Origin of the sequence: Shewanella sp. 10N.286.51.B8, assembly GCF_041469325.1 — a bacterium.
Classification (GTDB): Bacteria; Pseudomonadota; Gammaproteobacteria; order Enterobacterales; family Shewanellaceae; genus Shewanella.
The window spans coordinates 1-115,343 of the sequence record NZ_JBFRKG010000032.1 but is presented as its reverse complement, the minus strand read 5'-3'; the positions used below and the strand labels follow the sequence as shown (position 1 = coordinate 115,343).

Genomic DNA, 115,343 nt, shown 5'->3' with positions numbered 1-115,343 from the left:
TCGCCGATTTTACCCGTACGAGCAGTATCAACAATAACCTCAATGGCTTGGTCTAATTGCTCATCTTGAATAACAAGCTCGATTTTTACTTTCGGTAAAAAATCGACCATATACTCAGCACCACGATATAATTCAGTGTGACCTTTTTGACGCCCAAAGCCTTTCACTTCAGAAACCGTCATGCCTGTTATACCTATTTCAGCTAATGTTTCACGCACATCATCTAACTTAAAAGGTTTAATAACGGCTTCTACTTTTTTCATTTATCCACTCCATTCACAGGCAATATGGTATATAAGCTAATCTACGAGTTAATAGATTTTAAGCTATATCGTTAAAATACAATACTATTTATTATACTACGCTAAAGCGCTTTAAGTTTCTGTAGCTATTTTACGTTAATTTTAAAACGTGCTTTTCGTGCAATAAATCAATCCCTGTCTATACTCAATATGCGCTGCAGGATGCAGCACTTAATAAACAAGGATTGTTAGATATGAATATTCACTATTATCGTCGTGGCTTTAATTTAGTCGAGTTAATGACAACAGTAACCGTTGCCAGCATATTATTGGCCATTGGTGTACCCGCCTTAAACTCAGTTCAACTTCAAATTAGAGCTAAAAGTAATATCAGCACTATTCAACACTCACTTAAATTTGCTAGAAACATGGCCATTAACTACGGTGCAAGGGTAACTGTGTGCCCATTACTTGATGGAAAATGCCATAAAAACTGGCAGGATGGCTACGCCATCTTTGTTGATACAGGCAGCGTTAATCAATTTAACTCTGGTGACATTCTCTTAAAGCAGATTGGCGCTTTTCATCGCGAAGATATCATTCAATATAATCGTAACGGAGTACGTTTTTTGCCTGATGGTTTAGCTTCAGGTACTAATGGTACCCTAACTTATTGCCCCGAAGCTCACGATAACCCTTACTCTCAAGCAATCGTGATTAATCAAGCAGGTCGTGCCAGATATTCAACCAAGAAAAACATTCAGTGCTCAATTCTGTAGCACACTGAAAATGGGGGGTATCTAAGAAAATACCCTTTTAAAATCAAGCTTGATAAGTCTTTAATTACTGAAATTGACTAGATTATCACTTATACTAATTAAACATGTAACAAGGATTATAATCATGTTAAAAATTAGAAATGGTTTTACGCTTATCGAGCTAATGGTCACAGTAGCCGTCGCGGCAATACTATTAACGGTTGGTGTGCCTTCATTAATATCAGTTTATGAATCTGTCAGAGTAAACAATAATGTTGGCAAGATTCATAACATCGTTGCTTTTGCACGCAATCAAGCCGTTAGCTACGGTGCTACCGTGAACATATGTCCATTTGCTAGTGCAACCACTTGTGGTGCGACTACAGATTGGAGTAACGGCATTCGCGTTTATATCACCGATGGAAATAATGTTAATCATGAATTAAGAGCTATTGATGGTTTTAACAGTCAAGATATCGTAAAAGGCCCAGCATCCAGCCTTTCCTTTACCGCTGAAGGCATGGTTGATACAGGCAGTGGCAGTATTATCTATTGTCCTGGTGCTAAAGATGCTGATTCAAAGAGCGTAAATGTCAGTACTAGTGGCTTAATCTCTTATGGCGTTGATGCGCTATCATGTTCGTAAATTTAATACTTCTGTTACAGATATTTATAGACGCTTAAAAGAAAAAACCTAGAATTATTCTAGGTTTTTACGAATCTACCTTATCTTAATGTCTTTTTATCAACCCGTTGAGCTTTTTCGCTAGCAAAATCTTGCGCTAACGGTACACACTCTTCAACACCCTTAATAAAATACTTTTTCCCTTTATGATCTGCACGCTGTTTACCAATTAAAGCCCGTGCTTTTAGTTTTACATCTTTAGCATTCCAATGAAAAAACACCACTTCATCACCTTTAGTGGAGCTAGTAATAAAACATTTATAATCTTGCTTAGCTGCCTTTACAGGGCTTACTGCTAGCATAGATAACATACAGAAACTAATACTAATAAGCTTTATCATTTCCAACACTCCGATGACGGGCCTTTGACCCCTGCACTTGTTAAGGTAATCGTAGTACATGTCGAATCAAGGGTCGCTTGTCGACCTTTCGCAGTTGCTGTAATGGTAAAGCTATCGGTACCAGTAGAAGCAACACTATAGTAACCACTTTCAGTTATAAACGGGCTTGCATCTAAGCCTAGCTTGGACATATCTGTAGCATAAGCACGATTGTCAAAATAATACTGCTCTTGTAAATTCGCCACTCGCATGACGGCAGCAACCCCTTCAGAGCGGCCACTTTTGGTTATAAAGCTGGTATAAGATGGGTAAGCAATAGAGGCCAAAATACCAACGATAACGACTGTGATCATCACTTCTATTAAAGTGAAACCATTGTTACAAGATTTAATCATTTAGCTCTACTCTTCAATATGGTAATAAATTCGATTAGTATTTAAACTGCTTCCTAAAGGTGCCGTTCCTTTACATTCACCATTTACACATTCACCTTTACCTACACCGATAATATAAGCAATAGCCTCTTCCCCATCTTCAGGTTTGGGTATGATGATTTGAGGTGTATCGGGAACCCGCTCACCTACATCATAATAGAGTTCACTATAGGTTCGGGTTCCCTTTTGAAGGCCAAATACATATAGCCGTCCTTGACCACCAAATCCACAAACACCCAACTCAAAACTGATTTCTCCCTCTTGAGGCGGTATAAAAGAGGTAAAATATACATTCCCATCAAAAATCAAAGGAGAAGATAAACTTTTCTCACCTGTATTTGTGAAGTCATAATACCAGCCCCGCTTAGCTCCAAAAACCAACTGTTGTTCCTTAGTGTCTGGAGATGCGGAAGTTACATTATACAAATCAGTAACATTTAAAGGATCTGGGATATCAAGGCCACCTGTACCATACTGATTAGTCACAACATGTCTATCTTGCAGTACAAAGAACATATCATCAGTTACAGTGCCTAATGGATTAGTTCGATTTCCAGAACCAATGGCTACTGCATCATATGGAATAGTTTGATAACTTATCTCACCATTAGTACTATGAATATTATTAAATTGAGTCTGTGCAATAGTTGGTTCGGCAAAAAACATCAGATTATCTGGTGCAGAACCGCTGCTTAAGGCCGCGAATTTAAATATAGACCAAGTTGATTTATCAGCTGATGGCATGTCCATACGCCAAACATTTCCACTAATATCGGACGCGTAAATCCGATCTGTAACACCATCATTATTACTATCTAATATTGCAACTTTAGCTGCAATGCTACTCATATCGGTTGCTGTAAACGTTTTTATTAGTCCGTCAAGTGGCCCATTATCTGCATCAACGATATAAATAGCCTCACCTGTACCTGAGTCGGTAGCCATACCGCCGCCAAATATCAAAACCGGCTTATCTATTCCAGGAACAAAAGTAACGACAGGCTCAGACCATGTTTGGCCTAATTCTTCAAAACCTGACATACCAGACGTTAACTGCCACTTAAATGAAGGATTATCAGGGTTAGTCACATCTAAAGCATAATATGACGAACCACCACGGCGCATTCCAAAAAATGCCCAAGCTTTTGATAGTGCACCTGAAACATTCAGTTCGGTATAGGCAACTGGAGACAAATCCATTCCATAAACACTATGAACCCCTGTAGGATTGTTCTCCCTTAATACAGGCACGTTGCCCCATAACTCTTGAGGGATGAAAGCCCAAGACTCTGATACCTCTCCAACAGAGAAATCATCACTGCCGCTATCCGAGTCTTTAAACATATGCACTAACCCTTGGTTTGTCCCAACTAAGATGCGAACATCTAAATTGGAGTCACTACTACCATAATTTAATGCTAATGGTTTTGAATGTAATGGATCGCCCATGACATCAACACGGGCTTCAGTATCATTATCGTTATTGTTATCGTCATCAACATCGACCCCATATAACCAATCTAAATCAGATTGAGAGTAAGTCGATGCGAAACTTGATGCATCAATACTTGTCAGGCCACCACTATTAGTGAGTATTTTTCTGTTTTTGAGAGATGTCCTTAAAGCAGGTAATACGCCGCCAGCATTAACGTTGTTTCCATCTTTCAAGGCTTCCGAACACGTGTTCCAATAAGTGCAGGTATCATCTGCAATGTTACCGTCAGTATCGATCGCATTATTTGTGCCACCAGGTCCAACAATTTCACCGGCACTATTAACTTTTAATTTTTTAAGGTTACCTGTCCAGCGAGGCCCATCGCCAGGGTTAAACATTGCAAAATAAGCGGAATTATAGGTTTGGGTTTTATCAAAGTTGTTACTGGCAATGCTTGGGGAAGTGAACGAGGTATTAATTTCAAGAATATCCACTAATATGTCACTGATCGCAGCCTGAAGCGATAGGCCACTAGTTGCTCTAAAATAACCAGTTGAAACACCGTTTTCATCTCTTGGGCTTCCCGCTCTAAAAGCCGCTTCTTCAAGGAGAGCCGCAGCAGAGTCAGCACCTGCAGAAAAACCAATAGTATATAACTTTACCGTTTGTTTATGATCTATACCTTTGGCATCTAACACACCCGGGACTACATCATTATTGGCCATGTAAGCAGCTAGAGCAGGCAAGTAACTATCTTCATCATTACCATTACCATTTTTCGCATTAAATGCAGTGTAAACGGCGGCCGGTTCTAAATCTTTAGTAAGCGCTTTTACATAAGCATCTGCAGATCGGTCTTTAGAAGGAGCGCCATCGGTAATATAAATCACATAAGCTGTATCTGGACATGTCTTTAAAGGTGAAGTGTAATTACCTGCTGAAATTATGCTTGGTGGAGTGTTGGCTTCATAACCCTTCTTTTTATCATTCTTATCAGCACTATCCTTATTGCCAAAGGTTACAGGGCCACCACTAAAGTAGCGATAAGCCTCAAAAAGCGTTTCGCAAAGTGGCGTGTTGGTATAAGGAATTAAATTATTGACTGTGTTTATGAGGTTCTCTTGATTAGTAGAGGTCATTTCTTCAACTGCAGAAATTATTCTGCCACCATCTGCACCGCCTTCACCTGGATTTTTATTGAATATGGCTAAACCTGCATCAATAGGGATATTTAAATCCGTGAGTGCGGATTCAAACGCATCCTGAGCGACACTCATACGAGACCCCGTACCTCCACTATTTTGTCCTTCTGTAGTGGTAGTAACCCATTTATACCAAACTAGATAATGAGCTGTATACAAGGTAATGGGCTCAGCAGGAACCGCGGCCATTATCTGTTCACTGTTTTCTTGACTATCTGTATACATCTCGTTATGAATAGGGAATCCAGCATCATATGGAGTATATTTATTGCCTTGTTTTTCTTCCCCTGGATTTAAAGCATCTTTTTCTGTTATATCTTGAAGACAATCGACAATCTGACCTTGATTAAAGCCATTATTTTCGGCTAGTGAAACCCAACTTCCGGTATTACCTTTCGACTTGTATTCATACAAATAGCCGGTATAGCGCCCTCTTTCTTCTAAAATTGCAATAGAGCTATTACAGTTGTTGTTAGCTGCATAAAACCTACGTGCATCATTTGCGTCATCTGGTGTCGGTGCACTGGCATTATCAAGACCATTGGTGGTCCAATACAGGCCTTTGTCATTAATGTAACCAGAGTAACTATTTAAATAAGTCTCGAATCCATCAGCATAACTGCAATCTCCATTAGCTTTCTTTTCAGCGGAGCAATATGGAGATACCGTGTCTTGATCTTCAGTCCCCATACTGCCAGAATTATCAAAAATGAATAAAACCTGCGGACGCTTGCCGGATTTTACACTTGAATTAACCAGATACAGCTCAGTATCATCCGCAAAAGTAAATGCTGAAATAATGGTTGATGCGGTTAGTATAGCTATGACTATTTTATTAAACATAATATTAGTTTCCTGTAAGCTTATCCTGCTCATCACTGTTATAACTGAAGCTATTCATCTACGGCAGTACTTGCTGCTCTACACCTGATGCAACTGTCAGAGAGCCTAGACCACCTCGCCCATATGAAACTGTGCTGGTAATCTGTACTCTACGGCAACTAATTAAATTTGCCCCTGACGCTCTTGAAGTCCGTTGACAAGCAACATCCTTAACCGCTCCTTCAGGTAGCGGAGTAAGTTTCTGTGTAGCTTCAAATTCTGCTTCATCAGTTACGTCCAGTAAGTTGGCAAAAGGCGCACCAGAGTAATTATCAATCACTTGTGCCAAGCCCCCATCAGCAACAGCTTTAGCTTCGATTCTTTCAGCTCCGGCCCCTGCCATTCTTAATGACTGGGTTGAATTAACGGCCAGCGCGACCCCTATCACGGTCATAATAATTAATACTATGAGCGAGAAAAATAATACGATTCCTTGCTGTTTTTTCATCACAAGATTTCACCTAATTACGAATGAGTACTGGATTTTCCAATACCACAGTTGTTGACATAACTTTACGTCTAAAATTATCATTCGGAGCGGTTATCTCTTTATCGCCTAATTGATAAGTTGTTTCATTGGTATAACTTCTATCCGCCTGAATAGAGCGAACTAGAATAAAAATTTTCACTGCGACTAAACGCTGAAACGATTCGTTATCCCACATATTTGATAACACATCTGACTCCGCTAAGTAAGAATCAGGCGTACTATCGCCATCATCATCAAAGCCATATAAGAAACGGATATTTTCTATTCCTTCAACTAATTGCTCTTGGTTAGTCATGCCATTTTTAGTAAGTGTTACCCTTCGCAGTAACGGGATGCTGTCGGCATCATCAGCGATATAGTAAACATGGTGCTGATATTGCCACTCTCGGGCGTTAGTTAATGTTTTAGCAGGAGCAGCGCCTTTATAAAACACGGCTTCACTCGTATTAGCAGAAACATATATATCACCTTGATTAGCCGGTGCAGGTGGTATACTGGGGCCAACAAAACGCTTAATCTGAATAACATCGGTACCAATTTTCACATTGGCAGTGCCAAGGCAGGTTAATGTCTCTGTCGCACTTGATGTTTGTTCATAGCCCCATAAGCGTCTAAAGTGAGACGGTTGGCTGTTAGGTAATGTCGCGTTATTTAAACCAGCACCTTCACAATCAGTAATTGCAACTAAGCCTTCAATTGTAGTATTAATACCTAAAATAAAATCTGTGCCGGTTAAATCGCCCAAAAAGCCTAACTGGCTAATATCGCGCTCAAGAATAGCTAGTGCAATTCGGCCATTTTCTTGGAGCTGATTAAATTGACTGGTTATCGTTACATTGGAAGATGACATGCTAAACATGGTAAAAACACCCAAAGTTAAAAACAAGCTAATCACCATGGCAATCATGAGTTCAACTAAGGACATACCTTTTTGACTCAGGTTTAATATATTTTGTTGATTCATTTAGATAATCACTGTTTGTACAGAATAGAGACGACGTCTATCATTGGCTGTTCCGCAATCATCTGTATCACCTGCATCAGAGGTTTTACGGATCCCTTTCCATGACATGATCACATTGACCGTATTATTATTAACAATAACGCATGCTGTTGCTGTGTCTAAGCCACCCACATTTTGAGTGCCAATAACTTCATCTGCGCCAGTAAAAGATGATCGCCATTCATAGAGATCCCACGCAAGCATGTCAGCGGTGTCACAGGTCGCAGTAGTGCAATTGGGAGGGGTACCCGCCGGAGCACCACTATAAGTTCCGGCATAATTTGCCAGTTGGCTTGGATTTAATTTCATCCGATTGATTATATCGTTGGCATAATACGAAGCTTGGGTTTGCTGAAATGATTCAAAACTGCCTCGTTTAGAAACAATATGAAGATTAAAAATCCCAATTAACCCTACAGTCAGAATCACCAGAGAAACCATAACTTCTATTAAAGAAAATCCATTCCTTTTAACAGGCATGAGTGTCAAATCTCCATTATTTGCCAATACATTGACGAATGTTAAATCACTATCTTTTTATAAATCCATCACTTAGCGGTTAATAATATCTGTTTACCTACACTTGAGCAAGATGTAACCGAAAGGTGTCTAGTTGTTTGCCAAATATAAGTAAATCGTTAACTTAGACTGTTTCAAGAGTATAGTCTATTAGTTGCAGATATAAAAAAACCGTAAACCTTTACAGATTTACGGTTTTTTAGCTTTTAGTTAGTTTGCGTGTTTATTAAGTGCTAGCGCAATTCAGCGGGAACAGCGAAGACAGTATCTTCTTTACGACCTTCAACCTCAGTGATTACCGATGGCTCAAATTTAGCTATCGCGTCAACAACTTGTTGAACCAGCACTTCAGGCGCTGAAGCGCCAGCAGTCACTGCTACTTTTTTTACATCTTTAAACCAAGCTTCATCAACATCGGCAGCGGTATCAACTAAATAGGCTTCTGTACCAGTTTTCTCAGCGAGTTCACGCAGTCGATTGGAGTTAGAGCTATTTTTTGAGCCTACAACAATCATTAAGTCTGCATCTGATGACATATTGCGCACTGCATCTTGACGATTTTGAGTGGCATAACAAATATCATCTTTACGCGGCCCTTCAATGGAAGGAAAACGTTGTTGCAAGGCCGCAATAATATCTAGCGTGTCATCAACTGATAATGTGGTCTGCGTGACGAAACATAGGTTATCTGGGTTATTAACCTTTAAAGACGCTACATCTTCCGGGGATTCAATCAAATAAACCCCACCTTCAGTGTTATCGTATTGACCCATAGTGCCTTCAACCTCTGGATGGCCTTCATGGCCAATCAGAATACACTCCACGCCTTTACGGCTTGCACGAGTAACTTGAAGATGCACTTTAGTGACCAAAGGACACGTGGCATCAAATACTTTTAAACCACGCACTTTTGCTTCTTTGCGAACAGCCTGAGAAACACCATGAGCACTAAAAATCACAATACTGTTATCAGGCACTTGCTCTAACTCATCAACAAATATAGCGCCGCGGTCTTTTAGGTTTTGTACCACGTAACGGTTATGTACGACTTCATGGCGGACATAAATCGGTGGTTCAAATAACTCTAAAGCACGTTCGACAATGCTAATCGCCCGATCAACACCAGCACAAAAACCGCGCGGATTTGCCAGTAAGATGTTCAGTTCTGGCGATGTAGGATCAACTTTAAGCATTTTAAAGTACCTCTACCACTTCAAGTTCGAAAGTTAATTTCTGACCAGCTAGAGGATGATTCAAGTCTATAGTCACTGAATCACCAGCAACTTCACGAACCATACCTGGGATTTCACTGCCGCCTGGACCACCGAAACTAACAATGACACCAGGTTCTAATGCCATATCAGCAGGGAATTTACTTCTGTCCATATGATGCACAGCATCCGGATTAGACTCACCAAAAGTATCAATCGCATCTAAGGTAAAGCTGTGCTTATCACCTTTATTCAGGCTTGAAATTTCTGATTCAAATGCAGGGCTTAAGCTCTCATCACCAACATTAAAACGAGCTGGTTTTCCTGATGCTTTGGTGCTTTCTGCCGTTGAGCCATCTTCTAAAATGATATTCATATGACACACTATGGAACGTGCAAGTTGTTGCTCAGACAAAATAGACTCCCTAACTTTCTGCCGCTTGGGTTTCGGGTTTAAACGCTTCCCAAATAATCAATGCTGCACCGATAAAAATAGCTGAATCAGCAATATTAAATGCTGGATAGTGGCTGGTTTTCCAATAGAAATCGATAAAGTCCACTACGTAACCATGCATTAAACGATCAACTAAATTACCAATGGCGCCACCAATAATGAGCGTATACGCAAGGTTGGTGCGCCACAGCGACGCTGACTGTTTACGCAGCCATATCGTCAGCAGTGTGCTAAAACCAACGGCTATGATGGTAAAAAACCACCTCTGCCAGCCACCGGCTTCACTTAAAAAGCTAAACGCGGCGCCGTAATTACGCACATAGGTGAAATTAAAAATAGGTAACAGCTGTATTGATTCAGACAGCTCAAAATTGGCTAACACCCATTGCTTAGATAGCTGATCGGCAATAAATACCAATACAGCTACCCAATACCAACGAATGCCGCTTTCTTTCCATGTTAGTGGCATCAAGCAAGTCCTTTATGCAAAGTCGCGATGTTCGCCATCGCCTTCGATGTTAGTTACGCAGCGGCCACATAATGTCGCATGAGACTCGACAGTGCCAACATCTTCGCTGTAGTGCCAGCAACGCTCACACTTCTGGGCTTCACTTGCTGCAACAACAAGCTTTAATGCAGCAAGCTCTGTTTCAATTGCATCAGCTGGCGCATCACTTAATGGGGCAACAATCGCTTTAGATGTTAACAATACAAAACGTAGCTCATCATTCACTTGAGCCAGTTTTGCCGCTAACTCTTCATCAGCATATAAAGTCGCTTCAGCTTGCAGTGAGCCACCAATACGCTTATCACGACGGGCTTGCTCTAATACTTTATTGACTTCGTTACGAACAGCTAAAAGTTGCTGCCAGTATTCATCATTTAAATCGTCAGCTAAGGTCACTGACTCTAGGCCTTGGTACCATTCTTGAGTAAACACGTATTGCTCACGTTCACCAGGAAGTAGCTGCCAGATTTCATCAGCGGTAAAGCTTAAGATTGGTGCAATCCAACGTACCATTGCTTCAGCAATATGGTATAAAGCAGTTTGGCAACTACGACGAGCGTGACCATCTGATTTAGCAGTATACTGGCGATCTTTAATGATATCTAAGTAGAAGCTACCAAGCTCAACAGAACAGAACTGCATTAGTTTTTGGGTCACTAAGTGGAAATTATATTGCTCGTAAGCTTCAATGATTTCTTCTTGTAGTGCTGCAGCGCGGCGTACTGCCCAGCGATCCAGTGACACCATATCTTCAGTAGCAATCATATCCGTTTCTGGATTAAAGCCACTTAAGTTAGCAAGTAAAAAGCGCGCGGTGTTACGAATACGGCGATATGAATCAGCGCTGCGATTTAAGATTTCATCAGAAACCGTCATCTCACCACTGTAATCAGTTGCTGCAACCCATAAGCGTAAGATGTCAGCGCCAAGCTTATTAATAACTTGTAGCGGTGCAATCACGTTACCTACTGATTTAGACATCTTACGGCCTTTACCATCAACGGTGAAACCGTGTGTTAGTACTTGCTTGTAAGGTGCTTTACCATTCATTGCCGTTGAAATCATCAATGAAGACATGAACCAGCCGCGATGCTGATCGCTACCTTCAAGGTATAAGTCAATCTCGTGGCCTTGGAATTCAGGGCGTGATGCAACAACTGATGAGAAAGTAGAACCTGAGTCATACCAAACATCTAAAGTATCAGTCACTTTACGGTATTGATCGGCTTCATCGCCAATCAGTTCACTGATCTCAAGATCCCACCAAGCTTGAATACCTTGTTGCTCGATACGGTGCGCAACGCGCTCCATGATAGAAACGCTATCAGGGTGTAATTCTTCAGTTTCACGGTTAACTAATAACGTGATTGGTACGCCCCAGGTACGTTGGCGTGAAATACACCAGTCAGGACGGTTCTCAACCATTTTTTCAATACGGCTTTGGCCCCAGTCAGGGATCCACTGCGTTTGTTCAATTTCAGATAACGCCTGCTTACGCAAGCCATGGTTATCCATTGAGATAAACCATTGTGGCGTTGCACGGAAGATAATGGGCGTTTTGTGTCTCCAGCAATGTGGGTAGCTGTGACGATATGCCACATGACACAACAGCTGGCCTTTCTCTTCTAATAAATCAACAACACTCTTATTGGCTTTGAATACGTGTTGACCAGCAAAAAACTCAGTGTCAGCTTTATAGACACCATTGTCACCAACAGGGTTTGCGACTTCTAAGCCGTACTTTTGACCAACCACGAAATCGTCTTGACCATGACCTGGTGCAGTATGAACTACGCCAGTACCAGCTTCAGTTGTTACGTGGTCACCAAGAATGGCAGGCACATCAAATGCAGAAAGAGGATGCTTGAAACGCATTAGCTCAAGCTCAGCGCCTTTTGTAGTACCGATAACCTGATGTGACTCAGCTTCAAAGCGGGTTAAACAGCCTTCAACTAGCACTTCAGCTAAAATAACGGTTTTAGTTACGCCATCTTTAACGAGCTCAACTAGGCTGTAATCAAGCTCTGGGCTTAATGATAATGCACGGTTAGCAGGGATAGTCCAAGGCGTCGTGGTCCAAATAACCGCTGAAACCGTGTTTGTGTAACCTTCAACGCCAAATTTCGCTGCAACCGCTGCGCTATCAACGGCATTAAATGCCACATCAATAGCGGGTGAGGTTTTATCTTCGTATTCAACTTCTGCTTCTGCTAACGCTGAACCACAGTCAGTACACCAATGAACAGGTTTAACACCTTTGTGCAGGTGACCGCTTTCAATCACTTTAGATAAAGAACGTACGATGTTAGCTTCAGTGCTGTAATCCATGGTTAAGTAAGGATTATGCCAATCACCAAATACACCTAAACGAATAAAGTCTTCACGTTGACCGTCAACTTGCTTAGCGGCGTATTTACGGCATTCTTCGCGAAAATCAGCAGCTGAAATCTTTTGACCTGGTTTGCCAACTTTTTTCTCTACCATTAATTCAATTGGTAAGCCGTGACAATCCCATCCAGGAATATAAGGCGCATCAAAACCTGCCATTGTTTTAGACTTAACAATGATATCTTTTAATATTTTGTTTACCGAGTGACCAATATGGATATTGCCATTCGCATACGGGGGGCCGTCATGCAAAATAAACGGTTTGCGACCAATTCGACTGTCACGAATTTTTTGATAAAGTTCGTCTTGAGTCCAACGGTCTAACATAGCTGGCTCACGATTAGCCAGATTACCGCGCATCGGAAAATCGGTTTCCGGCAAATTCAAAGTAGATTTATAGTCGGTCATTGATCCTATACCATTATTTGGGCTGATTAATCTCAACCTGCATCATTGCTAAATAAAGCTTTTGCTTCATTTACATCATTCAAAATTTGTTTTTTTAACGCATCCAGTGACTCGAACGGATGTTCATCACGGATTTTTGCCACTAATTCAACTTCCACTCTTTTACCGTATAAGTCACCAGAGTAGTCGAATAAGTGCACTTCTAATTGACAGACTTGCCCTTCAACAGTTGGCCTAAAACCAACATTAGCAACGCCTTCATAAATATCACTGCCATCCCAATACATTTTTACCGCAAACACCCCTCTAACAGGTGATACTTTGCGCTTTAATGCAATGTTGGCAGTTGGAAAACCAATGGTTCGCCCAATTTTTTGGCCGTGGGCCACTTTACCTGACAGTAACACTGGGTGCCCGAGTAAACGCCTTGCTTGCTCTAAGTTCCCTAATGCTAACTGCTCACGAACCGCAGTGGAGCTCACTCTGGTCGAACCTAAGATAAAGCTTTGGGTACTGACCACAGTAAAACCGAACTTTTTACCCGCTTCAAGTAACATATCAAAGGTGCCAGTTCTGTTTTTACCAAAACAAAAATCATCACCAACCACTAGATACTTCACCCCTAATTTATTGACTAATAAATCTTCAATAAATTGCTCTGCCGGTTGATTAGCAAAACGAGTATTAAAATTAGCACACAGAAGACGATCAATATTGAGCTCTTCTAGCAAACTAATTTTATCTCTTAATAAGCTAATTCTTGCAGGGGCATCTTGTTGGCGAAATAACTCTTGCGGTTGTGGCTCAAAGGTCATTACTACAGCAGGTAGCTGAAAGTGTTTAGCTTTATTAACTAAATTATTAATCACTTGCGCATGACCACGATGCACACCATCAAAGTTACCAATAGTGAGCACGCATCCATTATGCGAAGGTAAAATATTATGTATACCGCGAATTAGTTCCATTACGCCAAACAACTGCTACTGTAAATCGGCTGATTATATACTAGATGGAATGGATAATCAGCATTCATGATTGACGTTTCATTTTCCAAGGTTTCAGCCCCATCGCTATTAGGCTCAATAAATAAGCACTCGCTCCTAAAACAATCAGCTCGGAAAGGTTATACGCTTTTTCTACCATGGTCATATCTAACCATGCAGCTTGTTCAGGTAGTAGATAAAGTAATACAAAAACCATAGCCACTGTGGCGAGTGCTACTTTAATAAAAAAAGTTATCGTCGATTTACTAACTTTGTAGACACCGGCTAAATGTAAACCTCGATATAACAGTCCAGCATTGAGAAAGGCTGACATAGAAGTGGCAATTGCAAGTCCTACGTAGCCAAATGGAATGGCAAAAATGATATTGAACACCATATTGCTTACCATGGCGATAATACCGAATTTAACCGGTGTTTTAGTATCTTGGCGTGAGTAATAGCCCGGCGCCAATACTTTAATCATCATAAAACTCAGTAAGCCACAACCATAAGCCACTAAACTGTACGATGCCATCTCAACATCAGATACTGTAAATGCGCCGCGCATAAAAAGCACCATTAACATCGGCTGAGCAAGAATGATTAATCCCAGCATGGCTGGCATGCCCAATAATAAAATGGCTCTTACTCCCCAGTCCATAGTGTCACTAAAACCACTGCCTTTATCATCAATATGCTTTCTAGATAAAGCTGGCAAAATAACCGTCGCAATGGCAATACCAAATAATCCTAAAGGGAACTCAAGTAAGCGGTCTGAGTAGTAAAGCCAACTAATAGAGCCTGTCATTAAAAAACTGGCAATAAAGGTATCGAACAGTAAATTGATTTGCGAAACAGAAACGCCAAATAATGCAGGGATCATTAAGGTTCTGATTTTCACGACCCCACTGTGGTTCCAGCCCCATGACGGTTTTACTAAGGCATTTTCACGTAGTAAAAACGGAATTTGAAACAAAAACTGCACTAAACCACCAAAAAACACCCCTAAAGCTAAAGCGATTTCAGGCTGCTGCATCTTGGGGGCAAACACTAAAGCGGCAATAATAATGGTAATATTCAAAAATACCGGCGTAAAGGCAGAAACTGCAAACTTACCGCGGGTATTTAATATTGAGCCAGCCAGTGCGGTTAAGGTAATAAACCATAAATAAGGGAAGGTAATTTTGAGCATCATAGAGGCAAGTTCAAACTTTGCCGCATCCGGCCCATCGTTCATCCAATCATAAAACCAGCCACCAGCAAATAATGCAGCAAGTATCGGTGAGCCGATAACACCAATTAAGGTTACAACGCTCACTATGCCGCCCAAAGTACCGGCCACTTTACCTATAAGCTCACGGGTTTCAGCTGGGGTTTTGTTTTGTTGGTATTCTGTCAACACCGGCACGAATGCCTGTGCGAAAGCACCTTCAGCAAATAATCGACGTAAAAAATTGGGAATTTTATTGGCAAAGATAAACACATCGGCACTACTACCTGCACCCATTAAGTTGGCAATGACTACATCTCTAACCAAGCCAAGCACCCGAGATATCAAGGTCATAACACTGACGATAGCACCTGATTTTAATAACGATTTACTCAAGCATCACTCCAAAGCCGCACACAAGCGTTTAAATTAAGTCTGATATATCTCAAATTTTCGATTCTAATGCTGTCTATGGGGTATAAGAACTGATAGAATTGCGCCACATCTTACACGAGTTGGGTTGAAGATAACCGAGCCAGGTAGTTTTATTTGTCTTTTCGACGTTATTTCTATCATATTCATTGACAAAATGAATAAAAGCAGGCATATTCCTCGCCCTCAAAGTATTAAACCCAGTTTTAGGAGTTGCACCTTGGCTAATAGCAAGTCTGCAAAGAAGCGCGCGCTTCAGTCTGAAAAACGTCGTCAGCATAACGCTAGTCGTCGTTCAATGTTACGTACATACGTTAAAAGAGTTATCGCTGCTATCCAGAGCGGTGACCACAAAGCGGCTACCGAAGCATTCGCAGCAGCACAACCAATTGTTGACCGTATGGCGACTAAAGGCCTTATTCACAAGAATAAAGCTGCTCGTCAAAAGGCACGTATAAACGCAAAAATCAAAGCACTAGCTGCTTAATTTTAGCGATTTATATTACAAAAACCGACTTAGGTCGGTTTTTTTATACCTGCAATAAAATAACTCACAAAAAATACTCTCTCCACTTGCCCTGCCTTCAAGCTTTTACGGACATTTTTGCGCTAAATATCAAATCCATATTTAAGACATAAAAAAACGCCTTAACTCGATCTTACTGTCATCAGTAGCAAGATATTGTTAAGACGTTATAGGTATCAAAATTATTGCCATTAATGGCAGTATAAATTATCCAATACTTTTATTAGCTCACGAACTTCATCACTTTTAAGTGAATAAAACACAGTTTGCGCTTCTTTACGTGTACAAACGAGATTGTCTTTTCTCAGCCAAGCTAAATGCTGCGATAACGCAGATTGGCTTAGACCTAGTTTTTTATTCATCTCACCGACACACATTTCGCCTTCATTCAGCAAATGGCACAAAATAAATAAACGGCGTTCATTTGCCAGTGCCTTTAGCATTACCACAGCATGATCTGCTCGCTGCTGCATCATTTCTATATTCATCACGCGTTAGCTCTCCTTAATCATCACTGAGACTAATATAGCCTTCCCTAACAAATCGGGCAGCGACATGAAGCACACTTTTTGGTAGATTGTTTTTAAAAATGAGACTTAGCTAATAAAAATGAAGGAAACTCATGAAAAACTATAAGAAATCAATTTTTACAGGGATAGTTTTAGCCGCTATATCAGGCTGTCAAAGCCAGACAAATGATACCCAAGTAACACAATTACCACAGTCTGCTAACGATGTAATTAGCCAGCAACTAGCCACAAAGGCGTTATCTTCTACTTTAGGTTATGACATTGTTGAATCATTGACAGTGGAAGTCGGCCCTCGACTCGCCGGTTCCGAGAAAGATCTCATCGCAGTCGAATGGGCGATGAATAAACTCAAAAGCTTAGGTTTTGATAAGGTCTATAAGGAATCTGTCCAAGTCCCAGCTTGGTCACGAGGCCATGCTCAGGCATCAATCGTCTCACCGTTTGAGCAACCGCTGGTCATTAGCGCTCTAGGTGGCAGCGTGGCAACGCCTGAGTCAGGTTTACAAGCCCAGATAGTGCGCTTTGACACCCTTGCTGCACTACAAGTCGCCGATCCAGCATTAGTCGAAGGCAAAATTGTCTTTATTGATCATAAAACCGAGCGCCATATTAGTGGTAAAGGCTATGGTCAGTCTGTTGGCGGCCGCTCAAGAGGCGCGGTTGCTGCAGCAGAAAAAGGCGCTGTCGCTGTGGTCATTCGCTCAATAGGTACCGATCATGACCGCATGGCCCATACCGGCATGATGCGTTACAAAGATGGAGTGGCAAAAATTCCAGCTGCTGCATTGTCTGCACCAGATGCTGATATGATTAATGCCATGTTAAAAAGAGATAAGAACATCAGCTTATCACTTAACCTATCTTCAAAGAATTTAGGGGTCGCAACATCCTACAATGTTATTGCCGAGGTAACTGGCAGTAGTAAGGCTGAAGAAGTGGTGCTGATTGGCGCTCACCTTGACTCTTGGGATGAAGGCACGGGTGCAATTGATGATGGTGCAGGCGTTGCGATTGTGACTGCAGCGGCGAAATTGATTCAAGATTTACCTCAAAAACCAGCGAGAACCATTCGAGTGGTATTATATGCCGCTGAAGAAGTGGGATTAGTTGGCGGTAAGGCTTATGCAAAGCAACATGCTGACGAGCTGGTTAATCATTATATTGCCGCAGAATCTGATTTTGGCGCAGGCAAGATTTACCAAATTGATTTCAACGTTAATCCACACGTATTTGAACAAGTTAAAACTGAGCACAGTTCAATGACCATCAACGGGGTTAAGTTAGGGAACAATAACGCTTCTGGTGGCCCTGACGTGTCTATGATGCCCTCTCTAGGTGTCCCTGTGGCGTCCCTTCGACAAGATGGTACTGATTACTTTGATTATCACCACACCCCTAACGACACTTTAGATAAAATCGAACCTAACGCATTAGCGCAAAATGTCGCTGCTTATGCGCAATTTGCTTATATCATGGCGCAATCAGAACTTAACTTACGCCCATTAGCTAAAAAGGCCGATAAGAAATAATCTATCAGCCTTTTATCGCAAAAAAGCAGTTAAGGAGTTCAAACCTTAGCTGCTTTTTTATTAAGTATTTTTTTACCCGTTACATTACACTGAAACTTGTAGTGGTTACTTAATTTGCTCTTCTCTTAAAAACACTGGCGCTGCAGGTGTCGATAAGTCTTCACTGTAATAATAGCCATCTAAGTCAAATTGCTGCAATTGTGCCAATGACGTCACATCGTTTTGGATAATGTAACGCGCCATCAAGCCGCGGGCTCTTTTGGCATAAAAACTGATCACCTTGTATTGACCATTTTTGCAGTCTTTAAATACCGGGGTGATTAAAGTGGCCTTAAGTAGTTTGGGTTTAACCGCTTTAAAATACTCATTTGAGGCTAAATTAATGACGATATCATCGCTTTGATTAGCAACAGCTGCGTTAACTTCATTGGTGATTGTCTCGCCCCAAAATGCATAAAGACTTTTACCTGCGGGGTTTACCAAGCTGGTGCCCATTTCTAAACGGTAGGCTTGCATCAAATCCAGCGGCTTCAGTAAGCCATACAAACCAGATAAAATTCGTAGGTGCTTTTGAGCCTTATCGATTTCCATATCAGACAGTGAGTCAGCATCAAGGCCGGTATATACATCGCCCCTAAAGGCAAACATAGCTTGCTTGGCATTATCTAGAGTAAAACGTGGTTGCCACTGTGCAAATCGAGCCGCATTCAAACCTGCTATTTTATCGCTCACTTTCATTAAAGAGGCAATATCCATTGGCGTCAATTCACGACATACGTCAATCAATTGTTGGCTGTAATCTAGCAAAGTCGGTTGAGTAAACTTCTTGGTTGATGCAGGCGTTTCAAAATCAAGTGTTTTGGCAGGAGAAACTAATACTAGCATTGCTGATAATCCTATTTTATAAAATGGACTCTAATTTATGCTATCTATCATACTGAGCTTCATAAAAAAAACCATGCAATTACTGCATGGTTTTTTAGATTGTGCTAAATGCTTTTTTCAGATTTGATTAATCTGCAATTAACATTCGCGATTAAGTAAAGTGAGTTACTTGGTCACTTCAACTTCTTTATTGATCCAAATCCCATCTTCTATCTGACCTTCAAGCTCTGGGAACTTAGTCGTATCAAATACAGGATCTTCACCCTTATTAACTTGTTGGCGGTAATCATTAATAATTCTCACCGCTAAACCTGACAATAACAGCAGGGCAATCATATTAACTAACGCCATCAAGCCCATAGAAACGTCGGCTAAATCCCAAACGATGCCAATCTTAGCCACTGCGCCAAACATAACCATACCTAATACTGCGATACGGAAGATTGGTAGTGCACCTTTTTTATTGCCAGATAGAAACATCACGTTAGTTTCTGCATACGAATAGTTAGCAATAATTGACGTGAAACAGAAAAGTAAAATAGCAAAGGCAATAAATGCCCCACCCCAGTCACCCACATGATGCGTTAATGCATTAATGGTTCTTGCAATACCATCACCAGAGCCGCCACCATCACCAGACAATAAGATAATTGCCGCAGTAGCAGTACAGATAACAATAGTGTCCACAAACACACCCATCATTTGCACAAAACCTTGTGACGCTGGGTGATTAGGATTCGGTGAAGCACTTGCTGCAATATTGGCGGCACTACCCATACCTGCTTCATTAGAGAACAAGCCGCGAGCAATACCCGCCTGCATTGCTTGAGCAACACTGTATGCTACACCACCAGCAGCGGCCTCTTGCCAGCCAAATGCACTGTTAATCACCAACATAAATACGGCAGGCAATTGCTCAACATTCATTAAAACAACAACCAAGGCAATCGCAATGTAGGCTAATGCCATAATCGGAACGATAATTTCTGACACTCTAGCGACCTTTTTAAGACCGCCCATAATCACGAGGCCACTCAATAGCGCAATCCCAAGACCGACATAAATTGGATTTAAATCAAATACGGCAGTCATTGCACCAGAGATAGTATTTGCTTGAACAGCATTAAACACTAAGCCAAAACAAATAATCAGTAGGATTGAAAATAGAATCCCCATCCAGCGTTGGCCAAGGCCTTTTTCCATATAATATGAAGGGCCACCACGATACTGCCCGTCAACGTCTTTAACTTTATAAACTTGCGCTAACGTTGACTCGATCATTGCCGTAGCCATACCGAGCATGGCAATGGCCCACATCCAAAATACTGCCCCAGGACCTGCGGCACCGATTGCAACCGCAACACCAGCCATATTACCGGCTCCGACACGGGCAGCCATACTGGTACAAAAAACTTGAAATGAAGATAAGCCATGCTTACCAGGGCGGCGGCTAATCGCTAATACTTTAACGCCGTGTACGAAATGAGTAATTTGAATACAGCCAAGACGTACAGTAAAAAAGATACCTGCGCCTACCAGCCCATAAACTAACAATTTACCCCAGAGTAAATTGTTCATGAAACCAACAATTGTTTCTAACATTGCCATTTGCTTAATCTATTCCTTGGAATAACTTTATTTTGTAAAAATATGCTTAAACCGAGCAACACCTTCAGACAAAATAAAATTATCGAATTATTATAATGAGCTCATCAAAATCTAAGTTCGCAGCCTCAGCATGTATTCGTAAATAGCCAAGCTGTTACTGTTTATTAAATTCAGTGAGCGAATATATTAGTTAATTATTATTTAGCATTATTCAAGTTAACTTTACTGACTTTAACCAGTAAAGCCCAGCAAACATTACCACTCTTTACCACTTATCGCTTAGTTATAGGTGTTCTCAAAAAAATGCGAGAAAAAACTAGCATAGAAAAACTTCAAACATAGGTGACAGTGATCACATTTATTTAAATAGCCGCCTAAAGCCCCATCTAGAATAACAATTGCAAATCGCCTAACACCAAGTGACTCAACAATTTCTTAACCTAACATCATTTTATTAATGATTTTTTTTAATACAAAGTTAGATCAATAACACATTATTGATTCAATTTAGGGAATACAGTGTTCTCATTAAAAGCTAAATCAATCTTATCTTTCATAATGAGGTCACTATGACACAGCAAAATGAAATCACTGCTCTTAAAAAATATGTTAGAGCAACTAACTTCCTCGCTACCTCACAAATCTATCTTAAGCAAAATGTGCTTTTTAAAAGAGAGCTACAACATACAGACATTAAACCTCGACTTTTAGGTCATTGGGGTACCTGTCCAGGTATCAATTTTGTGTATGCAAACGTTAATCGCTTAATCGTTAAGCATGAAAGAGAATTCATTTATTTAGTCGGTCCTGGTCACGGCTTCCCAGCAGTTCAAGCTAACCTGTTTGTTGAAGGTTCTTTAAGCCATTTTTATCCAGAAACCATCCCCTATAACGAATCAGGTATTGAAGATATCTGTAAAAAGTTCTCAGCAGCATATGGCTACCCTTCTCATGCAAACCCTGAAGCCCCCGGCCAAATTTTAGAAGGTGGCGAATTAGGTTATTCATTATCCGTTGCTTGGGGCGCCGTTCTTGATAATCCAAACTTAATCGCAGCTTGTTTAGTTGGTGATGGTGAGTCTGAAACAGGGCCATTAGCTGCATCATGGTATGCCAACCGGTTAGTCGACCCTGCAACCAATGGTGCGGTACTGCCCATTGTGCATATTAATGGCTATAAAATCTCAGGCCCGACTCGTATGGGACGCATGAGTCATGAAGAGTTAGATCTTGAATTTCGTGGTTTAGGTTATCATCCCATTATTGTTGATGATCAACTTGAAGAGGATGTGTTTGTTCAAATGAAAGAGGCTATGGACTTAGCTTACGAGATGATCAATGATATCCAAACTCGTGCCCGTCGCGGCGAAGATGTTTGTAAGCCTCGCTGGCCGGTTATTCTTATGCGAACAGCTAAAGGCTGGACAGGTACATCTGAGTTTGGCGGTAAGAAGCTAGCTGGCAACTGCGAATCTCATCAAGTCATCGTCAATAAGTGTGCAACAGATGCAGGTCACCTAAAAGCGCTTAATGACTGGTTAGCAAGTTACAAATTTGATGAACTGTGCAGTATCAATGCGCAAGGTGAAATTACCTTTGATGAAGAAATTCAATCTTTGATTCCACCTAAGCAGTTATGTTGTGGTCGCCAACACTTAAGTTATGGCGGTGAAGTAGTCCGTGCACTTGCTCAACCAGATCTTAAAAAACTAAGTTATGGTCCAGAAACCCCACGTGGTACTCGCGGCGTATCAATGTACAAAATGGGCGAGTGGATGCGTGACGCATTCAAATTAAATCGAGATCAACGTAACCTACGTATCTTCAGCCCAGATGAAACATACTCAAATCAACTGCAAGCGGTATTTGAAGAAACAGATCGTGCATGGCAATGGCCGATTGAAAGCTGGGATCAAGATATGGCGCGTGATGGCCGTGTTATTGAACTGCTATCGGAAAACTTACTTTTCGGTATGATGCACGGTTACACAGTAACAGGTCGGCATGCCATGTTCCCAACCTATGAAGCCTTCTCTCAAGTAGTTTCATCAATGGCTGATCAGTACTGTAAATATGTGTATGCCAGTCAAGGGGTTCACTTCCGTAAACCTGTACCTTCTTGTAATGTTGTTTTGTCTTCTTTATTAGAGCGTCAAGATCATAATGGTTATTCGCATCAAAACCCTTCATTTCTAGGTGCTATGTTAGAAAAGCATCCAGATATTATTTCTGCATATTTACCTGCTGATGGTAACAGTACACTCACTTATACAGAGCGTGCATATGAAGACCGCGACAAACTCAACATTTTAGTTGCAGGTAAAAAAGAGTTACCTCAATGGCTATCACTAGATGAAGCCCGTAAGCAAACTAAAGATGGCGTGATGGTATGGGATTTTGCATCAGATGATAATCCTGATGTAGTACTTGCAGGTTGTGGTGATTATGTCACTCAAGAATGTATGGCGTCATTAGTACTCATTAGAGAACTACTGCCAAGAGTGCGTATTCGTTATGTCAGTGTAACTGAACTTAATAGTAACGGTTTAGGTAGTCGTAAATTCCAAAATAAGCCTTGGTTAATGGATGAAATATTTACTGAAGATAAAGGCGTGGTATTTAACTACCATGGTTATCCAAATACCATCAAGAAATTAGTATTTGATTATAAAGGCAGTAAACGTTTCCGCATTAAAGGCTATGAAGAAGAAGGTTCAACTACAACACCATTTGATATGGGCGTTCGTAATGGCACATCACGTTATCACCTTGTGATTGATATGGCATACAAACTATTCCAACAAGGTGTTATTGATGAAACTCAGCATGTTCAAATCACAACGGATATGCTCCAAAGATTAGTAGAACACCGTAACTACATTAAGGCCAACGGTGTTGACCCAGTAGACATTGAAAATTGGGTTTGGACTCGGTAATTAGATTAGAGTTCAAAAAACAAACTACAATCGTTTATAACGAGTTAAAGCGCCTTTGGGCGCTTTTTCTTTATACCACGGACAACAAAGCCCATCGTCAATTCATTAGAAAAAACCAACACTGCAACATCTTGTGGGGATTCGTTAGGTGTTTGTTGATAATATTTTAAAAATATTCGTAACTACTATGGAAAACCATTGAATTTAAGACGATAATTAGCTTGCCAGCTAAATCATAATAGGAACGCCAAATAAGTGCTGGTGACACTTAAGGTAAACAATCGGTTTACATGTGTTTTGGTGACATAAAATAACAATGGACTATATATGATGAAAAACACCTTAAAAGTAGTATTACTCACCTCAATGTTGCCTTTTGCCGCTGTCGCAGAACAAGAGTTAACGCCATGGTATGTCGGTGGTGGTTTAGGGATTAATAATTACGAACCACATTGCGACCTTAAAACAATGACCCAATGTGAAGATGATGACCCTTATGCTTGGGATGTCTTCGGTGGTTACTTATTTAATGACTATTTTGGTATTGAACTCGGTTATAGAGACTTAGGTCGTATTCAATGGACAGATTTCAGTAATAAACGTAATGATGTCGGCGCTAGAGGCATGGCATTAGGTTTAGTCGGTTTTTATCCTTTCGCTGACAAGTGGAGTTTGTCTGCTGAGGCTGGCGGAATGAACTACCTTTTAAAGAACATAAAAAATTATGGCACTGAGTATTACAGTGACAGCGGTATTGCGCCCTATATCGGTGCTGGTATCGGTTATAATTTTACCGAAAACTTAAAGCTGCAGGCTAAATATCGTCGCTACGAAAACTTAGACGATGATAAATATAATACCCTTGAAATGGAAAGTAACTATTGGGGCTTAGAATTAAGCTACCGCTTTGGTAAAGCTAAAGCAGCAGCCCCTGTTGTTGCAGCTGCTGTTGCACCAATTGATTCCGACAACGATGGCGTAATGGATGATCAAGATAGCTGTCCAGATACACCAGCAACTCACAAAGTTGATGCCAATGGTTGTACTGTCTACGAATTTGTAACAGACAATCATGACTTAGGTGGTATTTTATTTGATAACAACTCTTCTGTTATTAAGTCAGCTTCTTATGCTGACATTGAAAAATTAGCTAATTACTTGAAGAAAAATCCTGAGCATACCGTATCAATCGAAGGTCACGCTTCTAATGTTGGCAAGCCTGCATATAATATGACCCTTTCTGAGAGTCGTGCTAAATCAGTCGCTGAAGCTTTAGCAGCTAAATATGATATTGAAGCAAGTCGTATTCAAGCTATTGGCTATGGTATTACTAAACCTATTATGGAAGGCAATACCGCTGAAGCCCATAAGCAAAATCGTCGTATTGAAGCTATCGTAACCGGCACAGAAAAACGTGCGGTTCTAAAATAATCAACTAATTAAGCTGGTAATAAAAAGTCGCTGCTTGCAGCGACTTTTTTGTTTTTGTAGCCATCAGCTAAAAAATAAAAACCCTTACCAATAAAGAGATGTTATCGGTAACACTTTTATTTCAACGATAAAAACAACTTAAACAACTAATAAATCAGGCATTAAATTACACAATTAGTTGCTTATGAGCTCATTTCACGTTTATTTGCGTTATTTTTTTACAAATGTTGTTGGAAAATACAGTAAGATCGCATTTAATAACTGTATTGAACAAAATAACTTTGTTACTTGAGAGGGAAATTTCCATGGCGAACACGTTAGCTCAACTAAAAGCACTAACCACAATCGTTGCTGATACCGGCGACATTGAAGCAATTAAACGCTACCAACCAGAAGACGCAACCACCAACCCTTCTCTAATTTTAAAAGCGGCGCAAATTCCTGAATATGCCCCATTAATTGATGATGCTATTGCTTGGGCAAAACAGCAGTCAAATGACACAGCTCAGCAAGTTGAAGACGCAGGTGATAAATTAGCCGTCAACATCGGTGTAGAAATTCTTAAGATTGTTCCAGGCCGCATCTCAACAGAAGTCGATGCCAGACTTTCTTTTGATAAAGCAGGCTCTATCGAAAAAGCCCATAAGCTAATTAACCTATATCAAGCAGCCGGTATTGATAAATCTCGCATTCTGATCAAGTTAGCATCTACTTGGGAAGGGATCTGCGCAGCAAAAGAGCTTGAGCAACAAGGCATCAACTGTAACCTAACGCTATTATTTAGCTTTGCTCAAGCCCGAGCTTGTGCTGAAGCAGGTGTTTACCTTATTTCGCCATTTGTTGGTCGTATTTTAGATTGGTATAAGAAAGACACAGGTCTTGATTACACCGCTGAAACCGATCCTGGTGTGGTATCAGTAACCGATATCTATAACTACTATAAGCTTCACGGCTATAACACTGTGGTAATGGGTGCAAGTTTCCGTAACACTGGCGAAATTATCGAGCTTGCGGGCTGTGACCGCCTAACGATAGGCCCTGCGCTATTAGAAGAGTTAGCCAATAGCGATACTGTTATTAGCCAAAAGCTAAAACCTGCAACAACAACGGTTGCCGCGCCAGCACCATTAACCGAAGCACAGTTCCGTTGGGAATATAACCAAGACCCAATGGCTGTTGATAAACTTGCTGAAGGCATTCGCAACTTTGCCATCGACCAAGGTAAACTTGAGGTTATGCTAAACGCAAAACTTAGCTAATCAACGGAGTGATTTGCATGACTAATTTAACTCAGAGTAATACTTGGCAGCAGCTAAAGAAAAATACAGCAGCGCTTCCCCATATGCGGGAGCTATTTGCTAATGACCCTAAACGTTTTGAGAAGATGAGCCTCAAAAGCTGCGGTTTATTATTAGATTATTCTAAAAACCGTATCGATAAGGAAAGCTTAGGATTATTGTTTGCATTAGCTGAAGAAACCCAGTTATCAGCTAAAATTTCTGCCATGTTTAATGGCGATATTATCAATAACACCGAAGGCCGTGCAGTATTACACACAGCGCTGAGGAGTAATCCTGAGCAAGTAATTATGGCTGAAGGGGCGAATATCGTCCCTGAAGTACAGCAAACACTAGCAAAGATGACTCAGTTTGTGGCGTCTGTATCTCAAGGTGAATGGAAAGGTTACACCGGCAAAACCATTACTGATATTGTCAGTATTGGCATTGGTGGCTCTTTCCTTGGCCCTAAAATTGTCTCTCAAGCATTAAGGCCTTATTGGCAAAAAGGCCTTAATTGCCATTTTGTGGCTAACGTTGACGCAAGCTCTATCTGTGAGAAGCTTAAAAACTTAGATGCTGAAACAACCTTATTTGTCATGTCATCGAAGTCATTTGGCACCCAAGAAACACTGACCAATACCCTAAGCGCTAAAGACTGGTTCCTCGAGCAAGGTGGTAGCCAAGCCGATGTCGCCAAGCACTTTGTCGCAGTAACATCAAACGTTGCTAAAGCGACTGAGTTTGGTATTGATGCTGACAATATTTTCCCGATGTGGGATTGGGTGGGTGGACGTTATTCATTATGGTCAGCCATTGGCTTACCCATAGCGTTATTAGTGGGTATGGATAACTTCAAGCAACTGCTTGATGGTGCCAACCAAATGGATCAACATTTTGCCCAAGCGCCACTTGAACAAAATATGCCTGTGATTATGGGCATGTTGTCAGTGCTTTATAGCAATTTTCATGATGCACAATCCCATGTAGTTTTGACCTATGATCATTATTTACGTGGTTTACCCGCTTACTTCCAGCAACTTGATATGGAAAGTAATGGTAAGTCGGTCATGCTTGATGGAACTCAGGTAGATTTCAATACCGGCCCAGTGATCTGGGGTGGTGAAGGCACCAATGGTCAGCATGCATATCACCAGTTGTTACATCAAGGTACAGCACTTATCCCAGCTGACTTTATTATGCCACTGCAAAGTCACAATCCATTAGGTGAACATCATAACCAGCTTGCTTCAAACTGCTTTGGCCAAACCCAAGCATTAATGCAAGGTCGCACTTATGAAGAAGCTTTAGCGGAATTGGCAGGCAAAGATACGCCTGATGCTGATAAAGCCCTTATTGCTAAGCACAAGACAATGGCAGGTAATAAGCCAAGTAATACCTTATTAATGGATAAGCTAACTCCAACGACCTTAGGTTCGTTAATTGCCTTATATGAACACCGCACGTTTGTTCAAGGCGCTATTTGGCAAATTAACTCTTTTGATCAATGGGGGGTGGAATTAGGTAAAGTCCTTGGCAACGATGTCCTAGACCGCATCGGCGCCAAAAATGATGCCACAGAGCTTGATAGCTCCAGTAATTCATTAATTAATTTATACCGTCAAGGTCAGATTTAAACACTAAAAAAGCCAGCTAAAGCTGGCTTTTTTATATACACTTTCATTTCCTCATAGCACAAGCCTCTAAATACGCCAGCAAAACACCACTTGAACATCACTTAAACATCACCTCCCATTAACAATATTGAAACATAACTATTGCACTATAGTGACGGAATATGATATTTATTTGAATAGAGACATCATAATAACAAGGGAGGTTTACCATGGATCGTTTAGACTATGGTGGTGCGCTAGACCAAGTTGTTGAAAGACCAACTCGCTCAAAAAGCTCAAATAAAAAACGTAAATGGCGAGAAATAGAAGCGTTAAAGGATAAACAGCGCTTACTTAAGGAACTTCAAGACATTGACACAAGTTTCGATTTTGATTTCGATGCGATGCCATTGTAAGCAAGATAACTAACTGAATAGTTATTCAAAGGTCTATATATAAAAAGAGCGCTTATAGCGCTCTTTTTAATTGCAATGCTTTTAACTGTAACTCGTTATCATTAATCCTTTAGGCGAGATAACACAGAGTCAGCTACTGTGGTTCAACTTCAGCAATATGCTCTTTAAGCTCTTCAAAGATATTATCATCACTATCGTTAAATAACGGATCATCAACTAAACGCTGCTCACATTGTTGCCATATTTTATCCCAATCACTGCCCTGCATGTGCTTAGCAAACAGAGGAAATAGCTCTTTTTCTTCATATTGCATATGAGCCGTTTGGATTTCAACATACGCTTTTAAGTCGGAAACCAACTTTTCTCGGGAAATCACCACATCTGAAAGTATCAAATTCAGACTATACATCAATGCACCAGATGACTCTGCTAGACTACTATGTTCATCATGAAGCCTGGTCGTACTAGGGCTAGGAAAGTGCTTAATAAAGTAATCAAAAGTAATATCTTCTACCGGATGGTGACTATGCTCAGCATAAACCTGCATATATTCGACGACATCACGAATAAGCGCAAAATTAACTGATTCGCCCTGAGAAAGTTTGTGATTTTTCTTGGCTAGAATATTCAATAATATGGCTATGTGTTTGTGATCATTCATTAGCCTTTTAAGTATCATCTTCTCCATTACCACAATTCCTTCATGTCTAAAAAGTTTAAACCTCTAGTATTATTAATCTACACTATGGATTGCGCAGATGTTATGACCGAGATCATAAAATACAAATCTGAAACATTCAGATGAGTTTAAATAACAAAAAAGCACCCTAAGGTGCTTTAGTAAGCTGATATTAAAGCTTTATTATTTAAGAATGTTAAATAAGTGCTCTTTCAGCTTGGTAAAATCAGCGCTCAGTTCTGCAGATAAAATCGGCTTATTCACTACAGCTTCAAGCTCTTGGGGTAATGGTAAATCGATTTGTAATTGTACATCGACCACATCTTTAAATTTCGCTGGATGCGCCGTTCCTAAGAAAATACCGGTTTCACCACTTTTAAGCTCATCAGATAAAGCTTGTGCGGCAATTGCGGCATGAGGCTCAGATTGATAACCCAGCTGATATAACTCTTTTAACGCCGCAGTGGTTTGCGCTTCATTAAGCGCCACCCCTGTAATAGACGATAACGGCCAATTTAACGCCTCACAAATGGCTTCGACTCTTGGCCAGTTTGATGGCTCGGACACATCCATCGCATTAGACATAGTCGCAACGGTAGTATTTGGCGCCCAATCACCTGCAGCAAGGTAACGTGGCACAGTATCGTTTGAGTTAGTCGCCGCAATAAAGCGCTTAATAGGTAAGCCCATCGCCTTGGCAAATAAACCTGCGGTTAAATTACCAAAGTTACCGCTAGGCACTGACAGCACAATCTCAGCATTGCTGGTTTGCTTCATTTGAGCTACCGCTTCAAAGTAGTAACAAATTTGCGCCAATAACCGACTAATATTGATTGAATTAGCCGAGTTTAAGTGCAGCCCATCACGAACATCACTATCATCAAATGCCTGCTTAACCAGTGTTTGGCAAGCATCAAAATCTGACGCAACAGCGACAGTATGAATATTCTTACCTAGAGTCGTGAACATCTTCTCTTGCAGCTCACTGATTTTTCCTTTGGGGTACATCACCACCACTTGTACAGCGTCAAGGCCAAAGAAAGCATCTGCCACCGCCGCGCCAGTATCCCCTGAGGTCGCCGTCAAAATAGTGAGCTTTTCATCTCCTGCTAGCAAGTTAACGCACTGCGCCATAAAGCGCGCGCCAAAGTCTTTAAATGCCAATGTAGGCCCATGAAATAACTCTAAACACGCACGTTTATCATCAGCTTTCACTAAAGGCACATCAAAAGTGAATGCTGCATTAACTAACTCATTAACTTTATCTTGACCAATTTCATCAGCAAGCCAAGCCCCTAAAATACGCTGACTTCTTGCAACAAAAGGTAACGCGAGTAGCTCATCGATATTATCAAGCACAGGAATAGATTTTGGAAAAAAAAGCCCTCTATCTTTACCTAAACCTAATTTTACCGCTTCACTAAAACTGACCACTTGTGATGGGTGCTTTAAATTATATAATTCCATTTCTAAACGCCTTTAAAATTAAAATGTGGTGACTAAACTCGACGCGTACCTTGCTCATCAAGTTGACAGACATGGGCAAACCCACCAGCCTGTGATAAATAATGCTGCTCTAACCATGCTTTAGCAGCTTTAGCAGTTTCTAGATTATCGGTTACAGAAAACAGCGTTGGGCCACTTCCTGATATGCCGGTGGTTAACATGCCTAACGTTTCAAGTTCTGCGCGCGCATGGCTATAACCCGGAATCGCATCGGCTCGATAAGGCTCAGCCATCACATCCTTTAAAACGCTAATAGCAAGCTTTGGATCTTGCTGATAGCTTGCATGCACAAATGCACTTAAATGACGGCCAAAATCGATGGCTACCGCTTTATCGTATTGCTGTGGTAATAAGTCGCGCATCTTGGCCGTTGACAGTGAGATCCCCGGATAGGCCACCACCCAATACCATTGCTTAAACGTAGGAATACCAGCGCACACCTTATTGGGAGTATTTAGCATCAACTGCATGCCGCCTAAATAACAAGGGGCAACATTATCAAAATGAACACTGCCTGAAATCATTCCTTCAAACTCGCCCATTAAAAGCAATAATGCTTGTTCATCAAAAGGCTGCTCAAAATGCTCATTTAATGCATAAAGTGCTGCAACCACAGAGCTTGCACTAGAACCAAGCCCACTGCCAACTGGTAAATTTTTCTCTAAACAAATAGCCACACCTTGTTTAGCATTAAGTTTTTCAAGAAAAAACACAGCACATTGATAGACGATATTCTGTTTACCATCTTCTGGTAACTTATGCGCCCATGGACCCGTTTGAGAATAATGAACACCAGCATCAGCCGCTTCAATCATCACTCTGTCACCCAGTAAACTGCCATCAATTGGCGCAAGCGCAGCGCCGAGTAGATCAAATCCAACACCGACATTACCCATTGAAGCAGGAGCATAAACAGTTATCGCTTTATCCGAAGTGACTTGTTTGCTCATAGCCCCACCTCACGAGTCCAGTTTAAAGTTCTTAATACATCCGCAAACGCGCCAGCTGCAGTCACATCAGTACCCGCACCATAACCGCGTAATACAAATGGAATAGGCTGATAATAACGGCTGTAAAATGCCAGTGCATTCTCGCCGCCTTTTACGCTGTATAACGGATCTGATGAATCAACCTCTACAATACGTACATGACACTTACCTGCTTCAATCTGACCCACATAACGCAGTACTTTACCTTGCGCTTTTGCCGATTCAACTCGCGCACTGACTTGCGCATCAAGTTGTGGTAAACGATTCATAAAGGTGTCTACATCGCCTGAATCATCAAACGAGCTTGGCAGAACTGATTCAACATTAATATCATCAAGTTCTAATGGCATGCCCACTTCACGAGCAAGAATTAGTACTTTTCGCGCCACATCCAAACCACTTAAATCTTCACGAGGATCCGGCTCTGTAAAACACTTATCACGAGCGATTGAGGTGGCCTCTGATAAGCTCATGCCTTCATCTAACATGCCGAATATATAAGATAATGAACCAGATAAGATCCCATTAAATCGCTGTAACTTATCACCGGCATATAGCAGTTTCTTTAAGTTATCAATCACTGGCAGGCCAGCACCTACGGTTGTTTCATACAAGAATTGTCTGCGCTGCAATAACGCCGTTGTGCGCAATTGTTGGTAGTAAGCATAATCACGAGTGTTGGCTTTCTTATTCGGGGTGACGACATGGTAGCCAGCATTCATCACATCAAGATAACGATCTGAAACCAACTCACTTGAAGTGCAATCAACTAAAACAGGGTTTAGCAGTTGCTGTTCTTTACCCCAGGCCAGCATCTCTGCGAGATCATAGCTTGTATCGCTATCAGCCAATAAAGCCTGCCAATTATTTAAATCTAGCCCAGCACTGCTCAGAAGCATTTTACGAGAATTGGCAATACCACATACTCGCATGGTTATATGCTGCTCTTTAAGCATCGAGGCTTGTTGTTTGATTTGCTCTAATAGCCCTGCCCCCACATTACCACTGCCTACTAAAAACACATCTAAATACTGCTGAACATCAAAGAAGGCTTGATGACAGGCGGCAATGGCATGCTTAGTTTTACGTTGCTCAATTACAGTAGAAATCGAACGTTCTGACGAGCCTTGGGCGATGGCGATAATATTAACGCTGGCTTTAGCCAGGGCGCTGAAAAACTTAGCAGCGGCGCCTTTATGGGTTTTCATGCCATCACCAATAAGCGACACAATCGCTAAATCTTGTCTTAATTCGATAGGCTCGAGTAACTCAGACTGGATTTCTAACTCAAATTCAACTTCTAATGCTTGTTTTGCTTTATAAGCTTCATTAGAGCTAACACAAAAGCTAATACTGTATTCAGACGAGCTTTGAGTGATTAATGAAACTGAAATACCACTGCGAGAAATCGCTTCAAGGGTACGACTGGCCATGCCCACCATGCCTTTCATGCCAGGGCCTGAAATGTTAAACATGGTTTGTTCATCAAGGTTAGAAATGGCCTTGACCTGCAAGCCTGTTTTGTCAGGCCGATTAGACACTAATGTGCCAGGCGCTGATGGGTTAAAACTATTTTTGATATAGCAAGGAATGTGATATTGAGCAATCGGTGCAATGGTTTTAGGGTGCAACACCTTAGCACCAAAATAAGAAAGCTCCATAGCTTCTTGATAGCTAAGTTGTTCAAGTAATTTAGCGTCTAATACCACGCGTGGATCCGTGTTATAAACCCCATCGACATCGGTCCAAATTTCACAGCTTGAGGCATCAAGACAAGCTGCTAAAACCGCTGCAGAGTAATCTGAGCCATTTCGCCCTAAAGTCACTGTTTTACCTTGCTCATTAGCAGCAGTAAAACCTGGCATAATCCATACCCGTGCTTCATTTAATGAAAGCGCAGCAAAACGCGGTTTGCTTTCATTGATATCAACAATAGATTCAAGTGGCTTACCATGGGCTAAGAATAATTTTCTTGGGTCAAATTGCGCTGCGGTAAGTGATTTTGCTAGCATCACTTGTTCCATTAAGGCTGCCGATAAACGCTCGCCAGAGACGATAACCTGCGCTTGAACATGATCGGGGCATTCGTTAAGCAGCTTTATTCCAGTGACTTTGTCATTCCAGTCAGTTAATTGCAGCGCCAGCTTTTCATCCAGTAGCGCTTTTTGCTGCGGTGAAATTAACGCTTGTTCAGCGTCACTAAAAAGGCCACTAAAAACCGACTCAATATGGGCTAATACCGCTGCATAGTCTTGATTGGTTTGTGCGAGACTTACTAACTCTAACAAGGCATTGGTAACAGTTGCAGGCGCTGATAACACAGTCGCAATAGCCTCTTCAGCTGCAGCTTGTTCAATAATGTCTGCTGCCATCAAAAAACGTTGCCAATTGGCTAACGAGGTTCCACCAAACTTCATCACTTTCATATTCTTCTCCCTTAACTCGCTAGCACTAAATATTAATTTTAAATCTGAAAACAAAAAGCCCGCTTCTTTGTGGGAAGCGGGCTTGTCGTTATAAATCTTTAGGGTGTAATCAGCCCGCCCCCACAATGTTAATTGTGGTGGTTGTAATAATGGTAACTACAACATGGTTAACGGATTTCATCATTACACTCGATTTAATATGTGTTTGTTTTGAATTGATAACAGAATTGCTTTTTTTAAGGTAGGTTGTCAACCCCTAATTAGTGGTTTATTTTTAAGCACTCTATTGATAACAAGCTAAATCACTGCTGAAATCACAATAATCGCAGCTATCACACTAAAAAACGCCTCCAAAACAAGTTTTTAGTATGTTTACGTAAACGTAACCCAAAAAAGATATACAAGAATAAATACTTACAAGTCAGAGGCTTACTATTATTATGATTTTTATATGGTTATTCAAAAGCGCCAAAAGTCATCTTGCATTAAATTTCAGTGCCTAAGCACTAAAATTAGCATTTTCATAAACATGGCAGCGCAAATCACCATGAAAATGATTCATCTAATCTATTTAAAAACAGTGACCTGTGTACTGCGCGTAAATTTAGTCACAGCAACAATGGTAAAAACATCCATTGTCAAAGGATAAGTAACCGGATGCGCCACGATTTAAAGCAAATGTCAGCCAGCGAGATACTTGATTTAAAAACATGTGATTGAATAAGCAAAAGCTGATACAAATTATCGCGACTTTGTAAAAACAATAGTATTATGCCGCCACATTCAGAATTGGAGTCGTTATGAAAATCACAAAACATGCAGCAGTAACTATTCACTACAGTTTAACCGATCAAGAAGGTCGTTTAATCGAAAGCTCATTTGAAGCTGAACCTATGGTTTATCTACACGGAACTGAAGGCTTAATTCCAGGCTTAGAAACTGAGCTAGAAGGTAAAGTTGTTGGTGACAAATTTGACGCGAATATTCCAACTGAACAAGCATATGGTGAATACCATGACGGCCTAAAACAAGAAGTCCCTCTTGAAGCATTCGGCGATATCGAAGACATCGTGCCAGGTATGCGTTTTATTGCTGAAACTGAAATGGGTCAACGCCCAGTTCAAGTTACTGAAGTAAAAGATACTGTAGTCGTTGTTGATGGCAACCACCCTTTAGCTGGTCAAGCATTAAACTTCAGCGTTGAAGTGATGGATGTACGTGAAGCAACTGCCGAAGAAATTGCCCATGGTCATATTCATGCTGCTGGTGGTTGTGGCAGCGAGCACGCCCATGAAGCTTGTGGTACTGACAAACCGGGTTGTGATGGCAATGGCGGTTGTGGCTGCCACTAAAGTCTAATAAACAATTTTTGTCCTAGACATTGATTCAATAACTTAGACTGGATTAACTCAGCCTAAAGTTTGAATTATTAAATACGTTAGCCTTTTTTAGGTTGACGTATTTTTTTTACGTTATTATTAATCATAGATAGATTGTCTGTGAAACTTAACCACAAGCATTGCTGGGCACAGGTTTTGTTTCTTTCTCTGTGCTTTGGTAACTAGAAAGCAGCTGGGTTTGAAGGTTATAGAGTTAACCTTTGTTGCTGTTTGAAAATTAATTTAAAGCGAAGGAGTGCTTATGTTAATTAAACCGCTATACGAAATCTTACCTTACGCCTATATGATTGTCGGCGCAGCTAGCGTACCTTTCATTGAACAACCCTATATTGTCGTTGCTTCAATATTAGTCTTTTTTTACGGCGCTCATGTCTGGAACCTACGCTCTAGAAACCGCCGAACGGATAAGAAAAGAAAACGAGTCGAGGGTTACCTACCCGATTCAATATATGGCTTTATGCCATTCATTTACATTATTTCGGCCGTAATCACCTTTCGTTTTTTCCCTCAAGATTCAGCACAGTTACTGTCGATAGGGCTTTTTACATACGGAGGCTATATATTACTGCGCCGTATCAGCTATCGATGCCATAAGCATCCCTCAACGAACATTAAAGCTAAATTTAGATAGCTAGCGCGACATAAGTAACTAGTCCAGTATCAGCTGCTGGACTTTGTCTTTTTGCGCCTGAGGCATATTTTTTAAATAGTTTGAACAGCGAGTAATGGTCGCAATGCTCACTTGATATTCTGCAGATATTTGACGCTGACTTAGCTCACCTTGCAATAAAAGTTGAAAAACCTTTAACCTACCAGCAACTGCACTACGCTCTTCTTCTGTCATTAATAACTGAAATAAAATGCCTAATTCGTCAGAATTTGGATAGCTTAGTACCTTTTCTACAACTGAATCCCAATTAGCTCGCATAACGCTCTCTTTTAGTAATGCCTCGACAGTACAAAGTGTAGCAACAATTCAGCTTTTACAGAAATCATATATGCAAAATATGCCTGATAATTATTGTAAAAATCAAATTTACAATTAAACACAAAACTAGACTCGCACTTGGTTCAAATTTATGCTTAAAATGTGACAAACACCTATAAATCAATAAATAAAAAGAGATCTGTCATGAAAAATAAAATATTGGCCTTAGCTGTCAGCGCATTGCTTATTCCAACTGTCAACGCACATAACTTTGAAGATGCCAATGACGCTATCGATTATCGTAAAGCAGGTTTTAGTTTAATCCGCTACCAATTTGGCGATATGGCTGCAATGATGAAAGGCAAAAAAGAGTTTGAATTAACTGTATTTCAAACTCGCGCAGCTAATTTAGCGGCACTAGCTAAAATCCCTCATGAAGGTTTTATTGCAGGCTCTGATAACGGCGATACAGAAGCTTTAGCAAAGATCTGGTCAAATAAAGCAGACTTTGATACTAAGATGACCGAATTCCAAGAAAATGCGGTTAAGTTAGACTTGGCAGCCCAAACAGGTGATAAAAAGCAAATCAAGCAAGCATTTGGTAATACAGGCAAAAGCTGTAAAGGCTGCCATGACATGTACAAGAAAGACTAACCATAAAACATTGTTAAAAATTCAGCGCCTTAAATATGCTATTCATATTTAAGCTCGCTAATAAAAAGCCCACTGAAGTGGGCTTTTTTCTGACAGTCTCTTGAATTAATTCAATCACATAAACGCAATGATAGGTGCAATAAGCCATACCCAGACACCTGAACCAAGTATCATGACAATCCCAAAAGCAAGTAACGGTGATTTCATTTTAGGCTCAGCGCTCAGTAATTTATGTTCCTCATGGGTTAAGGTTTTTTTACCCGAAATCATCGCACCTACTAACTTGTGTCCTTTAATGGCATAAATCGTAATCGCGCAAAGATGCAATGCGATGCACCCAAGGATAAAATTGAAGTTCATTTTGTGTAACCATGTCATAAATGAAGCAGTATCAGAAGACACCATGGCGTAAAGCGGTCCTTCGGTAAAGATATCATCTGTAGCGAATAGGCCCGTTAGCAACTGCAATGTGAGCACAAATAGCATTAGCATCACCATATAACCACCCATAGGGTTATGGCCAACAACAGGCTCTTTTAACGGCTCACGTAAATAACCAATAACTTTTTTAGGTCCAGCGACAAAGTCTTTGAATTTTGCGGTATCACTACCTACAACCCCCCACAGTAACCTAAAGACAATCAGCACTAAAAAGCTATAAGCACAAACTTGGTGCCACTCCATCTCTCCTGCATCTGCTGTCCACCACAAACAAATCAGCAACGCCACCGTAAACCAGTGGAATAATCGAGTGGGTATATCCCATACCTTAATTTTTTTTTGTTCTATACTCATAGATGTGCCTTAAGCTTAGTTCTTTTAATATGCTTGATTATAAAGAGCAAATTCTTGCACTCATAGACCCTTAAGGTAAAGAAAAGTAATTAAGTATTACAGCGTTTCATCAAACAAGTGCAAACTCTAGCACTTGTGGAGCAATTAGCATCAACAGCTTACATGTTTCTGTATTATTGGATTAAAACACAAGACTTGGGTTTATTTAATCAGCTCTGAAAATAGGGCTTTGCCTATGAGTGCGGCCTTAAATCTGGATATGAGTGTCAAACTTAGAAAGATATTTGGAGCCAGTGATGACAAGCAGTATAAACGTTGGCAGCAAACATGGTTTCAATGACGTTGAACCGCTGCATAGAATGGAGTTGGTGAACAAAAATCGTTCAAAACTGGGAGGTAAGCTAGGTTGTTATCCATTCAAATATGCGCCTATTTAGATTGAGTTTCAAGACTTTTTAAGCGGTTTTTTAGCTAAATTGTCTAAGCGATCAAATATGAATCAAACAGTCTAAAAAGGCCCACAAAACGTGATTTAGATCACGATTTTTCTTTCAGAGCTTGGTAATCTGAACTTAAGCAAACAACAGAAGGTTCGAAATATGCTGAAAATCACTAGCAAGCAACTTGAAGTAACTGCACCGATTCTTGAACGTATCGAAGGACAAATTGAAAAACTCGCAAGACATGATCTACAACTCATTAACCCGCATGTAATTATCACTCAGGAAAAGCAGCTCTTTAAGATAGAAGCGTCAGTAGGCTTGCCAAGTGGAGAACTATTCGCCCAGGCGAAAAATGAAAACCTTTACGCAGCAATAACTGCAATGGGTAAAAAGCTGGAAAAACAGCTAAATCGCCTGACTCATAAACCCCAGGCTCAACGTCACGTTTCACCAACAACTGAAACCGATAATGATTTTGAGTATGTCTATAAGGAGGAAACCGCAGCTTGATGTTTTTTATTACTCTTAAACCAAAGCGCGCCCTCGGGTGCGCTTTTTTATGCAAACCATAAACAATGGGCAAACTTGATCATTATTTGATTGACACTGATAGCTTAGCGCTTTAATTTTACAGTATGAAAAATATCACTAGCCGCAATTTTATTTTCTTTTTTATTCAGCCCCCATATTGAGGCCGATTTTTTGTGTAAAAACGAAAATGAAATTTAGAGCCTCCCAACTGGGGGGCTTTTTATTATTAAATATTTAATGCTCGCTGTTCAACACCACGTCAGCTAAGCAGTCGTCATTGAGGCTATTATGAAAAAAGCGCCAGAATTGAGTCAGACCAGAGAACAAATTACCTCACTAGATAAGGACTTATTAGCCTTACTAGCCAAAAGGCGTGAATTGAGCCTTGATGTCGCCAGAAGTAAAGAAGTCGATGTTAGGCCCATCAGAGATACGCAGCGGGAAAAAGAATTATTAGAACGCTTAGTTCAACAAGGTAGAGAGCAAGGTTTAGATGCTCACTTTGTTATCTCACTTTATCAAAGCATTATTGAAGATTCAGTCTTGAATCAACAAGCCTTTTTACATGGCCGTGCTAACCCTGAAATCCAGCAACAACAATCGACCATCGCCTACCTAGGTGCTAGAGGCTCATACTCTTATCTCGCCGCCAGCCGTTTTTGTCAGCGCCGCCAAGTAGAAATGATTGATTTAGGCTGCCAAAGTTTTGATGAAATTATCAGTTCAGTTGAACTCGGCCATGCTGACTTAGGTTTTTTACCTATTGAAAATACCTCATCGGGTTCAATTAATGAAGTGTATGACGTGCTGCAACACACCTCTCTTTCAATTGTCGGAGAAACAACCATTGAAGTGGGCCATTGCTTACTCACCAAAAATAATGCTGAATTAGAACAAATCAAAACCGTATTTGCTCACCCACAGCCCATTAGCCAATGCAGTCAGTGGTTATCACAACATCCAAACTTAACGCTGGCCTATTGCTCAAGCAGTGCTGAAGCCATGCAGCAAGTCATTGACGCAGATGATGACAGTGTTGCCGCTATTGGCAGTGCTGAAGGCGGCGCCTTATATCAATTAAGTGCCACAGAAAAAGGGTTAGCCAACCAAAAAATTAATCAAAGCCGCTTTATTGTGGTTGCACGCAAAGCTGTAGCAGTGCCGTCACAACTGCCGGCAAAAACCACCTTGATTATGGCTACAGGACAAAAGCCCGGCGCGCTAGTTGAGGCGCTACTCGTATTAAAAGCCCATAACATTAATATGAGTAAGTTAGAGTCTCGCCCAATCCCTGGCACCCCGTGGGAAGAAATGTTCTACCTTGATGTTGATGAAAATCTTGCAAACCATGATATGCAGCAAGCCTTAAAAGAATTAGAAAGACTGACACGCTTTATAAAAGTGCTGGGCTGTTACCCTTGTGAAACCGTCAAACCAACTCAACTTAATAGTAGTCAGCTAGTGATTGAGCCAAATAGCTCTAAAGCCCCCAATAAAACTACCAGTGACAATCTTGATGCCCCTAAGCATTCGAAGTTGTATCGACAAGAGCAGACCATTATTGAAACCAAACAGTGTGCCATTGGTGAAAAGGACTTAGTTGCGCTGCAACAAATGACCCTTACAGACACCGATGACTTATTTGCCGCTAAGGTGAAGCAGGTGAAAGAGTCTGGTTATCAAGGGGTATTGCTACAAGCTTCATCTACAGATAACTTATCGCCGTTAAACCTTAAAAACTATTGTCATATCGTTGAGCAAGCAGGCTTGTTCAGTGCCATTGAAGTTGACTCAGTAAGCAGCTTCGATATCGCAGTAAAGTCGGCCGATATGGTTTATCTTGCCGGTAAGGCGATGTTTGATAAAGAACTGTTAGATGCAGCTGGCGCTATCAGTAAACCGGTATTGCTTGAGCGCAATACTATGGCAAGTACCTCTGACTGGCTTACTGCTGCAGATAGAGTTTTAACCACGGGTAATCAACAACTGATCTTGGTTGAAGCAGGCATTAGAAGCTTTACTAATCCTGAGCAACTGTCATTGGATTTAGCCGGATTAATTGCAATAAAGCATCAATGCCACTTGCCAGTTATTGTTAATACCAGTTACGCGGTTAACAGCCCACTTTTACATCAGCAAGCCATAGCGGTTAAGCAACTACAGGCCAACGGGCTGATTCTGAATGAGCAACAACTGGCAGAGGCAGATGACCAACATCACTTGCTACACGAGCTTCATCAATAAAACCAGCAACCAACCGCATCATTTATCCAAACCATGCGGTTGCTTTTAGCCCAATAAAAAACCGAACTTTAAGTTCGGTTTTTTATTGGTTAATCAACAATTAATACATGCTGACATTATCATTTAACCCAAGCCATCCTTTAAAAATACGATAACTAAACCAGCCTAAAGCTAATACAAATATCGGGACACTAAGCCATAATTGAGGAGTAAAATAGCCTAAGATCAATAATGGCATCAAACCTGTCATGCTATTACGTTGCCATCTTAAATGAGAGCCCAGCAAAGAGCTTGCTGGAATACGGTTTTGGGAAATATTAATTAATAAACTAAAAAACACTGGTAAAAAAAAGAGTGGAAAGGCGCTCATTAGTGCATATAAAAAATGCCCAAGCGATAAATCTTCTGCGGTGTAAACCTCAGTATTTGTCATTAGATTATCACTCCTATTAGTCCGAAAAAAAGAGCTACTTAAAAGCAGCTCCCTTTAACCTTAATCCCTGTTTGATGATTTCGCAATATTATTCAGCGTTAACTCGGCTTAATTGGTCTTCATATCATTGACAGACTGTAGCATAGCGCGGCTTTCTTGCTGAAATTGTGGCGCAAAATCCCCAAACCATTTTGCAACTTGCTCAAATTGAGACACGAATTCATCTCGATTGCCGGTCTTAAGTAGTTGAAGCGCTTGACCATAGTTATCGAGATAATCACTAATGGCGACTTGGCTACCTTCTTGGGCAAAAATAATATCAGCATACAGCTTTGGATCTTGAGCAAACAAACGCCCCACCATAGCCAACTCTAAACGATAAATAGGCGAACTAAATTGTAAAAGCGTCTCAATATCGGCCTGCTCTTTACATAAGTTCAAACCATAAACAAAAGTTGAAAAGTGACGCATGGCTTGCACTAGTTGCATGGCTTTATCATGCTTTTGTGCATCTTCGTTAACAATGCGTGCACCCCAAATAATAATTTGATCGAGCAACCATTGATAAGCTTGGGGTTCACGGCCATCACACACCACCACAACCTGTTTTGCTAAACTGCCCACATCAGGGCCAAACATTGGGTGTAAACCCACTACAGGGCCATTGTGAGCTGCAAGCATGGCATTTAAAGGCTCAGTTTTAATTGAGGTCAAATCAGCAAGAATACAATCATCAGCTAAATTGTTTAATTGATTGCTTATCACCTCGCAAGTGACATTAATTGGCACGGTAACGATCACCATGCCAGCGCCATCAAATAACTCGTCTGCGCGATGCCAGTCGTTTTTATCAAGGCTTTTTACAGTATAGCCAGACAGCGTCAGCATTTGACTAAATAAACCACCAAGTTGGCCTTCACCACCAACAATGACTATATGACCAAGATCCGTTTTTACTTGCTTAAATCCGACATCTTTTTCATTCAAATAGGACTCACGCATTAAACGACGTAAAATATCTTCAATAAGTTGCGGTGAAACATCCATCTCACTGGCTTCTTTACGGCGTTTCGCCAACATTGATGCTTCACGCTGCGGTGCGTAAATCGGCACACCAGCAGCATGCTTAACCGCCCCGACTTGAGCAACAAGATCTAATCGCTTACGTAATAAATGCAGTAGTTGCTGATCAACGCCGTCAATGAGCTCACGCAAATTGTCTAAATCTAAAGTGGTTTTTTCATTCATCGCTTAAATCCATCCATCGCCGCGTTTATGCTGCGAATCGATTAGGTAATACTGTTTTAAGTAAATTAGCATTGCTACGCAACAATGTCTCAGTAGTTTGCCAATTTATACAAGAATCGGTTACCGATACCCCATAAGCCAGTTCTGACAGAGGCTTATTACTGGATTGATTACCTTCATTTAAGTGACTTTCAAGCATCACCCCAATAATTGAACGGTTACCTGCATGTATTTGTTTAAATACATCCTCGCAAACTAGTGTCTGTCTTGTATAGTCTTTTGATGAATTGCCATGACTACAATCAATAATCAATCTGGCATTTAATTTGGCTTGATGTAACTGCGCTTCACACTCTGCCACACTGTCAGCATCATAATTAGGTGTTTTGCCACCACGTAAAATCACATGGCCATCGGGGTTACCTGCAGTTTGCAGTAATGACACTTGCCCTTGCTGGTTAATACCCATAAAGCGGTGGCTGCTTGCCGCAGATTGCAGTGCATTAATCGCCACTCCAAGTTTACCGTCAGTGCCGTTTTTAAATCCTACTGGCATGGATAAGCCAGATGCCATTTCACGGTGAGTTTGCGACTCTGTGGTTCTGGCACCAATGGCCGACCAAGTCACCAGCTCTGACATATATTGTGGGCTAATGGGGTCTAACGCTTCAGTCGCTACCGGCAGCTCGAGCTCTGCAAGCCAAATCATCAACTCACGCGCCATTCTCAGTCCCTTTTCAACATCGAATGACTCGTCCATATCAGGATCGTTGATAAGGCCTTTCCAACCTACTGTCGTGCGTGGTTTTTCAAAGTACACCCGCATCAAGATATAAAACTCATCACTGAGATCATCATGTAATTTTTTAAGCTTTAGGGCGTATTCTTTGGCAGCATCGATATCGTGAATAGAACATGGGCCAGTAACGATTAATACTCGATTGTCACGTTTGTGGACAATATCGGCAACGGTTTTACGTGCGTCAAGAATGTACTGATAAGCGTGATCAGACAGCGGCAATGCTTTTTTTAATTCTGCTGGGGTGACCAGTACTTTCTCTGAACTAATATGAACGTTATTAATCGTATCTTGCTGCATGATATTTCTCACTTCTTAAAAAATTATTTCTGTCTTGGGGCTATCGCGTAAACCATGACTGCACTAACTGACCTTACCAAAAAGCAACACCGTACCGCTACACCATTACAAGGTTGGGCTAACTATGCCTTGGATTAAGCCACTAATCAACCACTAAATTTAATTTTCTCCAAAAACACAAAAACCCGCCATAAAGGCGGGCTATTGTGCGAACACTGCATCTAATTTTTTTAAGCGGGTAACTAGTCTTACTTAGTTGCCAACTTTTCACGGATACGTGCAGATTTACCTGAACGATCACGTAAGTAGTAAAGCTTAGCACGACGAACACGACCGCGACGCTTAACTTCGATGCTAGCTACTAGTTTACTGTGCGTTTGGAAACCACGCTCAACACCTTCGCCATTAGAGATTTTACGTACTGTAAATGCAGAATGAAGACCACGGTTACGCTTAGCGATAACCACACCTTCAAACGCTTGAAGACGTTCTTTGTTGCCTTCAACTACACGTACCTTAACTACTACTGTATCACCAGCACCAAATTCAGGTACATCTGTTTTCATTTGCTCTTCGTTGAGCATTTTAATGATGTTGTTCATAACTTACTCCGTTCTAGAAATAACTGGGCTTATGACTACACAGGTTTGTCTAAATTTTTGACAAACTCCGCTAAAAGAGTCTTTTGTTCGCCAGTCAGAGCTAGATTTTCAAATAATTCTGGTCGTCTTAAAAAAGTCCTACCAAGACTTTGTTGCAACCGCCAGAGTCTAATTTTTTTGTGGTCACCGCTTAAAAGCACTGCTGGTACACCGACACCATCTAAAGTTTCAGGGCGTGTATAGTGTGGACAATCCAATAAGCCATCAGAGAAAGAGTCTTGCTCTGCTGACGCTTGCTTACCTAGTACACCAGGTACTAACCTTGCAACTGAATCAATTAAGGTCATCGCCGGTAATTCTCCGCCCGAAAGCACATAATCACCAATTGACCACTCTTCATCAATTTCAGATTGAATAATACGTTCGTCAACACCTTCGTATCGACCACATACCAACACTAAACTTGTTGATTTACTTAACTCAGAAACGCCTTGCTGATCCAGCTTACGTCCCTGAGGTGATAAATAAATCACCTTTGCACCGTCACCTGCCGCAGCTTTCGCTGCATGAATAGCATCGCGTAACGGTTGCACCATCATCAACATGCCTGGACCACCACCGTAAGGTCGGTCATCAACAGTGTTATGTCGATCATGGGTGAAATCACGAGGATTCCACGTTTGCAACTCTAACAGGCCGTTTTTAACGGCTCGACCCGTGACTCCAAAGTCTGTAACGGCACGAAACATCTCAGGAAACAGGGTTACTACCCCTAACCGCATATGATGTACCTCGACTTAAAAGTCTGGATCCCAATCCACTAATATCTGTTTGCTTTGCAAGTTCACCTCAAGGACGAACTGCTCAGGGACAAAGGGAATCATTCGTTCCGCTTTGCCAAAAGCATCTTTTACGTTAGCTTTAACAAGGAGTACGTCGTTCGATCCTGTTTCCACGATCTGATCGACTTCACCCATGTTGTAACCTTTGGTGTTAGTCACAGTACAACCAATCAAATCTCGCCAGTAGAATTCATCTTCTGACAAGTTTTTCATTTGGTCTGACTGAATGGCAATCTCACAATTTGTAAGTGCTTGCGCATCCTCTCGTGTATTTACGCCTTCTAAGCAAGCCACGAGTGCTTTACCTTGAAAACGCCACTGAGAGACCTTAACCTCACGCCATTCACCTTGTTCTTTTATGTACCAAGGGGAATATTCAAAAATACCTTCAACAGAATCGGTATAAGAGGTGATTTTCATCCAACCTTTAATACCATGACTAGAACCTATTTTGCCTAGTACGATGGGTTGTTGATTACTACTCATCTTTATACCTTAACGCTATTAAGCAACAGCTTTACGAGCGTCTTTGATCAATTTTGCTACGCGATCTGATGTTGCAGCACCAGTTGCAACCCAATGATCAACACGATCTAAATCTAAACGTAAAGTTTCTTCTTGACCTTTAGCTAAAGGGTTGAAAAAACCAACACGTTCGATGAAACGACCGTCACGTGCATTGCGGCTATCTGCTACAACGATACTGTAAAATGGACGCTTTTTTGCGCCGCCACGAGCTAAACGAATGGTAACCATGCGTTTTATTCCTCTAATGATTTGCTAGAAGCAAAAATAAAAAACTGGGACTCCGTGTTCGCGAAGGGCCCCAGTAGAAAGCCGGAAGATTTTACCTGACTTTTCAACTATTGCAACCAAATCCGACGATTTTTACATCGAAGGCTAATGCCTGCAATAGGTCAAAATAAATCTAACCAGCGGTATTTGAATAGATATCCATGAAAAACTTAGGCATTAACGTCCTGGAAACTTCATTCCCGGAGGCATCATACCGCCCATACTGCGCATCATTTTTTTCATGCCACCTTTACCTGACATTTTTTTCATCATTTTTTGCATTTGAGTAAACTGCTTCAAAAGACGATTAACATCCTGAATTTGAGTGCCAGAACCTAAGGCAATACGACGTTTTCGTGAACCTTTAATGATATCAGGACGCTTGCGCTCACCTGGTGTCATTGAATTAATAATAGCTTCCATTTGGCCGGTCATCTTGCCATCTTGAACTTGGGCTAACGCTTCGGGTGGTAATTGGCCTACACCTGGCAGCTTTTCAATCATGTTCATCATGCCGCCCATATTCTTCATTTGCAGCAGTTGTTCGCGAAAATCCTCTAAATCAAAGCCGCCACCTGATTTCACTTTTGAAGCAAGCTTCATGGCTTTGTCTTTATCAACGCCACGTTCTACTTCTTCAATGAGTGAAAGCACATCGCCCATACCAAGAATACGTGAAGCAATACGCTCAGGGTGGAATGGCTCAAGGGCATCAATTTTTTCACCGACACCTAAGAATTTAATCGGTTTTCCAGTAATATTACGAATCGATAACGCCGCGCCGCCACGTGCATCACCATCAATCTTTGTCAGGATCACACCGGTTAACGGTAATGCTTCATTAAATGATTTTGCAGTATTAGCTGCATCTTGGCCAGTCATAGCATCGACAACAAAGAGCGTCTCTACAGGATTAACGGCTGCATGAAGGTCTTTAATTTCATCCATCATCGCTTCATCAACATGCAAGCGACCTGCGGTATCGACAATCACAACATCAATGAACTTAAGCTTGGCATGGGCAATCGCGGCAGTAGCAATATCTACTGGCTTTTGGCTCACATCCGATGGGAAAAACTCAACTTCTACTTCGGTGGCTAAGGTTTCTAGCTGTTTGATCGCTGCAGGGCGATAAACATCGGCACTCACTACCAGTACTGATTTCTTTTCGCGTTCACGTAAAAATTTAGCCAGTTTGGCAACACTGGTGGTTTTACCCGCACCTTGTAAACCTGCCATCATTAATACTGCTGGCGGTTGACTAGCGAGGTCTAAGGCTTCATTGGCCTCACCCATTGCAATTTCAAGTTCGTTTTGGACAATTTTAATGAATGCTTGTCCTGGACTTAAACTTTTTGACACCTCTTGACCAACAGCGCGTTCTTTTACACTGTTAACAAATTGGCGTACCACTGGCAAAGCAACATCAGCCTCAAGCAGCGCCATGCGCACTTCACGTAAGGTATCTTTAATGTTGTCTTCGGTTAAGCGACCACGACCACTAATATTCTTGAGGGTGCGTGACAGTCTGTCAGATAGATTCTCAAACATGCGCTGCTGTATACCTTAAACGATTCCATAATTGGCGCCCATTATACCCAAACTACTTCAAGATGCGACATCAGCCTGCGCTATCAGATTTGATATTCATCATCTTTCGTAAAGAATTTGCAGTTAAATGATGGAAACTGTTAAATTTTGAGTCTTAGGTCACTCCACTATTGGGGGGCGTTCGTGTTAATCTTAACTAACTAAAGATGTGCTGATTTTATATTGTAAAAAACAACGGCACTCATAACTTGATAGGTTTATTCCAGATGGTCATTTTCCCAGCTTCGGCGATGTTGTTTTATTGCATTGCACTTATTTTAGTGACAAGCCGACTTTTCCACGTAGAAGGTCCCAATCGCAAGCTCGTTGCTATCTTTGCATCCATTGCCGTTGTGCTTCATGGCATTGCATTATCACAAACCATTTTTACCGCTGATGGGCAAAACTTTAGTTTAACCAATGTGATTTCACTGGTTAATTGGATTATTGCCTTTAGCTTTACCATTATCATGCACCGCTTAAAAGTGATTGTTGTGGTGCCTGTGGTTTATGCTTGCTCAGTTATTTCGGTTGCTGTGCTGTGGCTCATTCCCCCTCAATACATCATCCACTTTGATGTTCACCCAGAAATCCTAGCACATATTGTATTATCGCTTATGGCCTACAGTGCCTTGATGATTGCAGCTTTGTACGCTATTCAGTTGTGGCTAATCCAAAATAAATTGAAAAACAAGAAAACCATGATGAGCCCCGGCATGCCGCCATTAATGACAGTTGAAAAACAGCTGTACCATTTGGTAACTATCGGAGTGATGCTACTAACATTATCACTGGCGACAGGGTTTATCTTCTTGGAAGATATGTTTGAAGATGGCAAAGGTCACAAGGCTATTTTATCAATTATGGCCTGGGTGGTTTACTGTGTGATGCTTTGGCAGCATTACAGCATCGGTTGTCGTGTTCGTACAGCTGTAATATATACCTTATCTGGGGCAACGTTACTTTCTCTGGCTTATTTTGGCGCACGAATCGTTACTGAAATTATTTTACGATAACCGTATATTTGGTTGAATAGTATTAACCAAGCTTGACACTCATGACGAATGATTGATACTCATCATTCGTCTTTTTTTTACTACAATAACTGGAGCCATTTTTGGACGCTATTTCTACCAGCGCACTCCTCTTCTCTCTGTTGGTGTTAATTTGTATCTCAGCCTATTTTTCGGGTAGTGAGACCGCCATGATGACCTTAAATCGCTATCGCTTACGTCATTTAGCAGCTAGCGGCCACAAAGGTGCTATTCGTGCACTAAAAATGTTAGAGCGACCCGACCGCTTAATCGGCCTGATTTTAATTGGTAATAATCTGGTTAATATCTTAGCCTCTGCTATAGCAACCATTATTGGCATGCGCTTATTTGGTGACATGGGCGTAGCTATTGCCACAGGTGTTTTGACTTTGGTGGTTCTCATCTTTGCCGAGGTCACCCCAAAAACCATTGCCGCCTTACACCCTGAACGTATTGCCTTTCCGTCAAGCTTGCTATTAAAAGCATTACTGTCGATATTATGGCCGCTAGTTAAAGTAATTAACTTAATCACTTCTGGTTTTTTACGGGTATTAGGAATTAAAAATGTCAGTGTTAATGATGCCCTTAGCCAAGAAGAATTACGCACGGTTGTTCATGAAGCTGGGGCATTGATCCCGCAGCGACATCAAGAAATGCTTTTGTCGATTCTAGATTTAGAAAAAGTCACGGTTGAAGACATTATGATCCCGCGCTCAGACATTTATGCCATTAACGTTAATGACGAATTCAAACTGATTAATAAACAGGTGACTCAAAGCCCGCACACACGAGTGTTGGTGTATCGCGATAATATCGATGATGCCGTCGGTTTTATCCACCTGCGTGATGCCTTAAGACTGCAGTCAAAAGAAGAATTTAGTAAGTCGACATTATTAAGAGCCGTAAAAGAATTGTACTTCATTCCAGAAGGCACGCCGTTAACGGTACAACTGTCTAACTTTCAGCAGAATAAAGAACGTTTTGGCTTAGTAGTGGATGAATATGGTGATATTCAAGGTTTGGTGACGTTAGAAGATATTCTTGAAGAAATTGTCGGTGATTTCACCACTTCAATGATCACCACTGCCAGTGAAGATATTGATATTCAACAAGATGGCAGTTTCATTATCGAAGCCAGCATCACCATACGTGACTTAAATAAAGAAATGAAATGGGATTTTGCCATCGATGGACCTAAAACCTTAAATGGGTTGATCATCGAACACCTTGAAGAGATACCATCAGCCAGTACTCGCCTTAAAATAGGCCGCTATGACATTGAGGTTTTAGAGGTATCAGATAACATGATTAAAACGGTAAAAGTCATACCGGATGCTGCGCTTACTGAAGTTGAGCAGGATGACTAACATTAGTTAGTTTTAAGCTATTAAAAAGCTAAAAAGGCGCATTGAGCGCCTTTTTTAATACCAAAAATTCAATCAAACTTATGCGGTTTGACGCTTTTTAGCCTCTAACGCTCTGCGTTTATCCCGCGCTATTGGGGTGATTTCTTCTTCAAGTTCTTTGCCAAAGCCAAGCATAAAATACAACTCTGCCATTAAAAAAAACGGCCCTATCAAAAGTTGATTTAAATCGTCAATAAAAGCTGGTTTGGCTTTTTCGTATTTATGGCCGATAAACTGAATCGCCCAACCAACAACAAATACAGCAATGGCCACAAGCCAGCCCGCCCCATGCTGCGCTGCCAGCGTAGTGGTGATAAGCACTGGAACAATAAAAATCGTTAATCCTAACGCTAAACCTTTATGCAAGATGAAGTAGTAAATTAAAGTACCGATAGCAAACGCGGATGCCACATTCACATTGATATACAAATTTGGCAAAGACAGCAAATTCACCGGTATAAAATTTAACATCAAAAATACTGACCAGATAATCAGCGGTACGCCGATGAAATGGGTGCGAATATTATTCGGGTTTAAGTGCACACTTTTATAAGTTGCTAACTGCTCGACCGCTGATTTCATATCACCACCTTTAGTTGTTAGTTTTTTGTGAGTAATGGTTAACTCACGTTAACTTACCCTATCGATATCAGCAAACTCAAGTTTCGCCCTAAAAAGACTCAACCACAAAAAAGCGCATTAAGCGCCTTTAGATATTTAATATTAACAATTTCAGTCACTAAGACTCAATAATCACAGTTGCAACGGCATAATGCTGCTCATCAGCAATAGTAATATGGCCGCGGGTCGCGCCTAGTTGCTCAAGCCTTGCTAATGCACCATCAGTAAAGCTAATTAGTGGCGCACCATTGTCATCATTACTGATATGAATATGCTGAAATGAAACTCCGCGGCCAATACCAGTGCCTAAGGCTTTCGCTGCGGCTTCTTTTGCAGCAAAACGTTTTGCTAGGTATCGATGGGCTATTTTTGAAGATTGGTAAATTTCAAGCTCTGTAGGCGTGAGTACACGCTTAGCTAACTTATCCCCTAAACGGGCATATTGCAGCTCAATGCGGTTTATCTCAATAATGTCTGTACCAATACCCACAATGGCCATTATTCGCCTCTACGCCCTTCTAGCATTAATGTTTTCATATCTTTTACTGCAGTCGCTAAACCGTCAATGGCTGCTCTAGCGATAACAGCATGCCCAATATTTAACTCATACAACTCAGGGATAGCTGCAATAGCTTTGACGTTATGGTAATGCAATCCATGTCCTGCATTAACAATCAAGCCTTTACTGTGAGCATATTTGGCCATTTCAGTAATGCGCGCCAACTCTATAGCCTGCTCAGCATCCGTTTCAGCATCGGCATAACAACCGGTATGGATTTCAATATAAGGTGCGCCCGATGCTACAGCAGCATCTATTTGGCTTTTGTCGGCATCAATAAATAAAGATACCTTGATGCCTTCTGCAGCTAACGTCGTGACAGCTTGAGTGATTTTATCAAGTTGACCTGCCACATCTAAGCCACCTTCTGTGGTCAGCTCTTCACGCTTTTCTGGCACTAGGCAGGCATAGGCGGGCTTGACTTCACAGGCTATCGCAATCATTTCATCGGTAACGGCAAACTCAAAATTCATCCGCGTTTTAAGGGTTTTAGCCAACAAATACACATCACGGTCTTGTATATGGCGGCGATCTTCTCGTAAATGAATAGTGATGCCATCTGCGCCAGCATGTTCTGCAACCGCTGCGGCATGGATAGGATCAGGGTAACTGGTTCCACGAGCTTGACGAAGAGTGGCAATGTGATCGATGTTAATTCCTAATAAAATTCCACTCATTGTGGCTCCTTAATTGGCAAAACTGACTCGCTAACTAGCAAATCTAAAAAGTAATATTACAAACTAGTGGGCCTATTCTAATGTAAACCACTGGCTGCTCATATATTAAAAAGTTATTGTTTAATAAATAACTTACGGCTAAGTAATGGCTTACCGCCTAATAGCGGCGTTAACAGATAGCGCATGAGCCCTTTGGCTTGATTTAGGTGCTCTGGGGTTAATTGTTTTTGCTTGAGCTGAATGAGCATCTCACCAGCGAGCAAGTTACGACTGCTTGTAAAATGCTCTGATGCGGCTTGATTTACGACAGCAAAACCGGCATCAGTAACAAAACGATAGCTGCAACCTGCCATGATCATCTCACCTAAGGTGTCGTAGTCCAGTGATGGCAAAGCACCTAATTCTAAAAGTAGCTCCATCTCAAAATAGCGTAAATGACTGGAACTAAATTGCTGCGCCAAGCCCATTAAACTGCGGTGATAATGCAGGAATAACCCTTCAGCATGTTGGCCTGAATTAAGTACCCTAACCAGCAGCTCATTAAGATACATAGCAGAATATAAACTTTCAGCTTTAAGGGGTAATGCCGGCGCTGCGGGTTCAACTTGGGTAATAAATTTAAGCGAAGAATCAGTAGAGCCTGATTTGCTATTGAACTGGAATATCAGCGGCTGAAATGGCTGAATGATACTTTTAAGGGATTTTTTTCCGCTACCTACTCTGACTAAGGCATCGACCCTTCCTACATCATCAACTAACAGGTTAACGATCACACTGGATTCTCTGTATGGTCGATGATGTAGTATGTACCCCCTTAACATAACAGGGTTACACAGTCGCTAAAGTCGGTATTAAGTAAAGCATCGGCTTAGTCTTCACCATAGCCTAAGCTTCGTAAAGCACGTTCGTCATCTGCCCAGCCTGACTTAACCTTAACCCAAACTTCTAAGAAAACTTTATTATCAAACAAGGTTTCCATATCAAGTCGAGCTTGGGTGGCGATAGTGCGGATACGCTCACCTTTATTACCGATAACCATACGTTTTTGGCCCGTACGCTCGACCAAAATCAAAGCATTGATTTGATAAACGCCGTTTTCCATCATTTTGAACTGCTCAATCTCAACGGTGGCATCATAAGGCAATTCATCACCTAAGAAGCGCATTAGCTTTTCACGGACAATTTCTGATGCCATAAAGCGTTGCGAACGGTCAGTGACGTAATCTTCTGGGAAATAAAATCCAGCTTCAGGTAACGACTCACTGGCTAAATCTAAAATTCGTTGAATATTCGTGCCTTTAGTAGCCGAGATAGGCAGAATTTCATCAAATTTAAACTTAGCAGCTAACTTTTCAAGATAAGGGAATAAAGACTCTTTATCTTTAATATTATCGACTTTATTGATAGCTAAAACCGTTTTACGCTGACCACTGCCTTGCTCTAATTTCTTGAGCACCATCTCATCATCTTCAGTCCACGTCATGCCATCAACCACAAACACAACCATGCAGACATCAGCAAGCGAACTTGCTGCAGCACGGTTCATGAGGCGGTTAATCGCACGCTTTTCTTCAATATGTAAGCCTGGAGTATCAACAAAAACAATTTGCCTAGCTTCATCGGTATGGATACCCATAATGCGATGACGAGTGGTTTGCGGTTTTTTAGAGGTAATACTGACCTTCTGCCCAAGTAACTTGTTCAGTAAGGTCGATTTACCCACATTAGGGCGGCCGACAATAGCAACCATGCCACAATAGGTGATCTCGTATTTTGCTGTAGCGGCTGGCGCAGCGCCATTCATCCTTGCCAATAATTCATCTAAACTCGGCTCAACTGGTGAGTTCTCTGGCAAGTCTGTTTTTTTGGTCATTTATTAATAAGCTCCAATACCTGAGCGGCAGCTAGCTGCTCAGCTTTTCTTCTTGAAGTACTGACGCCTGTCACTACTTTATTGATTTCTGCTACGCGACATTCAACTGTAAATGTCTGGTCATGGGCCTCACCTTTTACATCAACAACATGGTATTCAGGTAAGGGCTTTTTATAACCTTGCAGATATTCTTGTAAAATCGTTTTCGGATCTTTTTGATTGATGCCAGGTTTGATTTCAGCCAAACGCTGCTGGTACCAGGTCAGTAATAACTTACGACAGGTCTCTATGTCAGCATCTAAATAAATCGCCCCGATAATTGCTTCAACCGCATCAGCTAAAATAGACTCACGTCTAAATCCACCACTTTTAAGCTCGCCAGGGCCTAAGTAGAGGTAATCGCCTAGCTTAAATTCTTTTGCGATAACCGTTAAGGTTTCACCTTTGACTAAGGTGGAACGCATACGGCTTAAATCACCTTCAGTAGCCTTAGGGAACTGATGATAAAGGGCATCAGAAATAATGATTGATAAAATCGAGTCACCTAGAAACTCTAGGCGCTCATTATGTTTTGATGCAGCACTACGATGAGTTAATGCCTGAGTTAATAAATCAACATTAGTAAACTCATAACCCAGCGTACGACACAGTCGCGGTAAGTTTTTAATTGGTTCCATTACTTGATCGCACCTACTCTGTCAAAACGCACCCCGGTTGGTACCCATGTTGGCAACCAACTACTTGCAGGTCGTTCAAATTCAAAACTAATCCAAATCGCTACCGCTTTACCTACTAAGTTAGCTTCAGGAACAAAGCCCCAAAAGCGGCTATCAGTGCTGTTGTCACGGTTATCACCAATGGCAAAGTACTGACCTTCTGGCACAATAAATTCACCCACTGCCGTACCCGGTTGCTCAAAGAAATGTGAGCTAAAATCAGGGCGAGATGGGTTGATTAAAATATCATGTTCTACATCAGTTAACTGCTCGGTATAGCGAGATAACGACACACCTTCATGGGTAAACTCACCACGATTAACTGGCGTTAGCTTAATTGCTTTTGCTGGCGGACAATTTGTTGCTGCATCACATTTAGGCTGAATAAGAAATTGCTTATTTTGGTAAATAATACGGTCACCGGGTAAACCAACCACTCTTTTAATATAGTCTATTTCAGGCTGCTGAGGATATTTGAACACAAACACATCGCCACGCTCAGGCTCACCTGTTTCAATTAGCTTGCTGCGAAAGACGGGGTCACGTAAACCATAACTGAATTTTTCTACCAGAATAAAATCACCTACCAGTAAAGTCGGTTTCATTGAGCCCGATGGTATTTGAAATGGCTCATAAATAAATGAACGCAATATCAATACAAATGCGATAACCGGAAAAATTGAATGGGCAAATTCAACCAAGGTTGATTCACGCGTAATGCTGTATTTTGCATCATCACTCAAATCAGGTTGCTTTGCTTCTGCAAGGGCTAAGCTTTCACGACGTTTAGGGGCAAATATCGTTGCATCGATTAACCAAATTAACCCACTCACAAGGGTTATTATGGTTAAAATAAGAGAAAAATGGGCTGCCATTGAAATTTAAGCTCCTGCCTTTAACACTTTCAAATAATAGTTTAATGAATAAACCGCTGAATAATGAGTATCCTATGGAATACATCGTTAAGCACTAACTGTAATGTTACAAATTATACGAATAAACCGTTGTTGCAAAATTAACTTTTGCTAATGACAACGCCGCAAACTGCGGCGTTATCTGAACTCTAATGAAACCTATGCAGGATTAATCATTAAGTTTCAATACAGCTAAGAACGCTTCTTGAGGCACTTCAACGTTACCGACTTGCTTCATGCGCTTCTTACCTTCTTTTTGCTTATTTAGTAGTTTCTTCTTACGCGAGACATCACCACCATAACATTTAGCGGTAACGTCTTTACGCATTGCTTTAATGTTTGAGCGGGCAATAATCTGACTACCCACCGCAGCTTGAATCGCGATATCAAACATCTGTCTTGGGATCAGCTCTTTCATTTTATCAACTAAAGCTAAGCCGCGATGACGAATGTTTGAACGATGAATAACCATTGCTAGCGCATCAACTCTGTCACCATTGATCAAGATATCTAAACGCACCATATCCGCTTCTTCAAAACGAATAAAGTTATACTCTAATGAGGCATAACCACGACTGGTTGATTTCAATCTATCAAAGAAATCCATGACGACTTCAGCCATTGGCAATTCGTAAGTCACAGAAACTTGATTACCGTGATAAACCATATTGGTTTGTACGCCACGCTTCTCGACACATAAAGTGATAACGTTACCCAAGTACTCTTTAGGCACCAACATGTTTGCTTCAACAATAGGTTCACGGATCATGTCGATGTTATTGATTGGCGGTAAATCTGATGGGTTATCTACATACACCACCTCACCATTGTTCAATTGAACTTCATAAACAACAGTCGGTGCTGTGGTAATCAAATCAAGGTTGTATTCACGCTCAAGACGCTCTTGAATGATTTCCATGTGCAATAAGCCAAGGTAACCAATACGGAAACCAAAACCTAATGCTGAAGATGATTCAGGCTCGAAAAACAGCGATGCATCGTTCAAGCTTAGCTTGTTTAATGCATCACGGAAGCTTTCAAACTCATCTGTCGAAATTGGGAATACACCGGCATAAACTTGCGGTGTAACCTTTTTAAACCCAGGTAAAGGCTCTTCGGCACCATGTTTAGCGTGAGTTAAGGTATCACCTACTGGTGCGCCGTGAATTTCTTTAATGCCCGAAATAACAAAGCCAACTTCACCGGCTTTAAGCTCAGGTGTATCTGTTTGTTTAGGCGTAAAGATACCAACACGGTCAGCATTGTAGTTTTGACCGGTAGACATAACTTTAAACTTGTCACCTTTTTTCAAGACGCCATGCTTAATACGTACTAACGAGACAACACCAAGGTAACTATCAAACCATGAATCAATAATCAGCGCTTGAAGTGGTGCATCGATATCACCTTCTGGTGGTGGGATATCCGATACGATGACTTCTAGTACATCTTTAATACCGATACCCGTTTTAGCTGAGCAGCGCACAGCTTCCATAGCATCGATACCAACAATATCTTCGATTTCTGCAGCGACACGCTCAGGATCGGCTTGAGGTAAATCGATTTTATTTAAAATCGGTACCACATCAAGATCCATTTCTAAGGCGGTGTAACAGTTTGCAAGTGTCTGTGCTTCAACGCCTTGACCGGCATCAACTACTAGCAATGCACCTTCACACGCAGCAAGTGAACGGGATACTTCATAAGAGAAGTCAACGTGGCCGGGTGTATCAATGAAGTTCAGCTGATAAGTTTCACCATCATCGGCTTTATAGTCGAGGGTAACACTCTGCGCTTTAATGGTAATGCCGCGCTCACGTTCGATATCCATAGAATCGAGAACTTGAACGTCCATTTCACGGTCTGATAAACCACCACAAAATTGGATAAGGCGATCAGACAATGTTGATTTGCCATGGTCGATATGGGCAATAATTGAGAAGTTTCTAATGTGTTTCATGTGGGTGAAATGGCTACTACTAAAATGGTGGATATAATGAGGTCGAATTGTACCTGATAAAGGGGTTAATACCAATCACAATCAATAACTGGACAAAAAACAATAATAAAATCACCCTTCATATCTGATAAATAATGCTATCTAGCCCGCGAAAGGCTGATCCCTTGGCCTAAATACGCTGTAATGATGGGCGTCGAGGCTTTTTCAAGCGTTAGCGCTTTGCTTTTACCGGCTTTCCAAGCCATGAAACTGCCTATCGCTGCAAGCATCATTGCGCCATGGTCAGTGTTGATATCCAAAAGACCAGCTAAGCCCTGCCCCATAATAGCGCCTAAAAATAACCCAACTAAAGGAGTGATATAAACCAGCATTGCTGCTTTTAATATCACGGATTCAGGCAGAGCAAGTTTCAGTAAATCACCCGCTTCGCAGGCTTGTTCTGCCATCAGAGAGAATTGCTGCTTTTTAATCGAAAAGGCTTTAGCAACCGTTGAGGTGCCACAATTGTCACTGCTTGAACAATGATTACAAGCACTCTTAAGTTCAATCTCAACGGTGACCCACCCTTTGGGATCGTAAGCGATTACCGTCGCCACCTCCTCCAACATCGATTGCGATAATGCTGGAGGTGATTGAGGTTTTTGCGCTGATGTTGAGTCTACTTGTTGAGTCATAGCGAAAGGCGCCCTGTAGGTTAAGTGCTAGTGATTCTAGCACTTATTTTAACGCTTGTTTTATGGCTAGTTACTTTAATACTCGTTATTTCAAGACCATTTATTTCAAGAATCTTTATTTCAACACTAGGCTTTTAGCAATACGATTAAGCGTATCTGCAGGCACTTTACCCACAGCAACTACTTCAACATTGCCCACTTGCTCAACCACCATTGAAAGGCCGTTGCGGGTAATTAGCTCATCAGGCATTGGACTATCACCCATTCTGGCCACATACACTGAAATGTTAACTAAGCCATCGGTTAAAGCGATATATTCAACTGATTCATCACTGCCAAGTAAGCGGTGATGATCTTTTACTACTAAATGAAACCCTGCAGGTAACCAAGTAAATTGCCAATTCTGTCCTTCAATCCGTTCAGCTGGGTTCATCACAGGCGGCAGTTCTTGCTTTTCAGCTTCGACTAAAATGCTCGCTGGCTCACCAAGCTCTATTAGCTCAATGACCATCATTTGCTCAATAAGCTGTTTGTCTTGGTTAATCATGTCATAACGCAGTGGTAAATGGGTTTCCATGTCCACCCAAACTTGTGACATAAAGCGGTGTTCATCAACCGGAATAATGCGGATCATTTGCCCAGGGCGCCCAGCTATACGGCTTCTTCCACCTAAAACAAATTGATACCCCTGCTCTAAAGAATTGATATTAGATGCAAAAATAGCAGGCCAAAGACCTTGAATACGGGGAGCGCTGATGCTGTATGCCGGTTGGTCATGCTCAATAAATGTTACCGTATCAGCAACTCTGACCGCATTTTTAGGGGGGCCATTGAGGTACTCTAGAAAAGCGACTTCTTTATCATTGACCGTACCATGCAGATAAACCAGTGGTCGTATGTGGTCGGCTTGCAGTTGAATAATAGAAGATTTGAATTGTTTGGTTTGTAATGCTTGGCTCATACTTTCAAGCCAAGCTTTCGCTGATTTTTCTTCTTCGGCAATACTAGGGAAAGCCAATACAGCAAGTACTAACAGGATTAGACGCAAGCTAACTCCGAATTAATGATTAAAATCGTTTAGTTCAATTTCGCTATTGTTGTCCACAACCGCACCTGAATTCAACCTTTGTTGTAGCATATGGTCTTGGATATAAGAATTTATACGGCGACGTTGCTCAACCATATTATCGTTACTGATATTAGATTGATTTTGTACAGCCCCAGTTTGGAGACTAACAGGTGACGCAGTCCCAATTAAAGGACGAGTATTTAACACAGGTAATGGTGAGTCGACACTTGGGTCTTGCTCATAATTTTGCACACCAACAATTGCTACCATAGCCACAGTTGCAGCAATTGCATATTGACCAAACTGTTTGAAAAACGGTACCACATTATCTTTCTTAGTCTCGTTCACGGTTTCAGTATCATGTACTGAAGTTGTTTGAGTCTGAGGTGCAATAATGGCTGGCTCTAATTCTATTGCCGCTGCAATATTAGCAGAAAGATCCAAATCAATTGTCTGTGGTAACTCGCCGCGCATTGCATCGCCTATCATGTGATAGTTTTGCCATTTGCTATGTGAGCCTTCGTCTGCTGACAATTCCGCTAATGTTTTTGCATCAACTTCGCCGTCAACTGCTGATGAAACCCATTCTTGACCTGATTTAAGCATTTTTCACCCATGTCATAAAGACTGTTACTGTTCCAGCAAAGGCTGGAGTTTTTTATCGATTGATTCCCGTGCGCGGAAGATCCTTGATCTCACCGTCCCAACAGGACAATCCATGATATTGGCAATATCCTCGTAACTCATACCATCGAGTTCTCGTAATGATATTGCAATTTTCAATTCTTCTGGCAACGTTTCTAACGTTTCAAAAATCACCCGATTAATTTCATCTGATAACACCAAGCGTTCTGGTGAAGCAAATTCCTTTAATGCATCGCTGCCTTCGTAGTATTCAGCTTCTTCGGCGTCAACACTGTTAGCCGGTGTTTTTCTGCTCTGAGAAACCAAATGATTTTTTGCAGTGTTTACTGCAATGCGGTAAAGCCAAGTATAAAAAGCACTTTCACCCCGAAAGTTGGGTAATGCACGGTAAGCTTTAATAAAGGCTTCTTGTGCAACATCTGCTATGTCCGCTTGGTTTCGTATGTATCTCGAAATTAAGCTCATTACCTTATTTTGGTATTTTTGGACTAGCAAATTGAAGGCGTTTTTATCACCACGCTGAACACGTTCAACTAACTGTTGATCACTTATTTGTCCACTCATCCGAGCCGACTACTCCTAAATCTATAATACTGATTTCTCAGTCGCTCGAATCATATTCACATTAAAGTAGACTCGCATGCTTTGAAAAAGTTCGATATTGAATGAAAAAAAATTAATTTAATTAAAAAATTAGCGATTACCCCATCTAATAGTAATGTCTAAGTACCCAAAAAAGCGTAATTGATTTACCATTGAGGAACATATTAAGTACTCCATGATACCTTATGAAACAAGCAGTTGAACACCAGTCTGATATTTTGGTTATAGGTAGCGGTGCAGCAGGATTAACACTTGCCCTGCATCTAGCTGAAAAGTCTAAAGTTATTTTACTTTCTAAAGGCCCTTTGGCGGAAGGTTCGACTTATTATGCCCAAGGTGGAATCGCATCTGTATTCGATGAATCGGACACTATTGAATCACATGTTAATGACACGCTCATTGCTGGCGCAGGACTTTGTGACAAAGAAGTGGTAACTTACACGGCTGAAAATGCCAAAAAGTCGATGCAATGGTTAATTCAATGCGGTGTTGCATTTGATAAAGAAGAAACTGACGGCGATCAAAGCGCTGCACCTTATCATTTGACTCGTGAAGGTGGTCACAGCCATCGACGTATTTTGCACTCAGCCGATGCAACAGGAAAAGCCGTACAAACAACCTTGCAAGAACGCGCAATCGCGCACCCGAACATTAAGGTCCTTGAACGATATAATGCCATTGACCTAATCACCACTCGCAAATTAAACCGCCCCGGTAATCGTGTAGTGGGTGCTTATATTTGGAACCGCGATGCTGAGCACGTTGAAACGGTAACAGCCAAATTTGTTGCTATCGCGACAGGTGGCTGTTCAAAGGTATATCAATATACTTCTAATCCGGATATTGCTAGTGGTGACGGAATCGCCATGGCTTGGCGAGCGGGTTGCCGTATTGCCAACATGGAGTTTAATCAATTTCATCCAACTTGCTTGTATCATGCTGATGCTAGAAATTATCTGCTCACTGAAGCATTACGTGGTGAGGGCGCATATTTAAAACGACCTGATGGTAGCCGTTTTATGCCTGAATTTGATGAACGCGCGGAACTTGCTCCCCGTGATATTGTGGCAAGGGCAATCGATTATGAAATGAAGCGCTTGGGTGCTGATTGTCTGTATTTAGATATCAGCCATAAACCCGCTGAATTTGTCATCAAACATTTTCCCACAATTTACAGTCGCTGTTTAGAATTTGGTATTGATATCACCACCGATCCCATCCCTGTGGTGCCTGCAGCCCATTACACCTGCGGCGGCGTCATGACAGATTTGCATGGTCAAACTGATATCAATGGCCTATATGCCATTGGTGAAGTAGCCTACACCGGCTTACATGGTGCCAACCGACTGGCCAGTAACTCCTTATTAGAGTGCTTGGTTTTTGCTAGAGCTGCTGCTCAAGATATTGAAAGCTTGCTTGAAAAAGTGCCGACACCCGGGCCTGTTCCACTCTGGGATGAAAGTCAGGTTAGTAACTCAGATGAAGAAGTGGTCATTGCCCATAACTGGCATGAACTGCGTTTATTCATGTGGGATTATGTAGGAATTGTTAGAACCGATAAACGCTTGGAGCGCGCGCTACGACGCTGCGCATTGTTACAACAAGAAATTCAAGAATATTATAGTAACTTCAGAGTCAGTAACAATTTACTGGAATTGAGAAACTTGGTTCAAGTAGCTGAGTTAATCATTCGCTGCGCCATGGAAAGAAAAGAAAGTCGTGGCCTACACTATAATGCCGATTACCCAGAGCAAGTCGATAATCCAAAGCCAACTATTTTACAACCTGAACGATAGCGTTAAGATTATTAACGCTTTTGATATGCGATTAATTGACGACACAGGTTTCGGTAACTGCTGTCGTCAAGCATGTCGCTCCAGACAATTAATAACTGCCTTTTTCCCCGAGTTGCAACTCCCCGCTCATCTAAAACGTCAAGTTCAATAAACATCACTGTAGCAAATACAGTGACTATTGAACTGCGCCATAATTGAAATTCTTGCCCTTGGGATAACTTACCTTTACTTGCATCAAGTAAAGAAAATTGGCAACGCCAATGCCTTAACGCCAACAGATGAGCGACAAAAAAAGCCAGATACGAGATAAGAATAAAATAGAATGCCAGTTGATAAGCCCAGTGGCGATAATCTGGCCAAAGAATAAAGCTGCTTAAACACACACAGAGCAATACAATATGTGATAAAAATTGATTAAATGAAGCGCTTAAGCTGAAATGCATCAGTTAAGCACCTTCATCTTTTGCAGTAAGCTCATATCGCTATAAACTAGCTTATGGTTGAGGGCTACCACGAACCGTAACTATCATGTCAGCCATAGCAGCATCAGGGCAAACTTCATGCCCCATAAACCAAGCAAATAACTCAGGGTCTTCACAGGCTAATAAATCAATGAAGGTTTGCTTATCTTTATCAGCTAAAGCTTGGTAATGTTGCTCTACAAAAGGTTGAAAAAGAACATCTAACTCAAGCATCCCTCTTCGACAAGCCCAGCGCACTCTTGCTATATTCATTAATTCCAATGTACTTCTCCTAACATCTCTTCGGATACTTTATAGATGTTGCAAACTTCGATGCTCAACATCTTGAACTTGTGGATCAACACCAGCAAACAAATCATTAAAGTCTGTTTCTAACAAGCGTTGAACCGCAGGGTGTTGAATCATCCTCTCAGCAAACATGACATGATACTCTTCTTTAATATCAGTGGTTTCACCCAGTAATACCATGCCTTGGGAGAGTATATCATGACGATAAATAGAGGGAGCAACAAATATACCGCGCTTAAACAAACCAAATGCTTTCATCATAGCTGCATCATCAAACTCACCTAAAATACTCACATTAAGATTTTTTTCAGCAAACCAGCGATGTAACTGTTGCCCAAGGGAAGTACGCTTGCCTGGGATCAGTAATTTCTCTTGCTCAAGACATGCTGGAAAGTCAGCAGAGGGCTTTGATGAAGAGAAAAAGCTAATACCGCACTCGCCTAACTTTTTGGATAAGATTTCAGGGTATTTAAGTGATACGCCAGCACAATCAGATAAAATCATATCTAATTTATGTTCACGTAACCTTGCTATCAGGCTTTCATGGGTTGATTCATAACAGCTCAAATGCATTGAACCGTCACTTGGGATCACTGTCAGTAAAACGCGACTGGCTAAGGCTTTAGACAGGGCATCAGCAATACCCACTTCAAATAACACTGAGTCATCTTTTTGATAAGAGAGTAAATCGATCATTTCGTAGCTTAGACTAAACATCTTATCAGCATAACGAAATACGATTTCACCAAGTTCGGTGGATTCAAGGTTGCGGCCGACACGTTTAAATAGACTGCCATTGAGGCGTTCTTCTAAAGCGCGAATTTGACCTGTGATAGTTTGCGGGGCTAAACATAAAGCGACGGCAGCCTTGGCTACCGTCCCTTTCTTTCTAACCATCCAAAAATAATATAGATGGTTATAATTTAAATGTTGCATTCATATAAGCCAGCTAATGAAAGATGACTTATTTTAGTCTCTGACAGTTCAACAAGCTATCAATTAATATCGACAACTCATTTAGGTCATTGATGTTTTTATTGGCCGTTTGTTCTTGAATGGCCAAAACAATATCTGCCTTGTCAGGGACTCTTTCTGCACAAAAACTGCGGTTAGCCTCTTGATAGCGTTTACCTGCGCGGTATTTAAGCGCTCGAGACTCATAGCCACTATCAGCGTCTAATCGGCTAGCAGAAGCGTCGTCGTGGTACATCAATGCACCATCAACCACACCATCTAAGTAACTTTTACACTCGCTTGATTCAACATCCTTTTGACAAACATTGAATGACGTTGCTTGGGCAGGAACAACGGCCCCAATAGCAAAGGCTAACATTAGCAGTTTAAGTTTCATTTAATCACTCCAGCTTATTTTGCTTCAGTTTTAGGAAGCACCTTGTTTAACCAGAAATAACCCACTAATGCAGCTAGCATTGAACCGGTTAAAATTCCTAATCTTGCAAAATCACCATATTGATCAGGTGCACCATCAAAGGCAAGCGACGAAATAAATACTGACATAGTGAAACCAATACCAGTCATCACTGCCACAGGGATAATTTGACTCCAGCCAATTCCTGGTGGTAATTCAGCTAATTTTAGTTTTACCGCAACATAACTAAACAGTAATACACCTACAGGCTTACCTAATAGTAGGCCTAAGATAATACCGATAGTTACTGGCTCAACTAACGAGGTTACGCTCATACCTGCAAGTGATAAGCCTGCATTGGCAAAGGCGAATACGGGTAGAATGAAGAAGGTGCTCCAAGGGTGTAGGCTATGCTCTAAATGCTCAGATGGTGATGAGCCGTCTTTAGCCCGCAATGGAATACAGAACGCAATAATCACACCTGCTAATGTGGCATGTACGCCAGATTTAAGCACTGCAACCCATAAGATCAGACCAAGTAAACCGTAAGGGATCAGTGAGCTGACACCTTTGCGGTTCAGAGCAACCATTAATACAATTGAAATAGCTGCAACAATCAAGCTTACCATCGATAAATCAGCACTGTAAAATAGTGCGATAATGACGATTACGCCCAAGTCATCGATAATGGCTAATGCAAGTAAAAAGACTTTCAATGCCACCGGAACACGGCTACCAAGTAGCGCCATGATACCGAGTGCAAAGGCAATATCAGTCGCAGCTGGAATTGCCCAGCCCACTTGAGTCACAGGATCTGAGTAGTTGAACGCTAAATAAAATAACGCTGGGAACAACATACCACCAATAGCAGCAAAGGTAGGTAATGATGCTTTTGAAACGCTTGAAAGCGCACCTTCTAGCAGTTCACGTTTAACTTCTAAACCAATTAGTAGGAAGAATAACGCCATAAGACCATCATTAATCCACAACAGTAATGGCTTATCTATATCCAGTGAACCGATACGTACTTGGACTTCTGTATCAAGAAAACCACTGTATAAACCCGCTAATGGCGAATTTGCCATTAACATCGCCAGCACTACAGAGATCATCAAAATGATACCCCCTGCAGATTCTTGACTTAAGAAATTCTTAATTGCACGTTCCATAATTTTCTCCACAAAAAACAATTAATTCGAGTCTAGCGGAATTATTCAAACAATCATAATCGTTAGTTTGGGTCTTATATGTCGGGATTTCCGAGGTATCAAACAAAATAACACGAACAAGATCACATTTAAGTGTATTAACGTGAGCCCAAATTGCCAACATATCGCTTTTTTAAGCTAATCAATTACCAACAAGCTTCTTGAAAAAAATATCAACTGCTGAATAAAAATACAATCAGCTAAATTAATTAATCTTTTATTTACAATACTCTGCAAAATTATTATCACAAGCATTATTAACTAACATTGTCTTTTTAGTCTTAAAAAGCAACTTAGCAATGAGGCTGTTTTGCATACACTGTCCCCATAAAATCATTAAAGGTTAGCTGTTATTTTCATTATCGGGTTTAAAAATCGTCGATACTTTGCGCAGTAGAAGACAATCGCTTTGGTTTAGATGTAAACCAAAGCCATTGGGTGAAATGATGGCTGAAATGTGATTTATACGGAGAAGGGATACTTAATTGCTTCGTGATGTTGGTAACCAATCACTTCAAAGTCATCCATGGTGACCCAAGTTTCCAAGTCACGTAAACTTTTTATATCAGGATTAATATTCAACTGTGGCGATGGGAATGGATCACGGACAAGTTGCTCAGTTTTCATCAATTCAAGTTGATCTTCATAAATGTGCGCATTGATGATCTTGTGATAAGCCAGACCTGGCTTATTTCCAGTGATCTGCGCCATTAGTGCTAAAAAGGTGTACACCTGAATTTGATTAAAGTTAAGCCCCAAAGGCACATCACATGAACGCTGATAGCTTGTTAGGTAAAGGGTATCACCGAGAAGCGAAAAAGTATGAGTATGCATACAAGGTCTTAAGCAGCCCATGTCAAACTCACCAGGATTATAGAAAGTGATAATCTCACCACGATCGTCAACCCCTTTAGATAAGTTATCGACAATTTTAGCAAGCTGATCAACGCTTCCACCACAAGGTTTTTGCCAGCGTCTTCCTTGCACTCCGTATACTCGGCCCATATCATCCTCACCTTTGCGGTGTGGATTGTTTAACCAACTTTGGTTATCATTGGCGTTCATATCCCAGGTTTTAGTGCCGATGGCGCGAAAATCAGCGGCATTATCGTAACCACGAATGTAGCCAATAAGCTCAGCAATTGCAGCCTTCCAGAAGCTTTTACGAGTCGTAATAATGGGAAATTGATTATTGGCAACATCGTATTGTAAATCTGCATTGATCACCGTTAAACAGCGCTTACCTGTACGTTTATTTTCAATCCAGTGGCCGTTTTCAACGATGTGGTTGCAGAGATCTAAATACTGACGCATTTTATTGTCCTATTATTAAAACGTTTATTATTTGCAGAATATTAATTATCAAAACTCGTGGCTAGTGTAATTTTTTTAAGCAGAAAGCGCGAGCTTTAAACCTATTACCATCAGCAAAACTGCGAATATCTTTTTCAGTATCGGCGTTGGCCAAATACTGGCGGCCTTTACCCCTAAAGGTGCAATAAGCATAGAGGTAATGATGATCCCCACTAATGCGGGAATATAAATATAACCGACTGTCCAAGTGGGTAAGTCAGTGGCATTTAATCCGGCAATAACATAGCCCGCAGTACCCGCTATCGCGATTAAAAAACCTGTTACCGACGCAAAGCCAACCGCTTGACGCATTTGTAAACCGCAATAGCACAAGAAAGGCACCAGCAGTACCCCGCCGCCAATGCCCATTAAGCCGGCAACAACAGCTATTAGCATTGAAACGATAAACATCAGCTTAAAACTTGGCACTTTCGCTACGGCTTTGGGTTTTAATGGAAATGCCATTTGTATTGCCATCACTGTGACAAATATCGAGAAAGCCTGCTGTAATACATTGGCAGCTATTTGTTCTGAGATAAAAGCCGATGCTAACGCACCAACCACAATACCCGGCAACATGGGCTTAAAAAGCTCCCAAGGGATATTACCGTGTCTATGATGGGCAATAGCAGAGCTAAACGAGGTCATAATAATTGAGGCTAACGAGGTGGCAATGGCTACATGGGTGAGCTGGCTGGACTCAATGCCTATCCAGGGCAGTAAATAAATCAGTGCCGGTACAATAATAAGCCCGCCACCTATGCCTAACAAACCAGCAAAAAATCCAACCACTGCGCCTAATAACAAGCAAAGTGAAAAAACTAACAATATATTGTCCAACGTACAGCCCTAACAATGAAAAATGTGTAAATTGACTTAGCCAAGTTGCTTTTATCAACTTGTTTAATTAACTAACTTTGCTTCAGTATTTTTATTTCAACTTGCAGATTTTAAATTGCTGATTTGAAATTACTGCAATAAGCGTCACGTTGGCCTGTCATTAGTCTAAAATCGACAGCAAATTAAGCTGTTGCAAATATTGATTCAATAATTGCCTGACTTGCTCACCATTAGACAAGCTTAATACCTGGTCTAGTAATCGCTCAAGTTCAGCTTTGTTAATCCGTCTAAGTAGATAGTTTATCCGCGCAATACTGCCTTGGTTCATACTGAGTTTTTCGTAGCCCATAGCCACTAACAATAAGGCGCCCATGGGCTCGCCAGCAAGTTCACCGCAAATACTGGCATCAAGCTGAAAACGGTTACAGTCAGTAATAGTCCATTTTAGCGCCCTTAATACGCCAGGGTGAAAACTATCAAATAATGAACTGACACTGGGGTTATTTCTATCCACCGCAAGCAAATACTGGGTTAAGTCATTACTACCTACAGAAACAAAATCAACTCTTTTAGCCACATCTTCTAATTGGAAAAGCAAAGATGGGACTTCAAGCATTACCCCTATTTTAGGTTTGGGTATTTCTCTTGCGAGCTCTTCAGTCAGCTCTGAATATGCCTGTTCTAGGTAAAGTAATGTTCGATCGATTTCGTCTAAATTACTGACCATAGGCAACAATATCTGCAATTGTGAAGAGTCAGCATTGGCTGTCAACATCGCGCGTAATTGCATTAAAAACAGTTCTGGATGATCTAAAGATAAGCGGATGCCACGCCAGCCTAAAAAAGGATTATCTTCTGTGATAGGAAAATAAGGCAATGGTTTATCACCGCCCACATCAAGGGTGCGCATCACCACAGGTCTGTCTCGCGCTGCCGATAGCACTTGTTTATAAACTTGAACTTGCTCAAGTTCACTGGGAAAGCGTTGATGCAGCATAAAGGGAATTTCAGTGCGGTACAGTCCAATACCATCAGCGCCTTCTGCCATATCGGTGCTTAAACCACTTAATAAACCGGCATTCAAATAAAGCTGTATTCTTTGACCGTCTAAGGTTTCAGCGGGTAAGGATATTTCAGCAGAAAATTGTCGTTGCTGGGCTTTACTCTCAGAAATTAAGCAAAGATATTCATGAATAATGGCATCAGATGGCGAAATTAATAATTGGCCGCTATTGGCATTTAGCACTAACTTTTTATTGTCAACATCTGCAGATAAAACCTGATCAACACCAACAATTGCTGGCACACCCAAGGCTCTTGCCAATATTGCTGCGTGGGCATTTACCCCGCCAAGTTCTGTGACTATTCCTGCAAGTTTTCCTCGAGGAAACTCTGCTAATAATGTGGCATCAACCTCTTTCGCCACCAGTATGACCGGTTTATCAGGTGCGAGTTCTATTTTGTCTGGTTCGATTAATTGGCGTAAAACTTTTTGGCCTAATTCACGAATATCACTGGCCCGCTCTTTTAAATACGGGTCTTCCATCGCGATAAACTGCTCAATATAGCGTTTAGACACCCGGCTAACGGCAGATTCGGCTTGCCAACCTAAATTCACTTCCCGTAGATACTCGCCACCAAGACTGGCTTCACCTAACAGTAATTGTAAAGCAGAAAAAATAGAGGCCACATCATCTACATTTTCACGATCAAAACGTTGGGATAAAGTGCTGATAATATCACTACAGCGTTGCATAGCAGCTTTTAGACGCTGAATTTCTGTTGCTAAGTCTGTGGCTTGTTCTTCGGGCTGATCGAGAGAGATAGCACCACCAAGCACAAAGCCATCAGCAATGGCGATACCTTTTGACGCTGAAGTACCTTTGAAGACGACTTGTTGTTGAACATTACTGATCGCAGCTTTGTTTTTCAAATTACGTACCACAACCGCTAGTTGGGCCGCCAAAGTCATCAAAAAGGCTTCTTCATTTTCACTAAACTGTCTCGGCTGCGGTTGCTGCACCACAATGACGCCGACAACCTGTTTTTGAAAGATTATAGGTACTGCCAGAAATGCGCGGTACTCTTCTTCTTCAACTTCAGGAAATAGTTTAAATCTGGGGTGTGATTTTGCATCGGCAAGGTTAACAGCTTCTTCTTTTTCTGCCGCTAAGCCCACTAAGCCTTCAGATAAAGGCATTTTGACACGATTGATGGAATTAGGTGCAAGGCCCTCTGTAGCAGAAAGCACCAATTGTTGCTGTTCAAGAATATAAATAGAACAGCAGTGCGTTTGCATTGCCAACTTGGTTTGGGAAACCAATAATGACAATGCCGTCTCTAAGCTATTAGCACTGGCGACAGACTGTGTAATATCCCTAAGCGTATTTAGCACTGCTTCACATCCTTTTTTGATCAGCTAATTTCTATAACGGCCTCTTTTTCGGCTAGGCTCGCGGCCTTGAAATGCCAATGTAATAGAGGAAAACTCCTTCATAACTTTACGGTAAACATCACGCTTAAAAGAAACGACTTGTCTGACTGGATACCAATAATTCACCCAACGCCAATCATCAAACTCTGGATGACCACAGGAATTCAAATTAATCGTGTCGTCACTGCCTTTCAGTTGTAATAGATACCACTTTTGTTTTTGACCAATACAAACTGGTTTACTTTCTTGCCTAATTAACCTCTTAGGCAAACGATATCTCAGCCATGAACGTGTTGACGTTAAAATTTGCACATTTTCAGGTTTAAGACCGACTTCTTCATACAATTCTCGGTACATGGCTTGTTCTGGGGTTTCACCATCATCTACACCGCCTTGAGGAAATTGCCATGAATGTTGTCCAAACCGTCTGGCCCACATTACTTGACCATATTTGTTACAGATAATAATGCCCACATTTGCGCGAAAGCCGTCGCTATCAATCACATGGACTCCAATTTCACTACAAATTAATGACTAGATTGTTTCATAAAGCTCGCCTACGGGCAAACGACTATTTCAATAGAACACTTGGATAAAATAAGCCCTTAGCAACTTTTATCAACAGATGATGACCTTAGTTATCATTATTATCCACAAAATCTGTGGATATCTCTGTTTGAAACTCTAAAATAACTCTAAACAGGCCAAATTACAGTGACAGCCACTGTCGTTAACAAAACCAAATCAACAGCAAAAAAACGAACCAATACAACAGCTTGACCTTTTACATCGTTGTTAACTTATAATTAAATCACACAAGAGGTCACTTTTTAAACAGCAAAGGTAATTATTAATTGTGGCCATACAGGCGAAATAAGTTATACACAAAAAACAACATATTTATTTTATAAATATCAAAATAAAGCTATTTTTCACCATTGACTGTCAAAAAAATATCCGCTAAGCATAAACAAATTAAAGTTATTCATTCATTCTGTGGATAAGTGTGTGTGAAATAGTGGAGCAAAAGGAGTGTAACTTTATAAAATGGTCAAACAAACTCACCAACATTCATAAAAGTCGTTAATAAACAGAGCGATATATTACTGCAAAACCTTGGATAACTTTAACCCGCCAAGACGCTCAAAAAACAACCAGTAGTTGTCATTTTAAAATAATCGATAAAACAGTACACTTTAATACACGCGAACTTTTAAAAGTAAGACATTGCTCCATGATGAATACCCCACCAAACTCAATCGATGAATTGATGCAAAGAGCCAATGACATGGCTGGTGTCAGTTTAGGTGACATAGCAAAAGAGCATGGCGTAAACGTGCCAGAAAACTTAAGAAGAGACAAAGGCTGGGTAGGACAACTGATTGAAATGGAGCTAGGGGCAACGGCAGGCTCAAAACCACAGCAAGACTTTCTTCATTTGGGGATTGAGTTAAAAACCATTCCAATTGATAAACAGGGTAAACCAATAGAAACAACCTATGTCACCGTTGCCCCACTGACCAATATTCAAGGGCTCACTTGGGAAGACAGTGTGGTTTATCATAAATTACAACACGTGCTGTGGATCCCCATTCAGGGTGAAAGAAGTATCCCTGTCGCTGAGCGAAAAATAGGCTCACCAGTATTATGGCAACCCAATCAACAACAATATGTCCAGTTAAAGCAAGACTGGGAAGAGATAATGGAATTAATCGCCATAGGAAAAGTAGAGCAAATCACCGCCCGTCATGGTGAAGTATTACAACTAAGACCAAAGGCAGCCAATAGCCAAGCATTAACTGAGTCAATTGCCGAAGACGGTCTGATTAAGCTCTCTAATCCCCGAGGTTTCTATTTAAAGATCAACTTTACCCACCAAATACTAACAAATGCATTTAGTTAGCGTTACAAACTGTAAATATAAAGGCTTTTTATTAAAACTATTGTAAATACCACTATGACAAGTATGGGAATTTTCTATAAACTAGCCTGTCTTAAAATATCAACGGACTCGATATAATCCTGTGAAAGTACGTCGTCAGACAAGAAAGCTATTATTTGCGATTTTAGCATGGTGTATTGCCATGAGCGCATTTGTCTTTTTCCGATATTCACAAACTCCTGATTTACCTCAATGGGCCATCGGAAAAATAGACTTAGCAACGCTAGCTATTTTTATGGGCTTCGTATTCGGCTGCCTGCATTGGATGTCTAACCTTATTGCCGATTTTAGCGCCATCAGCCGCCTGCCCTATATTTTTTCAGTCATATTTAAAGGCCTATTTTTACTACTCGGTGCCATGACGCTGGCTTATGTCACCCAATTTTTAAACATGTGGGCCATAGAAAACCATTTAGTATCACTAAGGCAAATGCTTACTGCGCATATTTTATACAGCCCAGCATTTCAGGCCTTAGTGATTTATCTCGCCGTGGTACGCGTCGGCTTAGCCTTTATTGAACAAATGGCGCTACTTGTAGGCCCAAGAGTGTTACTTAACATAGGTTTAGGTAAATACCACCAGCCACGTTATGAACACCGACTATTTTTATTTGTGGATATGGTGTCATCTACCGCTCATGCAGAAACATTAGGTGATTACCGTTTCAGTCGTCTAATCCAAGATAGTTTTAGCATGTTGGCAGATACAGTAACCAATAATGAAGCTGAAATTTACCGTTATATGGGTGATGCCGTATTAATTCATTGGCCGTTAGATGAAGGTGTTAAAGAAGATCGCTGTATGAATATCTATTATGAATTCAGCCAACAGTTAAACTGGCATCGCGCTTACTTTGAAGAACATTATGGTTTTGTACCCAAATTTAAAGCTGCTGCCCATTGTGGTCAGGTTGTCGCTGCCGTAGTTGGCGTTCATAAGCAAGAAATTAGCTACTTTAGCGATGTACTCAATACCCTCGCAAGGCTTCAAGATCAGTGTAACCCTTTAGGTCAGAGAATGTTGATCTCCGGTGAAGTCGCCCACCGTTTAGAACGTCAAACCAGCCAATACGATTTAACTGATTTAGGTGCAATGATGCTAAAAGGTAAAAAACACGAAATTGAAGTATTTGGTGTAGCTCCGAAAATAACCCCTTAATGAAACAACACCAAACAAGATAAACCGTTGCCAGCTTGATTACTGCTTTTGCAATAAGCCTTCTAGCATCAAGCCTAAGGTTCTAAAGGTTGAAATACGACTAGTGGTTTGTCGCCAAACCAATCCAATATCACGATATGGCGCTTCACCAGGCGGTGTCATAATCTGAAGTTCAGTGTCATTCAAAATACCAGCATCAATGGCCATTTGCGGTAAAAAGGTCGTTCCTAACTTACTATCCACCATTTGCACCAGAGTATGTAAACTCGTGGCGGCAAAGGGGTTAATCTTAGCACTATTGCCTAATTGGCAAGCCGTAATCGCATGGCCAGTAATACAATGCTCACTTTGCAGTAAGAAAATACTTTCATCGGGCATTTGTTGATAATCAATAGGCACATGGATCCCATTAGATAGTTCCTGATGAACCACCATTTTGAACGGGTCAATGCCCACTTTCATACTATGAAAACCTGTAGTATCCACAGGCAAAGCTAAAATAAGTAAATCCAGCTCACCTTTTCCCAGTGATGCTAACAAACTTTCTGTGGTGTCTTCCCTTAGCAATAAACTCAATTGGGGATAATCAGCTTGGCACTGTTTTACCACTCGACTCAATAAAAAAGGCGCTATGGTCGGAATACAACCTAAGCGGATTTCACCTGTCATTGGTTCACCTTGGTTTTTGACTAATTCGACAAGATCATCAACATCCGTCAATAATTTTCTCGCTCTATCAACCACCTCTTCACCAATGGCTGTGAACATAAATGATTTATGATCACGCTCGATAAGCTGATATCCCAATTGCTCTTCAAGGTTTTGAATCCCACTTGAAAGAGTCGACTGACTAACAAAGCAAGACTTTGCCGCTCGGTTAAAGTTTTGCTCTTGATGCAAATTCACTAAATAAAATAGATTTTTAAGGCTTGGCAGGTTTTTCATTTAATCGATTACCATAAGATGATGTCATTCAAATAATGAATTAACTAAACATAAATAACAATAAATTAAGCTGGATCTAGTCCTCATAATCAGCAAATTTATTGCTGTTACTTTTTTAAAGGCAAAAAAAAGCCCCTTGCGGGGCTTTTAAAAGTCAAAAGCAATTAAGCTTTTGCTTCTAAAAATTCTTTTAATTGCTGTAGATCTGAACCTGCATGCTCAACGATTTGACCTAACCATTTATCATGCTCAGTATCCCAAGCTGGCTCTTCGCCATGTTGAACAAGCTGTGCAAATTGCTGAATACGCTTTAATCCAACAGAACCTGCAGCACCTTTAAATTTATGCGCTTCAGCACAAAGGGTATCTTTGTCATTCGCTTCATTCGCTTTAATGAGGCTTCCTAAATATTCAGGCATTAGCTGCTCAAATAACACGACACTTTTTAATAAAGTTCCAGCACCAATAGCACTACAATATTGCTCTAACGTATTGAGATCCAATACAGACTCTAACTCAACTGTGGCCATCTCGGCACCTCTTAATCAATTCATAACTTTAAAATTGAATTTATAATACTCGCTAAAATCCCCTATGCAACTAAACAAGGCTTTTCAAGTCTAATTTCTGGCAAATGAGCACAGTATTTTAACAAGCTGTTAAAAAAACTTTATAAAGTAAGTGAATAAACTTTCATAAATTGCAGTTAAAGATTGAGTTTTAGTTTTTTTGGGCTGACAAATAGTGCCCTTGTCCACCGTTAGCCGCTAAATTTTGCACGATAGCCACTAAGCCTTCCCATCGATAACCGCACCAATCAGGCGCCAGTAATAGCGGTTTTTTAGCATAAGCTGTGACTCTGTGAAAAATAATATCTTTAGGTGTATGACGAATAAGCTCACTGGCATAGTTGGCGTAGTCTTCTTTTGTGAGTAATGCCATCCCTTTATGACGCCATGCCTTAGCCATTACACTCCCTTCTACTATATGTAATGGATGCAGTTTAATGCCATCAACTCCGGTTTCAATGACACTGTTCAAACTGCGCAAGTAATCACTATAGTCTTCACCGGGCAAGCCAAGGATCAAATGAGCACAGACTTTAATGCCACGTTTTCGAGCGCGCTGCACTGTATCTTGATAACAAGCAAAGTCATGACCACGGTTAATGCGCTTTAAGGTGTCATTGTTTGAAGTTTGTAAGCCAAGCTCAAGCCAGACTTCAGTCCCCTTATCTTGATAACTGACTAACAAATCTAAAATATCATCTGGTACACAATCCGGGCGGGTACCAATATGTAAGCCAACAATATCTGAATCTTTAATGGCCTCATCATACTTCGTCTTTAGCACCTGATACTCATCATAGGTACTCGTATAAGCCTGAAAATAAGCAATATATTTGGCACTATCATTTAGCGAGCGCTGCTTACCTTGCTTTAATTGCTCAGAGATACTGGCTTCAGTGCCTTGCTCATAACTAAATGACGACACATTACAGAAAGTGCAGCCGCCTTTACCTAAGGTTCCATCTCGATTTGGGCAAGTGAACTTAGCATCAATTGTCAGCTTTTTAATTCTGCCGCCATATTGCTGCTTACATACTGCACCGAAGGTATTTACAAAATCATCTAAACCCACAATTGCTCCTGACGGCAAAAAGTGGCAGACAATACAGGCTCTGACAGATAAAAACTTAGTGCCACATCAAAAAAACAGTAAATAAATCGATTAATTTATATTCACACAGTGACAAAGGGCACATTTTTGAACTTGGCAGTTACAACTCTTAGTCAAATTAATTGAATAAATAATCATTTAAGGCAATTTACCTGTTCAAACTGTACTTGAAAATAAATTCACTATCCATAAATCAATATCAATCAACACCAAATGTTAACCAAAAGTAAAAGTGACAATTTTGTAATTTTAAAATTCTTTTTATTCATAAGGTTATACGAACAAAAAAACACCTTACGTTAACGTAAGGTAGCTTTTTTATAACATTTGTAATAACAGTAACAATTCATTTTGTTGAGTAATTTAAGTTTGACCTTTATCCATTATCAAGCTAATTTGGGTGGTTCGGGTGCATATCTATGAGAACTTCTCCGCATTATCCGAGTCGTATTAAGTTAGGTTTAGGGAGTTTTTGTATGAGCTTATATCATCCCAGTTTTGAGCGGGACAATTGTGGATTTGGTTTAATAGCCCAAATGGATGGCGATGCTAGCCATCGTATTGTCCGTACTGCTATTCACGGTTTGGATAGAATGAAACACCGTGGCGGGATAGCATCAGACGGTCGCACAGGTGATGGCTGTGGACTATTAATGTCGATGCCGAAAGACTTTTTTGCAGCCATTGCAACTGAAAATGATTGGCACCTTAGCCGCAAGTTTGCAGTGGGCATGCTATTTCTCAGCCAAGATCCAGTCAAAGCTGAAACCGCAAAAGCCATTTTAGAAAAAGAACTCCAGCGTGAAACCTTAAGTGTTGCCGGTTGGAGAAAGGTGCCTGTAAACCCTGATGTACTGGGTGAGATTGGCCGCAAAAGCCTGCCACAAATTTACCAAGTGTTAATTAATGCCCCTGTGGGCTGGCGTGAAAAAGATTTAGAACGTCGGCTTTATATGGCCAGACGCCGTCTTGAACAGCAAATCATCGATGATAGCGACTTCTATGTTGCCAGCTTATCGGGTGAGGTTATTGTCTATAAAGGCTTAATGATGCCTGCAGACTTGCCAGCATTTTATTCTGACTTAGCCGATATTCGTCTCAAAAGCACCATTTGCTTATTCCATCAGCGCTTTTCAACTAACACCTCGCCGAAGTGGCCATTAGCGCAGCCATTTAGATTTTTAGCACATAATGGTGAAATCAATACCATTACCGGTAACCGCCAATGGGCCAGAGCCCGTGCTTATAAATTTAATTCACCGCTATTGCCTGATTTACAACAAGCCGCGCCTTTTGTTAATGAAACTGGCTCTGATTCATCATCATTGGATAATATGCTGGAAATGCTATTAGCCGGTGGCATGGATTTATACCGTGCTATGCGCTTACTTATACCACCAGCCTGGCAAAGTAATCCTGAAATGGATGATGAGTTGAAAGCATTTTATGATTTCAACTCGATGCATATGGAGCCGTGGGACGGCCCTGCTGGCATCGTAATGAGCAATGGCCGCCATGCTGCCTGCGCCGTAGACCGTAACGGCCTACGCCCTTCTCGCTACGTTATAACCAAGGATCGCATCCTAACACTGGCATCAGAAGTGGGTATTTGGGATTATTCTGCCGATGAAGTGGTAGAAAAAGGCCGTGTTGGCCCTGGCGAATTATTAGTACTCGATACCATGAATGGCCGTTTGTATTCGTCATTTGAAATCGATAATGACTTAAAACGTCGCCACCCATACAAAGAATGGATGGCTAAAAATAGCCGCACCTTAAAACCTGCGACCAAAATTGATGCCGCTCAACAAGGCGCCAGTAATTTTAGTGCTGATGTGTTACTTCAGTATCAAAAGCAATTTGGTTACAGCCGTGAAGAGTTAGAGCAAGTTATTTGGGTGCTAGCAAGTAAAGGTGAAGAAGCTACTGGCTCAATGGGTGATGATACTCCAATGGCGGTATTGTCGAAAAAATCTCGCTCACTGTATGACTATTTCCGTCAAAAGTTTGCACAAGTCACCAACCCGCCTATTGATCCATTACGTGAAAAACATGTGATGTCGTTAACCACCTGTATTGGGCGCGAGCAAAACTTATTTTGCGAAACAACCGGCGTGGCTTATCGAGTGATGTTTGAATCACCCGTTTTACTTTTTAGTGATTTTAATCAGTTACTTGGTCTTGATAGCAGTTACTACCGTGCGAATACTATTGATTTAAACTACGACGCCCACGAAAACTTAAAGCAAGCTATCGAGCGCATTACCGATGAAGCTGAGCGTTTAGCAAGAAGTGGCACAACCTTACTAATCCTGTCAGACAGAGCCGCCGCTAAAAATGTTCAAGTGATCCCTGCCGCTATGGCTGTGGGCGCGGTGCAGCAACGCCTTGTTGATCAAAGCTTACGTTGTGACACCAACATTATTGTTGAAACTGCATCAGCGCGCGACCCGCATCACTTTGCCGTGCTATTAGGTTTTGGCGCGACAGCGATTTACCCTTATCTGGCTTATGAGTCTATTTCAGCCATGGCAAAGAAACATCAAGTAGAAGATGACAGTATCTTGATGTTGAACTTCCGCCAAGGTATTGAAAAAGGCCTGCGTAAAATCATGTCGAAAATGGGGATCAGCACTGTAGGCTCTTACCGTTGTAGCCAGCAATTTGAAGCCATTGGTTTATCTTCAGATGTAATTGAATTGTGCTTTAAAGGCGTGATTAGCCGTATTGAAGGTGCAAGCTTTGAACATTTAGCTACCGATCAAAAAGTGCTTCATACCGCAGCGTTTCGCGCTCACATACCACTGCCACAAGGCGGTTTATTAAAGTATGTTGAAGGCGGCGAGTATCATAGTTTCAACCCCGATGTCGTCAATACGTTACAGCAAAGTCTTAAAGATCAGGATTACCCGAAATATAAGAAATTTGCAGCGTTAGTCGATGACCGCCCTATTGCGACCTTACGTGACTTAATTGGCATTAAAGGCACAAATGCGGCCATTGACGAGTCAAATGTTGAAGCTGCCGGAAACTTATTCCCACGCTTTGATAGCGCTGCAATGAGTATCGGCGCATTAAGTCCGGAAGCCCATGAAGCCTTAGCCGTTGCTATGAACCGCATTGGTGGCCGTTCAAATTCTGGTGAAGGTGGTGAAGACCCAAGTCGTTTCAATAGCGAACGTAACTCAGCGATTAAGCAAATTGCCTCTGGCCGTTTTGGCGTTACAGCCCACTACCTTGTTAATGCTGATGTATTGCAAATTAAAGTCGCTCAAGGGGCAAAACCCGGTGAAGGTGGTCAGTTACCTGGCCATAAAGTGAGTGTTGAAATCGCTGGTCTTCGTCATGCGCGCCCTGGGGTTACCTTAATTTCGCCACCGCCGCATCATGACATTTATTCTATCGAAGATTTAGCCCAGCTGATTTTCGATTTAAAGCAAATCAACCCTAAAGCTTTAGTGTCAGTGAAACTGGTATCTGAGCCGGGCGTTGGCACCATCGCAACGGGTGTTGCGAAAGCTTACGCCGATATGATCACCATATCAGGTTACGATGGCGGTACTGGTGCCAGTCCAATTACGTCAGTTAAATATGCTGGCTCACCATGGGAGCTTGGCCTTGCGGAAGTGCATCAATCACTGGTTGAGAATGGTTTGCGTCATAAAATTCGCTTACAGGTCGATGGCGGCTTAAAAACCGGTCAAGACATCATTAAAGCCGCGTTGTTAGGTGCAGAAAGCTTTGGCTTTGGTACCGTACCTATGATTGCTTTAGGTTGTAAATATCTGCGTATTTGTCATTTAAACAACTGCGCAACCGGTGTTGCAACCCAAGATAAAAACTTACGTGACAAGCATTATCATGGCTTGCCAGAGCGAGTAATTACTTACTTTGAGTTTGTCGCTCAAGAAGTCCGTGAATGGATGGCAAAATTAGGCGTTGCTAAATTTGAAGATTTAGTCGGCCGTACTGATTGGTTATATGCCCTTGAAGGCCAAACAGCCAAGCAGTTAGGACTCGATTTAGCGCCAATTTTATATCAGCCAAAAGTCGCTGACGGAAGTGCTATAACTTGGAAAGAGTTAAACCCGCCTTCTGATAAAGGTGAGTTAAATCTACAAATTGTTTCAGACACAGCCCAAGCGGTATTAGCCGGTGAGGCGTTAACCAAGCAATATGCCATTAACAATACCGACCGCTCAATCGGCGCGACATTATCAGGTTTTATTGCCACCAACATTGGTAAAGAAGGCACTAAATCACCTATCACACTGCAATTTAACGGCAGTGCAGGTCAAAGCTTTGGGGTATGGAATAGCCCGGGGTTAGATTTAGAGCTAATTGGTGATGCTAATGACTATGTCGGTAAAGGCATGTCTGGCGGTAAGATTATTATCCATCCTCCTGTTGGCAGCCCATTCCAAAGTGAGCGCAGTGCCATTATGGGTAATACCTGTCTATATGGTGCAACTGGCGGCCGAGTTTATGCTGCAGGTCAAGCTGGCGAGCGTTTTGGGGTGCGTAACTCTGGCGCCGTAGCTGTGGTTGAAGGTGTGGGTGACAACGGTTGTGAGTACATGACTGGCGGCATCGTAGTTGTTCTTGGTAAAACAGGGGTTAACTTCGGCGCAGGTATGACGGGTGGTTTTGCTTATATCTTTGATCGCTTTAATCACTTTAGTCGCCGAGTTAATACTGAGCTTGTTGATACCCAAAAACTAGAATCAACAATACAGCAGCAACACCTTAAAGGCTTGATTGAAGAGCATGCAAGCGCCACTGGCAGTGAGCATGCCAAAATGATCTTAAGTGATTTTGAGAACTGGTTAGATTGTTTTGTATTAGTGAAGCCGAAGAACATTGCCGTTGCTGACTTGCTCAAAATTGAGCAAAAAAGCCCGGAACTTGCAGTAAAGGCGGGGTAAATTAAGATGAGTAATGATTTTCAATTTATAGAAGTCGATCGTAAAGATCCAACTAAACACGCCGCTTCGAAACGTTCAACTCAATTTATTGAGATTTATCAGCCGTTTTCTCAGCCTCAAGTGGCTGAGCAGGCAGACCGTTGTTTAGATTGTGGTAATCCTTATTGCGAGTGGAAGTGTCCACTGCATAACTACATTCCTAATTGGCTAAAACTGGCCGAACAAGGTCGTATTCTAGAAGCGGCAGATTTGGTTCATGAAACCAATACCTTGCCAGAAATATGTGGCAGAGTGTGCCCTCAAGATCGTCTATGTGAAGGGGCTTGCACCCTCAATGATGATTTCGGCGCAGTCACCATTGGTAATGTTGAAAAATACATTACCGATACTGCAATCAGCCAGGGATGGCGACCCGATATGACAAAAGTGAAGCCACGCAAAGAGCGCGTGGCAATTATTGGTGCAGGGCCAGCGGGCCTTGGTTGTGCTGATATCTTAAGTCGTAACGGTGTTAAAGCTGTGGTATATGATAAATACCCACAGATTGGTGGTTTGCTGACTTATGGCATTCCATCTTTCAAGCTTGATAAAGAGGTTATGGCCACCCGACGTAGAGTACTTGAAGGTATGGGCATTGAATTTAAAATGGGCGTTACCGTTGGTAAAGACATTCCCTTTCAAAGCCTGCTAGATGGTTATGATGCTGTGTTCCTCGGCATGGGTACCTACACAGCAATGAAAGCTCGCCTACCCGGTGAAGACAGTCAAGGTGTCATTCAAGCACTGCCTTACTTGATTGGTAATACTCATCATTTAATGGGCACTGAATGCTCTGAAAACCCATATTTAAGCCTTGAAGGTAAAAACGTGGTGGTATTAGGCGGTGGTGATACAGCTATGGATTGTGTCCGCACTGCTGTGCGCCAAGGGGCTAAAAGCGTCACTTGTGCTTATCGTCGTGATGAAGCAAACATGCCAGGCTCTCGCCGTGAAGTGCAAAATGCCCGCGAAGAAGGCGTCAACTTCTTATTTAACCGTCAACCGGTGGCAATCAAAGAGCAAGATGGCATAGTCACAGGCATTGAGTGTGTAGAAACTCAAATGGGCGAAGCCGATGAATCTGGTCGTCAAAAAGCTGAAGTCATTGCCGGTAGTGAGCAAACCCTTGAAGCTGATGCCATTATCATTGCCTTTGGTTTCCAAGCCAGCCCTGCAGCTTGGTTTAGCGACTTTGGCATTGAAACCAATGAATGGGGTTTAGTAAAAGCCAGTAAGTTTGACGATAACCCTTTCCAAACAACCAACCCGAAAGTGTTTGCCGGTGGTGATATGGTACGTGGTTCAGACTTAGTCGTTACCGCTATTGCTGAAGGCCGCGATGCAGCTCAAGGGATTTTAAACGCTTTTGAAGACGCATAACTCACTTTTGCAGCCACTGACAAGCCGCGGTCAATAACACAGCTTGGGCTGATTAATAGCAAAACTTGTGATAGCAAAGCTCTTAAAGCGCATCTTTTGATGCGCTTTTTTATTTGCTGAAATTGCTACTACAGTGCTCATTCCCTGTTTGCTTTTGTGCTATATTAGCCGCCATTATTTAAATGAACTGTTTGAGACGCTAATTATGAAAATCGCTATTATCGGTGCAATGGAACCTGAAGTTGCTCACCTAATTGAATCAATGACCAATCCAGTACACTCAACTGTAGCGGGAATCGAATTCGTTGAAGGACAACTTTCAGGTAAAGATGTTGTCGTCACCCGTTCAGGCATTGGTAAAGTCGCTGCCAGCGTTGCAACCACATTAGTTATCAACAACTTTAAGGTTGACGCTGTGATTAACACTGGCTCTGCAGGTGGATTTGTTGACAGTTTAAATATTGGCGATATTGTTATTTCATCTGAAGTACGTCATCACGATGTTGATGTAACCGCCTTTGGTTATGAAATTGGTCAAATGGCATCGCAGCCTGCTGCTTTCATCCCTGATGAAAAGTTAGTCACTGCCGCAAAAGCGGCTATTTCATCATTAGGTGAAGCTAAGGTGATTGAAGGTTTAATCGCCACAGGTGATAGCTTTATTTGCGATCCTGAACGCACAAAAGTGATGCTGGCTAACTTCCCAACTATGGCGGCATGTGAAATGGAAGCCGCTGCGATTGCGCAAGTTTGTCATCAATTTAAGGTGCCGTTTGTTGTCATCCGCTCATTATCAGATAATGCTAACAACGACTCGCCTGTTGATTTTGATTCCTACATTGTAAAAGCAGGTCATTACTCAGCACTAATGGTCATTGCATTACTAAAAAACCTATAAAGAAGCCCAAGGTAATTTAATTTAGCCGTTATTGGCAGCAAAATGATGTCGTTCTGCCAATAGGGTTAACACTGTGGATGTGGACTAATAAGGTGCTATGACATTGTTTGATAGTTCTTTTTACCAACAGCTCATTACGGTTGATGGTAGTTTTCTAGCCAACTGTCTGGTGCTTTTTATGGCGTTGCTCATTTCTAGAGTGGCGCCAATACCTAGACATTTGCAGCCAATTGTTTTTTTTCAGCTACTGGCTAATAAATTAAGCGCGAAAGTTAACCATCCACAGCGTTCTTCTCAACAGCAAGTTACCGCCGGCCTACTCGCAACACTGTTACTGATTTTACCACTGTGGTTTAGCGTCTACTTTATCTTGTCGCTGGCAGTGTACCCTTGGTTTTTTGACTTTTTATTAGTGTATTTTTGCATCAGTGACGCAGGCTTCAGACCCATCGCGAATGACGTTGTAAACTCCCTAAAGCTTAATGATAAACAACGAGCCAAAAAGTTACTGAGCCCATGGCTAATTCAGCAAACTGATAGTTTGTCAGAAGTCGGTATTTGTAAAGCCACCATTGAAAGGCTATTAATCAGCCCAAGTTATGGCACTGTCGCCACCATCTTATTTTTTGCCATTGGCGGTGCCCCCTTGGTGTTATTTATCCATTTGCTACGTCAATTAGAACATTGCTGGCCTAATTACGTGCCGCAATACCGCTACTTCAGCGCCCCTATTTATGCCCTCAACCAAATAATTTTTGCTCTCCCCAGTTTACTGTGGAATCTGACTTTAATTTTGCAAGGCAAATTAAAAAACGTATCAGCATTAGTTAAACAGCCAGCTCATACAGCTGGAGTGTTCGGTTACTCAAGCTTATACATTGGCAGTAAAGTGTTGGAAGTGGAGTTAGGCGGGCCGCAAAAATTTATCTTAAAACACCAATTGCAACGAGTTGAATTAAGCAAGATAAACCCATCAAGAATGCCGCTTACTCAAGATATCCGCAACGCGATCAGCTTGACATCATGGGCAATCAGCTTTTGGATTTGTTTTACCATTGCCATTCCGATTTTGTGGACCGCATTAAGGTGGTTTCAAGCGATGTAACTTTATTATAAAAAGGTTATTATACCCAGCTTAGTCATTTTTTGTTGTTTGATGTAGAGGCGACTCCTTTTGTTAGATAATCTGCAAATATCTTTAACGACCCCAGGTTTGTTATTCCCAGCTATTTCATTATTGCTGTTAGCTTACACTAACCGTTTTTTCGCATTAGCAGCTTTAATCAGAAACTTAAGCTCCTCAGGTAAGCCAATTAATAGCGAACAAATTAAAAACCTTCGTCAGCGCATTAAGATTATTAGACGCATGCAAGAAGCAGGCGTCATCAGTTTTGCCATCTGTGTCATTAGCATGATTTTTATTTATTTGGGGCTGTTTGATATCGGCTCAATGGTATTTGGGGTGAGTTTATTATTTTTACTTTATTCACTGATTTTATCTGTAGTTGAAATCCGTATTTCGGTCGATGCACTCAATATCCACTTAAAAGAGCTTAGCAATGATTGAGTGGATTTACTTTTTTGACTTGTGTGGCACCGCGGTCTTTGCCTTATCAGGCGCATTAGCCGCAGGTAAGCATAAAATGGACCCATTTGGGGTAATTGTTTTGGCCTCAGTGACCGCCATTGGTGGCGGCAGTATTCGTGATGCGCTTATTGGCTCAACACCGGTGTTTTGGATCAGTAACCCCAGTTATGTGGTGGTCATTTTGGCAACCGTGATTGCCTGTTTCATTTTAGTTCGTAAACCTCATAAATTACCTAAGTTAACCCTCCCCATAGCCGATGCCTTTGGCTTGGCTCTGTTTACCGTGATTGGTGCAGAAAAAGCATTGCAACTAGGGTTATCTGGCATGTCTGCGGTGATCTTAGGTTTAATCACCGGTGTCGGTGGTGGTATTATCCGAGACTTATTATGCCAGCAAGTGCCTATGGTACTGCGCACCGAAATATATGCCACAGCCTCTATTGTTGGCGGTATCTGTTATACCTTGAGTATTGCAGTGGGTATGGATAGCACTTACGCGCTGTTTTTGGCCATGTTTAGCACCTTGATTATTCGCTTAAGTGCAATTCGCTGGCATTTATCATTACCTGCATTCGATTTAAAAACTAAGGGCCATTAGATGCGACTCATTTTATTAGTATGCTGTTTATTGAGTAGTATTTGGAGCACTTCAAGCCTGGCTAATAGCGGCGAAATGCCAAAACAGCAGCAGCTTGCAGTGCAATACATGCAAGCATTAACCAGCCATGATTACCGCACTTTAAAGAAGTTTTATAATCGTGAAAGCGTCTTTTTTGATAAAACCGCCAATGTAAAATACACCGGCGGTCGTCATATTATCGAGTTTTTCCAGCGCGCCCATGATGGCGTTCTTGAGTATAAATTGAATATTGAGCACATGTTTAATACTGGCTCTTTAGTGGTACTCATTGGTAACTATCACCTTAGAGGCCCAGGTGATCAATTTGGCAAACCCGGCAAGATTATTGAAATCGCCGTGCCTGGTGTTACCACCTTAAAGTTCGATATGAAAACCGAGCGGGTGACAGAACAAGTTGACTTAATGGACTATCAAACCATGTCCGATCAACTTGAGTCACAATAAAGTTAACTCGCGCTAAAAACCTGTGTAGATTGCCATTATTTGGTAAATTTTACCCATAAAAAAACGGCTCATTGAGCCGCTTTTTGCTTTTAGGGATTAAGCCCCATCAGAATTTATTGTCTGCCTATACAAGCGAAACTTTAGCAAACTTGCGCTTACCTACTTGGAATACCGCGGTCATACCCGCAGTAAATACCTGACGAGTATCAGTGAGCTTTTCGCCATCCATTTTAACCGCGCCTTGCTTGATCATGCGCATGCCATCAGATGTTGAAGCAACCAGTGCCGCACTCTTAAGTAAGTTAGCAATCGCTAAGCCTTCGCCAGCTTCAAGCTCAACTTCTTCGATATCATCAGGAATAGCGCCCTTCTGGAAACGATCAATAAAGGCTTGATGTGCTGAGTCTGCTTGAGCTTGATCATGAAAACGGGCGATGATTTCTTTTGCTAAGGCAATTTTGATATCACGTGGGTTCTGACCGTTTTCAACATCTTGCTTAAATTGTGAAATTTCAGCCAATGGGCGGAATGACAACAATTCAAAGTAGCTCCACATTAGGTCATCTGAGATTGACATAATTTTGCCAAACATCTCATTTGCAGGCTCGCTAACGCCAATGTAGTTATGTGCAGATTTAGACATTTTCTTCACGCCGTCTAAACCCACTAATAAAGGCATCATAATAACGGTTTGTGGCTTTTGCCCTTCTGCTTTTTGTAGCTCACGGCCCATTAATAGATTGAACTTTTGATCGGTTCCGCCTAATTCAACGTCGGCTTTTAATGCGACTGAATCGTAGCCTTGCAGTAATGGATACATAAACTCGTGAATAGCAATTGACTGTCCACCAGCATAACGCTTTTTAAAGTCATCACGTTCCATCATGCGTGCAACGGTTTGTTGTGATGCTAAACGGATCATACCAGCAGCGCCCAGTGACTCTAACCACGATGAGTTAAACTCAATGCGGGTTTTTGCCGGGTCAAGAATTTTAAATACCTGCTCTTTGTATGTTTCAGCATTGGCCAGTACATCTTCACGAGTTAATGGCGGGCGCGTGGTGTTTTTACCACTAGGATCACCAACCATACCGGTAAAGTCACCAATAAGGAAAATCACCTCATGACCTAACTCTTGGAAGGTACGTAGCTTATTTAAGATCACCGTGTGACCTAAATGAATATCTGGAGCGGTTGGGTCTGCACCTAGTTTAATTCTTAAAGGACGACCTTCTTTAAGTTTTTCTAGCAGATCAGACTCAACTAAAATCTCGTCAGTACCGCGTTTAATTTCTGCTAACACTTGGTCTAAATCAGCCATTTCGGCACCTACTCCTGCAGCTTGGATAAAAAATAAGACGCCTATGTTACTTGTTAGCCACAGTAATTGAAAGTGTGTACACTAAGGGAATTACAACGAAAAAGAGAAATTGGTACCTAGGTCAATGGCAAAGTTTATCACTTTATTTAAATTGCTCCCTAAAGTGCACCAAATTGCACTGTGTTCATTAGTTATTCTCACGATAGTTATCGTGTTATTCCCATCAGATAATGCCCAAGCATCCAAACAAGCTAACACTGGTACAGTTGATATTTCCGATAGAATTGGCATCCAAGCCCCTTCGTCTGAAGAAGGTCATGTCAGTAACAATGACAAACAAAGCCAATACTCTGTACCGCTGGCCTTTAGAACCCCAACTCCGCCTGGAGGCAGCGCCCCAGCAAACACTATAACGGCAAGCAATAATGATGCTCAGCTTCGCCCTTCGCAAGAAAGTAATCCTATTGCTGATTTAAACCCATTAATGACAGCCTCAGACGGCTTATTAGCCACCCAAGCAGATGTTGAAAATGCCGTACCCTATCGTGAAGCAGATTTACTGTCACATAAAACCTTTAAAGTCGCTAAAGGTGACACTTTTGGTGGCTTAGCCAATAGAGCAGGCTTAAGTCCAAAAGATGTTTATCAAATTACCCGTTTGCCTGTATCTAAGAAAAATTTACTCAAAATCATGCCCGGTGAAGAGATTATTGTCTCTAAAGATGCCCAAGATGAAGTGACTCAAATTAGTTATCAAATGGACAAAGTCTCTACCCTATTGATTTCAAAGTTTGATGATAAATTCGAAGAAAAGGTCAATGTTAAGTCCATTACCTTAGAAACGAAGTTCATCACCGCCAATATTAGTACTAATTTTTGGAGCGCTGCAGCCAGCGCCGGTTTGTCAGCTAACCATATTATGCAACTTGCCAACATTTTTGGTTGGGATATCGATTTCGCTCTAGATATACGTAAAGACGATCATTTCTCATTGATGTTTGAAGAAGAGTTTGTTGATGGCCAATTTATTGGTACCGGCAACATTTTAGCCGCCGAATTTGTTAACCAAGGTGAGCGCTACACAGCTGTACGTTATACCGATGGCGAATATTACTCAGAAACAGGCAGTAGCATGCGAAAAGCCTTCCTTCGCTCACCTGTTGACTTTAAATATGTCAGCTCAAGCTTTAATCCGCGTCGCTTACACCCAGTCACAGGCCAGGTTAGAGCACACCGTGGCGTAGATTATGTGGCTGCTATTGGTACCCCTATTAAAGCTGCAGGTCGCGGTAAAGTGATTGAGTCAAGTTATAACAAATACAATGGTAACTATGTCTTTATCAAGCATAACGATACCTACACCACTAAATATCTGCATCTAACAAAACGCAAAGTAAAACGTGGCGAAACCGTTAAGCAAGGGCAGATTATTGGTACTTTAGGAAAAACAGGTCGCGTTACTGGCGCTCACTTACATTACGAATTTATCGTTAATGGCGTGCATCGCAATCCAAGAACCATCAAGTTACCGCAATCTAAGCCAATTGATAAAAAAGAAAAAGCGCAGTTTGATATACTCAGCAAGCAAATAATGGCTAAAATTGAGCAAAACAAGCAGCAGCATTATGCCAGTAATTAACCTGTGATGCCGCGATTGAACTAGCGTTTCTCTAGTCACCCATTCCTTTGTTGGGCTAGTTTCATACAGAATCTAGCCCGCTTCATAAATGAGCCAATACCATGGATAAACCTCAGTATTATATCGGTTTAATGTCAGGCACCAGTATGGATGGTGTCGATGCTGTTTTAGTTGATTTTAGCAATAACCAAACCCGCTTAATCGCTACCTATACGGTAGCAATTCCAGAGCATGTTCTGCATCAATTACACCGTCTATGTAGTCCTAATAATGATGAACTGAACATTATGGGCCGCATGGACAGAAGTATGGGCTTACTGTTTGCACAGGCGGTCAACGAATTATTAGCAACCACCACTATTAATAAAGCCGATGTCATAGCCATTGGTAGTCACGGCCAAACCATTCGCCACATGCCCAATCTTGAGCATGGTTTCAGCTTACAAATTGGTGATGCGGATACCATAGCGGTTACCACGGGTATTAACGTCATTGCAGACTTTAGGCGCAAAGATATTGCCTTAGGCGGTCAAGGGGCGCCGTTAGTACCAGCATTTCATCAAGCGTTATTTGCTAAAGCTCACACACCACGGATTATTTTAAATATTGGCGGCATTGCTAATATCACTTACTTGCCAGGGGAATCTGATCAGGTTATTGGATTTGATACAGGCCCAGGTAACACCCTCATGGATGCATTCATTCTGCAACAGCAGCAGCTCAGTTTTGATGAATCAGGTCAATGGGCCGCATCAGGTAACACCAATGCCGAGTTATTAACTCACCTGTTAACTCACCCGTACTTTTCGATGGCCTATCCTAAAAGCACTGGTAGAGAGCTATTTAATCATGCTTGGCTTGAACAGCAATTGGCTGATTTTTCTCATCTAGCACTAGAGGATATTCAATCCACGCTACTTGATCTTAGCTGTCAGACAATCGCCAATGATATTAATCAACTCACGGATGCTGGCGATATTTTTGTTTGTGGCGGCGGCGCTTTTAACACTGAGTTGATGCAGCGTTTAGCCATGCTGGTGCCTAACTTTACCCTGTCAAGTACCACAGCAATCGGTATGGACCCCAAATGGGTTGAAGCCATCGCCTTTGCCTGGCTTGCTATGAGACATCACCACGGCTTAACGGCCAACTTACCCGCTGTGACTGGCGCAAGTAGAGCGGCGATCCTTGGCAGCTTTTACAGCGCTATTTAGTAAGTGAATAGATAGCAATACTAGTACCTAAACTCGCTATCAAAACTCGATATCAAAGCGATGCATATAACTGAACAAAAGTGAGTGGGGTTTCACCCACAAGCTTTGTTCAGCGTTAATACTTTTTCTTTAAATTCCCTCTCTTGTACAAAGTCACATTGTAATAACGGTAAATTACTGCTTAACTCTTTGTAGTGATTAATTTTTGTTCGCACAGCAGTATTCAATTTAAATTAAGGAAGGTTAAATGAGTATTTCGCAAAAAATGTTTGCAGAGTTTCTAGGAACCTTATGGTTAGTGTTAGGCGGCTGTGGTAGTGCGGTATTGGCCGCGGCTTTTCCTGAAGTAGGTATTGGGCTATTGGGCGTATCCTTAGCTTTTGGTTTAACCGTACTCACCATGGCATTTGCCATTGGTCATATTTCTGGCTGCCATCTAAATCCAGCAGTTTCATTTGGTTTATGGGCTGGGGGTCGCTTCCCCGCATCTGAGCTAGCGCCCTATATTATTGCCCAAGTGGCTGGCGGTATTGCTGGCGCAGGTATTTTATACCTTATTGCCACAGGTCAAGATGGCTTTAGTTTAGCAGGCGGTTTTGCCTCAAATGGTTTTGGTGAGCACTCTCCTGGTGGCTACAGTTTAACGGCGGTATTAATTACTGAAGTGGTAATGACGTTATTCTTTTTATTAATCATCTTAGGTGCCACAGACTCTCGTGCTCCTACGGGGTTTGCCCCGATTGCGATTGGTTTAGGGCTAACGTTAATTCATTTGATCAGTATTCCAGTATCAAATACCTCAGTTAACCCTGCTCGTAGCACTGGGCCTGCATTATTTGTCGGCGATTGGGCGGTATCTCAGCTGTGGTTATTTTGGCTTGCACCCATTGCAGGGGCGATTATTGCAGGTTTGATTTATCGCTTTTTTGAAAAGCCAGCTGACAATGCATAAGCACACTCATTAGCCATTGAGTCACGAATAAAAGAGCACCTTGAGTGCTCTTTTCTTTTTCAATCTAAAAGTCGATGTTATCATGAGCCACCGACGGGATTTGGTAACGCTAAAGCTTGCTCTTTAGCTGCTCAATTTAGCCAATACCGCAACCTATTTACTTATTTTATTGAGAATACACCATGAGTAGCAAACCAAAATCTATTGCCGACCAATTAAACATGACCCCAGAAGCAAGATACGATTACCTTGTTGAGCAAGTTAAGCAAGAGCAGCAAATCTGGAGCCTACAAGATCAAGATGGCTGCGTGATGCTCACCACTGAAGATGAAGATTGTATTCCAATGTGGCCTTCTGAAGATGCGGCAAAATTATGGGCTGTTGATGAATGGAGTGATTGTGAACCATTATCAATTCCACTTAATGAATTTCAACAGCGTTGGGTAAGCGGTATGGAAGAAGATGATTTATTCATTGCCGTATTCCCAGTTCATGAAGATTTGGGTGTAGTGATCCCACCATTTGAACTTGATTCACGTTTAACGCCGAAAAAGCAATCAAAGCACTAACTCTTAAGCAAAACATAATTCTTAAGCACAAACATAATACTTTAATACAGATATAAACCATGACAGATAAAAATGTGACCACAAGCGAGATATGCCCTGATAAAGATAATACTCCCGCAATGGAGCAAAGCGCTGAAAGCCAAACTAAAGCTGTTTTCCCTAAAAGGTTAATGGCTTTATTGGCGGTCTACGTTATCTCGTCCGTCAGCGGTTTAATGGCCCAGCAAGGTGTATTGCTCTGTATATTGACCTTAATGATGGTGCTCGGTATTACAGGACGTCAAAAAGCGGCTTTATACATGCTTCGTGGCTACGGGATCTTGCAGCTGGCCTTATATAGCATGCTACCTGTCATTATGTATGATCCTGACAACTTAGTCGCTGGGCCGACTACTTTTGATTTTGGCTTTATGCAAATGGTACTGCCTGATTGGATTATCTTTACAGCGCTAATTATTTTGGCATTAATCCAAGTGTGGATTAGCTTTAATGCAAAAGTGCTGAAGTGGTTTAAGCCGCGGATGAACTTCAATATTATTAGTTGATTTGATAGTCAATTTAAGACACAAAAAAGCCGTCACATGACGGCTTTTTTATTGGTCTCAGTTTAGCTATTAAACTGAGAAACTGGCCCCACAACCACAGGTTGTTGTTGCATTTGGGTTTTTCACGAAGAAACGTGACCCTTCTAAGCCTGAAGTGTAGTCAACTTCACCGCCAACAAGATATTGAAGACTCATAGGATCAACAACCAGTTGTACCCCTTGCTTTTCAATAGTGAAGTCACCTTCATTCACTTTTTCATCAAAAGTAAAACCATACTGGAAACCTGAACAACCGCCTCCAGTTACGTATACTCGAAGTTTTAATTCAGGATTCTGCTCTTCTTCTAGCAGCCCTTTAACTTTAGTTGCCGCAGCATCGGTAAATTGGATTGGCATTGCTGCATCTGTTTGTTCAGTCATTACTACCTCTAACTTCAGTTTCAGATCGGGATTATCTATTACCTGACTAATTTGTTCAAGTATTACCCTTAGTTCTTTTTTAGCTTTCTAGTAACTCTGCGATATCGAACGTTTGCTCAATACGTCCACCTCGTACCCCGCGGGCAGCTGAGACTAGCACTACCGCTTTTACACGTTGTAAAGCAAAGCCTTCTGGCAGGTTCATTTCAGTATCAAATATTTGAAAGTAGCGAAAACCAAATGCAAATTTTTCAATATCAATGTCAGATAATGAAATTTCAACTTGCTGTTCATGTTGTAAACCCACCAACACAATATCTGCAACCCCTTTAACGCTGGTTTTACGCTTTTGGTTTTGGGTCAAAATTAATCTTAATTGATAACTATTGGCGACTAAGCCTTTTGACAGTTCGAGACCATGGATAGCAATGCCATCCACCTCTTTTTCTGGTGACACTAAGCTGCGATAAAATGCTAACTCTTGTTCGATAGTTTTTTGCTGTTGCAGTTGTTCTTTGAACATGGTTTGCATGTTGCTATTGGCTTTTTCAGCAATTGATACTGCCATTTCAAGCCGTGAAATCACCAGAGATTGTTTCTGGTAAGCCGTTTGTAATGCCTGAATTTCTTCCGCATTAAGCTCGGGTTCTATCACTTCTGACATAACAAAATGTTGGCTCAGCACCCCAATGGTGAAACTAATCACAATCAGCCCAAATAAATACAGACCTGAAGTGCGCTTTTTTCGTTCTAAAACTTGCAAGCGGTTCAGCAAGCGACGATAATTTAACATTAGGTAACAAGCCTTTAATAAAATACAATGCTAACAATATGCCCACAGATGGAAGTTAGGCAATAAAGTGCAATTCAAGTTTAGTAAAGCCGCTATTATTCACACCAAAGCAGTTACACGCAAATATCTTCGTAACGATTTGAGAGATAAACTTTCTCAAGCGAAAATTAGTGTGCAACTTTGTGCGTTAGCGCTTTTATTTGCTCTCATTACCTCCGGTGTGATCATCTTATTTCGCTTAACCTTGAACTGGGCACAAGTGTATACCCTTGCCGAAGCCACCCATTTCACTGACACAGTCAGTGATTGGCGCACTTACTTACCCATTTTAGGCGCATTACTTATTTGGTTGGTGGCTGGTATTGGTTCCAAACGCTATCGCCGTATGGGCATTGCCTATGTCTTACACCGATTCAAATTACATTACGGCAAAGTGCCGTTACCATCGGCTGCGGGTCAGTTTTTTCAAGCATTAATTGCGCTAGTGGCAAATTTTTCAGTGGGTAAAGAAGGCCCAGCTATTCACCTTGGCGCGGTGAGCGCGAGCTTTTTAGCTGAAAAATTTAAATTGCCTGACAACAGTGTGCGCATTATGTGTGCCAGTGGCATTGCTGCAGGTATCGCCGCCATTTTTAACGCGCCATTAGCCGCTGTATTATTTGTATTTGAAGTGATTGTGCGCGAATACAAGATTCATTACTTCTTTCCGATCATGCTTTCAGCCATATGTGGTGCATTATCAAGCCAGTTAGTTTTCGGCAATATTCATGAATATGACTTAATCAACGTCACTCGTATTCCGTTAGATCAATACCCAATTCTTGCCATAGGCGGTATCGTTTTAGGCTGCACTGCGGCGCTGTTTAATCACTCATTACTTAAAATGACCGCCATTGGTCAGCATTGGCCTTTAATTTATCGATTAATGATTGCCGCGGTCATCACCACCTTAATCGGCTTAATACTGCCACAAGCACTAGGCTCTGGTGATTTAGCCATTGAAGCCGCCATTAGCGAGCATCCAAGTTTATGGTTTTTAGGCGCATTGCTTGTGGCTAAAATAATCGCCACCATTGCTGCAATCAGTTTTGGCATTCCTGGTGGCTTAATTGGCCCCTTGTACGGAATAGGGGCATTAATTGGCGCCATGTTAGCCCTTGTTAGTGCGATTTTTTTCCCGTCAATTGCGCCTTATGTTGGCCTTTATACCGTGATCGGAATGACGGCGATGATGGGGGTGTGTTTAAGTGCGCCACTAGCCGCATTAGTGGCACTATTAGAGCTCACCAATGACGCTGCGATTATTTTACCTGCCATGTTTGTCACTATCCCCGCCTTTTTGATTGCCTATCAGGGCTTTAATACCAATTCGGTTTTTTTAAAACAATTGGACATTATGGGGCTTGGCTATAAAGTGCCGCCGGTTAATCTTGGGCTGCAAAAGAAAGGCGTACGGGCGCTGATGGATAAACGCTTTGTGATCGTTAATGACGATAATGACTTACTGCTTGAAGTCATGAAACGTGCGCAAGGCCGCCCAGTGATGGTACGTAATGCTGATAACCAAATTGAAATGCTCAGCCTTGAGATGCAGTCCTTTGAAGATAAAACCACCCTTTCACGGCATTTGATGCACGGCGTTGCTGATACCGCAACCTTAAATGAAGTGTACGAGCTATTGTCACTAAAACGCAGTGGTGAAGTGTATATTTATCAGAATAATACCAATAATGTCGTTGGGGTCATTAGCTGGGCTAACCTATGGCAAGAAATCCGTTCTGGGCAAGTATAATTGGCGTGAGATCTTAAATAACAGAAATAATCATTAGCATGATTTAATATTGGTTCACTCTCTGTTAAAATCTCGCCTCAGCCACCCTACATAACCACTGAGTAGATAGTTCTATTTACTCGCCTAATAATTGGAAATCAGGCTGATGACACAGTTTACAGGTTCTCACATCCTTTCAGTTAACCAACTGAATATTGATTCAATCAACACTATTTTCAACGTTGCCAATGATATGACCCCTTATGCACTTCGTGAAAAACGAACCAAAGTGCTTGATGGCGCCATTTTAGGTAATTTATTTTTCGAACCTAGTACTCGCACTCGAGTCAGCTTCGGTTGCGCATTTAATTTACTTGGTGGCAACGTAAGAGAAACCGTCGGCATGGGCTCATCCTCATTGTCTAAAGGTGAATCACTTTACGATACTGCAAGAGTATTATCGACTTATTCAGATGTTATCGCTATGCGCCACCCGGACGCTTTTTCAGTTAAAGAATTCGCACAAGGCAGCCGCGTTCCTGTGATAAATGGCGGTGATGGCGCTAACGAGCACCCGACACAGGCTTTATTGGATTTATTTACCATTCAAAAAGAATTGGGGCATCACGGACAAGATATCAGCGGCATGCACATTGCCATGGTCGGTGATTTAAAACATGGTCGCACGGTACATTCCTTGTCACGTTTGTTATGCATGTATAAAGATGTGAAGTTCACATTAATTTCACCAACTGACTTAGCAATGCCTGACTATGTGATCAGTGACATTGAAAATGCTGGTCATCAGATCACAATTACAGATCAGCTAGAAGGTAATTTACATCAGGCTGATATACTCTATTTAACTCGCATTCAGGAAGAGCGATTCCCTTCACAAGATGAAGCGGATAAATATCGCGGAAAATTCCGTTTAAATCACAGTATTTACACCAAACACTGTAAATCTAACACTGTGATAATGCATCCATTGCCAAGAGACTCTCGTGCTCAAGCCAATGAATTAGATAATGATTTAAATAGCCATCCTAGTCTGGCAATTTTCAGACAAGCTGATAATGGCTTACTTATAAGAATGGCACTTTTTGCTCTAACACTTGGGGTTGAAAATCAACTACAACAATACGAGTGCCCCGTTAATTGGTATTCACGCAAAGCCGATAAATAATTGGCTAACGACTTAAAAGGATTACACATGACCCGCTCAGAAGCGCTTTTTGAACAGGCTAAACAAACCATCCCTGGTGGCGTTAACTCTCCAGTCCGTGCATTTAATGGTGTCGGTGGCTCGCCACTGTTTATCGAAAAAGCCGATGGTGCATATATCTTTGACGCTGATGGTAAAAAATACATCGATTACGTTGGTTCTTGGGGCCCAATGATCCTTGGCCACAATCACCCACAAATTCGCCAAGCAGTATTAGACGCTGTGGAAAATGGCCTTTCATTTGGTGCGCCGACTGAACTTGAAGTCAAAATGGCTGAAAAAGTGATTGAGATGGTGCCATCAATTGAACAAGTTCGTATGGTAAGTTCTGGTACTGAAGCGACCATGAGTGCGATTCGTTTAGCACGTGGCTTCACTAACCGTGACAAAATCCTTAAATTTGAGGGTTGTTACCATGGCCATGCTGACTGTTTATTAGTAAAAGCAGGTTCTGGCGCGTTAACTTTAGGTCAACCTAGCTCACCAGGTATCCCTGAAGATTTTGCAAAGCACACACTTACCGCGGTTTATAACGACCTAGATTCAGTACGTGCTATCTTCGAGCAACACCCTGAAGCGATTTCTTGTATTATTCTTGAGCCAGTTGCTGGCAACATGAACTGTATTCCTCCGGTTGCCGGCTTCTTAGAAGGCCTGCGAGCAATTTGTGATGAATTCGGCGCATTGATGATCATTGATGAAGTAATGACAGGCTTCCGCGTGTCTAAAAGCGGCGCTCAAGGTCACTACAATGTGAAACCAGATCTTACTACCCTAGGTAAAGTAATCGGTGGCGGCATGCCAGTGGGCGCTTTTGGTGGTCGTAAAGATGTGATGCAGTTTATTGCACCTACTGGCCCAGTTTACCAAGCAGGTACTTTATCAGGTAACCCAATTGCGATGACTGCAGGTCTTGCACAAATGGAAGCCCTTTGCCAAGACGGTCTTTATGACGAGTTAGCAGCAAAAACTAAACGTATTGCAGAAGGCTTTAAAGCCGCTGCAGACAAGCACGGTATACCACTTAACATTAACTATGTTGGCGGCATGTTTGGCTTCTTCTTCACTGAAGACACCAGCCCTATTACTAGTTTTGATCAAGTGACTAAGTGCAACATGGAGCATTTCCGTAACTTCTATCACCTTATGCTAGATGAAGGCGTTTATATGGCACCAAGTGCTTATGAAGCAGGCTTCTTATCAATGGCTCATGGCGAAGAAGAACTTGAAATGACCCTAGCGGCAGCAGATAAAGCTTTTGCGGCGTTAAAAGCACTGTAATCGCCCGATAAAATAAAAGGGGTTGATAGCATTGCTATCAACCCCTTTTTTAACCAAATAAGAACAAAGTTGCAACAACCCTGTTTATGTGATGAAATTCCGCGCACTGAAACAAACCAATATTAACTTGGTTTGCCTACTTTCATTTTAGCAATCTAGCTTTGCTAAGCAGCAATGGAAATATCAATATGTTTGAAGTCTTTCTCATATCGCTGGCAGTACTTGCCTTACTCAGTATTGTGTTTGAAGAAGTCACTCATATTAACAAAGCCAAAACCACGCTATTTCTCGGCTGTATTGCTTGGATTAGTTTATTCATCTCTGCTGCTGGCACCGACAAAACCCCATTCATTGCCGCAGAGTTAAACGACAATTTACTGGAAATTGCCACCTTGTGGTTATTTCTCATGTCGACAATGACCTTTGTGGCTTATCTCAACGCCAAAGGCATGATCCAGCTGTTAGTACAAAAAATCTTTCCGCAGCAAGTTTCTGTCAGAATGCTGATGCTGCAAGTCGGCCTTTTTGCACTGGTACTATCCACCTTCTGTGACAATGTCACTGCCACCTTGGTGTCCTTAGGCTTATTAACCACATTTAATTTAGCAAGTCGAATGCGTCGCCGTATGGCAGTATTAATTATCTTCGCGGTTAACTCAGGCGGAGTAGCCTTGATAACGGGTGATGTCACCACCTTAATGATATTTCTTGCCGGTAAAGTGCAAATGTCACAACTACTGATTTTGTTTTTACCTGCCGGCATTAGTGTGATGCTATTAGCGCTGTTATTCTCTCTAAACGCTGAAGGTCATGTCAGTACCACACCGGTAGATAAACAACTAAACCCTATTGATATCATTATCGGACTGATTTTCTTAGTCACGATTGTTCTGACAATGCTATTTAATATCTTATTTGATATTCCGCCCGTGCTTACCTTTCTTGCTGGATTATCGGTGATGTTTTTAGTTGGGCGTACCAGTCACACTAAAAAAGAAGAAATTCAAATTTTAGAGTACATTCGCCAAGTAGAATTTGACACTTTACTATTCTTTTTAGGGATTTTATTGCTTGTAGGCATGCTCAAGGAAATTGGCACTTTGGAGCTACTGACGCAGGCTTATGGGCTGTATAACCCAGCGATATCGAACTATTTTGCCGGAGTAGGCTCAGCAATTTTAGATAACGTACCACTGACTGCGGCGCTACTTAAAGCAGAGCCAGTACTCACCACAGCCCAATGGTTAGGTTTAACCTATTCTGTCGGTGTCGGAGGCTCACTACTAGTCATTGGCTCTGCTGCGGGGATTATTGCCATGAGTAAGATCAAAGAGCTCACCTTTGTGAGTTACTTAAAATACTTTCCTGCATTATTACTGTGTTACTCCGTGGGTTATGGCTTAACGATTTTAATCGCTAATCAGATCCATAGCTAAGGTGTTAGCTTTCAGACTAAGCGCTAAAATAATCAGAGCTAATAACTAAGCGCTAATAGTCTGTGCAGGCCCGATACTCTGCGCTAGTAGCACACATAAAACAATAAAGGCGCCATTGGCGCCTTTATTAAAATCAGAGATTAACTAAAGAAGTTACCCAAACTAAATTGCTGGCACTTTAAACTCTGAGCCATCGATTTCAAGTACCACATCTCTGGGTCTAATTTCGATAATTTTAAGCTTACCACTGATCACATCGCCTTCTTGAAGCTCTGCACCATCAATGTTTAACCAGCGATTATTTGCATCAGAAGAATAGACATGAGCCTGAATATTAAACTCTGGTACTTGTAATTGCACACTGGCAGGTAGCTCACCGTATTTAGGGATGCTATCTGATTTCGGAATAGGGATTGGGTCAAACTCAGCTTCAGTCACAGGTTTATTGGCTGATTCTTCATATTCAACATCTTTAAGAGCGGCTTGAAAAGCGGCCATTAAATTATTCGATTGCTCAGCAGTTAACTGATTTTTTTCTGGGGTGTTTTGGGTAGCGGTCACTTCATTGCTCACGCCTTGCTGCTCAAAATTGACGTTTTCAGCTGCGGTTGCCACTTTCATCTGCAGTGCAGTTAAATCCGATGTTTGCTTGTAGTTAGAATTGGCCCCTAAAATAATCGCATCTTCGCCATAGAGCGCGGTTAACTCAGCGGCAGTTAACTGCCTTTGGGAGTTATTCGAGCTAGCATTTGCAGTACCTGTTGAACTTACAGCGGTGGCTGCAAGCTCATTTTGCGATAGTGAGCTTACTTGACCTCGATTACTCTCATTCAAGCGATATTCATACTGGGTATTATCACCACTATTTGATGGACTCTTTGCAGGTGAATCACTTGAAGATAAGCTATTTAAAGACGAGTTATTTGAAGATAAGTCATAGCCAGCAACAGCTTGTGGTTTTGCCAAGGGCAAAGCCACTTTATTAGCAATCCTTATTTCTGCTGTGCCCGCTTGAACGGTATTTAAACTCAGGCTTTGTTGCGATGTGGCTTGCTTAACAGCTTCATTTTCCTGACTAGAACTTACCCCTGAATTCGCCGTTAAAGTCGGTTTCACTAATCTCGCTAAGCCCCAAGCAGATAACACACCTAATAAGATCACTGAGATTAACACCAGCGCCTTGCCCCAAAGCTGACGTAACCAATGCTGGTTAGTCGCTGGTTTATAACCAGCCCTTGGGGTTAATACCGCATCAGGTAATTCGCCCATCTGTTGCTGTTTTTCTTTGGTCACGGCATCTAATAAAATAGACATTAGCTGCGCCCTACTTTAGTTAATCTTGGGCCTTGCTTGCTGAGGTATAAGTTAAGCTGCACCAAGGTTTGGTTCCCTGCTATGCCATCAGATTTAAGTCCATGTTGACGCTGAAAGGCCATTAAATCTTGCTCTAAGGTATCATCGAAACGGTTTAATAATCTCGGCGCTCGTTGTTGCACCAAGGCTAAGTTATTTTCTAACCATTGAATTTGCGACAAACTGGATGTTTGACCAATTTCACTTGGCATTACTCCATCGGTTTGCCATAAAATTTCAAAGGTGCCGCTAAAATGACGGTTAAACCAATCCTTGCTGACCCAAAGCTGCTGCTCATTTAATTGCAGTAATACTTGCTCACCTTCGCGAGCTACCACAACCCCATAGAATTGCTTAGCTTGCTGATCTTCTAAATACACCACCGCCGGGTAATTAAGCCTTGCAATACTGTTCCAGTTCCCCTGCTGCTGATGGCACAACAGCCCTTGCTCAGTCGCTGCTTGGCAAGAAGATAAACCAATAATGGGTTGTTTTCCCCATAAGGCAAACAGTCCAGCAAATGCATTATCAATGCTGCGACTTTGCGCCATTGCGGCGCGGACAATGCTTTGATTGCGATTAACTTGTGTTAATGCCACAGGGACAACATCTTCAATAACAGCTACTTTATCAACCGCTTGTTTATTGACTAAAGCACTCGCCTGCTCTGAGCCGACCTGTTGAGGAAAAAAGCCATAAAAAGACACCCCAAAGGTAATCACTAATGTCGCAGCAATGGTTAAAGGCCAATGGGAGCGAGTCTCAACCGGCATTTCACCTAATACTTCAGCAGCAGCTTGCTTAACCATATGCTGATCGATTGGCACTTTTGATTGGCCATAACCGGCCATTAAGGCTCGTTCACACAACAGGTTAGTTAAGCGTGGAATACCGCCACTGTACTTATGTAATGCTTTACAGGCTTTTTTAGAAAATAATGGTTCAAAACGCCCAGCAACTTGTAATCGATGTTGCACATACAAGGCTATCTCTTCAACAGTCAAAGGCAACAAATGATATCTTGCGGTAATTCGCTGGGCTAACTGACGTAGCTCTTGACGCTTAAGCAGTTGCTGTAATTCTGGCTGGCCAATAAGAATCACTTGCAGCAGTTTTTTGGTATCTGTTTCAAGGTTAGTCAGTAATCTTAGTTGCTCTAACACCTCAGGGCGCAAATGCTGCGCTTCATCGATAATTAATACGGTATTGCGGCCATTTTTATGATTATTGAGTAAATACTGGCTGATTAAGTCGGTCAGTTGTTTAATTGAAGGAGCATCACCATAGCTAATGGCAAGTTCATCACACAAGGTTGCCAGTAACTCTTGTTCAGTTAATGAAGGATTAAGTATAAAAGCAGTATCCGTGTGCTCAGGTAATTGCTTTAATAAACAACGTGACACAGTGGTTTTGCCAGTGCCAACCTCACCAGTTAATAACACGAAGCCACCGGTCTCGCCCAGACCATAGGTTAAATGGGCTAATGCTTCTCGATGACGGTCGCTTAAGAACAAATAATGTGGGTTGGGTGCGATTGAAAATGGATTATCATTTAATCCATAAAATGCTTTATACATCGGGCCAAAAATCCTTATCTATAACTGACGGTTCAAGTTATATCTTGCCGTACTGCTTGTCAAAATTTAGCAGCAGAAATGTTAGTCGTGCTAAGATTTATCTTAAGATACTTAAGATAAAGCTCCTTAGGCAAAAACATTTATGAAAATCTATTTAGTGGGTGGCGCTGTACGTGACGGCATTTTATCACTTCCAGTCAAAGATAAAGACTATGTGGTAGTGGGCGGTTCAACCGAGGAGATGTTCGCCCTTGGCTATAGTCAAGTTGGCCGTGATTTCCCCGTTTTTTTGCACCCTAAAACCCAACAAGAATATGCCTTAGCACGTACCGAAAGAAAAAGCGGCCAGGGGTATTCTGGTTTTAGCTGCGATGCCAATAAAGAGGTAACACTGGAACAGGATTTACTGCGTCGCGATCTAACCATTAATGCCATGGCCCAAGATGACCAAGGCAATCTATACGATCCCTATGGCGGCATGGCGGATATTGAAAGTCGCCAATTACGCCATGTGTCGGATGCATTCATTGAAGATCCATTACGGGTTCTGCGGGTTGCCCGATTCGCGGCGCGTTTTGCCCACCTTGGTTTTACTATCGCCCAAGAAACAATAGCACTGATGCAAAGTATCTGTGACTCAGGCGAGTTAGCGTATTTAACGCCTGAGCGCGTGTGGCAAGAGCTAGATAAAGCTTTAAGTAGTCAGAACCCTGAAGTCTTTTTTGAGCAGCTGCGTAGTTGTGGGGCGCTTAAGGTGCTATTTCCAGAGATAGATGCCTTGTTCGGCGTACCTCAACCTGAAAAATGGCATCCAGAAATTGACTCAGGCATTCATACCATGATGGTATTGCAAGCCTCGGCTAAGCTCACTGATAAAAAAACCATTCGTTTTGCCGCTTTGGTTCATGATTTAGGTAAGGCCATCACCCCTGCAGAGCTTTGGCCAAAACATCATGGGCACGGCCAAAAGGGCTTACCGATAATCAAAAAGCTAGTACAAAGAATTAAAGCCCCAAATGAATACAAGGAATTGGCACTGCTGTGCAGCGACCAACATCAAAATATCCATAATGCGCTAGAGTTACGCGCTGAAACCATTATAAAGATTTTTGATAAGGGTGATTTTTGGCGCAAACCGCAACGCTTAACAGACTTACTATTATGTTGTCAGGCCGATATTCAAGGTCGAACAGGTTTTGAGCAAGCGCAGTATCCTCAAAGCGAGTTTTTAACCCATTGCTTTAACATTGCTAAAGAGGTCGATGTGCAACAGGTGATTAGTGATGGGTTTAAGGGCGCAGAAATTAAACAGCAGTTGAGCATACGCAGAGCTGAGGCCATTAGCCTGTATAAAAAAAGCCAAGTACAATAAGCGTTGCAATTGTAACGTTTAAGCATTCGTGATGCACTAAACGAAACCTTAGCACTACTTCAATATCAGAGTGATTAACCTAATACTAACGCCGTAGATTATGCCTTTTTACAAATTTCTACAGATGAATATCCTTATATTAATTGGGTTTACGCTGTTTTTTATGATTTTTTTTGCCATTTTGTGTAGCAAAATACAATAGCTGTGACATAATTAAAAGGCTGTTGGGTATTACTCCTCAGCAACTTATTACAACCTATAATGAAGGGATTTTCCATGAACAAGAAAGTATTAATGATTGCTGGTGTTGCTATGACTGCTCTTATCGGTGGTTGTGCAAACACTACTGCTTTAGAAGAAAGTGTTGCTAACCTAGGTAACAAAGTTGATCAACTATCTTCTGAAGTTAGCTCTTTAAAATCAGAGCAAAGCAAATTATCTGCTGATGTGAAAGATTCTAAAGCAGCTTCTATGGACGCTCAAGCTGAAGCTAAGCGTGCAAACGATCGCATCGATAACATGGCTTCTTCTTACAAAAAGTAAGAAACCATGAAAATTAGCTTATTTTTATAGGTTGATTATTAAGGCTTGAACATAGTAAACAGACTTAAGTCGTTTACCATTTCAAGCCTTAATTGTATCTGCAGGATTAAATCAACATAAGGGTATGCCGCGCAAACGTTAACTCTGTAATAAACTTACTTGGCTTCTGTTAGCTTTGCAGTAATCAATACATAATCAAATTCTAATCCTGTCACAGGATGACTCTTAATTTGATGCTTTAATTGATCATTAACCCGCCATGCAAGGTGGTTCATCTCCAACAGTGTCATCGCTTGTTCGCCGCTCACATCACCAGTAAAGCTAATCGATTTTGTATTAACCACTTCAATCTGCTTGGGTAAATTCAACTGCAATGGCTTTTCCGCTAAATTGTCATATACCTGCTGCTTCAGTTGCCATAAATGCCGAGGACCGGGCACTAACATTAATAATCGACCGCTGTCTTTTAACACCCTTAGGCACTCTTTACCTTTTAAAGCCACGTCAAATAGCGACACGATATCTAAACTGTTATCAGCAAAAGGTAACTTCTTATAAGGGGTAAGGATTAGACTAGCTGGGGTATTTTCTTTGCTGGCTGCAAATAGTGCGTTCTCAGCTTCAGAAACGCCCCAATGGCTAACATCAACATTAGTGCTGGTAGCAAGGTGTCGCAAATATAGACCATCTGCACAGCTAAAATTCAGGTGCTGTAGTTCGGTGCGCCCATCAATCAATTGATTAAATGACTCACTCAGTTTATCCATTAACGGTTTAAATAAGTCTTCAGCCATAAGAAAGCGTTTCGAGCGCAGTTGCTGACGTGACTCATTCGCGCCCTTGAACTTGGTTGAGGTAACAAAGGATAAATAGCCTTGGGCATTTTTATCAATATGATGCTTATTATCACAATAGTAGCCTGCTGAGGCCTGATGATAATGCAATGCTGTCGCACACTTAGGGCAGATCAAAATTGAGTTCATTACAGAAAACGTCCTAGACTTTACAGCTAAATTTAAGGAATAAAAAACGGGTGATAACACCCGTTTTTTATTTTTTTAATCATTGATGATTTTGTCTCTCATAATGATTAATCTATTGTGGTTTATATTACAGGAATATAAAGCCACATAATACTGCGCCAAGAGTTAGGCGATACAGCACAAATGGGGTCATGCCAATCTTGCTGATAATTTTCAAGAAAAAGTAAATACAAGTATAGGCTGCAAAAAACGAAACCACGATACCCAGTAGCACCTCACCGTAATTAATCACCAAGTCACTTGAAACGGCATCTTTAGTCATTAAAATCGCCGCACCTAAAATCACCGGTATTGACATTAAAAATGAAAAGCGTGCTGCAGCTTCTTTGTTTAGACCTAACATCAAAGCGGCGGTGATGGTAATACCTGAACGTGACGTGCCTGGAATAATCGCCAACGCTTGAGCAAAACCAATTAATAGCGCCTTTCTCCAACCGGTTTGATACTCGGTTAGCTCATTACGGGCCATTTTATCACCGACCCACAACAGCAAACCAAATATAACTGTTGTGATAGCAATTACCCCAGGGCCACGAAGGTAGGTTTCGATTAAATCTTTTGCCATAAAGCCAAAGAACACCGCCGGTAATGTCGCTAAAATGATCCACCAAGCTAATTTACTGTCTTGGGTATGAACACCTTTAACCATGCTCGCTATCCACGCATTGAGCATGAGCCATATTTCTTTTCTAAAATAGATCACTACCGCTAATAATGAACCAATATGAACAGCGACATCAAAGAAAAGACCTTGATCTTGCCAGCCTAAAACTTGCGCCGGCAAAATCAGGTGAGCGGAGCTTGAAATCGGTAAAAACTCTGTTAGCCCTTGAATGATGGCAAGTATAATAACCTGAATGGTTTCCATGATTGTCCTTTATAATATTAACGTGTTAGTGTTGCAGGGAAGTCAAACTCAATCGGCCAAATATGCTGGCTAGATTTATCGTAATTATCCCAAAGTAATTGATAGGGTTGATGCGTTATTGGGTGAGTTAATTGCGGCGCAATTTCTGCCAGCGGCCACAATACAAAAGCATTAAATAAAATCTCACCTCGAGGCAGTTCAACCGGTTGCTGACAAATTTCATTATCATAAAGCAGTAAGTCGATATCTAAACTTCGTGGACTAAATTTTTTTTCACCGCGAATGCGGCCATTTTGCTTTTCTATTCGTTTAAAGCTGGCAACCACCTCAGCAATACTCATATCGGTATCAGCTGCGGCCACCATATTTAAAAAATTGGTACCTTGAAACCCAACGGCTTCACTTTCAAACATCCTTGATAACTGTAATGGGCCAAATTGCTGCTGCAAATCAATTAATCCTGACTGCATGTGTGCAACAGGGTCAATATTAGTGCCTAGACTGATATAAATACGTGCCATTAACTCACTCTGTAATATAAAGAACAAACATGAAAAGATGATTAAATAGTGCTAAAACATGTTACTAAAATTGACCGCGCTCAATAACCACACCAACAGAGACTGCAGTAGGTACCGCACCAGGTTTCATCACTGTCACTTTAACGCCTTCAACCTTAAATTCAGTCATCAAACACTCGGCAATCATTTCTGCGACAGTTTCAATTAGCTCAACGGGTTTTTGAGTGATTAATGCAGTGAGGCGATTAGACACACTTTCGTAGCACAAGGCATGTTGATAATCATCAGTGGCAGCAGCCATTTTATTATCCCAAGCCATATCTAAATCGATGAGCAATATTTGCTGTATTTGTTTTTCCCACTCGTAGATCCCTATTACAGTTTCAATTTTTAGCTCGCGAATAAGTACTTTATCCATGCTTTCTCCGAGTTTTACTCATTTTTTAAAAAAAACAGCCTAAAAAAGCTGATAATGACATCAATTAACCGTTATCATGATTTTTGTCTTTTTCCTGAGCAACTAAAGCAGTAGGATAATGGCTAGCTATTTATGAATGATAACCATTCTAAATAGCGTTTTAAAAGCTGATAATAACCATTAAGATCAAGTGATATAAATTAATGGGCGATGATACCCTAAGAAGACTAAGGACACCAATTTGAGCGCTGTTACAATCACAATATTGATGATTATAACCGCCTACCTAGCCGGTTCTATTTCAAGTGCCATTTTGGTTTGTAAATTAAGAGGTTTACCCGACCCTCGCACTGAAGGCTCAGGCAACCCTGGGGCAACCAACGTACTTCGTATCGGTGGCGCAAGCTCTGCTGCCTTAGTTTTATTTTTCGACATGCTTAAAGGCGCCGCGCCCAGCTATTGCAGCTACTTACTCGGTCAAGATGCGGTGTCATTAGGGCTCATTGCCATCGCAGCTTGTTTAGGCCACATCTACCCGCTCTTTTTTAACTTTCAAGGCGGCAAAGGCGTAGCGACTGCCTTTGGCGCGATGGCTCCTATTGGCGGCGATTTAGCCGCCATGTTAATTATTACTTGGTTAGTATTTGTAATTATTACTCGCTATTCATCATTAGCCGCCATTTTAACTGCAATACTTGCACCAGTTTACACATGGTGGTTAGACGAGCGCTTTGTCATTCCAGTGGCAATGCTCTCTTTATTAATTGTCATTCGCCATAAAGATAATATTAAGCGCTTGAGAGTGGGCGAAGAAAGCAAGCTTTCCCGTAAGAAAAAACAAGCTAACTAGTTTTAACTCAAACTATCTAACTGATTATATTATTGATATAAAAAAACCTAAGCCATGGCTTAGGTTTTTTCATATCAGGTAATGACTTAATTACACTGCAGACAAGGTATCTAATGGCCAGCGCGGCTTGCCTTCTACCTCTAACGACTCCACCTGCCCAGCTTTTAAGCGCTGTAAGCCAGCAAAAGCGATCATTGCACCATTATCGGTACAAAACTCACCTCTTGGATAAAACACCTCACCATTTAACTTAGCCATCATGGTCGCTAAATTTTCTCTTAACCGAGTATTAGCGCTCACTCCACCTGCTACAACTAAGCGATTATAACCTGTTTGTTTTAATGCGCGTTGACACTTAATCGCTAAAGTATCCACCACTGCCTCTTCAAAAGCGCGGGCAATATTGGCTCTTGTTTGCTCATCATCAGGCTCTTTAGCGATGGTATTCGCGGTAAAGGTTTTTAAGCCTGAAAAGCTAAAATTAAGCCCTGGTTTATCTGTCATTGGTCGAGGGAATTTATAACCTGCCTCAACACCTTTTGCTGCTAACTTAGCTAAACGTGGCCCACCAGGGTAATCAAGCCCCATCAGCTTAGCGGTTTTATCAAATGCTTCACCAGCAGCGTCATCAACCGATTCACCTAACACCTGATAACGGCCAATACCTTCTACTTGCACTAACATTGAGTGACCGCCAGATACCAGCAGAGCAAGAAAAGGGAACTCAGGCGCATCATCTTCAAGCATTGGCGCTAATAAATGCCCTTCCATATGGTGAACTCCAATTGCAGGCTTGTCCCACGAATATGCCAATGAACGCCCAACACAAGCGCCGACTAATAGCGCGCCAATTAATCCAGGTCCTTTAGTAAAAGCGATGCCATCAATATCATCAACAGTAGAGTTAGCCTCTTTAAGCGCCTGCTTAATCAATGGAATAATTTTACGCACATGATCACGAGATGCTAATTCAGGCACAACACCACCATAATCTGCATGTAATTTCACTTGGCTATATAAAGCATGGGATAATAGTCCCTGCTCATCATCATAAACAGCGATTCCAGTTTCATCGCATGATGTTTCAATACCTAAAACCCGCATAGCATCTCGTCTTGATAAATTTGTAAGGGCGGCAATTCTACCTGTTGAGAAGATTTTATTCCACCAAGCATAATCATCAGTCTCAAAAAAATGACACCTTGATTGTCATTTGCGATTAACAAAGGGGTTTACAAAAGCATCGTAATCGATGTAGAATTCGGCACCATTTTAAATAGCCTTGGTTAATCTACCAAAACAGGTAGTGCCAAATTAACTACACCTAAGGGGTGATGGCGTATGCCAATTATTAAAGTACGTGAAAACGAACCATTCGACGTAGCTCTTCGTCGTTTCAAGCGCTCTTGTGAAAAAGCAGGTATCTTAGCTGATGTTCGCGCTCGTGAATTCTACGAGAAGCCAACTTCTGCACGTAAGCGCGCAAAAGCTGCCGCTGTTAAGCGTCTAGCTAAGAAGCTTTCTCGCGAAAACGCACGTCGCGTACGTTTATACTAATCTCACTATGAGCCTAGTCGAACAGCTAAAAGACCAAATGAAAGAAGCTATGCGTGCCAAAGATAAGGCGCGTTTGGGGACAATTCGTATGGCACTGTCTGCCATTAAACAGATTGAAGTGGATACCCGCGAAACTCTGACTGATGAACAGACAATAGCCGTTTTAACCAAAATGGTAAAACAACGTCGCGATTCTATAACTCAGTATGAGTCAGCAAATCGCCCGGAGTTAGCAGCAGCTGAAGCAGCAGAGATTCAAGTCATTGAAACTTTCTTGCCTTCTCCTTTAACAGAAGAAGAAGTTGCCGCAATCATTGATGAAGCTATCTCTCAGGTAGGTGCATCAACCATGGCGGATATGGGCAAAGTAATGGGAGCATTAAAATCTAAGGTTCAAGGTCGTGCAGATATGGGTGCCATTGGCAGTCTAATCCGTGCTAAATTAAACTAACAGATCGTTAATGTGTGAATAAGCCGTGCACCTTGCACGGCTTGTTTGTTTTATCTATTTGGTAATGCGAGACCTATAGCATTTATGGCGATACCTCGTGACTTTATCAATGAGCTAATAGCTCGAACTGACATTGTTGATCTAATTGATCACCGTGTACCTTTGAAAAAAGCAGGGAAAAATCACTCTGCATGTTGTCCTTTTCATAGCGAAAAATCACCTTCTTTTACCGTCAGTCAAGACAAGCAATTTTACCACTGCTTTGGTTGTGGTGCTCATGGCAACGCCATTGATTTTATCATGGAATATGATCGACTAGAATTTGTCGATGCCATTGAAGAGCTTGCCGGTAAACTCGGACTCGAGGTACCAAGAGAGCAAGGTACTGGTCCTAAAAAAGATCAAAGTTTAAGTCGTGACTTATACCAATTGATGGAAGAAGCGAATCTTTATTATCAAAATCAATTGCGTCAACACAGCGACAAACAAAAAGTTGTAGATTATTTAGAATTCAGAGGGCTCTCCAGTGATGTTGTAGAGCATTTTGGAATCGGTTTTGCGCCAGATGGTTGGGATGGACTATTAAGTCGATATCGCCAAAACCCTGCAGCACAAGACAAATTACTCACCGCCGGAATGCTAATTGCCAACGATAATGGCAAGCGATATGACCGCTTTCGCGATCGGTTAATGTTTCCTATTCGCGACCGCAGAGGCCGAGTTGTTGGCTTTGGTGGTCGAGTTTTAGGCGATGGAACACCAAAGTACTTGAATTCGCCAGAAACGCCCATATTTCATAAGGGAAATGAGCTTTACGGTCTTTACGAACTCAAGCAAACCCATAGAGACCCACAACAAGTATTAATTGTTGAAGGCTATATGGACGTTGTGGCGCTTGCCCAATTTGGTGTTGATTATGCCGTTGCATCACTTGGCACAGCAACAACCGCTGAACAATTTCAGCTGTTAGTGCGTAGTGCTAAAGAAGTCATTTGTTGTTACGACGGTGACCGAGCAGGTAAAGAAGCCGCTTGGCGTGCACTAGAAACCGCACTGCCTTTATTAAAGCCTGGTGATGTCGTTAGGTTTATGTTTTTACCTCAAGGCGAAGATCCAGATACCATGGTTCGCCAAGTAGGCAAAGACGGTTTTGAAGAGTTAATGGTCAGCGCCCTCGACTTACCGGCGTTTTTATTTGAGACCTTAACCAGTAAATTCGGTAGTGATAAAAGCTCATTGGCTAAACAAGCTATGTCGCTAATCGAACGTGTTCAAGACACTGTGTTACAAAATTTATTATTAGAAAATCTCGCCCATAAAATTGGTATGAATAGCGCAGATGATCTAAAGAAAAAGTTAGGTTTTGCAGTAAAACAGCAACAACCTATGAATAAAAAAGGTTTACAAGGGCGTGGTACCCCACTGCGATTAGCCATTGCATTATTAGTACAACGTCCAGAGTTAGGATATGGCTTAGCTGTACAACCCTCACTTGCACATTTAAAGATTGCTGGCATCGAATTGCTCAGTGATTTATTGAATTTAACTCGAGACCGAAAGTTAAACAGCGCACAACTACTTGAGATTTATCGTCAGCATGAACAAAAAAATGCGTTGATAAAATTGGCCCAATGGGACCACCAAGTGGCGGATGAAAACCTAGTTCAAGAGTTTAAACAATCCCTGATCTGGTTGAACAATCAATATATTGAACAACGCTATCAGGAACTGAGTCTTAAACAAACTCTAAATAAAGCTGAAAAAATTCAGCTCACGAAGCTTATTTCTATAATGAAAGGCATTGCTAAATAACATCTTTTATTAAAAAAATGTTCCCTTAAGTCATGTCATGGACTAGCGTACTTTAGTTCATAGAGCTATAATTGACGATTTGCTTGACACTTTGCCTCGGCAGGTGTCCAGTCGTTATTTCAGTTACCAACTTGGATGATATCTATGGAGCATACTCCGCAGTCGCAACTTAAATTGTTGCTTGCTAAAGGTAAAGAGCAAGGTTATTTAACCTATGCTGAAGTCAATGACCACTTGCCAGCTGACATGGTCGATTCTGATCAGATTGAAGATATTGTCCAGATGATCAATGACATGGGCATCCGCGTGTTTGAACAAGCGCCAGATGCCGATGACATGATGATGTCTGAGGACAACACCGACGAAGATGCAGCAGAAGAAGCTGCAGCAGCGCTTGCAACGGTAGAAAGTGAATTAGGTCGTACCACTGACCCAGTACGTATGTATATGCGTGAAATGGGTACAGTTGAGTTATTGACTCGCGAAGGCGAAATCGTCATCGCAAAACGTATTGAAGAAGGCATTAATACGGTTCAAAGTTCTGTCTCTGAATATCCGCAAGCGATTGCGATGATTTTAGAGCAGTTTGATAAGTATGAAGCTGACGAAATACGTTTAACTGACATTATCGCAGGTTTTGTTAACCCTGATGATGATGACGTAGCACCAACAGCAACACACGTTGGTTCTGAGTTATCAGAAGAAGAGTTAGAAGACGAAGATGATGCCGAAGATGCTGAAGACGAAGAGGAAGGCCCAAAAGGTCCAGATCCTGAAGAAGCTAAAGAGAAGTTTACCCAATTACGCGAAGTGTTTGAAAAAGGCTTAGCTGTTATTGAGAAAAAAGGCCGTGATCACCCTGAAGCCATCGGTGCTTTATTTGTCATTGGCGAGCTTTTCAAAGAATTCCGTTTAGTACCAAAGCAATTTGATCGCTTAGTAAAAAGCATGCGTTCTATGATGGACCGCGTACGTGTACAAGAGCGTTTAATCCTTAAGCTTTGTGTTGAACAAGCTAAAATGCCAAAGAAAAACTTTGTTAAGTTCTTCACCGGTAATGAAACTGACTTAACTTGGTTCCATGCTGAAATGAGCAGTAATAAGCCTTATGCTGAAGGCTTACGTATGGTTAAAGACGATGTGATTCGTTGTAGCACTAAACTTGCTGCTATCGAAGAAGAAACCGGCTTAGTCATTCGCGCAATTAAAGACATCAACCGTCGTATGTCAATCGGTGAAGCAAGAGCTCGTCGTGCGAAGAAAGAAATGGTTGAAGCGAACTTACGTCTAGTAATTTCTATTGCTAAAAAGTACACCAACCGTGGCTTACAGTTCTTGGATTTGATTCAAGAAGGTAACATTGGTTTGATGAAAGCAGTAGATAAGTTCGAATACCGTCGTGGTTATAAGTTCTCAACTTATGCTACTTGGTGGATCCGTCAGGCGATTACTCGTTCAATTGCTGACCAAGCACGAACCATTCGTATTCCAGTACACATGATTGAAACGATTAATAAACTTAACCGTATTTCACGTCAGATGTTACAAGAAATGGGTCGCGAACCAACACCTGAAGAATTATCAGAGCGCATGTTAATGCCTGAAGATAAGATCCTTAAAGTGCTGAAAATCGCTAAAGAGCCAATCTCAATGGAAACACCTATTGGTGATGATGAAGATTCGCACTTAGGTGACTTCATTGAAGATAACACGCTTGAGCTACCATTAGACTCAGCAACAAGCGAAAGTCTTAAAAATGCCACTCATGAAGTGCTAGCAGGCCTAACAGCCCGAGAAGCTAAAGTGTTACGTATGCGTTTTGGTATTGATATGAATACCGACCATACCCTTGAAGAAGTGGGTAAACAGTTTGATGTAACCCGTGAACGTATTCGTCAAATTGAAGCAAAAGCACTACGTAAATTGCGTCACCCTTCTCGCTCAGAAATCTTGAAGTCTTTCTTAGACGAATAGAGTCTCACTAAGAAGTTGCAACAATAATGAAAGCCCGTTAATTCGGGCTTTTTTTTGCCTCAAAATTACTTTATTTAATATAAAAAACCTCATGATTGCTTAACAGATAACCAATTGAATCTTTTAGTCACAATTCTCAGCAATTGGCGGGTGACAACCGTGAATAAACTTCGTATACTTCTTTCCGCTTTCGATAGTGACGACTATCTTAAGTCGGCCCCTTAGCTCAGTTGGTTAGAGCATACGACTCATAATCGTCAGGTCCCCAGTTCGAGTCTGGGAGGGGCCACCAATTTTGATAAGCCGTAGTAGGTTAGTACCTACTACGGCTTTTTCATATCTAATGATTCTGCCTGTAGTAGTGCCTGTAGTAACTACTATCTAGAATTAATAACGTAGCCCACCGATACAAGCCACCAGCCTTTTATTTTTTAAATAAAGCATCAAAATCACTGATATATTCATCTATACGATCCAGCTCGTTTAGCTTATAACTCAGTAACTCTCCCTCTAAAGATTCTTGGGGCGTAATAGCTTTTAAAGCAGGATAGACGCGATTAAGCACAAACATTATGGCTTGGCTGTCCCCTCCCTCAACTTTAATTTGGAGTTGCTTCAAAGCAATATCTGTAAGCTCTTGTGGCAATACATTTTTAAAGTTTCGGCTTCCTTGTGGTCGTCCTTTACCTACTGTATTACCTTTTTGGAATTTGCCCATTATCGTCACCTTCATAATATGCCAAAGCAAAGGCTGTGAAATTTTCATCTAGATTTTTGAATCATAAATCAAGCAACAACAGAACAACAAATGGGTGCCAAGACAAACACAAGCAAAACAAACAGCCAACACCACCAAAACAACTAAGCGCAACACAAAACCAACCCATTACATAATGAGTGCAAAAAAAAGGTTTGTTCATAAACCAATCAATAAAGTTGACTATTGGAAGTATAATTAGCGAGGTTTATTACTGTCTCTGTATGATTTTAATATGAATAAAATAATTGCACATTGCTGTCATGGGATTAATAAGCCAAATAACATGCGTTTATGTGAATCGACATCAATCCCCAATCACAAAAACCCTACTTATCCATTTAAATTCAGCACCTTAGGGCTAGATAAATGAGTATTTCTATCAAAGTATATTTAATTTTTTTAATAAGTTTTCTACTGACAGGTTGTGGTGATAGTACCTCTGCCCCCAGCACTCCAGATCCAATAACTCCAACAGATGTAACAGCTATAAGTTCTAAAGGAAATGTTGTAATAAATTGGACTAGTAAGACCTCGGAAAAATATGACCTGTATATTTCAACAGAGGAGTCTATTGAATTTAATAATTACGCTTCTTATGATAACTCTGAATGGATAAAAGATATTTATCCACCGTACTCTTTTAAACCGACCGATTATTCACAAGTATATTTTTTTGCTGTTGTAGCAAAGACAGAACAACAAGAAAGTGAGCAAAGTGCTATTGTGAGCGCTATACCAAGGTACTTAGATAATGGCAGCACTATCACTGATTTAAACACAATGTTGACTTGGGATCGTTGTAGTGTTGGGCAGACATGGGATGACGCAAAAAAGGCATGCGTAGGTGAAGTAACGAGAATGTCACACGATCAAGCAACTAAATATGCAACATCGCAAGGGAACGAGTGGAGGTTACCTGAATTATCAGAATTGACCACTTTAGTATTTTGTAAGGATGGTAAGCCTAATTACTTTTTGCCGACTGAGGATTATAGCTGTCAAAACCCCAATAATGACAATCCAACTGTTTACGATGCAATATTCCCCAATGTTGCTATTCACACCAATTATATTAGTAACACGCGATACATTGCCCCCTCAAGTACAGCTATATTTTACCATTCGGTAAGTTTTTTGAAAGGTGGAAAGAGTGGTGTTTTTGGTTCAGAACCTACTTGGCAAGCTGTAAGGTTGGTAAAAACACACACACCACCAAATCAAACAAAACTGTAACATTCGTTTGGGGTTAATAGCTGAAAAAGAGAATACATTATGTGTAACGTGTAACGCCTGACACCTTAAGCAATTCTGTCTTCGAACTCAATAATAAATCGGCTCATCGCAGTACGCCAGTTTCGGATGGGCATGGTC

General features: G+C 41.4%; 109 protein-coding genes, 1 tRNA gene and 1 other annotated feature (1 of these 111 running past the window's edge). Of the genes, 45 read left to right on the top strand and 65 right to left on the bottom strand.

Annotation, left to right across the window (positions count from 1 at the left end):
• Positions 1–263 carry the 5' portion of a P-II family nitrogen regulator gene (locus AB4160_RS12735; RefSeq protein ID WP_102439193.1) on the bottom strand. Its footprint begins 76 nt before the window's first position, so 263 of the gene's 339 nt are visible here — the first part of the coding sequence; it begins with the start codon at positions 261–263; the stop codon falls past the left edge of the window.
• A 233-nt stretch (positions 264–496) separates the two neighbouring features.
• Between AB4160_RS12735 and AB4160_RS12730 the strand changes: the two genes are divergently transcribed.
• Together AB4160_RS12730 and AB4160_RS12725 are read left to right on the top strand one after the other, a co-directional pair.
• On the top strand, positions 497–1,021 hold the full coding sequence (locus AB4160_RS12730) for a GspH/FimT family pseudopilin (protein WP_372004830.1): 525 nt from the start codon (positions 497–499) through the stop codon (positions 1,019–1,021).
• Positions 1,022–1,145: 124 nt separating this feature from the next.
• Positions 1,146–1,646, top strand: coding sequence for a GspH/FimT family pseudopilin (locus tag AB4160_RS12725; RefSeq protein ID WP_371999791.1), 501 nt, complete (start codon positions 1,146–1,148; stop codon positions 1,644–1,646).
• Positions 1,647–1,726: 80 nt separating this feature from the next.
• Here the strand turns inward: AB4160_RS12725 and AB4160_RS12720 are convergent, their stop codons facing one another.
• From AB4160_RS12720 to murJ, 12 genes are all read right to left on the bottom strand, one after another.
• Positions 1,727–2,026 carry a TapY2 family type IVa secretion system protein gene (locus tag AB4160_RS12720; RefSeq protein ID WP_371999789.1) on the bottom strand — a complete coding sequence of 100 codons (300 nt, stop codon included), beginning with the start codon at positions 2,024–2,026 and terminating at the stop codon, positions 1,727–1,729.
• Positions 2,023–2,421 (bottom strand): type IV pilin protein, encoded by a 399-nt coding sequence (locus AB4160_RS12715; RefSeq protein ID WP_371999787.1) that lies wholly within the window; start codon positions 2,419–2,421, stop codon positions 2,023–2,025. Before AB4160_RS12715 ends, AB4160_RS12720 begins: the two co-directional genes overlap by 4 nt.
• Before the next feature lie 6 nt (positions 2,422–2,427).
• Complete coding sequence (locus tag AB4160_RS12710) at positions 2,428–5,940, bottom strand: pilus assembly protein (RefSeq protein WP_372004827.1); 3,513 nt, start codon at positions 5,938–5,940, stop codon at positions 2,428–2,430.
• 58 nt (positions 5,941–5,998) lie between these two features.
• Positions 5,999–6,427: a PilX N-terminal domain-containing pilus assembly protein gene (locus AB4160_RS12705; protein WP_371999783.1), complete on the bottom strand. Its 429-nt coding sequence runs from the start codon at positions 6,425–6,427 to the stop codon at positions 5,999–6,001.
• Positions 6,428–6,440: 13 nt separating this feature from the next.
• Complete coding sequence (locus AB4160_RS12700) at positions 6,441–7,433, bottom strand: PilW family protein (RefSeq protein ID WP_372004824.1); 993 nt, start codon at positions 7,431–7,433, stop codon at positions 6,441–6,443.
• A complete protein-coding gene (pilV, locus tag AB4160_RS12695) occupies positions 7,434–7,952 on the bottom strand; it encodes a type IV pilus modification protein PilV (RefSeq protein ID WP_371999779.1) in 519 nt (172 codons plus the stop codon).
• A 272-nt stretch (positions 7,953–8,224) separates the two neighbouring features.
• On the bottom strand, positions 8,225–9,154 hold the full coding sequence (gene ispH, locus AB4160_RS12690; protein ID WP_198589266.1) for a 4-hydroxy-3-methylbut-2-enyl diphosphate reductase: 930 nt from the start codon (positions 9,152–9,154) through the stop codon (positions 8,225–8,227).
• A gap of 31 nt (positions 9,155–9,185) precedes the next feature.
• On the bottom strand, positions 9,186–9,617 hold the full coding sequence (gene fkpB / locus AB4160_RS12685) for an FKBP-type peptidyl-prolyl cis-trans isomerase (RefSeq protein ID WP_277869342.1): 432 nt from the start codon (positions 9,615–9,617) through the stop codon (positions 9,186–9,188).
• 10 nt (positions 9,618–9,627) lie between these two features.
• A complete protein-coding gene (lspA, locus tag AB4160_RS12680) occupies positions 9,628–10,125 on the bottom strand; it encodes a signal peptidase II (protein ID WP_102439203.1) in 498 nt (165 codons plus the stop codon).
• A 12-nt stretch (positions 10,126–10,137) separates the two neighbouring features.
• Positions 10,138–12,960, bottom strand: coding sequence for an isoleucine--tRNA ligase (gene ileS / locus AB4160_RS12675; RefSeq protein WP_102475625.1), 2,823 nt, complete (start codon positions 12,958–12,960; stop codon positions 10,138–10,140).
• A 32-nt stretch (positions 12,961–12,992) separates the two neighbouring features.
• Positions 12,993–13,928, bottom strand: a complete 936-nt coding sequence (gene ribF / locus AB4160_RS12670; RefSeq protein WP_102439205.1) for a bifunctional riboflavin kinase/FAD synthetase — start codon at positions 13,926–13,928, stop codon at positions 12,993–12,995.
• A gap of 64 nt (positions 13,929–13,992) precedes the next feature.
• Positions 13,993–15,552, bottom strand: coding sequence for a murein biosynthesis integral membrane protein MurJ (gene murJ, locus AB4160_RS12665; protein ID WP_372004820.1), 1,560 nt, complete (start codon positions 15,550–15,552; stop codon positions 13,993–13,995).
• Positions 15,553–15,808: 256 nt separating this feature from the next.
• Between murJ and rpsT the strand changes: the two genes are divergently transcribed.
• Positions 15,809–16,075 (top strand): 30S ribosomal protein S20, encoded by a 267-nt coding sequence (gene rpsT / locus AB4160_RS12660; protein WP_076542960.1) that lies wholly within the window; start codon positions 15,809–15,811, stop codon positions 16,073–16,075.
• A 230-nt stretch (positions 16,076–16,305) separates the two neighbouring features.
• On the opposite strand, the gene AB4160_RS12655 is transcribed toward rpsT, so the two are convergent.
• The gene (locus AB4160_RS12655) at positions 16,306–16,602 is read right to left on the bottom strand and encodes a metalloregulator ArsR/SmtB family transcription factor (RefSeq protein WP_076542961.1); all 297 of its coding nucleotides are present in this window, start codon (positions 16,600–16,602) and stop codon (positions 16,306–16,308) included.
• Between the two features lie 134 nt (positions 16,603–16,736).
• Here AB4160_RS12655 and AB4160_RS12650 point away from each other — a divergent pair, with 134 nt between their 5' ends.
• Positions 16,737–18,173, top strand: a complete 1,437-nt coding sequence (locus AB4160_RS12650; RefSeq protein ID WP_372004818.1) for a M20/M25/M40 family metallo-hydrolase — start codon at positions 16,737–16,739, stop codon at positions 18,171–18,173.
• A 105-nt stretch (positions 18,174–18,278) separates the two neighbouring features.
• Here AB4160_RS12650 and yaaA read toward each other — a convergent pair whose 3' ends face one another.
• Both yaaA and AB4160_RS12640 read right to left on the bottom strand, forming a co-directional pair.
• Positions 18,279–19,058: a peroxide stress protein YaaA gene (yaaA, locus tag AB4160_RS12645; RefSeq protein WP_102475624.1), complete on the bottom strand. Its 780-nt coding sequence runs from the start codon at positions 19,056–19,058 to the stop codon at positions 18,279–18,281.
• A gap of 165 nt (positions 19,059–19,223) precedes the next feature.
• Positions 19,224–20,660: a sodium:alanine symporter family protein gene (locus AB4160_RS12640; RefSeq protein ID WP_076542978.1), complete on the bottom strand. Its 1,437-nt coding sequence runs from the start codon at positions 20,658–20,660 to the stop codon at positions 19,224–19,226.
• A 575-nt stretch (positions 20,661–21,235) separates the two neighbouring features.
• On the opposite strand from AB4160_RS12640, the gene AB4160_RS12635 reads away from it, so the two are divergent.
• The 5 genes from AB4160_RS12635 to AB4160_RS12615 all read left to right on the top strand — a co-directional run bounded on the left by AB4160_RS12635 (position 21,236) and on the right by AB4160_RS12615 (position 28,342).
• Positions 21,236–23,602: a phosphoketolase family protein gene (locus AB4160_RS12635; RefSeq protein WP_102439209.1), complete on the top strand. Its 2,367-nt coding sequence runs from the start codon at positions 21,236–21,238 to the stop codon at positions 23,600–23,602.
• Between the two features lie 327 nt (positions 23,603–23,929).
• The gene (locus tag AB4160_RS12630; RefSeq protein ID WP_102475623.1) at positions 23,930–25,033 is read left to right on the top strand and encodes an OmpA family protein; all 1,104 of its coding nucleotides are present in this window, start codon (positions 23,930–23,932) and stop codon (positions 25,031–25,033) included.
• A gap of 305 nt (positions 25,034–25,338) precedes the next feature.
• Positions 25,339–26,292 carry a transaldolase gene (gene tal / locus AB4160_RS12625; protein WP_102475622.1) on the top strand — a complete coding sequence of 318 codons (954 nt, stop codon included), beginning with the start codon at positions 25,339–25,341 and terminating at the stop codon, positions 26,290–26,292.
• A gap of 17 nt (positions 26,293–26,309) precedes the next feature.
• Positions 26,310–27,947, top strand: a complete 1,638-nt coding sequence (gene pgi / locus AB4160_RS12620) for a glucose-6-phosphate isomerase (RefSeq protein WP_372004815.1) — start codon at positions 26,310–26,312, stop codon at positions 27,945–27,947.
• A 209-nt stretch (positions 27,948–28,156) separates the two neighbouring features.
• Positions 28,157–28,342 carry a DUF3545 family protein gene (locus AB4160_RS12615; protein WP_076542968.1) on the top strand — a complete coding sequence of 62 codons (186 nt, stop codon included), beginning with the start codon at positions 28,157–28,159 and terminating at the stop codon, positions 28,340–28,342.
• A 133-nt stretch (positions 28,343–28,475) separates the two neighbouring features.
• On the opposite strand, the gene AB4160_RS12610 is transcribed toward AB4160_RS12615, so the two are convergent.
• The 4 genes from AB4160_RS12610 to thrA form a co-directional block, all read right to left on the bottom strand.
• A complete protein-coding gene (locus tag AB4160_RS12610; protein ID WP_102439282.1) occupies positions 28,476–29,018 on the bottom strand; it encodes a hemerythrin domain-containing protein in 543 nt (180 codons plus the stop codon).
• A 186-nt stretch (positions 29,019–29,204) separates the two neighbouring features.
• Positions 29,205–30,488 carry a threonine synthase gene (gene thrC, locus AB4160_RS12605; protein ID WP_102531401.1) on the bottom strand — a complete coding sequence of 428 codons (1,284 nt, stop codon included), beginning with the start codon at positions 30,486–30,488 and terminating at the stop codon, positions 29,205–29,207.
• A gap of 32 nt (positions 30,489–30,520) precedes the next feature.
• Complete coding sequence (gene thrB, locus AB4160_RS12600; protein WP_102439214.1) at positions 30,521–31,477, bottom strand: homoserine kinase; 957 nt, start codon at positions 31,475–31,477, stop codon at positions 30,521–30,523.
• The gene (gene thrA, locus AB4160_RS12595; RefSeq protein WP_303410379.1) at positions 31,474–33,942 is read right to left on the bottom strand and encodes a bifunctional aspartate kinase/homoserine dehydrogenase I; all 2,469 of its coding nucleotides are present in this window, start codon (positions 33,940–33,942) and stop codon (positions 31,474–31,476) included. The genes thrB and thrA overlap by 4 nt, the downstream gene beginning before the upstream one ends.
• Before the next feature lie 800 nt (positions 33,943–34,742).
• Here thrA and AB4160_RS12590 point away from each other — a divergent pair.
• Both AB4160_RS12590 and AB4160_RS12585 read left to right on the top strand, forming a co-directional pair.
• A complete protein-coding gene (locus AB4160_RS12590) occupies positions 34,743–35,294 on the top strand; it encodes a peptidylprolyl isomerase (protein WP_102439216.1) in 552 nt (183 codons plus the stop codon).
• Between the two features lie 289 nt (positions 35,295–35,583).
• Complete coding sequence (locus AB4160_RS12585; RefSeq protein ID WP_102439217.1) at positions 35,584–35,973, top strand: hypothetical protein; 390 nt, start codon at positions 35,584–35,586, stop codon at positions 35,971–35,973.
• An 18-nt stretch (positions 35,974–35,991) separates the two neighbouring features.
• Here the strand turns inward: AB4160_RS12585 and trpR are convergent, their stop codons facing one another.
• Positions 35,992–36,270: a trp operon repressor gene (trpR, locus tag AB4160_RS12580; protein WP_102439218.1), complete on the bottom strand. Its 279-nt coding sequence runs from the start codon at positions 36,268–36,270 to the stop codon at positions 35,992–35,994.
• Positions 36,271–36,474: 204 nt separating this feature from the next.
• Here trpR and AB4160_RS12575 point away from each other — a divergent pair, with 204 nt between their 5' ends.
• Positions 36,475–36,924: a cytochrome c gene (locus AB4160_RS12575; protein ID WP_102439219.1), complete on the top strand. Its 450-nt coding sequence runs from the start codon at positions 36,475–36,477 to the stop codon at positions 36,922–36,924.
• A gap of 114 nt (positions 36,925–37,038) precedes the next feature.
• On the opposite strand, the gene AB4160_RS12570 is transcribed toward AB4160_RS12575, so the two are convergent.
• Complete coding sequence (locus AB4160_RS12570; protein ID WP_102439220.1) at positions 37,039–37,719, bottom strand: cytochrome b/b6 domain-containing protein; 681 nt, start codon at positions 37,717–37,719, stop codon at positions 37,039–37,041.
• Positions 37,720–38,015: 296 nt separating this feature from the next.
• Between AB4160_RS12570 and AB4160_RS12565 the strand changes: the two genes are divergently transcribed.
• The 3 genes from AB4160_RS12565 to pheA all read left to right on the top strand — a co-directional run bounded on the left by AB4160_RS12565 (position 38,016) and on the right by pheA (position 40,937).
• On the top strand, positions 38,016–38,156 hold the full coding sequence (locus tag AB4160_RS12565) for a hypothetical protein (RefSeq protein WP_157936104.1): 141 nt from the start codon (positions 38,016–38,018) through the stop codon (positions 38,154–38,156).
• A gap of 162 nt (positions 38,157–38,318) precedes the next feature.
• Positions 38,319–38,672: a ribosome hibernation-promoting factor, HPF/YfiA family gene (hpf, locus tag AB4160_RS12560; protein WP_102439283.1), complete on the top strand. Its 354-nt coding sequence runs from the start codon at positions 38,319–38,321 to the stop codon at positions 38,670–38,672.
• 131 nt (positions 38,673–38,803) lie between these two features.
• Positions 38,804–38,919 (top strand) — a sequence feature (Phe leader region).
• Positions 38,920–38,981: 62 nt separating this feature from the next.
• A complete protein-coding gene (pheA, locus tag AB4160_RS12555; protein WP_102475616.1) occupies positions 38,982–40,937 on the top strand; it encodes a prephenate dehydratase in 1,956 nt (651 codons plus the stop codon).
• A gap of 100 nt (positions 40,938–41,037) precedes the next feature.
• Here pheA and AB4160_RS12550 read toward each other — a convergent pair whose 3' ends face one another.
• From AB4160_RS12550 to ffh, 8 genes are all read right to left on the bottom strand, one after another.
• The gene (locus tag AB4160_RS12550; protein WP_102439222.1) at positions 41,038–41,370 is read right to left on the bottom strand and encodes a hypothetical protein; all 333 of its coding nucleotides are present in this window, start codon (positions 41,368–41,370) and stop codon (positions 41,038–41,040) included.
• 108 nt (positions 41,371–41,478) lie between these two features.
• A complete protein-coding gene (gene tyrA / locus AB4160_RS12545; RefSeq protein WP_102439223.1) occupies positions 41,479–42,618 on the bottom strand; it encodes a bifunctional chorismate mutase/prephenate dehydrogenase in 1,140 nt (379 codons plus the stop codon).
• 25 nt (positions 42,619–42,643) lie between these two features.
• Positions 42,644–43,717 (bottom strand): 3-deoxy-7-phosphoheptulonate synthase, encoded by a 1,074-nt coding sequence (locus tag AB4160_RS12540; protein ID WP_076542582.1) that lies wholly within the window; start codon positions 43,715–43,717, stop codon positions 42,644–42,646.
• A 248-nt stretch (positions 43,718–43,965) separates the two neighbouring features.
• Positions 43,966–44,319: a 50S ribosomal protein L19 gene (rplS, locus tag AB4160_RS12535; protein WP_076542580.1), complete on the bottom strand. Its 354-nt coding sequence runs from the start codon at positions 44,317–44,319 to the stop codon at positions 43,966–43,968.
• A gap of 35 nt (positions 44,320–44,354) precedes the next feature.
• A complete protein-coding gene (gene trmD / locus AB4160_RS12530) occupies positions 44,355–45,101 on the bottom strand; it encodes a tRNA (guanosine(37)-N1)-methyltransferase TrmD (RefSeq protein ID WP_076542576.1) in 747 nt (248 codons plus the stop codon).
• 15 nt (positions 45,102–45,116) lie between these two features.
• On the bottom strand, positions 45,117–45,647 hold the full coding sequence (gene rimM / locus AB4160_RS12525) for a ribosome maturation factor RimM (RefSeq protein ID WP_076542574.1): 531 nt from the start codon (positions 45,645–45,647) through the stop codon (positions 45,117–45,119).
• An 18-nt stretch (positions 45,648–45,665) separates the two neighbouring features.
• Complete coding sequence (gene rpsP / locus AB4160_RS12520) at positions 45,666–45,917, bottom strand: 30S ribosomal protein S16 (RefSeq protein ID WP_102439225.1); 252 nt, start codon at positions 45,915–45,917, stop codon at positions 45,666–45,668.
• Positions 45,918–46,133: 216 nt separating this feature from the next.
• A complete protein-coding gene (gene ffh / locus AB4160_RS12515) occupies positions 46,134–47,507 on the bottom strand; it encodes a signal recognition particle protein (protein WP_102439226.1) in 1,374 nt (457 codons plus the stop codon).
• 266 nt (positions 47,508–47,773) lie between these two features.
• On the opposite strand from ffh, the gene AB4160_RS12510 reads away from it, so the two are divergent.
• Together AB4160_RS12510 and AB4160_RS12505 are read left to right on the top strand one after the other, a co-directional pair.
• A complete protein-coding gene (locus tag AB4160_RS12510) occupies positions 47,774–48,562 on the top strand; it encodes an inner membrane protein YpjD (RefSeq protein ID WP_102439227.1) in 789 nt (262 codons plus the stop codon).
• A 101-nt stretch (positions 48,563–48,663) separates the two neighbouring features.
• Positions 48,664–49,947 (top strand): HlyC/CorC family transporter, encoded by a 1,284-nt coding sequence (locus tag AB4160_RS12505; RefSeq protein ID WP_102439228.1) that lies wholly within the window; start codon positions 48,664–48,666, stop codon positions 49,945–49,947.
• A 78-nt stretch (positions 49,948–50,025) separates the two neighbouring features.
• Here AB4160_RS12505 and AB4160_RS12500 read toward each other — a convergent pair whose 3' ends face one another.
• The 12 genes from AB4160_RS12500 to rpoE all read right to left on the bottom strand — a co-directional run bounded on the left by AB4160_RS12500 (position 50,026) and on the right by rpoE (position 60,258).
• On the bottom strand, positions 50,026–50,568 hold the full coding sequence (locus AB4160_RS12500; protein WP_102439229.1) for a DUF962 domain-containing protein: 543 nt from the start codon (positions 50,566–50,568) through the stop codon (positions 50,026–50,028).
• Positions 50,569–50,725: 157 nt separating this feature from the next.
• A complete protein-coding gene (acpS, locus tag AB4160_RS12495; RefSeq protein WP_102439230.1) occupies positions 50,726–51,106 on the bottom strand; it encodes a holo-ACP synthase in 381 nt (126 codons plus the stop codon).
• A complete protein-coding gene (gene pdxJ / locus AB4160_RS12490; protein ID WP_102439231.1) occupies positions 51,106–51,843 on the bottom strand; it encodes a pyridoxine 5'-phosphate synthase in 738 nt (245 codons plus the stop codon). Before pdxJ ends, acpS begins: the two co-directional genes overlap by 1 nt.
• A 113-nt stretch (positions 51,844–51,956) precedes the next feature.
• The gene (gene recO / locus AB4160_RS12485; RefSeq protein WP_102439232.1) at positions 51,957–52,664 is read right to left on the bottom strand and encodes a DNA repair protein RecO; all 708 of its coding nucleotides are present in this window, start codon (positions 52,662–52,664) and stop codon (positions 51,957–51,959) included.
• A gap of 47 nt (positions 52,665–52,711) precedes the next feature.
• Positions 52,712–53,716 (bottom strand): GTPase Era, encoded by a 1,005-nt coding sequence (gene era / locus AB4160_RS12480; RefSeq protein WP_372004810.1) that lies wholly within the window; start codon positions 53,714–53,716, stop codon positions 52,712–52,714.
• Positions 53,713–54,393 carry a ribonuclease III gene (gene rnc, locus AB4160_RS12475; RefSeq protein WP_102439234.1) on the bottom strand — a complete coding sequence of 227 codons (681 nt, stop codon included), beginning with the start codon at positions 54,391–54,393 and terminating at the stop codon, positions 53,713–53,715. The genes era and rnc overlap by 4 nt, the downstream gene beginning before the upstream one ends.
• A complete protein-coding gene (lepB, locus tag AB4160_RS12470) occupies positions 54,393–55,307 on the bottom strand; it encodes a signal peptidase I (RefSeq protein WP_102475612.1) in 915 nt (304 codons plus the stop codon). The genes rnc and lepB overlap by 1 nt, the downstream gene beginning before the upstream one ends.
• Positions 55,308–55,515: 208 nt before the next feature.
• Positions 55,516–57,306 carry a translation elongation factor 4 gene (gene lepA, locus AB4160_RS12465; RefSeq protein WP_102475611.1) on the bottom strand — a complete coding sequence of 597 codons (1,791 nt, stop codon included), beginning with the start codon at positions 57,304–57,306 and terminating at the stop codon, positions 55,516–55,518.
• A gap of 137 nt (positions 57,307–57,443) precedes the next feature.
• Complete coding sequence (locus AB4160_RS12460) at positions 57,444–57,914, bottom strand: SoxR reducing system RseC family protein (protein ID WP_372004983.1); 471 nt, start codon at positions 57,912–57,914, stop codon at positions 57,444–57,446.
• 181 nt (positions 57,915–58,095) lie between these two features.
• On the bottom strand, positions 58,096–59,028 hold the full coding sequence (locus tag AB4160_RS12455) for a MucB/RseB C-terminal domain-containing protein (RefSeq protein ID WP_102439237.1): 933 nt from the start codon (positions 59,026–59,028) through the stop codon (positions 58,096–58,098).
• Between the two features lie 12 nt (positions 59,029–59,040).
• On the bottom strand, positions 59,041–59,655 hold the full coding sequence (locus tag AB4160_RS12450; protein WP_102439238.1) for a sigma-E factor negative regulatory protein: 615 nt from the start codon (positions 59,653–59,655) through the stop codon (positions 59,041–59,043).
• Positions 59,656–59,679: 24 nt separating this feature from the next.
• On the bottom strand, positions 59,680–60,258 hold the full coding sequence (gene rpoE, locus AB4160_RS12445; protein ID WP_102439239.1) for an RNA polymerase sigma factor RpoE: 579 nt from the start codon (positions 60,256–60,258) through the stop codon (positions 59,680–59,682).
• A gap of 224 nt (positions 60,259–60,482) precedes the next feature.
• On the opposite strand from rpoE, the gene nadB reads away from it, so the two are divergent.
• Complete coding sequence (gene nadB / locus AB4160_RS12440; RefSeq protein ID WP_102475609.1) at positions 60,483–62,093, top strand: L-aspartate oxidase; 1,611 nt, start codon at positions 60,483–60,485, stop codon at positions 62,091–62,093.
• Positions 62,094–62,104: 11 nt separating this feature from the next.
• Here nadB and AB4160_RS12435 read toward each other — a convergent pair whose 3' ends face one another.
• The 9 genes from AB4160_RS12435 to rppH form a co-directional block, all read right to left on the bottom strand.
• Positions 62,105–62,536 carry a protein YgfX gene (locus AB4160_RS12435; protein WP_102439241.1) on the bottom strand — a complete coding sequence of 144 codons (432 nt, stop codon included), beginning with the start codon at positions 62,534–62,536 and terminating at the stop codon, positions 62,105–62,107.
• Between the two features lie 51 nt (positions 62,537–62,587).
• Entirely contained in the window at positions 62,588–62,836 is a 249-nt protein-coding gene (locus tag AB4160_RS12430) for a succinate dehydrogenase assembly factor 2 (RefSeq protein ID WP_372004808.1), read from the bottom strand.
• A gap of 30 nt (positions 62,837–62,866) precedes the next feature.
• A complete protein-coding gene (nhaR, locus tag AB4160_RS12425) occupies positions 62,867–63,799 on the bottom strand; it encodes a transcriptional activator NhaR (protein ID WP_076542538.1) in 933 nt (310 codons plus the stop codon).
• A gap of 28 nt (positions 63,800–63,827) precedes the next feature.
• Positions 63,828–64,214, bottom strand: a complete 387-nt coding sequence (locus tag AB4160_RS12420; protein ID WP_102439243.1) for a hypothetical protein — start codon at positions 64,212–64,214, stop codon at positions 63,828–63,830.
• A gap of 14 nt (positions 64,215–64,228) precedes the next feature.
• The gene (gene nhaA, locus AB4160_RS12415; RefSeq protein WP_102439244.1) at positions 64,229–65,401 is read right to left on the bottom strand and encodes a Na+/H+ antiporter NhaA; all 1,173 of its coding nucleotides are present in this window, start codon (positions 65,399–65,401) and stop codon (positions 64,229–64,231) included.
• A 501-nt stretch (positions 65,402–65,902) separates the two neighbouring features.
• Positions 65,903–66,754 (bottom strand): thymidylate synthase, encoded by an 852-nt coding sequence (locus AB4160_RS12410; RefSeq protein ID WP_102439245.1) that lies wholly within the window; start codon positions 66,752–66,754, stop codon positions 65,903–65,905.
• A gap of 75 nt (positions 66,755–66,829) precedes the next feature.
• Positions 66,830–67,633, bottom strand: coding sequence for a sulfite exporter TauE/SafE family protein (locus AB4160_RS12405; RefSeq protein ID WP_102439246.1), 804 nt, complete (start codon positions 67,631–67,633; stop codon positions 66,830–66,832).
• Between the two features lie 160 nt (positions 67,634–67,793).
• Positions 67,794–70,028: a phosphoenolpyruvate--protein phosphotransferase gene (gene ptsP / locus AB4160_RS12400; RefSeq protein ID WP_372004805.1), complete on the bottom strand. Its 2,235-nt coding sequence runs from the start codon at positions 70,026–70,028 to the stop codon at positions 67,794–67,796.
• Between the two features lie 24 nt (positions 70,029–70,052).
• Positions 70,053–70,571 (bottom strand): RNA pyrophosphohydrolase, encoded by a 519-nt coding sequence (gene rppH, locus AB4160_RS12395; protein ID WP_076542529.1) that lies wholly within the window; start codon positions 70,569–70,571, stop codon positions 70,053–70,055.
• 733 nt (positions 70,572–71,304) lie between these two features.
• On the opposite strand from rppH, the gene mutH reads away from it, so the two are divergent.
• Together mutH and AB4160_RS12385 are read left to right on the top strand one after the other, a co-directional pair.
• Positions 71,305–71,970 carry a DNA mismatch repair endonuclease MutH gene (gene mutH, locus AB4160_RS12390; protein ID WP_102475651.1) on the top strand — a complete coding sequence of 222 codons (666 nt, stop codon included), beginning with the start codon at positions 71,305–71,307 and terminating at the stop codon, positions 71,968–71,970.
• A 181-nt stretch (positions 71,971–72,151) separates the two neighbouring features.
• Positions 72,152–73,168 carry an adenylate/guanylate cyclase domain-containing protein gene (locus AB4160_RS12385; protein ID WP_198589262.1) on the top strand — a complete coding sequence of 339 codons (1,017 nt, stop codon included), beginning with the start codon at positions 72,152–72,154 and terminating at the stop codon, positions 73,166–73,168.
• A gap of 39 nt (positions 73,169–73,207) precedes the next feature.
• Here AB4160_RS12385 and oxyR read toward each other — a convergent pair whose 3' ends face one another.
• From oxyR to AB4160_RS12370, 3 genes are all read right to left on the bottom strand, one after another.
• A complete protein-coding gene (gene oxyR, locus AB4160_RS12380; protein ID WP_102439249.1) occupies positions 73,208–74,113 on the bottom strand; it encodes a hydrogen peroxide-inducible genes transcriptional activator OxyR in 906 nt (301 codons plus the stop codon).
• A 164-nt stretch (positions 74,114–74,277) separates the two neighbouring features.
• Complete coding sequence (locus AB4160_RS12375) at positions 74,278–74,643, bottom strand: Hpt domain-containing protein (protein ID WP_076542524.1); 366 nt, start codon at positions 74,641–74,643, stop codon at positions 74,278–74,280.
• A gap of 190 nt (positions 74,644–74,833) precedes the next feature.
• Positions 74,834–75,754, bottom strand: coding sequence for a TIGR01212 family radical SAM protein (locus AB4160_RS12370; protein ID WP_102475606.1), 921 nt, complete (start codon positions 75,752–75,754; stop codon positions 74,834–74,836).
• A 515-nt stretch (positions 75,755–76,269) separates the two neighbouring features.
• Here AB4160_RS12370 and gltB point away from each other — a divergent pair.
• The 7 genes from gltB to AB4160_RS12335 all read left to right on the top strand — a co-directional run bounded on the left by gltB (position 76,270) and on the right by AB4160_RS12335 (position 85,707).
• On the top strand, positions 76,270–80,718 hold the full coding sequence (gene gltB / locus AB4160_RS12365; RefSeq protein WP_102475605.1) for a glutamate synthase large subunit: 4,449 nt from the start codon (positions 76,270–76,272) through the stop codon (positions 80,716–80,718).
• A 6-nt stretch (positions 80,719–80,724) separates the two neighbouring features.
• Positions 80,725–82,137: an FAD-dependent oxidoreductase gene (locus tag AB4160_RS12360; protein WP_372004802.1), complete on the top strand. Its 1,413-nt coding sequence runs from the start codon at positions 80,725–80,727 to the stop codon at positions 82,135–82,137.
• A 205-nt stretch (positions 82,138–82,342) separates the two neighbouring features.
• Complete coding sequence (locus tag AB4160_RS12355; protein WP_102439253.1) at positions 82,343–83,035, top strand: 5'-methylthioadenosine/adenosylhomocysteine nucleosidase; 693 nt, start codon at positions 82,343–82,345, stop codon at positions 83,033–83,035.
• A 103-nt stretch (positions 83,036–83,138) separates the two neighbouring features.
• Positions 83,139–84,140: a cobalamin biosynthesis protein gene (locus tag AB4160_RS12350; RefSeq protein ID WP_372004800.1), complete on the top strand. Its 1,002-nt coding sequence runs from the start codon at positions 83,139–83,141 to the stop codon at positions 84,138–84,140.
• 81 nt (positions 84,141–84,221) lie between these two features.
• On the top strand, positions 84,222–84,602 hold the full coding sequence (locus AB4160_RS12345; protein ID WP_102439286.1) for a DUF2721 domain-containing protein: 381 nt from the start codon (positions 84,222–84,224) through the stop codon (positions 84,600–84,602).
• Positions 84,595–85,221 carry a trimeric intracellular cation channel family protein gene (locus tag AB4160_RS12340; RefSeq protein WP_102439255.1) on the top strand — a complete coding sequence of 209 codons (627 nt, stop codon included), beginning with the start codon at positions 84,595–84,597 and terminating at the stop codon, positions 85,219–85,221. Before AB4160_RS12345 ends, AB4160_RS12340 begins: the two co-directional genes overlap by 8 nt.
• Positions 85,222–85,707, top strand: a complete 486-nt coding sequence (locus tag AB4160_RS12335) for a nuclear transport factor 2 family protein (RefSeq protein WP_102439256.1) — start codon at positions 85,222–85,224, stop codon at positions 85,705–85,707.
• Between the two features lie 124 nt (positions 85,708–85,831).
• Here the strand turns inward: AB4160_RS12335 and tyrS are convergent, their stop codons facing one another.
• Positions 85,832–87,028, bottom strand: coding sequence for a tyrosine--tRNA ligase (gene tyrS / locus AB4160_RS12330; RefSeq protein WP_372004798.1), 1,197 nt, complete (start codon positions 87,026–87,028; stop codon positions 85,832–85,834).
• Between the two features lie 124 nt (positions 87,029–87,152).
• On the opposite strand from tyrS, the gene AB4160_RS12325 reads away from it, so the two are divergent.
• From AB4160_RS12325 to AB4160_RS12305, 5 genes are all read left to right on the top strand, one after another.
• On the top strand, positions 87,153–88,667 hold the full coding sequence (locus tag AB4160_RS12325) for a peptidoglycan DD-metalloendopeptidase family protein (RefSeq protein ID WP_102475601.1): 1,515 nt from the start codon (positions 87,153–87,155) through the stop codon (positions 88,665–88,667).
• A gap of 101 nt (positions 88,668–88,768) precedes the next feature.
• Positions 88,769–89,881, top strand: coding sequence for an anhydro-N-acetylmuramic acid kinase (locus AB4160_RS12320; protein ID WP_102519302.1), 1,113 nt, complete (start codon positions 88,769–88,771; stop codon positions 89,879–89,881).
• A 247-nt stretch (positions 89,882–90,128) separates the two neighbouring features.
• Positions 90,129–90,833, top strand: a complete 705-nt coding sequence (gene aqpZ, locus AB4160_RS12315; RefSeq protein ID WP_102439260.1) for an aquaporin Z — start codon at positions 90,129–90,131, stop codon at positions 90,831–90,833.
• A gap of 182 nt (positions 90,834–91,015) precedes the next feature.
• The gene (locus tag AB4160_RS12310; RefSeq protein ID WP_102439261.1) at positions 91,016–91,402 is read left to right on the top strand and encodes a DUF2750 domain-containing protein; all 387 of its coding nucleotides are present in this window, start codon (positions 91,016–91,018) and stop codon (positions 91,400–91,402) included.
• A gap of 119 nt (positions 91,403–91,521) precedes the next feature.
• Positions 91,522–91,947 (top strand): hypothetical protein, encoded by a 426-nt coding sequence (locus AB4160_RS12305; protein ID WP_102439287.1) that lies wholly within the window; start codon positions 91,522–91,524, stop codon positions 91,945–91,947.
• Positions 91,948–92,016: 69 nt separating this feature from the next.
• Here the strand turns inward: AB4160_RS12305 and erpA are convergent, their stop codons facing one another.
• Positions 92,017–92,367: an iron-sulfur cluster insertion protein ErpA gene (gene erpA, locus AB4160_RS12300; protein ID WP_055024237.1), complete on the bottom strand. Its 351-nt coding sequence runs from the start codon at positions 92,365–92,367 to the stop codon at positions 92,017–92,019.
• Positions 92,368–92,446: 79 nt separating this feature from the next.
• Entirely contained in the window at positions 92,447–93,160 is a 714-nt protein-coding gene (locus tag AB4160_RS12295; protein WP_102439262.1) for a DUF6776 family protein, read from the bottom strand.
• Between the two features lie 67 nt (positions 93,161–93,227).
• Between AB4160_RS12295 and AB4160_RS12290 the strand changes: the two genes are divergently transcribed.
• The 4 genes from AB4160_RS12290 (at position 93,228) to nhaD (ending at position 98,873) form a co-directional block, all read left to right on the top strand.
• Positions 93,228–94,952, top strand: a complete 1,725-nt coding sequence (locus AB4160_RS12290; protein WP_102439263.1) for a chloride channel protein — start codon at positions 93,228–93,230, stop codon at positions 94,950–94,952.
• 145 nt (positions 94,953–95,097) lie between these two features.
• A complete protein-coding gene (locus tag AB4160_RS12285) occupies positions 95,098–96,117 on the top strand; it encodes an aspartate carbamoyltransferase (protein ID WP_102439264.1) in 1,020 nt (339 codons plus the stop codon).
• A gap of 27 nt (positions 96,118–96,144) precedes the next feature.
• On the top strand, positions 96,145–97,437 hold the full coding sequence (hemL, locus tag AB4160_RS12280) for a glutamate-1-semialdehyde 2,1-aminomutase (RefSeq protein ID WP_372004795.1): 1,293 nt from the start codon (positions 96,145–96,147) through the stop codon (positions 97,435–97,437).
• Between the two features lie 188 nt (positions 97,438–97,625).
• Complete coding sequence (gene nhaD, locus AB4160_RS12275; RefSeq protein ID WP_102439266.1) at positions 97,626–98,873, top strand: sodium:proton antiporter NhaD; 1,248 nt, start codon at positions 97,626–97,628, stop codon at positions 98,871–98,873.
• A gap of 162 nt (positions 98,874–99,035) precedes the next feature.
• On the opposite strand, the gene AB4160_RS12270 is transcribed toward nhaD, so the two are convergent.
• Together AB4160_RS12270 and AB4160_RS12265 are read right to left on the bottom strand one after the other, a co-directional pair.
• Complete coding sequence (locus AB4160_RS12270) at positions 99,036–100,187, bottom strand: general secretion pathway protein GspB (RefSeq protein WP_371999737.1); 1,152 nt, start codon at positions 100,185–100,187, stop codon at positions 99,036–99,038.
• Complete coding sequence (locus tag AB4160_RS12265) at positions 100,187–101,803, bottom strand: ExeA family protein (RefSeq protein ID WP_102439268.1); 1,617 nt, start codon at positions 101,801–101,803, stop codon at positions 100,187–100,189. Before AB4160_RS12265 ends, AB4160_RS12270 begins: the two co-directional genes overlap by 1 nt.
• 142 nt (positions 101,804–101,945) lie before the next feature.
• On the opposite strand from AB4160_RS12265, the gene AB4160_RS12260 reads away from it, so the two are divergent.
• Together AB4160_RS12260 and AB4160_RS12255 are read left to right on the top strand one after the other, a co-directional pair.
• Positions 101,946–103,175, top strand: a complete 1,230-nt coding sequence (locus AB4160_RS12260; RefSeq protein WP_102531387.1) for a multifunctional CCA addition/repair protein — start codon at positions 101,946–101,948, stop codon at positions 103,173–103,175.
• Between the two features lie 276 nt (positions 103,176–103,451).
• Positions 103,452–103,718 (top strand): Lpp/OprI family alanine-zipper lipoprotein, encoded by a 267-nt coding sequence (locus AB4160_RS12255; protein WP_076542485.1) that lies wholly within the window; start codon positions 103,452–103,454, stop codon positions 103,716–103,718.
• 155 nt (positions 103,719–103,873) lie between these two features.
• On the opposite strand, the gene AB4160_RS12250 is transcribed toward AB4160_RS12255, so the two are convergent.
• The 4 genes from AB4160_RS12250 to folB all read right to left on the bottom strand — a co-directional run bounded on the left by AB4160_RS12250 (position 103,874) and on the right by folB (position 106,568).
• Positions 103,874–104,701 carry a methyltransferase domain-containing protein gene (locus tag AB4160_RS12250; protein ID WP_372004792.1) on the bottom strand — a complete coding sequence of 276 codons (828 nt, stop codon included), beginning with the start codon at positions 104,699–104,701 and terminating at the stop codon, positions 103,874–103,876.
• 127 nt (positions 104,702–104,828) lie between these two features.
• On the bottom strand, positions 104,829–105,629 hold the full coding sequence (locus AB4160_RS12245; protein WP_102439271.1) for an undecaprenyl-diphosphate phosphatase: 801 nt from the start codon (positions 105,627–105,629) through the stop codon (positions 104,829–104,831).
• A 17-nt stretch (positions 105,630–105,646) separates the two neighbouring features.
• Positions 105,647–106,150 (bottom strand): 2-amino-4-hydroxy-6-hydroxymethyldihydropteridine diphosphokinase, encoded by a 504-nt coding sequence (folK, locus tag AB4160_RS12240; protein ID WP_102439272.1) that lies wholly within the window; start codon positions 106,148–106,150, stop codon positions 105,647–105,649.
• Between the two features lie 64 nt (positions 106,151–106,214).
• Positions 106,215–106,568 (bottom strand): dihydroneopterin aldolase, encoded by a 354-nt coding sequence (gene folB, locus AB4160_RS12235; protein ID WP_102439273.1) that lies wholly within the window; start codon positions 106,566–106,568, stop codon positions 106,215–106,217.
• Positions 106,569–106,809: 241 nt separating this feature from the next.
• Between folB and plsY the strand changes: the two genes are divergently transcribed.
• Positions 106,810–107,418: a glycerol-3-phosphate 1-O-acyltransferase PlsY gene (plsY, locus tag AB4160_RS12230; RefSeq protein WP_102439274.1), complete on the top strand. Its 609-nt coding sequence runs from the start codon at positions 106,810–106,812 to the stop codon at positions 107,416–107,418.
• Positions 107,419–107,508: 90 nt separating this feature from the next.
• On the opposite strand, the gene tsaD is transcribed toward plsY, so the two are convergent.
• Complete coding sequence (gene tsaD / locus AB4160_RS12225; RefSeq protein WP_076541076.1) at positions 107,509–108,522, bottom strand: tRNA (adenosine(37)-N6)-threonylcarbamoyltransferase complex transferase subunit TsaD; 1,014 nt, start codon at positions 108,520–108,522, stop codon at positions 107,509–107,511.
• 237 nt (positions 108,523–108,759) lie between these two features.
• On the opposite strand from tsaD, the gene rpsU reads away from it, so the two are divergent.
• From rpsU to AB4160_RS12200, 5 genes are all read left to right on the top strand, one after another.
• Positions 108,760–108,975, top strand: a complete 216-nt coding sequence (gene rpsU, locus AB4160_RS12220; RefSeq protein WP_055024252.1) for a 30S ribosomal protein S21 — start codon at positions 108,760–108,762, stop codon at positions 108,973–108,975.
• A gap of 7 nt (positions 108,976–108,982) precedes the next feature.
• Complete coding sequence (locus AB4160_RS12215) at positions 108,983–109,426, top strand: GatB/YqeY domain-containing protein (protein WP_102439276.1); 444 nt, start codon at positions 108,983–108,985, stop codon at positions 109,424–109,426.
• A gap of 84 nt (positions 109,427–109,510) precedes the next feature.
• Positions 109,511–111,238 carry a DNA primase gene (gene dnaG, locus AB4160_RS12210; protein WP_102439277.1) on the top strand — a complete coding sequence of 576 codons (1,728 nt, stop codon included), beginning with the start codon at positions 109,511–109,513 and terminating at the stop codon, positions 111,236–111,238.
• A gap of 144 nt (positions 111,239–111,382) precedes the next feature.
• The gene (rpoD, locus tag AB4160_RS12205; protein ID WP_102439278.1) at positions 111,383–113,212 is read left to right on the top strand and encodes an RNA polymerase sigma factor RpoD; all 1,830 of its coding nucleotides are present in this window, start codon (positions 111,383–111,385) and stop codon (positions 113,210–113,212) included.
• A 215-nt stretch (positions 113,213–113,427) separates the two neighbouring features.
• Positions 113,428–113,504, top strand: a tRNA-Ile gene (locus tag AB4160_RS12200).
• A 132-nt stretch (positions 113,505–113,636) separates the two neighbouring features.
• Here the strand turns inward: AB4160_RS12200 and AB4160_RS12195 are convergent.
• Complete coding sequence (locus AB4160_RS12195; RefSeq protein ID WP_372004789.1) at positions 113,637–113,930, bottom strand: hypothetical protein; 294 nt, start codon at positions 113,928–113,930, stop codon at positions 113,637–113,639.
• 408 nt (positions 113,931–114,338) lie between these two features.
• Here AB4160_RS12195 and AB4160_RS12190 point away from each other — a divergent pair, with 408 nt between their 5' ends.
• A complete protein-coding gene (locus AB4160_RS12190; protein WP_372004787.1) occupies positions 114,339–115,205 on the top strand; it encodes a DUF1566 domain-containing protein in 867 nt (288 codons plus the stop codon).
• Positions 115,206–115,343: the final 138 nt, after the last annotated feature.

What these genes read in the sequence shown, in the direction of transcription:
- AB4160_RS12730 (WP_372004830.1), top strand. Translation starts at nt 497, where the DNA reads ATGAATATTCACTATTATCGTCGTGGCTTTAATTTAGTCGAGTTAATG.
- AB4160_RS12725 (WP_371999791.1), top strand. Translation starts at nt 1,146, where the DNA reads ATGTTAAAAATTAGAAATGGTTTTACGCTTATCGAGCTAATGGTCACA.
- AB4160_RS12720 (WP_371999789.1), bottom strand. Translation starts at nt 2,026, where the DNA reads ATGATAAAGCTTATTAGTATTAGTTTCTGTATGTTATCTATGCTAGCA.
- AB4160_RS12715 (WP_371999787.1), bottom strand. Translation starts at nt 2,421, where the DNA reads ATGATTAAATCTTGTAACAATGGTTTCACTTTAATAGAAGTGATGATC.
- AB4160_RS12710 (WP_372004827.1), bottom strand. Translation starts at nt 5,940, where the DNA reads ATGTTTAATAAAATAGTCATAGCTATACTAACCGCATCAACCATTATT.
- AB4160_RS12705 (WP_371999783.1), bottom strand. Translation starts at nt 6,427, where the DNA reads ATGAAAAAACAGCAAGGAATCGTATTATTTTTCTCGCTCATAGTATTA.
- AB4160_RS12700 (WP_372004824.1), bottom strand. Translation starts at nt 7,433, where the DNA reads ATGAATCAACAAAATATATTAAACCTGAGTCAAAAAGGTATGTCCTTA.
- pilV (WP_371999779.1), bottom strand. Translation starts at nt 7,952, where the DNA reads ATGCCTGTTAAAAGGAATGGATTTTCTTTAATAGAAGTTATGGTTTCT.
- lspA (WP_102439203.1), bottom strand. Translation starts at nt 10,125, where the DNA reads ATGCCACTAACATGGAAAGAAAGCGGCATTCGTTGGTATTGGGTAGCT.
- ileS (WP_102475625.1), bottom strand. Translation starts at nt 12,960, where the DNA reads ATGACCGACTATAAATCTACTTTGAATTTGCCGGAAACCGATTTTCCG.
- ribF (WP_102439205.1), bottom strand. Translation starts at nt 13,928, where the DNA reads ATGGAACTAATTCGCGGTATACATAATATTTTACCTTCGCATAATGGA.
- AB4160_RS12655 (WP_076542961.1), bottom strand. Translation starts at nt 16,602, where the DNA reads ATGAATATAGAAATGATGCAGCAGCGAGCAGATCATGCTGTGGTAATG.
- AB4160_RS12650 (WP_372004818.1), top strand. Translation starts at nt 16,737, where the DNA reads ATGAAAAACTATAAGAAATCAATTTTTACAGGGATAGTTTTAGCCGCT.
- yaaA (WP_102475624.1), bottom strand. Translation starts at nt 19,058, where the DNA reads ATGCTAGTATTAGTTTCTCCTGCCAAAACACTTGATTTTGAAACGCCT.
- AB4160_RS12640 (WP_076542978.1), bottom strand. Translation starts at nt 20,660, where the DNA reads ATGTTAGAAACAATTGTTGGTTTCATGAACAATTTACTCTGGGGTAAA.
- AB4160_RS12635 (WP_102439209.1), top strand. Translation starts at nt 21,236, where the DNA reads ATGACACAGCAAAATGAAATCACTGCTCTTAAAAAATATGTTAGAGCA.
- AB4160_RS12630 (WP_102475623.1), top strand. Translation starts at nt 23,930, where the DNA reads ATGATGAAAAACACCTTAAAAGTAGTATTACTCACCTCAATGTTGCCT.
- tal (WP_102475622.1), top strand. Translation starts at nt 25,339, where the DNA reads ATGGCGAACACGTTAGCTCAACTAAAAGCACTAACCACAATCGTTGCT.
- pgi (WP_372004815.1), top strand. Translation starts at nt 26,310, where the DNA reads ATGACTAATTTAACTCAGAGTAATACTTGGCAGCAGCTAAAGAAAAAT.
- AB4160_RS12615 (WP_076542968.1), top strand. Translation starts at nt 28,157, where the DNA reads ATGGATCGTTTAGACTATGGTGGTGCGCTAGACCAAGTTGTTGAAAGA.
- thrC (WP_102531401.1), bottom strand. Translation starts at nt 30,488, where the DNA reads ATGGAATTATATAATTTAAAGCACCCATCACAAGTGGTCAGTTTTAGT.
- thrB (WP_102439214.1), bottom strand. Translation starts at nt 31,477, where the DNA reads ATGAGCAAACAAGTCACTTCGGATAAAGCGATAACTGTTTATGCTCCT.
- thrA (WP_303410379.1), bottom strand. Translation starts at nt 33,942, where the DNA reads ATGAAAGTGATGAAGTTTGGTGGAACCTCGTTAGCCAATTGGCAACGT.
- AB4160_RS12590 (WP_102439216.1), top strand. Translation starts at nt 34,743, where the DNA reads ATGAAAATCACAAAACATGCAGCAGTAACTATTCACTACAGTTTAACC.
- AB4160_RS12585 (WP_102439217.1), top strand. Translation starts at nt 35,584, where the DNA reads ATGTTAATTAAACCGCTATACGAAATCTTACCTTACGCCTATATGATT.
- trpR (WP_102439218.1), bottom strand. Translation starts at nt 36,270, where the DNA reads ATGCGAGCTAATTGGGATTCAGTTGTAGAAAAGGTACTAAGCTATCCA.
- AB4160_RS12575 (WP_102439219.1), top strand. Translation starts at nt 36,475, where the DNA reads ATGAAAAATAAAATATTGGCCTTAGCTGTCAGCGCATTGCTTATTCCA.
- AB4160_RS12570 (WP_102439220.1), bottom strand. Translation starts at nt 37,719, where the DNA reads ATGAGTATAGAACAAAAAAAAATTAAGGTATGGGATATACCCACTCGA.
- AB4160_RS12565 (WP_157936104.1), top strand. Translation starts at nt 38,016, where the DNA reads ATGACAAGCAGTATAAACGTTGGCAGCAAACATGGTTTCAATGACGTT.
- hpf (WP_102439283.1), top strand. Translation starts at nt 38,319, where the DNA reads ATGCTGAAAATCACTAGCAAGCAACTTGAAGTAACTGCACCGATTCTT.
- pheA (WP_102475616.1), top strand. Translation starts at nt 38,982, where the DNA reads ATGAAAAAAGCGCCAGAATTGAGTCAGACCAGAGAACAAATTACCTCA.
- AB4160_RS12550 (WP_102439222.1), bottom strand. Translation starts at nt 41,370, where the DNA reads ATGACAAATACTGAGGTTTACACCGCAGAAGATTTATCGCTTGGGCAT.
- tyrA (WP_102439223.1), bottom strand. Translation starts at nt 42,618, where the DNA reads ATGAATGAAAAAACCACTTTAGATTTAGACAATTTGCGTGAGCTCATT.
- AB4160_RS12540 (WP_076542582.1), bottom strand. Translation starts at nt 43,717, where the DNA reads ATGCAGCAAGATACGATTAATAACGTTCATATTAGTTCAGAGAAAGTA.
- rplS (WP_076542580.1), bottom strand. Translation starts at nt 44,319, where the DNA reads ATGAACAACATCATTAAAATGCTCAACGAAGAGCAAATGAAAACAGAT.
- trmD (WP_076542576.1), bottom strand. Translation starts at nt 45,101, where the DNA reads ATGCGGTTAGGGGTAGTAACCCTGTTTCCTGAGATGTTTCGTGCCGTT.
- rimM (WP_076542574.1), bottom strand. Translation starts at nt 45,647, where the DNA reads ATGAGTAGTAATCAACAACCCATCGTACTAGGCAAAATAGGTTCTAGT.
- rpsP (WP_102439225.1), bottom strand. Translation starts at nt 45,917, where the DNA reads ATGGTTACCATTCGTTTAGCTCGTGGCGGCGCAAAAAAGCGTCCATTT.
- ffh (WP_102439226.1), bottom strand. Translation starts at nt 47,507, where the DNA reads ATGTTTGAGAATCTATCTGACAGACTGTCACGCACCCTCAAGAATATT.
- AB4160_RS12510 (WP_102439227.1), top strand. Translation starts at nt 47,774, where the DNA reads ATGGTCATTTTCCCAGCTTCGGCGATGTTGTTTTATTGCATTGCACTT.
- AB4160_RS12500 (WP_102439229.1), bottom strand. Translation starts at nt 50,568, where the DNA reads ATGAAATCAGCGGTCGAGCAGTTAGCAACTTATAAAAGTGTGCACTTA.
- acpS (WP_102439230.1), bottom strand. Translation starts at nt 51,106, where the DNA reads ATGGCCATTGTGGGTATTGGTACAGACATTATTGAGATAAACCGCATT.
- pdxJ (WP_102439231.1), bottom strand. Translation starts at nt 51,843, where the DNA reads ATGAGTGGAATTTTATTAGGAATTAACATCGATCACATTGCCACTCTT.
- recO (WP_102439232.1), bottom strand. Translation starts at nt 52,664, where the DNA reads ATGTTAAGGGGGTACATACTACATCATCGACCATACAGAGAATCCAGT.
- era (WP_372004810.1), bottom strand. Translation starts at nt 53,716, where the DNA reads ATGACCAAAAAAACAGACTTGCCAGAGAACTCACCAGTTGAGCCGAGT.
- rnc (WP_102439234.1), bottom strand. Translation starts at nt 54,393, where the DNA reads ATGGAACCAATTAAAAACTTACCGCGACTGTGTCGTACGCTGGGTTAT.
- lepB (WP_102475612.1), bottom strand. Translation starts at nt 55,307, where the DNA reads ATGGCAGCCCATTTTTCTCTTATTTTAACCATAATAACCCTTGTGAGT.
- lepA (WP_102475611.1), bottom strand. Translation starts at nt 57,306, where the DNA reads ATGAAACACATTAGAAACTTCTCAATTATTGCCCATATCGACCATGGC.
- AB4160_RS12460 (WP_372004983.1), bottom strand. Translation starts at nt 57,914, where the DNA reads ATGTTGGAGGAGGTGGCGACGGTAATCGCTTACGATCCCAAAGGGTGG.
- AB4160_RS12450 (WP_102439238.1), bottom strand. Translation starts at nt 59,655, where the DNA reads ATGCTTAAATCAGGTCAAGAATGGGTTTCATCAGCAGTTGACGGCGAA.
- rpoE (WP_102439239.1), bottom strand. Translation starts at nt 60,258, where the DNA reads ATGAGTGGACAAATAAGTGATCAACAGTTAGTTGAACGTGTTCAGCGT.
- nadB (WP_102475609.1), top strand. Translation starts at nt 60,483, where the DNA reads ATGAAACAAGCAGTTGAACACCAGTCTGATATTTTGGTTATAGGTAGC.
- AB4160_RS12435 (WP_102439241.1), bottom strand. Translation starts at nt 62,536, where the DNA reads ATGCATTTCAGCTTAAGCGCTTCATTTAATCAATTTTTATCACATATT.
- nhaR (WP_076542538.1), bottom strand. Translation starts at nt 63,799, where the DNA reads ATGCAACATTTAAATTATAACCATCTATATTATTTTTGGATGGTTAGA.
- AB4160_RS12420 (WP_102439243.1), bottom strand. Translation starts at nt 64,214, where the DNA reads ATGAAACTTAAACTGCTAATGTTAGCCTTTGCTATTGGGGCCGTTGTT.
- nhaA (WP_102439244.1), bottom strand. Translation starts at nt 65,401, where the DNA reads ATGGAACGTGCAATTAAGAATTTCTTAAGTCAAGAATCTGCAGGGGGT.
- AB4160_RS12410 (WP_102439245.1), bottom strand. Translation starts at nt 66,754, where the DNA reads ATGCGTCAGTATTTAGATCTCTGCAACCACATCGTTGAAAACGGCCAC.
- mutH (WP_102475651.1), top strand. Translation starts at nt 71,305, where the DNA reads ATGAATACCCCACCAAACTCAATCGATGAATTGATGCAAAGAGCCAAT.
- AB4160_RS12385 (WP_198589262.1), top strand. Translation starts at nt 72,152, where the DNA reads ATGAGCGCATTTGTCTTTTTCCGATATTCACAAACTCCTGATTTACCT.
- oxyR (WP_102439249.1), bottom strand. Translation starts at nt 74,113, where the DNA reads ATGAAAAACCTGCCAAGCCTTAAAAATCTATTTTATTTAGTGAATTTG.
- AB4160_RS12375 (WP_076542524.1), bottom strand. Translation starts at nt 74,643, where the DNA reads ATGGCCACAGTTGAGTTAGAGTCTGTATTGGATCTCAATACGTTAGAG.
- gltB (WP_102475605.1), top strand. Translation starts at nt 76,270, where the DNA reads ATGAGCTTATATCATCCCAGTTTTGAGCGGGACAATTGTGGATTTGGT.
- AB4160_RS12360 (WP_372004802.1), top strand. Translation starts at nt 80,725, where the DNA reads ATGAGTAATGATTTTCAATTTATAGAAGTCGATCGTAAAGATCCAACT.
- AB4160_RS12355 (WP_102439253.1), top strand. Translation starts at nt 82,343, where the DNA reads ATGAAAATCGCTATTATCGGTGCAATGGAACCTGAAGTTGCTCACCTA.
- AB4160_RS12340 (WP_102439255.1), top strand. Translation starts at nt 84,595, where the DNA reads ATGATTGAGTGGATTTACTTTTTTGACTTGTGTGGCACCGCGGTCTTT.
- AB4160_RS12335 (WP_102439256.1), top strand. Translation starts at nt 85,222, where the DNA reads ATGCGACTCATTTTATTAGTATGCTGTTTATTGAGTAGTATTTGGAGC.
- tyrS (WP_372004798.1), bottom strand. Translation starts at nt 87,028, where the DNA reads ATGGCTGATTTAGACCAAGTGTTAGCAGAAATTAAACGCGGTACTGAC.
- AB4160_RS12325 (WP_102475601.1), top strand. Translation starts at nt 87,153, where the DNA reads ATGGCAAAGTTTATCACTTTATTTAAATTGCTCCCTAAAGTGCACCAA.
- AB4160_RS12320 (WP_102519302.1), top strand. Translation starts at nt 88,769, where the DNA reads ATGGATAAACCTCAGTATTATATCGGTTTAATGTCAGGCACCAGTATG.
- aqpZ (WP_102439260.1), top strand. Translation starts at nt 90,129, where the DNA reads ATGAGTATTTCGCAAAAAATGTTTGCAGAGTTTCTAGGAACCTTATGG.
- AB4160_RS12310 (WP_102439261.1), top strand. Translation starts at nt 91,016, where the DNA reads ATGAGTAGCAAACCAAAATCTATTGCCGACCAATTAAACATGACCCCA.
- AB4160_RS12305 (WP_102439287.1), top strand. Translation starts at nt 91,522, where the DNA reads ATGGAGCAAAGCGCTGAAAGCCAAACTAAAGCTGTTTTCCCTAAAAGG.
- erpA (WP_055024237.1), bottom strand. Translation starts at nt 92,367, where the DNA reads ATGACTGAACAAACAGATGCAGCAATGCCAATCCAATTTACCGATGCT.
- AB4160_RS12295 (WP_102439262.1), bottom strand. Translation starts at nt 93,160, where the DNA reads ATGTTAAATTATCGTCGCTTGCTGAACCGCTTGCAAGTTTTAGAACGA.
- AB4160_RS12285 (WP_102439264.1), top strand. Translation starts at nt 95,098, where the DNA reads ATGACACAGTTTACAGGTTCTCACATCCTTTCAGTTAACCAACTGAAT.
- hemL (WP_372004795.1), top strand. Translation starts at nt 96,145, where the DNA reads ATGACCCGCTCAGAAGCGCTTTTTGAACAGGCTAAACAAACCATCCCT.
- nhaD (WP_102439266.1), top strand. Translation starts at nt 97,626, where the DNA reads ATGTTTGAAGTCTTTCTCATATCGCTGGCAGTACTTGCCTTACTCAGT.
- AB4160_RS12270 (WP_371999737.1), bottom strand. Translation starts at nt 100,187, where the DNA reads ATGTCTATTTTATTAGATGCCGTGACCAAAGAAAAACAGCAACAGATG.
- AB4160_RS12265 (WP_102439268.1), bottom strand. Translation starts at nt 101,803, where the DNA reads ATGTATAAAGCATTTTATGGATTAAATGATAATCCATTTTCAATCGCA.
- AB4160_RS12260 (WP_102531387.1), top strand. Translation starts at nt 101,946, where the DNA reads ATGAAAATCTATTTAGTGGGTGGCGCTGTACGTGACGGCATTTTATCA.
- AB4160_RS12255 (WP_076542485.1), top strand. Translation starts at nt 103,452, where the DNA reads ATGAACAAGAAAGTATTAATGATTGCTGGTGTTGCTATGACTGCTCTT.
- AB4160_RS12250 (WP_372004792.1), bottom strand. Translation starts at nt 104,701, where the DNA reads ATGAACTCAATTTTGATCTGCCCTAAGTGTGCGACAGCATTGCATTAT.
- AB4160_RS12245 (WP_102439271.1), bottom strand. Translation starts at nt 105,629, where the DNA reads ATGGAAACCATTCAGGTTATTATACTTGCCATCATTCAAGGGCTAACA.
- folK (WP_102439272.1), bottom strand. Translation starts at nt 106,150, where the DNA reads ATGGCACGTATTTATATCAGTCTAGGCACTAATATTGACCCTGTTGCA.
- folB (WP_102439273.1), bottom strand. Translation starts at nt 106,568, where the DNA reads ATGGATAAAGTACTTATTCGCGAGCTAAAAATTGAAACTGTAATAGGG.
- tsaD (WP_076541076.1), bottom strand. Translation starts at nt 108,522, where the DNA reads ATGCGGGTTTTAGGTATTGAAACATCATGCGATGAAACTGGAATCGCT.
- rpsU (WP_055024252.1), top strand. Translation starts at nt 108,760, where the DNA reads ATGCCAATTATTAAAGTACGTGAAAACGAACCATTCGACGTAGCTCTT.
- AB4160_RS12215 (WP_102439276.1), top strand. Translation starts at nt 108,983, where the DNA reads ATGAGCCTAGTCGAACAGCTAAAAGACCAAATGAAAGAAGCTATGCGT.
- dnaG (WP_102439277.1), top strand. Translation starts at nt 109,511, where the DNA reads ATGGCGATACCTCGTGACTTTATCAATGAGCTAATAGCTCGAACTGAC.
- rpoD (WP_102439278.1), top strand. Translation starts at nt 111,383, where the DNA reads ATGGAGCATACTCCGCAGTCGCAACTTAAATTGTTGCTTGCTAAAGGT.
- AB4160_RS12195 (WP_372004789.1), bottom strand. Translation starts at nt 113,930, where the DNA reads ATGGGCAAATTCCAAAAAGGTAATACAGTAGGTAAAGGACGACCACAA.
- AB4160_RS12190 (WP_372004787.1), top strand. Translation starts at nt 114,339, where the DNA reads ATGAGTATTTCTATCAAAGTATATTTAATTTTTTTAATAAGTTTTCTA.